This is a genomic window from Burkholderia sp. DN3021, from assembly GCF_049805555.1.
Taxonomy (GTDB): Bacteria; Pseudomonadota; Gammaproteobacteria; order Burkholderiales; family Burkholderiaceae; genus Burkholderia; species Burkholderia pyrrocinia_C.
On the sequence record NZ_JBNCAB010000014.1, the window covers coordinates 1 to 109,653 of the forward strand.

General features: G+C 67.4%; 92 protein-coding genes and 1 pseudogene. 49 read left to right on the plus strand and 44 right to left on the minus strand.

Annotation, left to right across the window (positions count from 1 at the left end; all coding sequences use genetic code 11):
- Both ACPUER_RS09805 and pbpC read left to right on the plus strand, forming a co-directional pair.
- Positions 1-600, plus strand: a 600-nt coding sequence (locus ACPUER_RS09805) for a hypothetical protein (protein ID WP_425130968.1), incomplete at its 5' end; no start/stop codon positions are given.
- 7 nt (positions 601-607) lie between these two features.
- On the plus strand, positions 608-2,845 hold the full coding sequence (gene pbpC / locus ACPUER_RS09810) for a penicillin-binding protein 1C (RefSeq protein WP_425130969.1): 2,238 nt from the start codon (positions 608-610) through the stop codon (positions 2,843-2,845).
- 17 nt (positions 2,846-2,862) lie between these two features.
- Here the strand turns inward: pbpC and ACPUER_RS09815 are convergent, their stop codons facing one another.
- The gene (locus tag ACPUER_RS09815; protein WP_072438790.1) at positions 2,863-3,483 is read right to left on the minus strand and encodes a LemA family protein; all 621 of its coding nucleotides are present in this window, start codon (positions 3,481-3,483) and stop codon (positions 2,863-2,865) included.
- A 90-nt stretch (positions 3,484-3,573) separates the two neighbouring features.
- Positions 3,574-4,629 carry a TPM domain-containing protein gene (locus ACPUER_RS09820; RefSeq protein WP_425130970.1) on the minus strand — a complete coding sequence of 352 codons (1,056 nt, stop codon included), beginning with the start codon at positions 4,627-4,629 and terminating at the stop codon, positions 3,574-3,576.
- Positions 4,630-5,190: 561 nt separating this feature from the next.
- On the opposite strand from ACPUER_RS09820, the gene ACPUER_RS09825 reads away from it, so the two are divergent.
- Positions 5,191-5,886 (plus strand): hypothetical protein, encoded by a 696-nt coding sequence (locus tag ACPUER_RS09825; protein ID WP_425130971.1) that lies wholly within the window; start codon positions 5,191-5,193, stop codon positions 5,884-5,886.
- 29 nt (positions 5,887-5,915) lie between these two features.
- Here the strand turns inward: ACPUER_RS09825 and ACPUER_RS09830 are convergent, their stop codons facing one another.
- Both ACPUER_RS09830 and ACPUER_RS09835 read right to left on the minus strand, forming a co-directional pair.
- Positions 5,916-6,437 carry a GNAT family N-acetyltransferase gene (locus tag ACPUER_RS09830; RefSeq protein WP_425130972.1) on the minus strand — a complete coding sequence of 174 codons (522 nt, stop codon included), beginning with the start codon at positions 6,435-6,437 and terminating at the stop codon, positions 5,916-5,918.
- A gap of 92 nt (positions 6,438-6,529) precedes the next feature.
- Positions 6,530-7,777 carry a multidrug effflux MFS transporter gene (locus tag ACPUER_RS09835; RefSeq protein WP_175959259.1) on the minus strand — a complete coding sequence of 416 codons (1,248 nt, stop codon included), beginning with the start codon at positions 7,775-7,777 and terminating at the stop codon, positions 6,530-6,532.
- Between the two features lie 369 nt (positions 7,778-8,146).
- Between ACPUER_RS09835 and ACPUER_RS09840 the strand changes: the two genes are divergently transcribed.
- A complete protein-coding gene (locus ACPUER_RS09840; RefSeq protein ID WP_175959260.1) occupies positions 8,147-9,007 on the plus strand; it encodes an urea carboxylase-associated family protein in 861 nt (286 codons plus the stop codon).
- Positions 9,008-9,085: 78 nt separating this feature from the next.
- Positions 9,086-9,760 (plus strand): GntR family transcriptional regulator, encoded by a 675-nt coding sequence (locus ACPUER_RS09845; protein ID WP_175959261.1) that lies wholly within the window; start codon positions 9,086-9,088, stop codon positions 9,758-9,760.
- Between the two features lie 67 nt (positions 9,761-9,827).
- Here the strand turns inward: ACPUER_RS09845 and ACPUER_RS09850 are convergent, their stop codons facing one another.
- From ACPUER_RS09850 to ACPUER_RS09870, 5 genes are all read right to left on the minus strand, one after another.
- Entirely contained in the window at positions 9,828-10,226 is a 399-nt protein-coding gene (locus ACPUER_RS09850; RefSeq protein ID WP_425130973.1) for an ectoine synthase, read from the minus strand.
- Positions 10,227-10,287: 61 nt separating this feature from the next.
- The gene (locus ACPUER_RS09855) at positions 10,288-11,628 is read right to left on the minus strand and encodes an amidase family protein (protein ID WP_425130974.1); all 1,341 of its coding nucleotides are present in this window, start codon (positions 11,626-11,628) and stop codon (positions 10,288-10,290) included.
- A gap of 30 nt (positions 11,629-11,658) precedes the next feature.
- The gene (locus tag ACPUER_RS09860; protein WP_425130975.1) at positions 11,659-13,161 is read right to left on the minus strand and encodes an amino acid ABC transporter permease/ATP-binding protein; all 1,503 of its coding nucleotides are present in this window, start codon (positions 13,159-13,161) and stop codon (positions 11,659-11,661) included.
- Positions 13,162-13,263: 102 nt separating this feature from the next.
- Positions 13,264-14,106 carry an ABC transporter substrate-binding protein gene (locus ACPUER_RS09865; RefSeq protein ID WP_425130976.1) on the minus strand — a complete coding sequence of 281 codons (843 nt, stop codon included), beginning with the start codon at positions 14,104-14,106 and terminating at the stop codon, positions 13,264-13,266.
- Between the two features lie 428 nt (positions 14,107-14,534).
- Positions 14,535-15,431, minus strand: a complete 897-nt coding sequence (locus ACPUER_RS09870) for a glutamate/aspartate ABC transporter substrate-binding protein (protein WP_425130977.1) — start codon at positions 15,429-15,431, stop codon at positions 14,535-14,537.
- A gap of 437 nt (positions 15,432-15,868) precedes the next feature.
- Here ACPUER_RS09870 and ACPUER_RS09875 point away from each other — a divergent pair, with 437 nt between their 5' ends.
- From ACPUER_RS09875 to ACPUER_RS09890, 4 genes are all read left to right on the plus strand, one after another.
- A complete protein-coding gene (locus ACPUER_RS09875) occupies positions 15,869-17,527 on the plus strand; it encodes a S8 family peptidase (RefSeq protein WP_175959267.1) in 1,659 nt (552 codons plus the stop codon).
- A 507-nt stretch (positions 17,528-18,034) separates the two neighbouring features.
- The gene (locus ACPUER_RS09880; protein ID WP_175959268.1) at positions 18,035-18,193 is read left to right on the plus strand and encodes a hypothetical protein; all 159 of its coding nucleotides are present in this window, start codon (positions 18,035-18,037) and stop codon (positions 18,191-18,193) included.
- 46 nt (positions 18,194-18,239) lie between these two features.
- Entirely contained in the window at positions 18,240-21,002 is a 2,763-nt protein-coding gene (gene mgtA, locus ACPUER_RS09885; RefSeq protein WP_425130978.1) for a magnesium-translocating P-type ATPase, read from the plus strand.
- A 76-nt stretch (positions 21,003-21,078) separates the two neighbouring features.
- Entirely contained in the window at positions 21,079-21,822 is a 744-nt protein-coding gene (locus ACPUER_RS09890) for a transporter (RefSeq protein WP_425130979.1), read from the plus strand.
- 66 nt (positions 21,823-21,888) lie between these two features.
- Here the strand turns inward: ACPUER_RS09890 and ACPUER_RS09895 are convergent, their stop codons facing one another.
- Entirely contained in the window at positions 21,889-22,173 is a 285-nt protein-coding gene (locus ACPUER_RS09895; RefSeq protein ID WP_175959271.1) for a transcriptional regulator, read from the minus strand.
- Between the two features lie 77 nt (positions 22,174-22,250).
- A complete protein-coding gene (locus ACPUER_RS09900) occupies positions 22,251-23,126 on the minus strand; it encodes a LysR family transcriptional regulator (protein WP_425130980.1) in 876 nt (291 codons plus the stop codon).
- A 51-nt stretch (positions 23,127-23,177) separates the two neighbouring features.
- On the opposite strand from ACPUER_RS09900, the gene ACPUER_RS09905 reads away from it, so the two are divergent.
- The 6 genes from ACPUER_RS09905 (at position 23,178) to ACPUER_RS09930 (ending at position 27,661) form a co-directional block, all read left to right on the plus strand.
- Positions 23,178-23,456, plus strand: a complete 279-nt coding sequence (locus ACPUER_RS09905) for a hypothetical protein (protein WP_175959272.1) — start codon at positions 23,178-23,180, stop codon at positions 23,454-23,456.
- 231 nt (positions 23,457-23,687) lie between these two features.
- Positions 23,688-24,770, plus strand: a complete 1,083-nt coding sequence (locus ACPUER_RS09910; protein ID WP_425130981.1) for a serine hydrolase — start codon at positions 23,688-23,690, stop codon at positions 24,768-24,770.
- A 43-nt stretch (positions 24,771-24,813) separates the two neighbouring features.
- Positions 24,814-25,050, plus strand: a complete 237-nt coding sequence (locus ACPUER_RS09915) for a DUF7661 family protein (protein WP_425130982.1) — start codon at positions 24,814-24,816, stop codon at positions 25,048-25,050.
- Positions 25,051-25,123: 73 nt separating this feature from the next.
- A complete protein-coding gene (locus tag ACPUER_RS09920; protein ID WP_425130983.1) occupies positions 25,124-25,579 on the plus strand; it encodes a MarR family winged helix-turn-helix transcriptional regulator in 456 nt (151 codons plus the stop codon).
- A gap of 67 nt (positions 25,580-25,646) precedes the next feature.
- Positions 25,647-26,210: an isochorismatase family protein gene (locus ACPUER_RS09925; RefSeq protein WP_425130984.1), complete on the plus strand. Its 564-nt coding sequence runs from the start codon at positions 25,647-25,649 to the stop codon at positions 26,208-26,210.
- On the plus strand, positions 26,207-27,661 hold the full coding sequence (locus tag ACPUER_RS09930; protein WP_425130985.1) for a DHA2 family efflux MFS transporter permease subunit: 1,455 nt from the start codon (positions 26,207-26,209) through the stop codon (positions 27,659-27,661). The genes ACPUER_RS09925 and ACPUER_RS09930 overlap by 4 nt, the downstream gene beginning before the upstream one ends.
- A 36-nt stretch (positions 27,662-27,697) precedes the next feature.
- Here ACPUER_RS09930 and ACPUER_RS09935 read toward each other — a convergent pair whose 3' ends face one another.
- A complete protein-coding gene (locus ACPUER_RS09935) occupies positions 27,698-28,351 on the minus strand; it encodes a LysE family translocator (RefSeq protein ID WP_175959277.1) in 654 nt (217 codons plus the stop codon).
- Positions 28,352-28,402: 51 nt separating this feature from the next.
- On the opposite strand from ACPUER_RS09935, the gene ACPUER_RS09940 reads away from it, so the two are divergent.
- Positions 28,403-29,269, plus strand: coding sequence for a LysR substrate-binding domain-containing protein (locus ACPUER_RS09940; RefSeq protein WP_425130986.1), 867 nt, complete (start codon positions 28,403-28,405; stop codon positions 29,267-29,269).
- Positions 29,270-29,282: 13 nt separating this feature from the next.
- On the opposite strand, the gene ACPUER_RS09945 is transcribed toward ACPUER_RS09940, so the two are convergent.
- Entirely contained in the window at positions 29,283-31,001 is a 1,719-nt protein-coding gene (locus tag ACPUER_RS09945; RefSeq protein ID WP_425130987.1) for a SulP family inorganic anion transporter, read from the minus strand.
- 486 nt (positions 31,002-31,487) lie between these two features.
- Between ACPUER_RS09945 and ACPUER_RS09950 the strand changes: the two genes are divergently transcribed.
- Positions 31,488-32,729 carry a mechanosensitive ion channel family protein gene (locus ACPUER_RS09950; protein WP_425130988.1) on the plus strand — a complete coding sequence of 414 codons (1,242 nt, stop codon included), beginning with the start codon at positions 31,488-31,490 and terminating at the stop codon, positions 32,727-32,729.
- A 55-nt stretch (positions 32,730-32,784) separates the two neighbouring features.
- On the opposite strand, the gene ACPUER_RS09955 is transcribed toward ACPUER_RS09950, so the two are convergent.
- On the minus strand, positions 32,785-34,206 hold the full coding sequence (locus tag ACPUER_RS09955) for a PLP-dependent aminotransferase family protein (RefSeq protein ID WP_425130989.1): 1,422 nt from the start codon (positions 34,204-34,206) through the stop codon (positions 32,785-32,787).
- A gap of 155 nt (positions 34,207-34,361) precedes the next feature.
- On the opposite strand from ACPUER_RS09955, the gene ACPUER_RS09960 reads away from it, so the two are divergent.
- The 5 genes from ACPUER_RS09960 to ACPUER_RS09980 all read left to right on the plus strand — a co-directional run bounded on the left by ACPUER_RS09960 (position 34,362) and on the right by ACPUER_RS09980 (position 40,384).
- Positions 34,362-36,686: an FdhF/YdeP family oxidoreductase gene (locus tag ACPUER_RS09960; protein WP_425130990.1), complete on the plus strand. Its 2,325-nt coding sequence runs from the start codon at positions 34,362-34,364 to the stop codon at positions 36,684-36,686.
- A 12-nt stretch (positions 36,687-36,698) separates the two neighbouring features.
- The gene (locus ACPUER_RS09965; RefSeq protein ID WP_175959282.1) at positions 36,699-37,619 is read left to right on the plus strand and encodes a bestrophin family protein; all 921 of its coding nucleotides are present in this window, start codon (positions 36,699-36,701) and stop codon (positions 37,617-37,619) included.
- A gap of 132 nt (positions 37,620-37,751) precedes the next feature.
- Positions 37,752-38,081 (plus strand): hypothetical protein, encoded by a 330-nt coding sequence (locus ACPUER_RS09970; RefSeq protein WP_425130991.1) that lies wholly within the window; start codon positions 37,752-37,754, stop codon positions 38,079-38,081.
- A gap of 249 nt (positions 38,082-38,330) precedes the next feature.
- Complete coding sequence (locus tag ACPUER_RS09975; protein ID WP_310137533.1) at positions 38,331-38,663, plus strand: sugar ABC transporter ATPase; 333 nt, start codon at positions 38,331-38,333, stop codon at positions 38,661-38,663.
- A 131-nt stretch (positions 38,664-38,794) separates the two neighbouring features.
- The gene (locus tag ACPUER_RS09980) at positions 38,795-40,384 is read left to right on the plus strand and encodes an ABC transporter substrate-binding protein (protein WP_310137530.1); all 1,590 of its coding nucleotides are present in this window, start codon (positions 38,795-38,797) and stop codon (positions 40,382-40,384) included.
- Positions 40,385-40,584: 200 nt separating this feature from the next.
- Here ACPUER_RS09980 and ACPUER_RS09985 read toward each other — a convergent pair whose 3' ends face one another.
- The 5 genes from ACPUER_RS09985 to ACPUER_RS10005 form a co-directional block, all read right to left on the minus strand.
- Positions 40,585-41,892 carry an Nramp family divalent metal transporter gene (locus ACPUER_RS09985; protein WP_425130992.1) on the minus strand — a complete coding sequence of 436 codons (1,308 nt, stop codon included), beginning with the start codon at positions 41,890-41,892 and terminating at the stop codon, positions 40,585-40,587.
- 96 nt (positions 41,893-41,988) lie between these two features.
- A complete protein-coding gene (locus tag ACPUER_RS09990; protein WP_425130993.1) occupies positions 41,989-43,245 on the minus strand; it encodes an oxalate decarboxylase family bicupin in 1,257 nt (418 codons plus the stop codon).
- Positions 43,242-43,712 (minus strand): hypothetical protein, encoded by a 471-nt coding sequence (locus ACPUER_RS09995; RefSeq protein ID WP_425130994.1) that lies wholly within the window; start codon positions 43,710-43,712, stop codon positions 43,242-43,244. The genes ACPUER_RS09990 and ACPUER_RS09995 overlap by 4 nt, the downstream gene beginning before the upstream one ends.
- Positions 43,663-44,997, minus strand: a complete 1,335-nt coding sequence (locus ACPUER_RS10000) for a type II toxin-antitoxin system HipA family toxin (protein WP_425130995.1) — start codon at positions 44,995-44,997, stop codon at positions 43,663-43,665. Before ACPUER_RS10000 ends, ACPUER_RS09995 begins: the two co-directional genes overlap by 50 nt.
- Before the next feature lie 3 nt (positions 44,998-45,000).
- On the minus strand, positions 45,001-45,249 hold the full coding sequence (locus tag ACPUER_RS10005; RefSeq protein ID WP_425130996.1) for a helix-turn-helix domain-containing protein: 249 nt from the start codon (positions 45,247-45,249) through the stop codon (positions 45,001-45,003).
- Positions 45,250-45,505: 256 nt separating this feature from the next.
- Here ACPUER_RS10005 and sapR point away from each other — a divergent pair, with 256 nt between their 5' ends.
- From sapR to ACPUER_RS10050, 9 genes are all read left to right on the plus strand, one after another.
- Positions 45,506-46,375, plus strand: a complete 870-nt coding sequence (gene sapR, locus ACPUER_RS10010; protein ID WP_425130997.1) for a sap1 transcriptional regulator SapR — start codon at positions 45,506-45,508, stop codon at positions 46,373-46,375.
- 27 nt (positions 46,376-46,402) lie between these two features.
- Complete coding sequence (gene ddpX / locus ACPUER_RS10015; protein ID WP_310137517.1) at positions 46,403-46,966, plus strand: D-alanyl-D-alanine dipeptidase; 564 nt, start codon at positions 46,403-46,405, stop codon at positions 46,964-46,966.
- A 61-nt stretch (positions 46,967-47,027) separates the two neighbouring features.
- On the plus strand, positions 47,028-48,629 hold the full coding sequence (locus ACPUER_RS10020) for an ABC transporter substrate-binding protein (protein ID WP_425130998.1): 1,602 nt from the start codon (positions 47,028-47,030) through the stop codon (positions 48,627-48,629).
- Positions 48,630-48,639: 10 nt separating this feature from the next.
- Entirely contained in the window at positions 48,640-49,710 is a 1,071-nt protein-coding gene (locus tag ACPUER_RS10025; protein ID WP_175959293.1) for an ABC transporter permease, read from the plus strand.
- A 66-nt stretch (positions 49,711-49,776) separates the two neighbouring features.
- The gene (nikC, locus tag ACPUER_RS10030) at positions 49,777-50,691 is read left to right on the plus strand and encodes a nickel transporter permease (protein ID WP_310137512.1); all 915 of its coding nucleotides are present in this window, start codon (positions 49,777-49,779) and stop codon (positions 50,689-50,691) included.
- Position 50,692: 1 nt separating this feature from the next.
- Positions 50,693-51,607: an ABC transporter ATP-binding protein gene (locus ACPUER_RS10035; RefSeq protein ID WP_425130999.1), complete on the plus strand. Its 915-nt coding sequence runs from the start codon at positions 50,693-50,695 to the stop codon at positions 51,605-51,607.
- Positions 51,604-52,380, plus strand: coding sequence for an ABC transporter ATP-binding protein (locus tag ACPUER_RS10040; protein WP_175959296.1), 777 nt, complete (start codon positions 51,604-51,606; stop codon positions 52,378-52,380). The genes ACPUER_RS10035 and ACPUER_RS10040 overlap by 4 nt, the downstream gene beginning before the upstream one ends.
- 129 nt (positions 52,381-52,509) lie before the next feature.
- A complete protein-coding gene (locus ACPUER_RS10045; RefSeq protein WP_034180284.1) occupies positions 52,510-52,764 on the plus strand; it encodes a GlsB/YeaQ/YmgE family stress response membrane protein in 255 nt (84 codons plus the stop codon).
- Between the two features lie 364 nt (positions 52,765-53,128).
- Positions 53,129-53,464, plus strand: coding sequence for a type 1 fimbrial protein (locus tag ACPUER_RS10050; RefSeq protein WP_310137500.1), 336 nt, complete (start codon positions 53,129-53,131; stop codon positions 53,462-53,464).
- A gap of 53 nt (positions 53,465-53,517) precedes the next feature.
- Here ACPUER_RS10050 and ACPUER_RS10055 read toward each other — a convergent pair whose 3' ends face one another.
- The 3 genes from ACPUER_RS10055 to ACPUER_RS10065 all read right to left on the minus strand — a co-directional run bounded on the left by ACPUER_RS10055 (position 53,518) and on the right by ACPUER_RS10065 (position 56,514).
- Positions 53,518-54,390 carry a LysR substrate-binding domain-containing protein gene (locus tag ACPUER_RS10055; protein WP_425131000.1) on the minus strand — a complete coding sequence of 291 codons (873 nt, stop codon included), beginning with the start codon at positions 54,388-54,390 and terminating at the stop codon, positions 53,518-53,520.
- Between the two features lie 165 nt (positions 54,391-54,555).
- Positions 54,556-55,455: a class A beta-lactamase gene (bla, locus tag ACPUER_RS10060; RefSeq protein WP_425131001.1), complete on the minus strand. Its 900-nt coding sequence runs from the start codon at positions 55,453-55,455 to the stop codon at positions 54,556-54,558.
- 210 nt (positions 55,456-55,665) lie between these two features.
- Positions 55,666-56,514 carry a peptidoglycan DD-metalloendopeptidase family protein gene (locus ACPUER_RS10065; RefSeq protein WP_425131002.1) on the minus strand — a complete coding sequence of 283 codons (849 nt, stop codon included), beginning with the start codon at positions 56,512-56,514 and terminating at the stop codon, positions 55,666-55,668.
- A gap of 504 nt (positions 56,515-57,018) precedes the next feature.
- Between ACPUER_RS10065 and ACPUER_RS10070 the strand changes: the two genes are divergently transcribed.
- The 3 genes from ACPUER_RS10070 to ACPUER_RS10080 all read left to right on the plus strand — a co-directional run bounded on the left by ACPUER_RS10070 (position 57,019) and on the right by ACPUER_RS10080 (position 61,005).
- A complete protein-coding gene (locus ACPUER_RS10070; RefSeq protein ID WP_425131003.1) occupies positions 57,019-57,915 on the plus strand; it encodes a LysR substrate-binding domain-containing protein in 897 nt (298 codons plus the stop codon).
- A 38-nt stretch (positions 57,916-57,953) separates the two neighbouring features.
- A complete protein-coding gene (locus ACPUER_RS10075; RefSeq protein ID WP_425131004.1) occupies positions 57,954-58,340 on the plus strand; it encodes an ester cyclase in 387 nt (128 codons plus the stop codon).
- Positions 58,341-58,839: 499 nt separating this feature from the next.
- Entirely contained in the window at positions 58,840-61,005 is a 2,166-nt protein-coding gene (locus ACPUER_RS10080) for a hypothetical protein (RefSeq protein WP_425131005.1), read from the plus strand.
- Positions 61,006-61,107: 102 nt separating this feature from the next.
- Here ACPUER_RS10080 and ACPUER_RS10085 read toward each other — a convergent pair whose 3' ends face one another.
- Together ACPUER_RS10085 and ACPUER_RS10090 are read right to left on the minus strand one after the other, a co-directional pair.
- Positions 61,108-61,848: a sulfite exporter TauE/SafE family protein gene (locus ACPUER_RS10085; protein WP_204421354.1), complete on the minus strand. Its 741-nt coding sequence runs from the start codon at positions 61,846-61,848 to the stop codon at positions 61,108-61,110.
- A 138-nt stretch (positions 61,849-61,986) separates the two neighbouring features.
- Positions 61,987-62,289, minus strand: a pseudogene (locus ACPUER_RS10090) (aldo/keto reductase); the annotation flags it as partial.
- A gap of 62 nt (positions 62,290-62,351) precedes the next feature.
- Between ACPUER_RS10090 and ACPUER_RS10095 the strand changes: the two are divergent.
- Positions 62,352-63,263 (plus strand): LysR family transcriptional regulator, encoded by a 912-nt coding sequence (locus ACPUER_RS10095; RefSeq protein ID WP_175959304.1) that lies wholly within the window; start codon positions 62,352-62,354, stop codon positions 63,261-63,263.
- Positions 63,264-63,305: 42 nt separating this feature from the next.
- Here ACPUER_RS10095 and ACPUER_RS10100 read toward each other — a convergent pair whose 3' ends face one another.
- On the minus strand, positions 63,306-64,460 hold the full coding sequence (locus ACPUER_RS10100; RefSeq protein ID WP_175959305.1) for a porin: 1,155 nt from the start codon (positions 64,458-64,460) through the stop codon (positions 63,306-63,308).
- 381 nt (positions 64,461-64,841) lie between these two features.
- Here ACPUER_RS10100 and ACPUER_RS10105 point away from each other — a divergent pair, with 381 nt between their 5' ends.
- Positions 64,842-65,939, plus strand: coding sequence for an OpgC domain-containing protein (locus ACPUER_RS10105; protein WP_034180944.1), 1,098 nt, complete (start codon positions 64,842-64,844; stop codon positions 65,937-65,939).
- A 61-nt stretch (positions 65,940-66,000) separates the two neighbouring features.
- Positions 66,001-66,915: an alpha/beta hydrolase gene (locus tag ACPUER_RS10110; protein ID WP_425131006.1), complete on the plus strand. Its 915-nt coding sequence runs from the start codon at positions 66,001-66,003 to the stop codon at positions 66,913-66,915.
- Between the two features lie 108 nt (positions 66,916-67,023).
- Here the strand turns inward: ACPUER_RS10110 and ACPUER_RS10115 are convergent, their stop codons facing one another.
- Positions 67,024-68,238, minus strand: coding sequence for an FAD-dependent monooxygenase (locus ACPUER_RS10115; RefSeq protein WP_425131007.1), 1,215 nt, complete (start codon positions 68,236-68,238; stop codon positions 67,024-67,026).
- 166 nt (positions 68,239-68,404) lie between these two features.
- Here ACPUER_RS10115 and ACPUER_RS10120 point away from each other — a divergent pair, with 166 nt between their 5' ends.
- Together ACPUER_RS10120 and ACPUER_RS10125 are read left to right on the plus strand one after the other, a co-directional pair.
- Positions 68,405-69,349, plus strand: a complete 945-nt coding sequence (locus ACPUER_RS10120) for a LysR family transcriptional regulator (RefSeq protein WP_175959308.1) — start codon at positions 68,405-68,407, stop codon at positions 69,347-69,349.
- 139 nt (positions 69,350-69,488) lie between these two features.
- Positions 69,489-70,247: an SDR family oxidoreductase gene (locus ACPUER_RS10125; protein WP_175959309.1), complete on the plus strand. Its 759-nt coding sequence runs from the start codon at positions 69,489-69,491 to the stop codon at positions 70,245-70,247.
- Positions 70,248-70,829: 582 nt separating this feature from the next.
- On the opposite strand, the gene ACPUER_RS10130 is transcribed toward ACPUER_RS10125, so the two are convergent.
- The 4 genes from ACPUER_RS10130 to ACPUER_RS10145 all read right to left on the minus strand — a co-directional run bounded on the left by ACPUER_RS10130 (position 70,830) and on the right by ACPUER_RS10145 (position 74,398).
- Complete coding sequence (locus ACPUER_RS10130; protein WP_175959313.1) at positions 70,830-71,129, minus strand: H-NS family nucleoid-associated regulatory protein; 300 nt, start codon at positions 71,127-71,129, stop codon at positions 70,830-70,832.
- 557 nt (positions 71,130-71,686) lie between these two features.
- Positions 71,687-72,718: an extracellular solute-binding protein gene (locus ACPUER_RS10135; RefSeq protein WP_425131008.1), complete on the minus strand. Its 1,032-nt coding sequence runs from the start codon at positions 72,716-72,718 to the stop codon at positions 71,687-71,689.
- Positions 72,715-73,566: an ABC transporter permease gene (locus ACPUER_RS10140; RefSeq protein ID WP_425131009.1), complete on the minus strand. Its 852-nt coding sequence runs from the start codon at positions 73,564-73,566 to the stop codon at positions 72,715-72,717. The genes ACPUER_RS10135 and ACPUER_RS10140 overlap by 4 nt, the downstream gene beginning before the upstream one ends.
- On the minus strand, positions 73,553-74,398 hold the full coding sequence (locus tag ACPUER_RS10145; RefSeq protein ID WP_425131021.1) for an ABC transporter permease: 846 nt from the start codon (positions 74,396-74,398) through the stop codon (positions 73,553-73,555). The genes ACPUER_RS10140 and ACPUER_RS10145 overlap by 14 nt, the downstream gene beginning before the upstream one ends.
- Before the next feature lie 537 nt (positions 74,399-74,935).
- Between ACPUER_RS10145 and ACPUER_RS10150 the strand changes: the two genes are divergently transcribed.
- Entirely contained in the window at positions 74,936-75,391 is a 456-nt protein-coding gene (locus tag ACPUER_RS10150; RefSeq protein ID WP_072439028.1) for a GNAT family N-acetyltransferase, read from the plus strand.
- The gene (locus tag ACPUER_RS10155) at positions 75,388-76,407 is read left to right on the plus strand and encodes an AraC family transcriptional regulator (RefSeq protein ID WP_175959317.1); all 1,020 of its coding nucleotides are present in this window, start codon (positions 75,388-75,390) and stop codon (positions 76,405-76,407) included. Before ACPUER_RS10150 ends, ACPUER_RS10155 begins: the two co-directional genes overlap by 4 nt.
- Positions 76,408-76,471: 64 nt before the next feature.
- On the opposite strand, the gene ACPUER_RS10160 is transcribed toward ACPUER_RS10155, so the two are convergent.
- The 9 genes from ACPUER_RS10160 to ACPUER_RS10200 form a co-directional block, all read right to left on the minus strand.
- Positions 76,472-78,232 (minus strand): AMP-binding protein, encoded by a 1,761-nt coding sequence (locus tag ACPUER_RS10160; protein WP_425131010.1) that lies wholly within the window; start codon positions 78,230-78,232, stop codon positions 76,472-76,474.
- Positions 78,233-78,245: 13 nt separating this feature from the next.
- The gene (locus ACPUER_RS10165; protein ID WP_425131011.1) at positions 78,246-81,113 is read right to left on the minus strand and encodes a beta-ketoacyl synthase N-terminal-like domain-containing protein; all 2,868 of its coding nucleotides are present in this window, start codon (positions 81,111-81,113) and stop codon (positions 78,246-78,248) included.
- Positions 81,110-81,424: a Dabb family protein gene (locus ACPUER_RS10170; protein WP_425131012.1), complete on the minus strand. Its 315-nt coding sequence runs from the start codon at positions 81,422-81,424 to the stop codon at positions 81,110-81,112. Before ACPUER_RS10170 ends, ACPUER_RS10165 begins: the two co-directional genes overlap by 4 nt.
- A complete protein-coding gene (locus ACPUER_RS10175; protein ID WP_425131013.1) occupies positions 81,409-84,081 on the minus strand; it encodes a beta-ketoacyl synthase N-terminal-like domain-containing protein in 2,673 nt (890 codons plus the stop codon). The genes ACPUER_RS10170 and ACPUER_RS10175 overlap by 16 nt, the downstream gene beginning before the upstream one ends.
- Before the next feature lies 1 nt (position 84,082).
- Positions 84,083-84,460, minus strand: a complete 378-nt coding sequence (locus ACPUER_RS10180) for an ester cyclase (protein ID WP_175959322.1) — start codon at positions 84,458-84,460, stop codon at positions 84,083-84,085.
- Entirely contained in the window at positions 84,445-85,350 is a 906-nt protein-coding gene (locus ACPUER_RS10185; RefSeq protein ID WP_072439041.1) for a transglutaminase domain-containing protein, read from the minus strand. The genes ACPUER_RS10180 and ACPUER_RS10185 overlap by 16 nt, the downstream gene beginning before the upstream one ends.
- Positions 85,331-87,028 carry a non-ribosomal peptide synthetase gene (locus ACPUER_RS10190; RefSeq protein WP_425131014.1) on the minus strand — a complete coding sequence of 566 codons (1,698 nt, stop codon included), beginning with the start codon at positions 87,026-87,028 and terminating at the stop codon, positions 85,331-85,333. Before ACPUER_RS10190 ends, ACPUER_RS10185 begins: the two co-directional genes overlap by 20 nt.
- Before the next feature lie 115 nt (positions 87,029-87,143).
- Positions 87,144-87,896 (minus strand): ABC transporter permease, encoded by a 753-nt coding sequence (locus ACPUER_RS10195; protein ID WP_072439045.1) that lies wholly within the window; start codon positions 87,894-87,896, stop codon positions 87,144-87,146.
- A complete protein-coding gene (locus ACPUER_RS10200; protein ID WP_425131015.1) occupies positions 87,893-88,867 on the minus strand; it encodes an ATP-binding cassette domain-containing protein in 975 nt (324 codons plus the stop codon). The genes ACPUER_RS10195 and ACPUER_RS10200 overlap by 4 nt, the downstream gene beginning before the upstream one ends.
- A gap of 33 nt (positions 88,868-88,900) precedes the next feature.
- On the opposite strand from ACPUER_RS10200, the gene ACPUER_RS10205 reads away from it, so the two are divergent.
- The 8 genes from ACPUER_RS10205 (at position 88,901) to ACPUER_RS10240 (ending at position 96,734) form a co-directional block, all read left to right on the plus strand.
- Complete coding sequence (locus ACPUER_RS10205; protein ID WP_425131016.1) at positions 88,901-89,176, plus strand: hypothetical protein; 276 nt, start codon at positions 88,901-88,903, stop codon at positions 89,174-89,176.
- A 546-nt stretch (positions 89,177-89,722) separates the two neighbouring features.
- On the plus strand, positions 89,723-90,568 hold the full coding sequence (locus ACPUER_RS10210) for a hypothetical protein (RefSeq protein ID WP_143155737.1): 846 nt from the start codon (positions 89,723-89,725) through the stop codon (positions 90,566-90,568).
- Positions 90,569-90,595: 27 nt separating this feature from the next.
- Entirely contained in the window at positions 90,596-90,829 is a 234-nt protein-coding gene (locus ACPUER_RS10215; RefSeq protein WP_072439052.1) for a ferredoxin, read from the plus strand.
- A 128-nt stretch (positions 90,830-90,957) separates the two neighbouring features.
- Positions 90,958-91,821: a ferritin-like domain-containing protein gene (locus tag ACPUER_RS10220; RefSeq protein WP_425131017.1), complete on the plus strand. Its 864-nt coding sequence runs from the start codon at positions 90,958-90,960 to the stop codon at positions 91,819-91,821.
- A 136-nt stretch (positions 91,822-91,957) separates the two neighbouring features.
- Positions 91,958-93,832 carry an acyl-CoA dehydrogenase family protein gene (locus ACPUER_RS10225; protein ID WP_425131018.1) on the plus strand — a complete coding sequence of 625 codons (1,875 nt, stop codon included), beginning with the start codon at positions 91,958-91,960 and terminating at the stop codon, positions 93,830-93,832.
- Between the two features lie 54 nt (positions 93,833-93,886).
- Positions 93,887-94,729 (plus strand): ferritin family protein, encoded by an 843-nt coding sequence (locus ACPUER_RS10230; RefSeq protein ID WP_175959330.1) that lies wholly within the window; start codon positions 93,887-93,889, stop codon positions 94,727-94,729.
- Between the two features lie 47 nt (positions 94,730-94,776).
- Entirely contained in the window at positions 94,777-96,438 is a 1,662-nt protein-coding gene (locus ACPUER_RS10235) for an AMP-binding protein (RefSeq protein ID WP_279610689.1), read from the plus strand.
- Positions 96,439-96,461: 23 nt separating this feature from the next.
- A complete protein-coding gene (locus ACPUER_RS10240) occupies positions 96,462-96,734 on the plus strand; it encodes a phosphopantetheine-binding protein (protein WP_175959332.1) in 273 nt (90 codons plus the stop codon).
- 48 nt (positions 96,735-96,782) lie between these two features.
- On the opposite strand, the gene ccrA is transcribed toward ACPUER_RS10240, so the two are convergent.
- The 5 genes from ccrA to ACPUER_RS10265 form a co-directional block, all read right to left on the minus strand.
- Entirely contained in the window at positions 96,783-97,997 is a 1,215-nt protein-coding gene (gene ccrA / locus ACPUER_RS10245) for a crotonyl-CoA carboxylase/reductase (RefSeq protein ID WP_310137423.1), read from the minus strand.
- A 34-nt stretch (positions 97,998-98,031) separates the two neighbouring features.
- The gene (locus tag ACPUER_RS10250; protein WP_175959334.1) at positions 98,032-99,291 is read right to left on the minus strand and encodes an MFS transporter; all 1,260 of its coding nucleotides are present in this window, start codon (positions 99,289-99,291) and stop codon (positions 98,032-98,034) included.
- Positions 99,292-99,451: 160 nt separating this feature from the next.
- Positions 99,452-99,934, minus strand: a complete 483-nt coding sequence (locus tag ACPUER_RS10255; RefSeq protein ID WP_310137418.1) for an avidin/streptavidin family protein — start codon at positions 99,932-99,934, stop codon at positions 99,452-99,454.
- A 124-nt stretch (positions 99,935-100,058) separates the two neighbouring features.
- Positions 100,059-107,213, minus strand: coding sequence for an SDR family NAD(P)-dependent oxidoreductase (locus ACPUER_RS10260; RefSeq protein ID WP_425131019.1), 7,155 nt, complete (start codon positions 107,211-107,213; stop codon positions 100,059-100,061).
- The coding region (locus tag ACPUER_RS10265) for an SDR family NAD(P)-dependent oxidoreductase (RefSeq protein ID WP_425131020.1) at positions 107,213-109,653 on the minus strand (2,441 nt) is incomplete at its 5' end. The genes ACPUER_RS10260 and ACPUER_RS10265, both read right to left, overlap by 1 nt.

A 109,653-nucleotide genomic window follows, 5' to 3' on the forward strand; every position in this document is an offset into this window, starting at 1 on the left:
GCCGCGACCCGCGCCGCCGCCGCGCGCAGCGTGCTGATGCCGTGGCCGCGCGCGTCGCAGGCGCCGGCCACGCTGTCTGTCACGCAGGAAGGCACCGGGCGCCCGTGGGCGACGGTCGAGAGCCTCGCGGCCGTGCCGCTGCGCTCGCCGTTCGCGGCCGGCTACCGGATCACGAAGACCGTCACGCCGGTGTCGCCCGCCGTCAAGGGCGTGCTGACGCGCGGCGACGTCGTGCGCGTGCATCTCGACATCGATGCGCAGAGCGACATGACGTGGGTCGTCGTCAACGATCCGATCCCGTCCGGCGCGACGATCCTCGGTTCGGGCCTCGGCCGCGACTCCGAAGCGGCGACGCAGGGCGAAAAGACGCCCGACGGCGCGTGGCCGGCGTTCATCGAGCGCGACTTCGACGGCTACCGCGCGTACTACGACTATCTGCCGAAGGGCAAATTCTCGGTCGAGTACACGGTGCGGCTGAACAACGTCGGCACATTCGGATTGCCGCCGACGCGCGTCGAGGCGCTGTACGCGCCATCCGTGTACGGCCTGTGGCCGAACCCGCCGATGACCGTGAAGCCGGCCGACGCGGCCAAGCAGTGAGCGCGTGATGATCGATCGGGTTTTGCCGCGGCCGGCGCGTTTGGCCGGCCGCATATTCGTCGCCGTCGTGCTGGCCGCGCCGCTCGTCGCGCATGCGCTGCCGAGCTACGACGATGTGCGCCGCAACTGGCGCAGTTCCGACTGGGTGCTGCTCGCGCGCGACGGCACGCCGCTGCAGCGCACGCGCATCGACCTCACCGAACGGCGCGGCGACTGGGTGTCGCTCGCGGACGTATCGCCCGCTTTCCGCGAGGCGATCGTCGTCTCCGAAGACAAGCGCTTCTACGAACACAGCGGCGTCGACTGGCGCGGGATCGCCGGCGCCGCGTGGGGTAACCTGTGGAACGAGCGCACGCGCGGCGCGTCGACCGTTACGATGCAGCTCGCCGGGCTGCTCAGCGATTCGCCGCGCCGCTCGGGCCAGCGCTCGCTGCCGCAGAAGGCCACGCAGGCGATGAACGCGCTGCTGCTCGAACGCGGCTGGCGCAAGGACCAGATCCTCGAGGCGTACCTGAATCTCGTGCCGTTCCGCGGCGAGACGGTCGGGCTCGGCGCGCTGTCGCAGGTACTGTTCGGCAAGGCGCCGTCGGGCCTCGACGCGCGCGAAGCCGCGATCGCGGCCGCACTCGTACGCGCGCCCAACGCGACGGCCGCGAAGGTCGCCGAGCGCGCGTGCCGGATCCTGCGCGACATGCATGCCGAGCAGGCGTGCGCGTCGCTCGACGGCTACGTGCAGTTCGTCACAGCGCGTCCAACCAACGCCATACGCGACGACGGTGCCGCCCTCGCCCCGCACTTCGCGCGGCGCATCGCCGCCGAGGTCAGGCCGGCGGCCGGCGCGCAGGTCCGCACGACGCTCGATGCACCGCTGCAGCGCTTCGCGCGCGACACGCTGATGCGCGCGCTGACCGAACTCAACGCGCCCGCGCACCGGCGCAACGTGCAGGACGGTGCGGTCGTCGTGATCGACAACGCGACCGGCGAGATTCGCGCATGGGTCGGATCGTCGGGCGCGTTGTCGAGCGCGCGCGATGTCGATGCCGTGCTCGCGCCGCGCCAGGCCGGCTCGACGCTCAAGCCGTTCCTCTATGCGCAGGCGCTCGACGAAAAGCGGCTGACGGCCGCGTCGCTGCTCGACGACGCGCCGATCAACCTCGCCGCCGGCGGCGGCCTGTACATTCCGCAGAACTACGACAAGGATTTCAAGGGCTGGGTGAGCGTGCGCAGCGCGCTCGGCGGCTCGCTGAACGTGCCGGCCGTGCGCACGCTCGTGCTCGTCACGCCGCACCGCTTCGCGCGCACGCTGACCGCGCTCGGCCTGCCGCTCGCGCAGGAAGGCGACTACTACGGCTTCAGCCTCGCGCTCGGGAGTGCCGACGTCACGCTGCTGTCGCTGACCAACGCGTATCGCGCTCTCGCGAACGGCGGCGTCGCGCGCAAGGTCGTCGACCTGCCCGCGCCGGCACCGGCACCCGGCGCATCGGCGCCCGCGCGTACGGACAGCGGCACGCGCGTGTTCAGCGAGGCGGCCAGCTTCGTCGTTACCGACATCCTCTCCGACAACAATGCGCGCGTACGCACGTTCGGCTTCGACAACCCGCTCGCGACGCGCTTCTTCTCGGCGGTCAAGACCGGTACGAGCAAGGACATGCGCGACAACTGGACCGTCGGCTTCACGTCACGCTATACGGTCGGCGTGTGGGTCGGCAACGCGGACGGCTCGCCGATGTGGGACGTGTCGGGTGTCACGGGCGCGTCGCCCGTGTGGTCGGCCGTCGTCGGCTACCTGCACCGCGATCTGCCGAGCCGCGCGCCGCGCGCGCCGGCCGGCGTCGAGACGCGCCGCATCACGTTCGAGCGCGACATCGAGCCGGCGCGCAGCGAGTGGTTCATCGCGGGAACGGCGGTCGACACGATCCGGCTCGCCGCGCCCGTCACGCCGGGCAAGGACGGTGCGCGCGCGCCGCTGACGATCGGCGCGCCGACCGACGGCACGATCTTCGCGATCGACCCGGACATTCCGCCGAAGAACCAGCGGATCTGGTTCGAACGCTCGGCCGGGCGCGCCGCGCGGTTCGCGTGGCGGCTCGACGACAAGGTGATCGGGCATGCCGACCGCGTCGCGTGGATGCCGTGGCCGGGCCGGCACCGGCTCGAACTCGTCGACGCGCGCGGCAACGTCGCGGATGCGATCGGCTTCGAGGTGCGCGGCGCGTTCGCGAAGACGGCCGCGCGCAAGCCTTGAGCGCGTGAGCCGGCTGCTTACTGGCCGGCCGCGTTCGCCTTCTGCGGCTGCGCGGAGAAGTCCAGTGCCGGAGCTGTCGAGATCGACGCTTCGTTCGCAACGCTGAAGTTCGGGCGAGGCTGGTAGCCGAAGATCTTCGCGATCACGACGCCCGGGAACTGGCGGATCTGCACGTTGTAGTGCTGCACCGTCTTGATGTAGCGGCCGCGCGCGACCGCGATGCGGTTTTCCGTGCCTTCGAGCTGCGTCTGCAGGTCGCGGAACGCTTCGTTGGCCTTCAGCTCCGGGTAGCGTTCGGACACCACCATCAGCCGGCTCAGCGCGCCCGACAGTTCGCCCTGCCGTTGATCGAACGCCGCGAGCGCGGCCGGATCCTTCGCCATCTCCGGCGTCATCTGCACGCTGCCGACGCGCGCACGGGCCGAGGCCACCTCGGTCAGCACGCGCTCCTCGTGCGACGCATAGCCCTTCACCGACGCGGCGAGATTCGGCACGAGATCGGCGCGGCGCTGGTACTGGTTCAGCACTTCGGACCACGCCGCATTGATGTCCTCATCGGACGACTGGATCGCGTTATAGCCGCACCCCGCGAGCGGAGCCAGTAAGCAGCACACGAGCAGGATTCGAAACCATTTCATTGTTGGAGACTTCCGGTTGAGCGCTCCGGGCGGAGCGGTAGTGAAAAGAAACGTTGTTTGCGCAGGTGCGCTGCGTATGGCGCCTGGTGGTTACCAGCGACCCGATGCGCCCCCGCCGCCGCTCGACCCACCGCCGCCGCTGAACGAATCGGAATTCGACGAATCGGAGTCCGCGCGCGAGCCTGACGACGGCCATTTGAAACCGGATGACGACGAGGACGAAGACGACGAGCTTCCGCCCGTGAGCTTGTCGATGATTCCGAGGATCAGCGTCAGCACGCAAAATACCGTCACCAGGACTTCGCCGGGCGAATAGCCCATCCAGTGCCCGATCGCGATCAACGCCAGCAGCGTGCCGCCGATGATCGCCGCGTACTTGCGGATGGGTGCGGACCGGACGACACCGATGCCGAGCAGCCATGCCCCGACGCCCACGCTCGTCGGAACCAATGCCAGGGCCGCCAGGATCGCCTCGAGATTGCCGTCGAAGATCGCGCCGACCGGCAGCATCACGATCGGCACGATCGTCGCGACGAGATAGCTTGCCGGGAGCATCACCTGCCAGCGCAGCTTGCGCCACGCGGTCACGGCACCCAATGCGACGTTGGCCAGCCCGAGCAGGAGCCAGAACGTGAAACTGCCGTACTCGACCGGCGGGTTCTCGAGCAATCCGTTCGACATCCGCCGCTCATCGCCCGCCCGGCTGTCGCGGGACGCGAGGTCGGCCACCTCGTCATCCCGCCGTGCGTCGGTCGACGTAGCCATCTCCGGCGGCGTCATCTCGAGCGTGAGCGCAGCGACTGCATCGCTCACGCCGGCCTCGATCCGGTTCTCGCGAAACGCCGGCACGATCCGTTCGCGGATGATCCGGCCCGCGACAATGTCCGGAATTGCGCCTTCGAGCCCATAGCCGACTTCGATCCGCACGGTATGGTCGTTGAGCGCCGCGACGAGCAGCAGGCCGTTGTCGATCTTGCTCTCGCCTAGACGCCATTGCTCGAACACCGCAGTCGCGAACTGCTCGATCGTCGCGTGGCCCGTCGAGCCGACCAGCAGCACCGCCATCTGTACGCCGAGCCGGCGCTCGAGATCAGCGAGGCGCTCGGTCAGTTCGGTCGCGCATGCGGCGCTCAGCGCGCCGGTCATGTCCGTCACTCGGCCTTTCAGCGGCGGCGCCGCTTCGGGATCAGTGGCGACAGGATAAGTAGCCGCTGCTACAGCCGCGTGCGTGCAGGCCGATGGCGCCGACGCGGACGGTGCGCCGGCTGCCGACGCAATGGCGCCATCTGCGCCGCCGTCCGGCGCGGCGAACGCCAAACTGTAAAGGAGCGTTGCGCCCGTCAGCACGGCAGTCACCGCTTTCCCTATCCCGGTAAAGGCGATCGTGCTGCGCGTGCGCGTGGGGCGTCCGTCGTGTCGAGTCGTGCCTGCCCGCGATGCCGGATCGCCCTCGCAACCCGTCGGGCGCGGCCGCCCCGTCTGTCGTTTCAAGTTCATGTCGGAAACGGCACGCCTGCTCCCTCAGCAACGGCGCGTTCTCTCGTCGTTTTTAGTCGTCCCGCAGCATAACCAATTGCGAAGGGAACTGAAAGGTTTCCGGCTGGACAGGCAAACAGGCGAGCAGTTCGCGGATCGGGAATCTAGAATATGAACAGCGCCGCTTCTCCGGGCGCACCGGTTGCTTCCTTCTCCCGGACGCCCGCGACCATGAACATTCGCCATACACACTTCACCCGCCCCGCGCTGGGCGCGCTCTGCGTCGCAGCGCTCGCGACGCTCCAGGCCTGCAACGGCGACGCCTGCTTCGGCGTGGATGTCTGCTTCAACAACAACAACAACACGCAAACCGTCTCGCTGTCCGGCACGGCTGCCACGGGCAGCGCGCTCGCGAGCGCGCCGGTAGCGGTCAGTTGCGCGGCAGGCTCCGCGACGACGCTGACGGACGGCGGCGGCAACTACCGTGTGACGGTCAACGCCGCGCTGCCGTGCGTCATCACCGTGACGTCGGGCGGCACGAGCCTGCATTCGCTCGCGTACGCGGGCGGCACCTTCAACACGACGCCCGAAACCGAGTTGATGCTGGTCTATCTCGCGGCACAGCTCGGCACGAACACGGCCGGGCTGATCGGCAATTTCCAGGGCAATCTGCACTTCCAGCAGGTGATGGGCAGCCCGAACGCCGTGCAGGCCGCGCAATCCGCCGTCGTGACGAACCTGCAGCAGCGGTATGCGGTCACGCTGACGACGCCGGCGTTCCTGACCACGTCGTTCGTGGTCGGGCAACCGGGCGTCGACAGCGATCTCGGTGCGTTGGCGAAAGCGGGCGCGATCGATTCGAATGGATTGCCGGATCCGGTCGCCGTTTCGCTATTGACGCAGGCCGGCGCCGCGCATCCGCTGTAAGCGGCCTGCGGCGCGCAAGGAACCAAACGTCAGGCGCCCGCTTCGTTCTCGTCGTCGGCCAGCAGCGCCCACCGTTCGTGGTCGCGCCATTCGCCGCCGATGCGCAGATAGCGCGGCGAAAACCCCTCTTTCCGGAAACCGAGCCGCCGAACCAGCGCGATCGACGCGTGGTTGCCGGGCTGGATGTTCGCTTCGAGCCGATGCAGCCCGAGCTCGCCGAACGCGACGCCGATCGTCGCGCGCAACGCATCCGTCATCAGCCCCTTGCGGCTGCAATCCGCCATCCCGTAGTACCCGAGATACGCGCTCTGAAACACGCCGCCGACGATCTCGTTGAGGTTCACCACACCGACCACCGCCCCGGACGCCCGTTCCCGCGCGACGAGGCCGATATTCGGCCCCGTCAGACAGCGGGCGAACCATTGGTCGAATCCTGCCTGATCGGTGAACGAGTCGACCCACGGCAGATGGTGGCTCCGGCTCGCGCGGTTGGCGACGATCAGGTCGGCGGCGTCGGATCGGGCGACGCGGTTCAGCAGGATCAGGCTCATGGTTCGGTCGGACGCGGTATGTGGCGCAAGCGGTCCGGCGAGCGAGGCCGTTCGCCCGCGTCGCCACCGCTCGCGATCGATCAACGAAACGCCTACGCGGCTTCCCCACTCCCGCACACGACGGTCGCGGCCTGCTGCTGCGTCAGATACCGCAGCAGCTTCGTCACCATCCATACGACGATGAACGACAGCGCGACGAAAAACACCGCGAGCGGCGTCAGCACGTGGATCGACACGAAGCCGGCCAGCCCCATCATCGCGGACGACACGAGCAGCAGCGCACACCCGAGGATCGCGCTCGTCAGGCCGGCGATATGCGGAAACAGCGAATTGCCCTTGGCCATCAGCGTCGGATACATCGCGCCCGCGCAGAAGCCCATCACGAGCACCGGCGTCGCGAGCGTCCACACGCGCAGGCCGACGGTCAGCGCCAGCACCAGCATCGCGACCGACGCACCCGCCATCACGCGCGCGCCGATGCGCAGCCGTTGCTCGGCGCTCGGCAGCCCGCGCCCGTGAATCCGGTTCGACAGCCCGCCGAGGAAATACATCAGGCCAATGCCGAGCGCGAGATAGCCGAAGAAGGTCGGCGGTTTGTGCAGCGTGGTCTGCACCATGAACGGCCCGACGATGTTGAACACGAGCAGGATGCTGTAGCACAGCCCCTGCGCGAGGAAACAGCTCTGGAACACCGGGCTCGCCAGCACCTTGCCCGCGTTCGCGATCAGCGTGCGCGGCTCGAGATGCACCGGTTTCGGCAAGGTTTCCCGATAGCGCCACAGCAGCGCCCACATCACCAGCGAGTAGACGAGCAGAAACACGAGGCAGGCGCGCCAGCCGAACCATTCCTGCAGGTGCGCACCGATCACCGGCGCGACGATCGGTGCGAGCCCCCATGCGATCGACATGTACGTGAACGCGTGCATCAGCGCCTGGCCGGAGAACGAATCGGTGATGATCGCCTTCGCCAGCAGGTTGGTGGTCGCGATCCCGAAACCCTGCAGGCAGCGCGCCAGCACGAACGTCTCCAGGTTCTGCGCGCCGAGCGACAGCAGGCAGCCGAGCGTGTAGATCACGAGCCCGAACGCGAGCACGCGCTTGCGCCCGTACGCGTCGGCGATCGGGCCGAAGATGAGCTGGCCGAGCGCGTAGGCCGCCATGTAGCCGGACACGCTCGACTGGATCGCCTGCGGCGTCGTCGCGAACGAACGCGCCATGTCGGGCAGCGCAGGCACGTAGATATCGATCGCGAGCTGGCCCGCGGACGCGAACAGGCAGATCAGGAACAGCAGGAAGCGCGGCGAATTCGGCTCGCGCGCGGGAGTGAGCGTGGCGTTCATGACGACTGGGAAGGATTCGGGCGGCGACGACGCGGCGCGACCCGTGTGTTCGCATTGTGAACACGCGTGCGCAGCGTGCCGGGTCGCATATTGTGCCTGTTGTTACGGCAACCGATGCGATTCCCATGGCGCGGGCGAGGTTGAACGTCCATCGGGGCATGCCCGGACACACTCGCCGAGCCGCGTGCACATTCGTCCGCCGCCCCCGTACTTTCCACCCATTGACACGCCTCCCCGCCTTCGCCCTATACTCCCCGCAGCGCCACTAATTGTTGAACAATCCAACATGCTCGTTGACGCCTGACCGGCCACCGACAAGGATTTCGGCCGGATATCCACGTCTGCAAATTTCCCCGAGAGCACCGCGTCATGTCGAACTATCCCGCCGCCTATCAGGTCACCAAAGGGTCCGTCCTGAACGTCGACCGGTCCTTTTACTCCGCGATCGCGCAACGCAAGGACGCGCGGCAACGCATCGAATCGCACGTCGTGCCGATTCGCAGCGGCTTCGCGTGGACGGTGCCTGCCGGTCACGTATTCCGCATCGTCACGCTGGAAGGTCCGCAGGTCGCCGACTTCAACATGTGGAACCTGCACAATCCGCGCGAGCGCATGTGGGCGTCGCGCACGCGCCAGCTGCAGGCGGCGCACGTGACGACGTTCGACCGCATCTGGTCGACGCTGCCCTACCTGCGCCCGATGGTCACGATCACCGACGACACGCTTGCCGGCTATGGCGTCGACGGCGACGGCGGCCGCGTGCACGACCTGCTCGGCACGCGCTGCGATCCGTACGTCAACAAGTTGCTGACCGGCGAGGACTTCCATTTCCACTGCCACTCGAATCTCGTGCGCGCGGTCGCGCCGTACGGGCTGACCGAATTCGACGTGCACGACGTGCTGAACGTGTTCCAGTGCACGGGCCTGAACGACGACGACAAATACTTCATGAAGGCCTGCCCCGCGCAGGCGGGCGACTATCTCGAGTTCTTCGCCGAGATCGACCTGCTGTGCGCGATGTCCACGTGTCCGGGCGGCGACCTGTCGGTGCCGATGTGGGGCCCCGATGCGCGCGACCCGATCGACGTGTGCCGGCCGCTCGGCGTCGAGGTATATCGGCTCGATCCGGGCCTGCTGGAAGGCTGGTCGTCGCCGCCCGTCGCGCCGTACAAGGGCCTGCACGGGATGCAGCCGCCCCAGGCAGACTGGCAGCACGGCAAGACCGTGTGACACAGCCCGTAGAATGACGCAACGCCGCCGGCCGGCGACGCCGGCGGCATACGATCAGGAGAGGAGCAAACGAACAGCATGGCAAGCGAAAAAGCGCGGGGACAATCGGTCGCCGACCGGATCAGCCATCAACTGCGCGAACACATCATCAGCGGCAAGCTGCCGCCCGGCACGGCGCTGATCGAGATGGACCTCGCGGCCGAATACGATACGTCGCGCAACTCGCTTCGCGAAGTCCTGCACCAGCTCGGCCGCGAAGGGCTCGTCACGTTCGTGCGGCACAAGGGTGTCGTCGTACGCACGCTCAATCGCCAGGACGTGCGCGATCTCTATGTCGCGCGCCGCACGCTCGAACTGCATGCGCTGAACACGGCCGAACTCGCACAGCCGGCGCTGCTCGAGAAAATGCAGGCGGCCATCGGCGCCGCCGAGCGCGAACTCGACAAGGAGAACTGGCAGGCCGTCGGCACGCACAGCCTGCGGTTTCACCAGCATATCGTCGCACTGCAGAAGTCGACGCTGCTCGACGAGTTCTTCCGGACCATCTCGGCACAGCTGCGCCTCGTATTCGCGTCCGATCCCGACGAGAAGCGCGTGCAGACGGCCGACTGGATCCAGCGCGAATACCGGATCTACGAACTGCTCACGCAGAACCGTCGCAGCGAAGCCGTCACCGCGCTCGCACGCTATCTCGACGATTCCGAGCGGATGCTGCTCGACGCGATCAGGCGCAGCCAGCGCGACGCGGCCTGAGCCGGCGTCCTGCCTCCTGCATGCGTGCCACGCAACGCGGCACGCACGAATCCGGCATCGAACGCCGTCACGCTTCTTCGCCCGCCGGCAGCGCGTAGCTGCCGTCGTCGCGATGCGTCTCGAGCCCCGTCAGCGGCGGATTGAACACGCATACGAGATGCAGATCGCCGCGCGTCGCCCGCAGGATGTGCGGATCGTTCAGGTTCAGCGCGTAGATCGTGCCGGGCGTGATCCGGTGCACGTCGCCGGTCGCCGTTTCGACGACTTCCCCTTCACCAGCCACGCAGTAGTTGGTTTCGAAGTGATGCTTGTAGTGCAGATGCAACTCCGCACCCTCATGCACGCGCGTCTCGTGAACGGAATAGCCGACGCCGTCCTGCTTGACGATCATGCGCTTGCTGTCCCAGCCCGGGCCGTGCGCGTGGCGTTCGGTATGGGCGATATCGGCTGACCTTACGACGATCATGAGCACCTCTGAATAATAACGATGAGAAATGGCAAGACGATGCTTGCCGCCGGAACTCGGTTCATTCGGAATCCGTCAATGCGCGTTCGACCAGCACCGCCACATCGAGCAGCCACGCGTCGTCGCCGCGGCGGCCTGTCAGCAACAGGCCTATCGGCTGCTTCTGTCGACAGTCGCCCGGCACACTGATGCTCGGCAGGTCCAGCCGGTTCGCAAATTCGGTCAGACGGAATGCGCGTGCGTTCGCCGCGAGATATGTGGCCTCGTCCGCCAGATCGGCAATGCGCGGCGGCAGCATCGGCACCGTCGGCGTCAGTACCGCATGCGCATCGCCGAGTTCCGTGTGGTACGCATCGGCCAGCGCCGCCAGGCGCAACAGCGCGGCCGCGTAGTCGTGAGCGCGCACGTACTCGCCAGCCGCGATGCGCGGGCCGACGAGCGGATCGTAGCGATCCGCGGCCGTTTCCAGCAGCGTGCGATGCAGCATGAACGCTTCAGCCGCGATGACGCCTCCCGCCCGCGCGGCGGCGCCGGCCTCGACCGCACAATCGAGCCGCTTGCGCTCGATGCGCGCGCCCTGTGCGGATAGCCGCGACAGCCACGTGTCGAATGCCTGTCCGACTGCCGGGTCGACGTCGTCCGTCGCGAAGCGCTCGGGGACGATGAAATGCAGGTCCTTGATGCTCGCCGGTACGGGCCGGCCGGCGGCGCGACCATGCAGCACCGCATCGACCCGCCGGCACATGCGAGCCGTCGCGGCCAGGATCCCCGGCACGTCGAACGTCGTCGACAGGAAACGCATGCCCGCATCGGGATAGCGGCCGCGCGACGGCTTGAAGCCAGCCACGCCGCAGAACGCGGCCGGAATGCGCGCCGAACCGCTCGTGTCCGAGCCAATCGACAGATCGGCCGCGCCGAGCGCCACCGACACCGCCGCGCCCGAACTCGATCCGCCGGCCACGCGCTCGCGTCGCGCATCGAGCGGCGTCGCGGGTGTACCGTATGCGCGGTTCACGCCGAGCGCGCCGTACGCGAACTCGGTCATCGCGGTTTGCGCAATTCGCACCGCGCCGGCGCGGCGCAGCGCTGCCACGAGCGCGGCATCGGTTCGCGCAGGCGGGTCGCCGGCCAGGACAAGTGAGCCGGCGTGCGTGACCCAGCCTTCGCAATCGAAACACGCCTTGACCGTCAGCACCGCGCCGGCCAGCGGCACGGCGGACGCATCGCGGCGTGCTGATGCATCCGTTGCACGCGCGTCGTCCAGCGCCGCTTTGTCGCGCCGTGCGAGCCACGCCGTCCCGATGTCGTCAGGATGTGCATCGGCACGCGCGAGGCTGGTACGCAACCGTTCAACGCACGCCTGCCCGTTCGCGTCGGGATGCCGTAAATCAGAAGCGTCCATTGTCGTTCCTCGCCGATCGCTCGTTGCGGTTCATGCGAAATGGACGTGCCGCAGAAAGTCCTTCACGCGCGCATCGGCGCTGGCACGAATCCTCTCGGGCGGCACGTCGTACAGGATCCGGCCGTTCTCCATGAAGACGATCCGGTCGGATACCTTGAATGCAAAGTTCATCTCGTGCGTCACGATGATCATCGTCATCCCCTCCTTCGCGAGCGTCTCGACCACTTTCAATACTTCGCCGACGAGCTCCGGATCGAGCGCCGACGTCGGCTCGTCGAACAGCATGATCGACGGCCGCGTGGCGAGCGCCCGCGCGATCGCCACACGCTGCTGCTGGCCGCCCGACAGCTGATGCGGGTACTTGTTCGCATGGTCGAGCATCCCGACTTTCGACAGCAGCGACAGTGCCTGCAGCCGGATCGCCTCCGTATCCGCCTGCCGGTGATAGCACGGCGCCATCATCACGTTCTGCAACGCCGTGCGATGCGGGAACAGGTTGAAGCTCTGGAACACCATGCCGATGTCGAGGATCCGGTCGTGCGGCACGCGCGGCGGATGCGCGCCCGACGCACGAATGAATGGCTCGCCGTACAGATCGATCTCGCCCGCGTTCACCGGCGCGAGGCCGTTGACGGTGCGGATCAGCGACGTCTTGCCCGAACCCGACGGGCCGATGATCGATACGACCTGCCCCGGCGCGACATCGAGATGGATATCCTTCAGCACTTCGTGACGACCGTAGCGCTGCTGGATGCCTTTCAGCCGCAACGCGAATTCGGCACTCGCGCGCTTTCGCGGCGCGCCGGCCGGCGTCGACAGCGGCAGTGCGATGGTCGCGGGGCCCGCCTGGGCCGGCGTGCGGCGGCTGACGTCGAGGTGCCGTTCGAGATAACCGAGCAGTCGGCTGAACACCGTGACGATCAGCACGTAATAGAACGCGACTGCCAGCATCGTTTCGAACACGAGGAAGTTCTGCGTGTACAGCCGCTGCCCGACGAGCAGGATCTCGGCGAGCGAGATCACCGACACGAGCGAGGTCAGCTTCACGATCGTGATGAATTCGTTCGCGAGCGCGGGCAGCGCGACGCGAATCGCCTGCGGCATCACGATCATCCGCTGGATACCCGTGAAACGGATGCCGAGCGCGCGGCCGGCTTCGAGCTGCCCGCGCGGCACGGACAGGATCCCGCCGCGATGGATCTCCGCGAAATAGGCGGTCTCGCTCAACACCATCGCGATCAAGCCGGCCGTGGATGGATCGGACAGCACCGCGCTGGTGGCGGGAAACACCTGCGGCAGGTTGTAGATGAACACAAGCAGCACGAGCAGCGGCAGGCTGCGGAAGAACCAGATATACACGCTCGCGGCGCGCTTCAGACCAGTTCGGTGCGACTGCCTCGCGAGCGCCACCGGAAAGCCGAGCAACACACCGAGTAACCAGGCGGATACGCTGAGCTTCACGACGACGACGCAGGCGCGCCAGAAATCCCTGTCCCACAAGAGTTGTAACGCGTAGTGCCAATCGAACTGCATCGAAGACTCCTCAACCGCCGATAGGTGATGCAAGCGCCCGGCGCGGGTCGCGCGTCCGGGCGGGCGAGCGCGCCGGCCCGGCGCGCGGTTGCCGCTTCGCGACTACTTCGCCGTGCCGAGCGCGTTCGCGACGTCGGCATCGGTCGGCGCCTGCAACCCGTACTTCTTCACGAGACTGTCGTACTCGCCGCTGTGCTTCGCCTCGTCCAGCGCCCCCTCCAGCGCGCGCAGCAGACCCGCGTCATCCTTCGTCACGCCGAGGCCGATGACGATCGGGTACAGCAGCGTCGTCGAGCTGAGCTCGACACGGCCGTTCGTCTGCTTCGGAATGCCCTGCGCGACGGCCGCATCCTCGATCTGCACGTCGACGGCCCTCGACATCAGCGCGGACGTCGCTTCCGGCGAGGTCGGAAACTCGAGCATCGCAATCTCGCCGCGACCGGCCGCCTTGCATGTGTCCTGCGAGACCACGCGCAGCTTCGGCGTCCACGACGCGCCCTTGATCGTGCCGACGCGCTTGCCGCACAGGTCCTGCGGCGTTTTCGGCAGGTATGCGCCGCCCTTCGCGACGAGCAGCGACGCGCCCGTCTTCAGGTACGGCACGAAATCGACCTGCTTCAGGCGATCGGGCGTCACGTAGAGTGCCGACGCAACGACGTCGAAGCGGCGCGCCTTCATCCCGAGGATCAGGTCGGGGAAGCGCGTATCGAGGAAGACAGGCTCAAGCTTCAGGTGGCGCGCGAGCAGCCGCGAAAACTCGGCGTCGAAGCCGGCCGGCTTGCCGCCGTCCAGGTACGCGTAAGGCGGATACGTCAAGTCGGAGCCGACCAGGAGCGTGCCGGGCCGCACCGTCTGCAGCGATGCCGCCGACACGAGCGAGCACGCGAAAGCCAGCGGCACAAACACGCCGCCGAGAAAACGTCGAAACGAGAACTGACCGGGCATGGCATGGCTCCTGAGGTTTTTCGGCTCCTGCGCATAGACGTCAAAACGCCTCCCGCGCACCGCCACATGCGGCTTTGCGAGATTTTTCACCGAAGATTGTTGAACAATTTCGGCCGATTCTGACCAGTTAAAATTGATAACTGAATCCGGGTTTACGCGAGAAACGGCGTCACCGTGCGCGAATCATCCGCGCACGCATGCGCCGTCGTCCGGTGCCGGACGCGAGTTTCAGGACGGGGAGAAATGAGCGGGAGAAGGCGGCGATCCCCTGGGATCACCGCCGAGGTGTGCGCGCCCATTGCGGACGCAACGATTTCTGCAACGCAGCCGAGATGAAAGCCGACTCGTCAGCCGGCATACGCGGCGCGCATCGACTGCATGGACCGGCAGAACGACGCACCGGCCCCTGCCACACTGCTAGATCACGATCAATACTGCGCCTGGTCAGTCGGATTCCTGAACAACTGTTTCATCTCCGCCGACAGCGGATAGTCGAGGCTCACGCCCTTCGGCGGAATCGGCTGCGTAAACCACTGGTTGTAGAGCTTCTCGGCCGCGCCCGACGTCTGCATCTTCGCGATCACGCCGTCGACCACATGCTTGAACGGCGGATCGTCCCTGCGCATCATGCATGCGTAGTTTTCGTGGACGAGCGGCGTGCCCGTCACCGCGTACGCGCCCGGGTTGCGGTCCTTCGCGATCTCGCCGTACAGCAGCGGTTCGTCCATCACGAACGCCACCGCGCGCCCGGTCGTGACGTTCATGAACGCTTCGGCGTGATCCTTCGCGCTGATGATCGTCATGTTCATCCCTTTCTCTTCGTTGAGCTTGCGCAGCAGGCGCTCGTCCGACGTGCCGGCCGTCGTCGCGACCGTCTTGCCGGCCAGGTCCGAGAAATCCTTCACGCCCGAATCCTTGCGCGTGCTGAAGCGGATGCCATAGAGAAAAATGCTGTTCGAGAACGCGGCCTGTTTCTGCCGCTCGAGCGTGTTCGTCGTCGATCCGCATTCGAAATCGATCGTCCCGTTCTGCAGCAGCGGAATCCGGTTCTGCGACGTGATCGGAATCTCCTTCACCGTGAGGTTCGGCAGGTTCAGTTCGGTCTTCAACTGGTCGATGATGCGCGACGCGATGTCCCGCGAGTAGCCGATGTTCTTCTGCTGGTTGTCCGAATACGAGAACGGCACCGACGATTCGCGAATGCCCAGCGACACGATGCCCGTGTCCTTGATCTTCTTCAGCGTACCGGTGAGGGCCTGCGCATGCGCGGCGCCCGCCAGCGCACAGGACAGCGCGACAGCCAGCCAACGGAAGCGGCGATCCATGCTTTTCTCCTGACGAAACGTTGATCGAATCGCGATCGTACGCCCGACAAAATTCGCACCGTATCAGGGAAAGCGTCAGGCGCCCTTCACTGCTGCGACTAATGTCGGCTACGCCGCGGGCAGCCGTTTTCCGTGGCGCGCAAAAACGCCCGCGCCCGCGCGTTTCGCCCGACCGGCCGCTTGCGGGCTCGACCCCATCTTCTGTGCCACTCGTTCCAAACGCGCGTTCATGCTGCAATGCCGCAACGTAATCGTTTGCGTCTTGCTCTTTTTTCACACAAAACATACTCAAGAAGCCGCCACAGCGGCCGTTACCCAGTGCATGGCGCGTCGCAGCAACCCCGCCGCGACCACCAGACAAAAAACGACAAGGTCCGGTTTTGCCGGACCGGGCACACCGCCGGCACGACGGTTCTATACGAGGATCGACTTTCAACATGAAAGCCAAACGTTTCAATTTCGCGCTGGCGCGTTCCGCTCATGCGCGCATGCTCGCCGGCATGTTGTCTGCCGCCGCCCTCCTGCCCCTCGCCGGCTGCGGCGGCGGAGGCGGCGACGGCAGCAACCCGTCGCCGACCAACGCGGCACCGGCCCCGACGCCGGCCCCCGCGCCCACCCCGACGCCCGCCCCCACGGCCCCGCCCACCACGTCCGGCAGCAACGCCTGCACGACCCAGCAAGCCGCCGTGCAGATGGCCGCCCAGACCACGCCCGACGAGCCGCCGGTCGACCACCTGATCGTCAAGCTGAAGACGCTGACGGCCACGCGTGCGATGGCGGCCATCGACGACGGCACGCGGCTCGATGCGGTGATCCAGCGTTCGATGACACGCTGGACGGCGCCGACGGCGACCGGCGCCGCACGTGCGTATGCGGCCTCGACGACGCAAACGCCGCTGAACGTGCAGGTCGAGCGGACGATCTCGAACGGCGCGGCCGTGCTGTCGCTCGGCCAGCGTGTCGCGGCCGCCGACGCGACGGCGCTCGCGCAGACATTCGCCGCCGACGCCGACGTCGACTACGCGGAACCGGATCACCCGATGAAGGTCCGCGACACGCCGAGCGACCCCAGCTACAGCCAGCAGTGGTATCTGTCCGATCCGACCGCCGGCGTGGACCTGCCGCCCGCATGGAACACGACCAAGGGTTCGCCGACCGTCGTCACGGCCGTGCTCGACACCGGCTATCGGCCGCACCCCGACCTCGTCGGCAACCTGCTGCCCGGCTACAGCTTCATCACCAACGTCAACACCAGCAACAACGGCGTGTCGCGCGGCTCCGACGCGACCGACCCGGGCGACTGGGTCACGCAGCAGGAACTCGACAACACGAGCGGCCCGTACTATCACTGCGCGAGCGAACCGAGCGCCAGCAGCTGGCACGGCACGCGCGTGATGGGCGTGATCGGCGCGACCGCCAACAACGGCATCGGCATCGCCGGCGTGTCGTGGCTCGGCCGGATCCTGCCGGTGCGCGTGCTCGGCAAGTGCGGCGGCGTGACGAGCGACATCGCCGACGCGATGCGCTGGGCGGCCGGCATTCCCGTCACCGGCGTACCGACAAACCCGACGCCCGCGAAAATCATCAACCTGAGCCTCGGCGGCGTCGGAGCATGCAGCACGACGTTCCAGCAGGCGATCGACGACGTGAACGCGAAGGGCGTGACCGTCGTCGTCGCCGCCGGCAACGACGGCCTGTCGACCGGGCTCGACCAGCCCGCGAACTGCCGCGGCGTGATCAGCGTCGGCGCCACCGACGCGACCGGCCGCCGCGCATCGTTCAGCAACTTCGGCGCCAACATCACGCTGAGCGCGCCGGGCGTCAACATCCTGTCGACGGCCAACAGCGGCACGACGACGCCGGGCGGCGACACCTACGGCCCGGCGAGCGGCACCAGCCTCGCGACGCCGCAGGTGACGGGCGTCGCCGCGCTGATGCTCGCGGTGAACGGCAACCTCACGCCCGCGCAGATCCAGCAGAAGCTGCAAGGCGGCACGCGCGCGGCGAAGCTGGCGGCCGGCACGTCGTGCACCGCGATGCCGGCGGGCTCGGGCATTCTCGATGCAGGGGCCGCCGTCGCGGCAGCCAACCGGTAACCGGCGCCCTGCCTCGACGCAGCCGCGCGCATGCCGACATGGCGTGCGCGCGGTTTGTTTTTTTCCGGCGGCCGGCGATCCGGCGATCGCCTCATCGACCCGTTCCGTTTCTCGAAATAACACCTGACAAAAAGGTTGACGCTTCGCACGACGAGCCTTTACCATCGCCCCCGTCTGATTACATGGAGTGTTCTGTGAACACCGATGCGAGTTGTAGTTGGTGCTCGACCAACTTGACTGCTGCCTGAGGAAAACGCGCAGAGCCTCGTCTTCTGCCGCATCCCGGGAAGCAGGATGCGGCGTCCTTCCGGCCTGACCGGCCAGATTCCCCGCCGAATTTTTCGATGTTGTCGAATGCACGCGACGCGCCGTCGCGCGTGTGCGTTCGTATTGCGCGCGGCGCCAGCCGCGTGCGTTTTCCGTTCGCGTGCCGTCCGGCCGCGCGCCTTCGTGCGTGCGCGGCTGCCGATCGCCCGTGCCGATGACTCGCAACCGACAGGAGTGCAGATGAACTCAGACGACAGTAGTCGATTACCGCTCGCCGGTGCGACGCTGCGCATCGTCCGTCCGACCGCACTCCGCGCGCCGGCGAGCGTTCCCGCCTTTACCGATCCACAGCCGATCGCGTTTGACGCGACGCGGCGGGGAGCGCTCGTGCGTCGATAACGTCACGGCCGCTCCCCGCCCGCCGCCTCGCGCGCCAGGAGCGACCATGACACAACGAAACCATTCTCAGAAAAAACAGCGCGGCTTCATCAAGACCGGCCCCGGTCAGCAGAACGAACCGCGCATCATGCGCGCCGCGCAGGAAGCGGCCCGCCCGCTCGAAGACACGCTGAAGTCGCTGCGCACCAGCACGCGCGGCCTCACCTACGGCCAGGCCGCCGACCGCCTGCAGCACCACGGCCCGAACGAAATCGCGCACGACAAGCCGCCGCACTGGTCCCGCCAGTTGCTGATGTCATTCCACAACCCGTTCGTCTACGTGCTGCTGGTGCTGGCCGCCATCAGCTTCTTCACCGACGTCTACTTCGCGGCGCCCGGCGATCGCGACTACGTCGGCATGACGATCCTGCTGACGATGGTCACGATCAGCGCGCTGCTGCGCTTCGTGCAGGAATTCCGTTCGCTGCGCGCGGCCGAGAAGCTCAAGGCGATGGTCCGCACGACGGCCACCGTGCAGCGCGCGATCACCGATACCGCCGAGCCGGCGCGCCGCGAGGTGCCGATGCGCGAGGTCGTGCCGGGCGACATCGTGCACCTGTCGGCCGGCGACATGATCCCCGCCGACGTGCGCCTGCTCGCGTCGCGCGACCTGTTCATCAGCCAGGCCGTGCTCACGGGCGAAGCGCTGCCCGTCGAGAAATACGACACGCTTGGCGCGGTGGCCGGCAAATCGGCGAGCACCGGCACGGCCGGCGCGACGAACGATGCGTCGACGCCGCTGCTCGATCTCGAGAACGTCTGCTTCATGGGCACCAACGTCGTCAGCGGCACGGCGACGGCTGTCGTCGTCGCGACCGGCGAAGACACGTACTTCGGTTCGCTTGCGCGCAACGTCGTGAGCCACAAGCGCATCGAGACGAGCTTCGACCGCGGCGTCGCGAGCGTGAGCTGGCTGCTGATCAAGTTCATGTTCGTGATGGTGCCGATCGTGTTCATGATCAACGGCCTGACCAAGGGCGACTGGCTGAGCGCACTCACGTTCGCGCTCGCGGTGGCCGTGGGTCTCACGCCCGAGATGCTGCCGATGATCGTCAGCGCGAACCTCGCGCGCGGCGCGATCGCGATGGCGCGCCGCAAGGTCGTCGTCAAGCGGTTGAACTCGGTGCAGAACTTCGGCGCGATGGACGTGCTGTGCACCGACAAGACCGGCACGCTCACGCAGGACAAGATCATCCTCGAACACCACCTCGACCTGTCAGGTCACAAAAATGAGGAAATCCTGCGGCTCGGCTGGCTGAACAGCTTCCACCAGAGCGGCCAGAAGAACCTGATCGACATCGCGGTCGTTGCACGCGCCGACGAGATCGGCGAACGCGCGAAGCCGCAGGGCTACAAGAAGATCGACGAGCTGCCGTTCGACTTCGTGCGCCGCCGCCTGTCGGTCGTCGTCGAGGATACGCGCGGCACGCACCTGCTGGTCTGCAAGGGCGCGGTCGAGGAAATGCTGGCCGTCTCCACGCATGTGCAGGATGAAGACGGCGTGCGCCCGCTCGACTTCGTCGCGCGCAAGCGGCTGCTCGAACGGGCCAACGCGTACAACGAGGACGGCTTCCGCGTGCTCGTGCTCGCAACGCGCACGATCCCGCGCGGCGACGAACGCGAGCAGTACCGCACCGCCGACGAACGCGATCTCGTCGTGCGCGGCTTCCTGACCTTCCTCGATCCGCCGAAGGAGTCGGCCGCGCCGGCACTCGCCGCGCTGCGCGAGAACGGCGTCGCGGTGAAGGTGCTGACGGGCGACAACCCGACCGTCACGATGAAGGTGTGCCGCCAGGTCGGCCTCGAACCCGGCAAGCCGATCCTCGGTGCGGAAATCGAGGCGCTCGACGACGCAACGCTCGCGCAGGTCGTCGAACGCACGACCGTGTTCGCGAAGCTCACGCCGCTGCAAAAGGCGCGCATCGTCAAGGCGCTGCAGGCGAACGGGCACACGGTCGGCTTCCTCGGCGACGGCATCAACGATGCGCCCGCGCTGCGCGACGCCGACGTCGGCATCTCGGTCGACAGCGGCGCCGACATCGCGAAGGAAACCGCCGACATCATCCTGCTCGAAAAGAGCCTGATGGTGCTCGAGGAAGGCGTGATCAAGGGCCGCGAGACGTTCGGCAACATCCTGAAGTACCTGAACATGACCGCGAGCTCGAACTTCGGCAACGTGTTCTCGGTGCTCGTCGCCAGCGCGTTCCTGCCGTGGGAGCCGATGCTCGCGACGCAGCTGCTCGTGTTGAACCTGGTCTACGACACGTCGCAGATGCTGCTGCCGTGGGACAAGATGGATCCCGAGTTCCTGAAGAAGCCGCGCAAGTGGGAAGCCGGCAACATCAGCCGCTTCATGCTGTGGGTCGGGCCGACGTCGTCCGTGTTCGACATCACGACCTACGTGCTGATGTGGACCGTGTTCGGCGCGGGCGCGATGTATCACCTGCACGGCGGCACGGGCGGCCAGATCGTGATGAACTCGGGCTGGTTCATCGAGAGCCTCGTATCGCAGACGCTCGTGGTGCACCTGCTGCGCACGCAGAAGATCCCGTTCCTGCAAAGCACGGCCGCGCTGCCGGTGCTGCTGTCGACGTTCACCGCGATCGCGATCGGCTGCTGGCTGCCGTTCTCGCCGTTCGCGGATGCGCTCGGCTTCATGCACCTGCCGGGCACCTTCTGGCTGTGGCTCGCCGCGACGATGGTCGGCTACATCCTGCTCGCGCAGATCGTCAAGACGATCTATGTGCGCCGCTACAAGCAGTGGTTCTGATTCCGTTCGGATAACGACGTGCCGGCCCGCGCAACCCGCGCGAGCCGGCCGCTCACGATGCAATACGGGTGAAGCAATGAAAAGAATCCTTCCGCTCGCAGCCGCGAGCGCACTCCTCGCACCGCTCGACGCCTATCCGGCCCACCCGCTCGTCAGCGACGATACGGGCACGCAGGGCAATGCGAACTGGCAGTTCGAGTTCAACGCCGAGGAAACCTCGAGACAGGAAGACAGCGGCCGCCACCAGCTATGGAACGCGACGCTCACGCGCGGGTTCGGCGAACACGTCGACCTCTACGTCAACACGCCTTATACGCATCTGCAAACACGCACCGACGAAAACGGCGCAGGCATCGGCGATGTCGAGATCGGCATGAAATGGCGCTTCGTCGAACGCGGGCCGCTGTCGCTCGCGCTGAAACCGAAGGTGACGATGCCGACCGGCAACGACAGTCGCGGGCTCGGCACGGGCCGCGTCGGCACCGGCGCGACGCTGCTCGCACAGGCCGACGTCGCGCGCTTCTCGCTGCTCGCGAATGCGGGCCTCGCGTACCAGCCGAATCGTCAGGGCGACCTGACGTCGATCTGGGCCGTGTCGGGCGCGGCGATCTACAAGGCGACCGACCGGCTGCAGCTCGTGGTCGACGTCGGCACGTCGCGCAACACCGAAAGCACCGCCGGCGCGAATCCGGCGTTCGTGCTCGCGGGTGCGATCTATTCGCCAACGCGCTGGCTCGATCTCGACATCGGCTACCGGCGCGGGCTGAACGACCAGACCTATCGTCATTCGGTGATGGGCGGCGTGACGGCGCGCTGGTGATACACAGGCTGGCGCGACGTATGCGTCGGGCCGCAACACGACGGGCCGCATCAGCGGCCCGTTCCTTTATCCGGCGTCGTTCGCGCCGAACAGTTGCGCGCACACGGTGCGCCCTTCGTCGGTCAGCGCGGCGCTGCCGGTGCCGTCCTCGTTCAGCGTCGTCGCGCTCAGGCCCGCGGCATCGAGCTGCGTCAGCACGCGGCGCAAAGTGCTCATCGGCAGTTGCGCGCGCTTCGCGATCTTAGGCAGCGACCATATCTTGCCGGCCGGATCGCTCGCGGCCTCGTTCAGCGTCGCGAGCGTCGCAACGAGTGCGGGATCGAGCGGGGATTCGTCGGATTCTGAAGTCATCGGTTCGGGTTCGTGAGCCGGTGCCGGGCCGGCATTCATTCAGGATGAGGATGCATTCGCGAGCACTATACGCCGCGTCACGCACCCTTGATCGCGGCACGCATGAACGACACGAAATGCGTCGTGACGGGATCGTCGCGACCCGACAGCCACGCCAGCCCCACGCGCCACTTCGCGTCCCTGCCGTCGAGCGGCAGCACCGTCGCGTCGCGCAGCAGGTACTGCGCGTGCGACGGGATGAACGCGACGCCGACGCCGGCCGCGACCGACGTCAGCACCGACTGCACATCTTCCGCCTGCTGCGTCACGTGCGGCACGAAACGGCGCTCGACGCACCATCGGTCGATCTGCGCGGCAAGCCCCGGACCGCGCGCCCGCTGCAGTGCGATGAAGCCGATCTCGTTGAGCACGTCGAGGTCGGCCGGCACGCGCTTGAAGCCGAGGTGCGGCGGCACCGCGAGCGCGAGCCCTTCGTCGATCACCTTGAACGACGACAGCCCGTCGTCGGACGGCAGGCGCAGGAAGCCGGCGTCGAGCTTGCCCGCGCGCAGCCGGCGCGTCTGCTCGGACGACGACAGGTCGCTCAGCGTGACGGCGATGCCCGGATTGCGGCGACGAAATTCCGCGACCAGCTTCGGCACGAGCGTCAGCACGGACAGGCAGATGCCAAGCCGCAGATGCCCGCGCTGCCCGCTGGTCGCCTCCCGCGCACGCGCGAGGATCTCGTCGGCATCGCGCACGAGCGCCTGCGCGTCAGGCAGGAAGCGTTCGCCGAACGGCGTCAGCTCCGCGCCGTGCCGCCCGCGCTCGAACAGCTTGCCGCCGAGGCTCGCCTCGAGCGCGCCGATCTGCTTGCTCAGTGCCGGCTGGCTCATGTGCAACGCATCGGCCGCGCGGCTGAAATGGCACAGCTCGGTGACCGTCAGGAACGTTCGCAGCAGTTTCAGTTCCATTCTTGAAGGGAATCATAATGATCGAAATATTCATTTTACTGATCGAATGCAATGACGTTCAATACGGGCATGCCCTTCCCGGAATTTACTGTCATGTCACTAGATCGCGTGTCCGAATGCGTCGCGGCCCCATCCTGCGATGGCGCGGTTTCAAACGAACGCACCGCCGCCGTCGATACGCGCGCACCGAAGCGTCGTGCCGAACGCAGCGACGGACGCAGCCGCCGTTTTCGCTTCGGCGATGCGATCGAAGACGCGCCGCCACGCGCCGTGACGGGTTCGATCGCGATCAGTTTTGCGGTCGTGTCGCGGCGGATCTGGCCGCGCTGAACTGCGCCGCATCCTGCGGTGTGCCGCCGCGGAACGGCACGCCTTTACGATTTTTCACGGCATGCGTGCCGTTGATCGGCAGCAAAATAACGACACGAATCTGCGTGCATCACGCGCCATTGCGCGCGATCCAATCGTCATCGCCACGCGATCGACCGTATAATTTCCCGCACCCGCTGACCGACCACGCATTCCGCGCAGCCGCATCGCGCGTGAAAAGGAGACTTTCGCTTGACCGGCCTCATCGCGCGCCTGCCTCGCGCCCGGACCACCCTGATCCTCGCCCTCTCGTTCCTGCTGCTCGCGTTCGCCGCGAACGCGTCCGCGCAGCGCGCGCAGCCGCATCGCACCGCGCATGCCCACGTGCATGCGAAAGCCGTCAAGAAGAAACCTGCCCACCGCAAGATCAAAGCCGTCAAGCATCGCCGCACGCACGCGAAGCATCGTGCAGTCAAGCGTCATGCGACGCCCGCCCCGCAGCATCGCCGCGCGAAGCGCACGACCGCCGTACGCCCGCGCCCGGCGGCCGCCAAACCGCGTCTGATGGCAAGCTGCGGCTATAACCCGCGCGCGGTCAGGTCGTTGCATTCACGCGCGGCCTATGTGCTCGACGTCGACTCCGGCACGCCGCTGCTGGCCCGCAATGCGCGCACCGTGCGGCCGATCGCGTCGATCTCGAAGCTGATGACGGCCGTCGTCGCACGCGACGCGGATCGTCCGCTGAACGGCGTGCTGCGCGTCACCGCGCACGATCGCGACACGATCAAGTTCACCGGCTCGCGATTGCAGGTAGGCTCGGAGCTGTCGCGCCGCGACATGTTCCATATCGCGCTGATGTCGTCCGAAAACCGCGCGGCAGCCGCGCTGAGCCGCGACTATCCGGGCGGGCGCGCCGCGTTCGTCAAGGCGATGAACCGCGAAGCGCGCCGGCTCGGCATGCGCAACACGCACTTCAGGGAGCCGACCGGCCTGTCGCCGCACAACGTGTCGACGGCCGAGGATCTCGCGAAGCTCGTCGGCGCGGCGGCGCAGGATCCGCTGATCCGCTATTTTTCGACGGATACGTCGACCACCGTGCGCCCCGGCGACGGCGAGCTGCTGTACGTGAACTCCGACCCGCTCGTCCGCTACCGCCGTCTGCCGATCCGGCTGCAGAAGACGGGCTTCATCAACGAATCGGGGCACGGCGTCGTGATGCGCATGCGCGTGAAGGGCCGCCGCGAAACGGTAGTGCTGCTCGGCGCGCCGACGCGCGCCGGCGTATCGAGCGACGCACTCAAAATCCATCGCTGGCTGACCTGCTCGATCCAGTAAGCGCGCACAGGCGGCCGGCGCGTTCACCCTACGGAGCGATGCCATGCAGGACGAATATCGCTTCAGCGCATTCGGACGGCTGCTCGCCGTCGTGCGTGCGAACGGCCGCTGGACCGTGTTCGATCTCGGCGCCGAAGGCAAGCGGCGCCCGGCCGACCTGCAGATTCCGCCCGCGCTCGCCGCGGACGAACTCGCGCAATATCTCGGCGACCTGCTGCACGAGAACGCCACGCCTAAATACAGCGAAGTCGTGCCGGTCGCCCTGCCGCGCCGCACGTAACCGCGTGCCGGGCGGTGCCGCGATCTGCCGGCCAATTCGACAGTTAAACTTGCAAGTTTAACTGTCGTGTTCTATGATCCGCCGCATGAACCCGCCACGCAAACCCGGCGTTTCCGCCGACCTCGTCGCCGCCGACCTGACCCTCGCGGTCGGCCAGTTGATCCGCCGGCTGCGCTCCGAGATCGAATCCGAAGGGCTCGGCATGTCCCAGACGAGTGCGCTCGCGCGGCTCGAACGGCACGGGCCGATGACGACCGCCGATCTCGCGCGCGCCGAGGCGATGAAGCCGCAGTCGATGAAGGCGATCCTCGCGAGCCTCGAGGAAGAAGGTCTCGTCGAACGCGAACCGCATCCGACCGATGGCCGCCAAATCCTGTTCATGCTGACCGCCGCTGGCCTCCACGCACGCCGCAAGCGCAATGCCGCGAAGCACAAGTGGCTTGGCGCGGCGATCGAAAGGCTCGACCCCGAAGACATCGACACGCTCGCCGCCGCGATCCCGCTGATTCGCCGCATCGGCGAGCAATGACCCCGGCCTGCCCGCCACGCGGCATTCGCGCGCCCGCCTTCCTTCGTCCATTCCACGGAGCCCCATCATGAGCGCAACCCGTCTCGACACGAACACGGCACTCGTCGTCATCGATCTGCAGAAAGGCATCGTCGCCCTCCCCACCGCACACCCGGTCGCGCCGGTGATCGCGCACACCCGCGAACTGCTCGACGCATTCCGCAGCCGCGGCCTGCCGGTCGTGCTCGTCAACGTCGCCGGCGGCGCGCCGGGCCGCACGCAGCAGCAGGTGCGCGTGGCCGCCCTGCCCGCCGACTGGACCGAGCTCGTGCCCGAACTGAACCGGCAGCCGGGCGACCATGCCGTGACGAAAAAAACCTGGGGCGCATTTACCGATACGGATCTCGACGCGCACCTGAAGGCGGCCGGCGTCACGCAGATCGTGCTGACCGGCGTCGCGACGAGCATCGGCGTCGAATCGACCGCGCGACAGGCCCACGAACTCGGCTACAACGTGACGCTCGCCGTCGACGCGATGACCGACCTCAACGCGGACGCGCACGCGAACAGCGTCGAGCGCGTGTTCCCGCGCCTCGGCGAAACGGGCTCGACGCAGGACATCGTCGCGCTGCTCGACCGGCGCGGCGCGTGAGCGACCGGCGCGCGCAGCCGGCGGCGGGCCGCGCGGCCGGCCGCCTCGATCCGTCGATCTGGAAGGTCAGCGCGGTCGCGACGCTCGGCTCGCTGCTGTCGCAGCTCGACGCGACGATCGTCAACGTCTCGCTGTCGAGCCTCGCGACCGACCTGCATGCGAGCCTGTCGACGATCCAGTGGGTGACGAGCGGCTACCTGCTCGCGCTGACGCTGGTGCTGCCGCTGAACGGCTGGCTCGTCGACCGCATCGGCGCGAAGGCGCTGTACCTGTGGTGCTTCTCCGCGTTCACGCTCACATCCGCGCTGTGCGGGCTCGCGTGGTCCGCGCCGTCATTGATCGCGTTCCGCGTGCTGCAAGGCGTCAGCGGCGGGCTGCTCGCACCGATGGCGCAGATGATGATCGCGCGCGTCGCCGGCCAGCAGATGGCGCGCGTGATCGGCTACGCGGCGGTGCCCGTGCTGCTCGCGCCGATCCTCGGCCCCGTGGTCGCCGGCGCGATCCTGCAATACGCGTCGTGGCGCTGGCTGTTTCTCGTGAACCTGCCCGTCGGCGTGCTGGCGCTCGCGCTGGCCGTGCGGTTCCTGCCCGGCGACCGTGACGAAGCACAACGACGCGAACTCGACTGGATCGGTCTCGCGCTGTTGTCGCCGGGCCTCGTGCTGTTCCTGTACGGCGCCGAGCGGATCGGCACGGCGCCCGGCATCGCCGCGATCGCATGCTCGGCGCTGCTGCTCGCCGCGTTCCTGCGCTTCGAGCAACGCAAGGGCGAACACGCACTGATCGATCTCGCGCTGTTTCGCTCCCGCGTATTCGGCGCAGCGGCCGGCACGCAGTTTCTGTCGAACGGCGCGATGTACGCGGGCCAGATGCTGATCCCCGTGTTCCTGATCCAGGCGTGCGGGCGCTCGCCGGGCGAGATGGGTTGGCTGCTTGCGCCGCTCGGGCTCGGCATGCTCGTCACCTATCCGTCGATGGGCGCGTTGACGAGCCGGTTCGGCGTGCGCCGGCTGGCCGCCGCCGGTGCGTTGCTCGCCCTCGTCGCGACGCTGCCGTTCGTGTCCCTCGCGCTGACAGGCTACGATCCGTACGTGCTCGTGGCCGCGCTGTTTTTGCGCGGCATGGGCCAGAGCGCGATCGGCGCGCCGTCGATCTCCGCCGCATATGCGTCGGTCGAGCGCCGCAACCTGCCGATGGCGACGACATCGCTCAATATCGTGCAGCGCCTCGGCGGCCCGACGTTCACGACGATATGCACGCTGTTCCTCGCATGGCGGCTACAGGCCGAATCGTCGGCGGGCGGCGGCACGCAAGCCGCCGCATACGCGTGGGCGTTCGGCCTGCTTTGCGTGCTGCATGCGGCGAGCTTCGTCACGACGCTGCGGCTGCCGTTGTGGTCGGCCGGTACGGGCGGACGAACTGCCGGCGCCGCGCGCGCCGGTTCGCGCTGAACGTGGACGCGCCGCCGCGACGTGCGCGCAGCGTCGCTACGGCAGCCACATCGGCACGATCGACACCACGAGCAGCACGCCCAGCCCGACATTCAGGCAGCGCCACTGCCGCTCCGTGCGCAACACGCGCGCGAACAACAGCCCGGCGAAACACCACAGCGACAACGACGCCATCGCGGCCAAGCCGAACGCCAGCCCGAGCAACACGCCGAGCCGCGCCGGCCCGGACGCGAGCGCGGCGAACGACGCGGCCGCGCCGAGCGTCATCGCCCAGCCTTTCGGGTTGTGCCAGAGCATCCAGACGCCGCTGACGAACCCTTGCGGCCGGTGCACGGCGGCATCGAGCCGCGGCTTGCCGCCGCGCCCGATGCGCACGGCCAGCCACACGAGATACAACGAGCCGGCCGCCTTCATCGCGAGCTGCAACGCGGGCAGCGCAAGCAACACGCTGCCGAGCCCGGCCGCGGCGGCCGCCGCCATCGACGCCAGGCCGGCCGCGATGCCGGCCATCAGCGGCAGCGACCGCCGATAGCCGAAATGGGCGCCCGATGCGGTTGCGAGCGTCGTCGCGCCGCCCGGCGTCACGGTGGACACGATCACGAACAGCATCAGCGGCAGGTAGTCGCGAAGCAGCACAGAAGCTCCCGGTTGTCGTCGTCGAAGCCCCCGTTTTACCCGCGATCTTCCCATTACGACAGCGAAAGCTTTTTATGCCTGCCATTAGCGTTCATAATCCGACGCATGGTACGCAATCTCGACATCGCGCTGCTGCGCGCCTTCGTCACGGTCGCCGATCATCGCAGCATGACGGCGGCCAGCCGCGCGCTGCACCTGACGCAAGGCGCGGTCAGCCAGCAGGTCGCGCGGCTCGAAACGCTGTCCGGCCCGCTGTTCGTCCGCGAGCATCGCAACCTGCTGCTCACTGCGGCCGGCGAGCGTCTGCTCGAACAGGCGCGCCGGCTGCTCGCCGTGCACGATGCGCTGCTGACCGACCTGACGGCCGGCGCGGTCGAAGGCGCCGTTCGCCTCGGCGCACCGCAGGATCTCGTCGGCACCTGTCTCGCGCCGATCCTGAAAGGCTATGCGCAGGCGCATCCGCAGGTCGCGCTCTCGCTCGTGTGCGCGGCATCGCCGGAACTGCGCCGGGGGCTCACACAGGGCGATCTCGACGTCGCGCTGATCGAGGCGCCGGTCGGGCCGTCGCGCGGCGAATGCATTGCGGTCGACCGGCTGGTCTGGGTCGGTGCGAAAGGCGGCACCGCGCACCGGAACACGCCGCTGCCGGTGTCGATGGTCGCGCCGACCTGCGCGTTCCGCCCGACCGTGCTCGACGCGCTGCGCGGCAGCGATCGCGCATGGCGCACCGTGTTCGAGAACGGCAGCTTCGACGCGACGGCCGCGACCGTGCGCTCCGATCTCGCGGTGACCGTCTGGCTCGCGTCCACCGTGCCGGCCGACCTCGACATCCTGCCGGCCGGCAGCGGCCTGCCCGCGTTGCCGAACTTCGCGATCAACCTTCATCTGCCGCGCGGCCAGCGCACGCCGGCCGCGACGGAACTGGCCCGCCACCTGCGCAACGGCTTCGCGCGCTTACGCGCGGCCGCGTAGGGCCCGCTTCACGCTACACGGTGCCCGGCTCCTGCGGCGCCGGCGTCGTGCCCGCTGCCTCCAGCGCCTGATGCAGCGTCTCGAAGATGCATGCCTCGCCGACGACCTCGGTGATCCGGTGACGATCCATGTCCGCGCGCAGATAGCGGTTGACGCGCCCGAACAGCACGCCGATTCCGCGCGCGTGCAGCGTCTTGACGAGATTGGTCACGGTGCGCGCGGCCGAATAGTCGAGATCGGTGATCGCGCCCGCGTCGACGACGAACCAGCGCGGCGGCACCGGCGCCGCATCGACGAGTTCGGTCACCTCGGCGGCGAACAGATGGTCGTTCGCGAAGAACAGGTCGGAGCCGAACCGGTAGACGATCAGCCCCGGCGCCGTCATGGCGCCGCGCCGCGCAGGCACCGGCTGCCAGCGCCCGTCGCCCTCGACGGGCTCGAGCACCATCGTGTGCGGCAGGTAGCTGTGGCGCACGTGCCGCATCAGCGACAACGCGACGGCCAGCAGGATGCCCTGCTCGACGCCGACCGTCACGACGGCCACGGCCGTCACCAGCGCGAGCGTGAATTCGCCGGGGCTTTCGTTGCGGATCGCCGCGAGGCTGCGCACGTTGATCAGCCCGAGCGCGATCGTAAACACGATGCCGGCCAGCACCGCATGCGGCAGATACTGCAGGGTCGTGCTGAAGAACAGCAGCACGACGGCCACGACGGCGGCGAACGCGAGATGTCCGATCTGGCTGCGCACGCCCGCGCCATCGGCCATCGCCGTCTGCGTCGGGCTGCCGTTGACGACGAACGCGCCGCCGACCGCCGCCGCCGCATTCGCGGCCGCGAGCCCGAGGATGTCGGCATTGGTGTCGACGTCCTCGCCGTACTGCTGCGCGAACACGCGCGCGGCGGCCGCGCTCTGCGCGATGATCATCACGAAGCACGACGCGGCGACCGGCACGAGATCGAGAAACTGCTGCCACGTGACGGACGGCCAGCGCAGCGGCGGCAGCCCGCCCGCGACCGGCCCGAGCACCGCGATGCCGTGCGCGGCGAAGCCGAACGCATGGCTCGCGCCGATGCTGCCCGCGACCGCGATCATCGGCATCGGCACGCGCGGCAGGAACCGCTTGCACGCGAGAATCGCGACGACCACGAGTGCCGCGAGCGCGAAGGTCGGCCGGTTCGCGTGGACGAGATGCGTGACGACATAGGCGAGTTGCGCGAGGCTGCGCGATGCCGGGTACGGCACGGCTAAGCCGAGCATGTCGCCGAGCATCGCGATCGATACCTGCACGCCGACGCCGGCGAGAAAGCCGACCAGCACGGTGCGCGACAGGAAATCGGCGAGAAAGCCAAGCTTGAAGATGCGCGCGAGCAGCAGCATCGCGGCGGTCAGCAGCGCGACCATGCCGGCCAGCGCCGCATAGTCGGCGCTGCCGGCCGGCGCCATCGATGCAAGCCGGCTCGCGAAGATCGTCGCGGTCGCGGAATCGGCGGCGACCACGAGATGGCGCGACGCACCGAAGCACGCGAACGCGATGAGCGGCAGGAACACCGTGTAAAGGCCCGTGACGGCCGGCATGCCGGCGATGCGCGCGTAACCGAGCACCTGCGGGATGTCCATCGACGCGAGCGAAATGCCCGCGAATACGTCGCGGATGGCCCCCGCGCGGCGGATCGGCAGGATGCCTTTCAGCAGCCGCACGCCTGACGGACGGTTTTCGCTGGAATCTTGCATGCGTGAAATGCGTGATGACGAAGTGACGGGGTGACGCGGTTCGCGAAGTCGTTCGCGCATCGTGCCTCGGGCAGGCATCGCATGGCAAGTGCGCGAAGCTGCCGCGTATCGCTCACCGTCGGCAAGCGACGCACCGGCAACGCATGCGATGCCCGCATGATGGCATGGATCGCCGATCCAGCGCCGTCACCCGCGAAGGCCTGCAGCAAAGGCGTCGAGCCGATCGCGGGCATGCATGCGACGCATCCGATAACCGGTGCGCACACGGGCTTGCGGTGATGCGGATTCGCCCTTCACCTCACCCGATTAAAGAGGATACCTGCGCAATGGTGAGAAGGTTCGGGAGCCGCGCGCCGCCCGCCGTCCGTTAGACGCATGTACCCGGAACCCGATGGCACAATCACGGTCCCTTTCATGTGCCCTTCACCGGGCGCGCGCCGCGTCGCGGCGCCGATTCAACACACAAGAAGGCCCCTGTCTGCCCCTATGACCCTGAACGAATCCTGGTTTGCGCCGCTCGTCGGCCTCCTCGTCCTCCTCGCCGCCGCCGGCGCAATCACCGCTGCCGTCCATTTCCTGCTGTTTCGCGTGGTCGCGCGGCTCGCACGGCTGTCGGCCACGCGCGTCGACGACGCGCTGTTCGAGTTCGGCGCGTTCAGGTGGCTGAACCGTATCGTCCCGTTCGTCGTGATCAAGCTCGGCCTCGGCGCGGTGCCCGACATTCCCGACACGGCCGTGCAGGTCGCCGACAAGGTGCTGTTCGCGCTGATCGTGTTCCTCGTGACGATGACCATCAGCGCGACGCTGTCCGCGCTCGAACACACGCATCGCACGCACCATCGCGACCAGCCGCGCCTGTCGCTGAAAGGCGCGATGCAGCTCGTCAAGCTCGTGATGTTCATCACGGCCGCGCTGGTCGTGATAGGCGATGCGACCGGCAAGCAGATCGGCCTGCTGCTGTCCGGCATCGGCGCGATGTCCGCGGTGCTGATGCTGATCTTCAAGGACACGCTGCTCGGCCTCGTCGCGGGCGTGCAGCTGTCGTCGAACGACATGCTGCGGATCGGCGACTGGATCACGATGCCGTCGGCCGGCGCGGACGGCACGGTCATCGACATCACGCTGAACACCGTCAAGGTCGCGAACTTCGATCACACGATCATCACGGTGCCGACGTGGAAGCTGATCACCGAGAGCTACCAGAACTGGCGCGGGATGACCGAAGCGGGCGGCCGCCGCATCAAGCGCGCGCTGTTCGTCGACGCGACGAGCGTGCGCTTTCTCTCCAGCGACGAGATCGAACGGCTCGAACGCCTGACGCTGCTGAAGGACTATCTCGAGGACAAGGTCGACGCGATCGAGCAATGGAACGGCACGCTCGGCGCGGCGGGCGATTGCCCGGCGAACCGCCGCCAGTTGACGAATCTCGGCACGTTCCGCGCGTATGTCGCGAACTATCTGAAGGGCCATCCGCGGATCCGCCGCGACATGACCTGCATGGCGCGGCAGTTGCCGCTCACGGCCGAAGGCATTCCGCTCGAACTGTACTGCTTCACCGATACGACGACGTGGGTCGACTACGAGACCATCCAGGCCGACCTGTTCGACCACCTGATCGCGGTGCTGCCGGAGTTCGGACTGCGCGTGTACCAGCACCCGTCGGGCTTCGACATGCGGCAGATGGCCGGCGCCGTGCAAGCCGGGCTGCAAGCGCCGCACGCGGGTTGAACCATGCCACGGCGGCCGGCCACCGGCCGCCGCCTGCCACCGGGCACAGCGGCACTCACCGCGACGCGCACTCCGATGCGAGCCGCCCCAGCACCTTCAGCGCTTCCTCGATCTGCCGCGACCACGGATAGCTGTAGTTGAGCCGGATGAAATGCCGGTAATCGGTGCCCGCCGAGAACATGTGTCCGGGCCCGACCGTGATCCGCTGCGCGAGCGCGAGCGTGTAAAGCTTCATCGCATCGACCTGCGGCGGCAGCTCGACCCACAGCACATACCCGCCCTGCGGCTGCGACAGCCGCGTGCCTTCCGGAAAGAACCGCCGCACCATCGCGCTCATCAGGCTCGCCTGCTGCGCGTACTGCTTGCGCATGCGCCGCAGATGGAAATCGTAGCCGTCGTGTTTCAGGTACTCGGCGATCGCCAGTTGCTCGATCGCGGGCGTCGCGAGCGTGTTCAGGAATTTCAGCTTCTCGACCTGGTCGCGGTAGCGGCCCGGCATCGCCCAGCCGATCCGGTAGCGCGGCGACAGGCTTTTCGTGAACGACGCGCAATGCAGCACGAGCCCGTCGCGGTCGAACGACTTCAGTGCGCTCGGCGTCGTGTCGCCGAAGTGCAGCTCGTGATAGACGTCGTTCTCGATCGCCGGCACGCCGTGCTTCGCCAGCAGCTCGACGAGCGCGCGCTTGCGCGCGTCGGGCATCTGGAAGCCGAGCGGATTCTGGAAATTCGGCATCACCATGCACGCGGCGATACGCTCGCGCTCGAGGATCCGTTCGAGCGCATCGAGATCGATGCCGTCGACCGGATGCGTCGCGACTTCGAGCGCACGCATGCCCATCCGCTCGATCGCGTGCAGCATCGCGTAGAACGTCGGCGACTCGACGGCGATCGTGTCGCCCGGCTTCGCGACGGCCTGCAGGCACAGGTTGATCGCCTCGGTCGCGCCGATCGTCATCACGATCTCGCCCGGCTCGACCGCGATTCCGCGCTCCGCATAACGCCGCGCGATCTGGCGGATCAGTTCCTGGTTGCCGGGCGGCAGGTCGTCGATCACGCCCCAGCGCGTGCGGCGGCGTCCGATCGCCTGCGCATAGCGCGCGAGGCGCTGCACCGGGAACTGCGATGCATCGGGATACGGCGAACCGAGCGGCACCGCATCGTCGCGCGCGATCGAGCGCAGCGTCGACAGCACGAGCCGGCTCACGTCCACCGCCGACGGCTCGGCGGCCGGCGCCGACATGTGCAGTTCGGCGTCGGCCGGTGCCGCCGCGCGCGCCCGCACGAAATAGCCCGACTGCGGCCGGCTTTCGATCAGGCCGCGGCTTTCGAGCACGAGGTATGCGCGCAGCACCGTCGTGACGCTGAGCTGCTGCTGACGGCTCGCCTGGCGCACCGACGGAATCCGCTCGCCGGGCCGGTACACGCCGCGCTCGATCTGCGCCTGGAGATCGTCGGCCAGTTGTTCGTAACGCTTCACGCGCCTCCCTTTCAACTTCCCTTCAACAACACAGTTGCGATCCGCACTGTCTGAATGGCCGAAACTGTACTCTTTTTTGAAGTGAACAGGTGTACACACAGCCGGACGGGTGCCGCGCGTACTCTGCATCCATCGACCCCGACACCTGCTGCATCATGAAAAAGAAATCCGCCACCGCGCGCATCGAACCGTACACCCACCCGGCCGCCGGCTGGGGCGCGCTGAAAGCCGTCACGATCAACCTGATCAAGGAAAAGGTCGCCGGCGGCAACTACCGTACGCTGCTGCGCCAGAACCAGCCGGACGGCTTCGACTGCCCCGGCTGCGCGTGGCCCGACCGCCAGCACGCATCGACGTTCGAATTCTGCGAGAACGGCGTGAAGGCGGTGGCCGCCGAAGCGACGAGCAAGCGCGTGACGCCCGAATTCTTCGCCGCGCATACGGTCACCGAGCTGCTCGAACAGTCGGATTTCGAACTCGAGCAACACGGCCGGCTCACCGACCCGATGGTGTACGACGCGCAGACCGACCGCTACGTGCCGATCGCGTGGGACGACGCGTTCGAACTGATCGCGCGCCACCTGCGCGCGCTGCCCGACCCGAACCAGGCCGCGTTCTACACGTCCGGCCGCGCGAGCAACGAAGCGGCGTTCCTGTACCAGCTGCTCGTGCGGCGGTACGGCACCAACAACTTCCCCGACTGCTCGAACATGTGCCACGAGGCGACGAGCCGCGGGCTGCCCGCGTCGGTCGGCGTCGGCAAGGGCACCGTCACGCTCGACGATTTCGAGCACGCGGACACGCTGCTGATCTTCGGCCAGAACCCCGCGACCAACCATCCGCGGATGATGGGCGAACTGCGCGAGTGCGCGAAGCGCGGCGCGACGATCGTGTCGATCAACCCGCTGAAGGAACGCGGCCTCGAACGCTTCGCCGATCCGCAAAGCCCGCTCGAGATGCTGACGATGTCGGGCACAAAGATCGCATCGACGTTCATCCAGCCGACGATCGGCGGCGATTTCGCGCTGGTCAAGGGGATGGCGAAACGCGTGCTCGAACTCGACGACGCCGCGCGCGCCGCCGGTGCGCCGCGCGTGCTCGACACCGCGTTCATCGGCGAGCATACGGCCGGCTTCGACGCGTTCGCCGACGATCTGCGCAATGAAAGCTGGTCCGCGCTGACAGCCGAAAGCGGCGTGCCGTACGAGCAGATCGACAGCCTTGCACAGCTCTATGCGCGCAGCGAGCGCGTGATCGCGACGTGGGGCATGGGTATCACGCAGCACAAGCATTCTGTCGCCACCGTGCAGATGCTGACGAACCTGATGCTGATGCGCGGCAACATCGGCCGCCCCGGCGCCGGCCTGTGCCCGGTGCGCGGCCACTCGAACGTGCAGGGCAACCGCACGGTCGGCATCGAGGAAAAGCCGTCACCGGCGTTCCTCGACCGGCTCGGCCACGTGTTCGATTTCGAACCGCCGCGCCACCACGGCTACGACGTCGTCGAGACGATCGAGGGGATGCTCGAAGGCCGCGTGAAGGTGTTGATCGGCCTCGGCGGCAACTTCGCGATGGCGACGCCCGACACGCCGCGCACGTGGGAAGGCATGCGCCGCTGCGACCTGTCGGTGCACATCACGACGAAACTGAACCGCAGCCACCTGATCCACGGCCGCGACGCGCTGATCCTGCCGACGCTCGGCCGCACCGAGATCGACCTGCAGGACAACGTCGCGCAAGGCGTGACGGTCGAAGATTCGATGAGCATGGTTCACGTGTCGTACGGAATGAACAAGCCGGCGTCGCCGAACCTGATGTCGGAACCCGCGATCGTCGCGCATATGGGCCACGCGCTGTTCGGCAGCGGCAAGATCGACTGGCTCGCGTACAAGGACGATTACGCGAAGATCCGCGACGCGATCGAGGCGACGCTCGACGACTTCTACGACTACAACACGCGCATCGCGCGGCCGGGCGGCTTCCACCTGCGCGTCGCATCGCGCGACCGCGAATGGCTCACGCCGACGGCCAAGGCGAACTTCATCGCGCACGCGCTGCCGACCGACACGCCGATCCAGCGCGCCCGCGCGCTGCACGGCGAGCGCCTGATGACGCTGATGACGACGCGCTCGCACGACCAGTACAACACGACCGTCTACGGGCTCGACGACCGCTATCGCGGCGTGTTCGGCCAGCGCCGCGTGGTGTTCGTCAACCGCGACGATCTCGCGATGCTCGGCCTGAAGGCCGGCGAATGGGTCGACATGGAAACCGTGTGGCACGACGGCATCGAGCGGCGCGCGGACGGCTTCCTGCTCGTCGAGTACGACATCCCGCGCGGCTGCATCGGCGCGTACTACCCGGAAACCAACCCGCTCGTGCCGCTCGACAGCGTCGGCGACGTGTGCAACACGCCGACGTCGAAGTCGGTGCCCGTGCTGCTGCATCGCGCGGCCGCGCCGGCCTCGACCGCCGCCTGACGGAGCCCGACGATGATCGTTCGTCCGCGCGAGCACTGGCTGCGGATGCTGCTCGTCTGGAACGGCTCGGTGCTGCCGACCATCCTGCCGCAGCTCGTGCTGACGCTCGCGATCAGCCTCGTCGCGGTGTGGGGCGGCGGCCGTGTGCTCGGCGAAAAGGTGCCGCTGAACCCGACGCCGTTCACGCTGATCGGCCTTACGCTCGCCATCTTCGCGGGGTTTCGCAACAATGCGAGCTACGACCGCTACCGCGAGGCGCGGCAATTGTGGGGCGGCGTGCTGACCGCCACGCGCACGCTGGTGTCGCAGGCGCTCTGCTACGGCGCGGTCGATCGCGACGACGATGCGCGGCGCGCGTTCGTGCGGACGGTCGTCGCGTTCGTCTATGCGCTCAAGCATCAACTGCGCGGCACCGATCCGGCCGCGGACCTGCGCGCGCTGCTCGACAGCGGCACCTATGCGCACGTCGCCGCCGCGCGGTTCCGTCCGGTCGCGATCGTGCACGAGCTGCGCGAAACGTTCGCCGCGCGCGCCGATGCGGGCCGCCTCGCCGACACGCGCCTGTGGATGCTCGACGCGCGCCTCGACGATCTCGTCGCGATGGTGAGCGGCTGCGAGCGCATCGCGTCGACGCCGATCCCGTTTTCGTACGACGTGCTGCTGCACCGGACCATCTATGCGTACTGCGTGCTGCTGCCGTTCGGCCTGGTCGACTCGATCGGCGCGGCGACGCCGTTCGTCACCGTGTTCGTCGCGTATACGCTGATCGCGCTCGACGCGATCGCGCATGCGATCGCCGAGCCGTTCGGCGACGGGCCGAACCATCTCGCACTCGATGCAATCACGCGGCAGATCGAACGCACGCTGCTCGAACTGAACCGCGAGCCGCTGCCGGCGGAAGTGACGCCCGGCCGATCCTATCGGCTCACCTGACGCGCGCCGCAAACACCAGACGTAACGAACGCTTGCAATCGATACAGGCCGACACGTCAACAACCGGTGCCCGCTCCGCGTTTTCTCTTCAAGCGCCCACCATTCGAACGCGCAACGACAGGAGAAAACACCATGCGAGCCCTTGCCCGCCATCTCGCGATCGCCGCCACGCTGATGTCGGTGCTGACCGGCACCGCGTTCGCCGACACGCCGTGGCAGCACGCGCATCCGCGCCGCGAAGAGGTCAACCGGCGTCTCGCAAACCAGAATCGCCGCATCCATCACGAAGTGAAGGAAGGCGAGATGTCGCACGCACAGGCCGCGCGCCTGCACCGCGACGACCGCAAGATCCGCCGGGAAGAGCGGGACATGGCCGTGCAGGATCGCGGCCACATCACCAAGAGCGAACAGCGCGTGCTGAACCGGCAGGAAAATACGGTCGGCAACAAGATCGGCCAATAAGCGACCACAACAAGCGCCCAATCGCCATCGCCTGAAACGCCCGCTGCCGCCGTGCGGCAGCGGGTGCTTGTTGTATCGAATCGTTTCAACGTGACGTCCGCGTCAAATGCCGCGGGTATACTCCGTCGTCAGCCGCTTGCCGTAATCGACCGTCAAAAACGGCCCGATTCCGGGCGGTTTCGTCGCGAAGCTTCGCGTTTCGCCTCCCCCGCGCCCCAGCCTCGACACGAGACACTCGACGATCCGACCATGAAACGATTCCTGCTGCTCCTTCCCGCCGCCCTGCTCGCCGCCTGCGGCTCCGCTCCCTCGTCCGATTCGGCCTCATCCGGCGCAGCGCCGATGATCTACGTGTCGTCGCAACGCCCGGCCCACGCGATCGCCAACTGCCTCGACAGCCGCCTGTCGGGCACCGAGCAGTCGCAGCACAACGGCGTGACCGACATCGCCGTCGGCTCGAACTCGTACTTCGTCACGCTCACGCCGTCGGGCAACGGCTCGGTCGTCAAGGTCGTGCGCGGCTCGGGCAGCGAGCCGCCCGAGGAAGCGATGCGCTTCGCGATCGCGCGCTGCGTGATCTGATCCGCCACCTGCCGGCGCCGGGCGCTCGCCCGGCCCGCTCCCGCGCGCCACCGCGCGCGCATCGAATATTTTCATCCGGGTAGCCGTCGATGAGAGAATCGCACCCACGATTCCTTTTCAACGGAGCCCGCATGAAGCACCTGCTGTCCCGGCTGTTCGTCAGCGCCGCGCTCGTCGCGCTTGTTCCGGCGTTGCCGGTGCAGGCCGCCACGCCGCCCGGCATCTTCGTCGTCGCCACGCAGCTCGGCGAATTCACGACCCTCGACCCGAGCGGGATCTACGAACTGGTGCCGTCCGAGTACGTCGCGAACACCTACGAACGCCTGGTGCGCGTCGACCTGAAGGACCCGACGCACTTCGACGGGCAGATCGCGCAATCGTGGACGGTCGGCGCCGACGGCGTGACCTACACGTTCAAGCTGCGCCCGGGCCTCACGTTCCACTCCGGCAACCCGGTGACCGCCGACGACGTCGCGTGGTCGCTGCAGCGCACCATCCTGCTCGACAAGGGGCCGGCCGGCGTGCTCGCCGATCTCGGCCTCACGAAGGCGAACGTGACGCAGAAGGTACGCGCGATCGACCCGCAGACCGTCGTGCTCGAAACCGACCGCAAGTACGCGCCGAGCTTCGTGCTCAACGTGCTGAGCGCGTGCCCTGCATCGGTGTTCGACAAGAAGCTGCTGCTGTCGCACCAGCAGGGCAACGATTTCGGCAGCGGCTGGCTCAGGACCAACGACGCGGGCTCGGGCCCGTACCAGCTCGTCAAGTGGACGCCGAACGAAAGCATCGTGCTGCAGCGTTTCGACCAATACCGCACGCCGTACCCGATGAAGCGCGTCGTGCTGCGCCACGTGCCCGAAGCGTCCGCGCAGCGGCTGCTGCTGGAGAACGGCGACGCCGACGCCGCGCGCAACCTGAGCCCCGACAGCCTCGCCGCGCTGACGAAGGCCGGCAAGATCAAGGTCGCGTCGTGGCCGGTGTCCGCGCTGCTGTACCTGAGCCTGAACACGAAGAACCCGAACCTCGCGAAGCCCGACGTGCAGCAGGCGATGAAATGGCTCGTCGACTACGACGGCATCCAGCGCAACATCGTCAGCACGACCTACAAGGTGCATGAAACCTTCCTGCCCGAGGGCTTCCTCGGCACGCTGAACGCGCGGCCGTACAAGCAGGACGTCGCGAAGGCGAAGGCGCTGCTCGCGAAGGCCGGCTTGCCGAACGGCTTCGACGTGACGATGGACATGCCGAACGACTATCCGTACCTCGAGATCGCGCAGGCGCTGCAGGCGAACTTCGCGCAGGGCGGCATCCGCGTGAAGCTGATCCCCGGCGATGCGAAGCAGGCGATCGGCAAGTACCGCGCGCGCCAGCACGACATCTTCATCGGCGAATGGTCGCCCGACTACATGGACCCGAACAGCAACGCGCGCGGCTTCGCGTGGAACCCGGACAACTCGGACCAGTCGCCGACCAAGATGCTCGCGTGGCGCAACAGCTGGGACATTCCGCAACTGACGAAGGACACCGAGGCCGCGCTCGTCGAGCCGTCGCCCGCGAAGCGCGCGCAGCGTTACGAAGCGCTGCAGAAAGCCGTGCTCGCGAACTCGCCGTTCATCATCATGTTCGAGAAGGTGGTGCAGGTCGCGACGCGCCCCGGCGCGACCGGGCCGGAAATCGGGCCGATCAACGATCTCGTGTCATACCGGACGCTCGCGAAGTAATCGCGGCTGCGGTCAGGCGCAGCGCAAAGACACCGAACTGACGGCGCATTTCTGGCATCGGGTCGCGGCCGGCGCCGTCACCACGCTGCGCTCGACGAGCGTCGGCGGCCAGCAGCACAATGCGATCCGGCGGCTTCGCGAAGCACCGGACATGCAGCACAGGAGGCGGCGGCCCGGCGGTCGCCGCGCACCGCCGCCGTTCAATTGAATGCCGCCCACACCAGATACGCATTCAGCCCGACGATCACGATCGTCGCTGCGCCGGCGACGATCCGCAACGGCATCCGCATTGCGTAAGCACCCATCACATCCTCGCGCGCCGACAGCATCAGCAGCGCGATCATCGGCATCGGCAGCACGAAACTCAGCACGACCTGACTTGCCACCATTGCGCGCGTGACGTCGCAGCCGAGCGCGACCATCGCGAACGCGGGCGCGACCGTCACCGCGCGCCGCATCCATACCGACATGCGGCGGCGGATGAAACCCTGCATCACGACCTGCCCGGCCATCGTGCCGACCACCGAACTCGACACGCCCGACGTCAGCAGCGCAACGAGAAACAGCGCACCGGCCGCCGGCCCGAGCACCGGGATCAGCGTGTGATACGCGGCGCCGATGTCCGTCATGCCTGGCGCGCTCAGGTGGAACGCCGACGACGCCATCATCACCATCGCGAGATTCACGAACCCGGCCAGCCCGAGCGCGACGACGACCTCGCGGTTCGAGAAACGCACGAGCCGCCGCCGTTCCGTGTCGTCGCGCGGCGCGGCGCGATCCTGCGTCAGGCCCGAATGCAGATACAGCGTGTGCGGCATGATCGTCGCTCCGATGATCCCGACCGCGATCGTCAGCGCCGCATGATCCGGAATCTGCGGGACGACAAGGTGGAACGCGGCCGCGTGCCAGTCCTGCGGCGCGATCAGCAGCTCGCCGAGATAGCACGCGCCGATCACGCCGACCAGCGCCGCGATCGCGGCTTCCAGCGGCCGGAAGCCGCGCTTTTCGAGCGCGAGGATCGCGCAGGTCGCGCACGCCGTCGCGATCATCCCCGCGAACAGCGACAGGTGGCACAACAGCCCGAATGCGAGCGCGCCGCCGAGGAATTCGGCGAGATCGGTCGCCATCGCGGCGATCTCGGACGCGGCCCACATGCCCCACACGACCGGCGCGGGGAAACGGTCGCGGCACAGCTCCGCGAGATTGCGGCCGGTCACGATGCCGAGCTTCGCCGACATCGCCTGGAACAGCATCGCGATCGCGTTCGCGGCCAGCACGACCCACAGCAGCCGGTAGCCGTACGCGGCGCCGGCCTGGATGTTGGTCGCGAAGTTGCCGGGATCCATATAGCCGATCGACGCGACCACGGCCGGGCCGACGAACGGCAGCAGCGCGGCGACACCGGTGCGGCGCCCTTCCAGCGCGGCGCGCGCCGCGCCGTCGGCGCGCTCGGGAGACAGCGCCGGCAGCGCGAAGCCGCCGGCGGGTTTGCTCGTGACGGGAATCATGGTGTGTTGTGTTCCGTTCGGATAAGGAGGGCTTGCCCGGAAGCGGGCGCCGCGGCCGGCCTGCCGGCTGCCGGCCGTGGTGGCGCGACGACAGCGTTACAGCGGCACGACGTCGGGACGGTTGCGCGGAAACTGCGCGATCACGTCCGGCGCGACGTTCAGGTGCGCCTCGACGAGCTTCGGCGGCGTATGCGCGAGCCAGTCGGACAGCGACACTTCGGCGTAGCGGTCGGTCTTGAAGATCTCGAGGAACACCAGGTCGGTCTTGCCGGTGTTCTGCACGTAGTGTCCGAGGCTCTTCTTCACGTAGCCGACGTCGCCCGCGCGGAAGTCGGCCGTCTGCGCCTTCGGCCCCGTGTCGAACACGGTCATCCGGGCCTCGCCCTGCAGGTAGTACTGCCATTCGTCCGCGTTCGGATGCCAGTGCAGCTCGCGCATGCCGCCCGGATGCACGGTGACGAGCGCCGCCGCGACGGTCGTCGACACGTTGAAGTTGGTGCTGTCCGCGATCCGCACTTCGCCGCCGCGCGTCTTCCTGACCGGCTTCATATCGCCGAGCGAGAAGACGAACGGATGCGGCGGCGCACCGGCCGACGAAGCCGACGCGCGCTGGGCTTCCGCGAGCGGACCGGGCTCGTCGCCCTGGAAGATCCACAGGTTGTCGAGCGGAACGTTCCTGAATGCATCGGCCGGCACGCCGAAGTTCAGCGCGAGCACGTCGGGCGGCGTATGCGCGACCCAGTCGGTCAGCAGCAGCGTATTGAATTCCGACGCACGGCCGTTATCGAACGCGAGCAGGAATTCGGCGCCGTCGGTGCCGAGGCCCTGCAGCGAATGCGGCAGGCCGGGCGGGAAATACCAGAGATCGCCGGTTTTCACGTCCTGCACCGACGGCCGCCCCAGCTCGTCGAGCACCGTGATCCGGCAACGGCCGTCGAGCATGATCGCCCACTCGGCCTGCTGGTGCCAGTGCATCTCGCGAATGCCGCCGCGCGTCAGGCGCATGTTGACGCCGGAAATGGTTTCCGAAATCGCAAAATCGTCCTGCGTGACTTCGCGCGCCCATCCGCCATTTTGAATTCGTTTATGGGCATTATTGAAAGACGCCCAGAATAATGGCATCCCGTTGATATCGGTGGCCGGCGGATCCTGAAAAGACGGAAACTGGTTGGCGATTGCCGGATTTTTCGGGCCCGGGTCGGTCAGGCTCTGGCGGTTGCGCGCATTCACCGCGCCTTCCGGCGGACTGTCCGGATTGCCGAACGAGGCGGCCTTGGCCGATACCGCAATGCCCGCGGCGGCAATGGCGCCGGCCGTACCCGCCAGCATCTTGCGTCGAGAAAGATTCGTCATGATTTCCTCTTCATTCTTGTGATTAAGAGAATTTCCGCTACGGAATACCTGCCGTTTTTCGGATTATCGAAAATCAAACATCCCGTGACGCAAGTTAAATACAAATCGCAGCAAAACTTAAATGAATTATTAACCTGAATTAATGATTTAAACTGATCGACTTTAATTTTTGTAATTATTGCGGTGCAGCGGGATGCCGGAATGTCACCGATGTCGGCGAATCGGTCTGGTCCGGTGAATGCGGAAATACGACCGCGCGCGGTCGTGATGCCGTGCATGGCGACCCGAGATGATCGAGACACGCGACGCGCGATCACGATGCGCTGCAGTCGATTCGGATAACTGATCGTGAAAAACGGAAACAAGCGGATGCCGATACGTCGAACGCCAGCCGACCGGGCCGGGCCGAGGCGCGGTTTACTCCCGCGGCATTTCGGCGAGCCGTTGCGCGGCGAACCGCAATCCACCCAGGACGCGCTCCGCCACCCTCGCCGGAAAACCGGGAGGCAGCGCAGCGCCGACCGACTCGATCACGTGCGGCGTCGTCGCGATGAGCCGTTCGACGATCGGTGTCGCGATATCGCCGAGCAGGCAATATTCGGCCATCGCGGTGAAGTGCCGTCGCGTCACGTCGCGCATCGCATAGTGCTTGCGCTTGCCGTGCACGGCCATCGCGAGCTTCGCCTTGTGCCACGACCACTGGTTCGCGCCATCGCCTTCGACCGGCCAGATCGACATCACGTCATAGAGCGGCGTGAGACGGAAACGGCCGCCCGGCAGCAGGCGCAGGCTGAAGTTCTTCGCATGCCCGTCTGGCGCAGCAAGCATCCAGAATACGATCAGGGCCGCGAACAGTGTGTCGAGATCCTCCCGCGCCGTTTCCGAACGGCGCAGGAGGCCGGCCAGGTCCGGCACGCCGGGGCCGCCCTGCGACTCGTACTTCAGGTGAGGCGGCACGCCGAGCGCCTGGCAGAAGTCCTCCTGCGGCAAGCGCAACAGCCACCCGCCGTCACGATGCAACGTACGATCGAACCGTTCGACCGACAGTACCGTGTGCGCGCCGAAACGCACGATTTCCGCATTCGCCGCCGGCAGGCCGAACGCTCGCAGAATCGCGAGACACAACCACTCGTTTTCGACAGAGGCCGTGAGATCGGCCCGCTTGTTGCCGACCAGCCCGAGCGGCAACTTGAGAATATGCGTCGTCGGCGTCGCGCCATGCGGGCGCATCCAGCGTCCGTCGTGAAACAGCAGTGCGGTCTTTTCCTGCGCACCGGCCAGCGACAGCCGGAAATCGTCGTCGTTCCCGGCCCCCGTCGTCACGCCGCTCGCCTGATCGAGCACGCGTGCGACGTCGTCGTCCGACAGCGGCGTACCGTCGATACGATCCAGGCCGGCTGGCGCATCGTCTTCGCCGAGCAATTGCACCGCCCCGACGCAGTCACGACCGAGCGCGGCGAGCAGATCGAACGGCTCGGTCGTCGCCGTACCGAACCGGGCGGCCAAGCGGCGCCGAATGGCGTCGCTGTCCGGAAGCAGGTTGTCGAAATAGTGATTGACGCGTTCGCCGCGCAACGGTGCCTCGCCGACACCAAACGGCAGCGACAGCGACAACGGGCGGCCGACAGCCGACTGCTTCCAGCCGGCGTCGTACCGCAGTTCCATGTCGCCGCGCGCGGGAATCCGCCATGTGCCGACCCGCTGGCCATTCGTCCAGATCGACAACGCGCGGGTGTGCGATTTGCGTCCCATCGCTTACCACTCGACGTCGGCTACGTCGCGCCCGTCCTTCGTGCGGATGCTGAGTTCGAGGCCGTACAGCGCGGTCAGCTCGAGCAACTGGCTGAGCGACAGGCTTTCGGTACGCGTGGATTCGAGCAGCGACAGACGCGATTGGCCCACGCCGATTCGCACAGCCGCTTCGGCTTGCGTCAGGCCCTTGGCCTGCCGGGCGGAAGACAGGATTTCGCCCAGTTGCGCGGGCGTATTGACGATGAAGTTCACGGCGCGGATTCCTGTAGGCAATAAGTGCAGTATATTCCTGACAGGCATAAACGCAAATTATTCCCCACAGACATAAACTCCAAATATGCCTGACAGACATAAAACGTACCTTTGCATGCCATCACCCGCCCCTTGAACGCGTTTTCGACCCTATCACCCGTCCTCACGCCATAGTTTTTATCCGCTGGCGCGAATGATTTTGGCTTTGTTAGATAGATGACATCGAATCATTCAATGACAATGATCTAACATACCGATGATCTGCGCCTTCGCCCATACCGTCGAATCCCGCTTTGCCGAGCTGACGCCGACCGCGAAGCGCATCGCGAGCTACATGCTCGCGAACCTCGATCGGCTCGGCCTCGAAACCGCCGACCAGATCGCGCAGCAAACCGGCACCAGCGGCATCTCGGTCGGGCGTTTCCTGCGCAGCGTCGGTTACCGCAATCTCGACGACCTGAAACGCGAACTGCGCGGCGGCGACGATCGCCCGTGGATGATCACCGACCGGCTCGACGAATACCGCCGCACCGCCGGCACGCAACCGGCCGAAGGCAGCGACGGCGCGCTCGCGTCGTCGCTCGAACGCGAACTCGATGCGATCCGCCACGTGTACCGGCTCGCCGAAGGCCCCGTGTTCGCGCAGGTCGCCGATCGCATCGCGCATGCCGACGCCGTATTCATCCTCGGCATCCAGTCGACGCGCGGGATCAGCAACGCGTTCAGCAGCTACCTCGAATACCTGCGCCCGCGCGTGTTCTACTCCGACGGCCAGTCGGGCTCGTATGTCGATTCGCTGAACTCCGAATTCGAGCGGCCGTACTGCATCGTCACCGACACGCGCGCGTATTCGCGCAGCGCGCGCCGCTATTGCCAGGCGGCCGCCGAACGCGGGCAGCCGTTCGCGCTGGTCACCGATCTCTCGTGCCCGTGGGCCCGCGAATGGCCGGCCGACCTGCTGCAGGTGAAGACCGACGTCGGCCAGTTCTGGGATTCGCTCGCGCCGCTCACCTGCCTGTTCAACCTGCTGATCACGGCCGTCGTCGACCGCCTCGGCCCCGCGATCGACCGGCGCGTCGCGCGCAATCGCGAACTGCAGCACACGTTCGACCAATTCGAATCCTGAGCGAGCCTGAACCAACCCGAACCGCCGATGAACGACCACCGCCTCGTCGAAATCACGCCCGCCACGCATCGCGTCGACATCGATCTCGTCTACGCGACCGACCGCAACCTGACCGGCAAGCCGATCTACCGCCGCGCGCACTGTCTGCTGCTGGAACCGGCCGAAGCCGCATTGCGCCGCGCGGTCGACGTCGCCGCGCAGGCCGGCTTCACGCTGCGCATCTACGACGCGTACCGGCCGCCGCAGGCGCAGCAGGTGCTGTGGGATTTCCTGCCCGATCCGGACTTCATCGCCGATCTCGGCCGCGGCTCGAATCACAGCCGCGGCACCGCGCTCGACCTGACGCTGGTCGGCGCAAACGGCGAGCCGCTCGACATGGGCACGGGCTTCGACGAGATGGTTGCCGCGTCGGGCCACTTCCACGCGGGGCTGCCCGAAACCGTGCAACGCAATCGCCTGCTGCTGCTCGGCGTGATGCGCGCGGCCGGCTTCGCGCACATCGACAGCGAATGGTGGCACTACGAATTGCCCGGCTCGCACGCGCTGCCGCAGATCGACAACGCGGCGAGCGGCCCGTGGCGCCTGATGTAATGCACGTCCCGTTGCCGTTTTACGTTCACCCATTGCACGTTCACCTCACGATGGAGCGCAAATGAAACCCCTGACATCCCGGCTCGTCGCGGCGCTGGCCGCCGCATCCGTTCTCGCCGCCGTTCCGCTGTCCGCCGCGCACGCGGAAACGCCGAAGGACCTGTTCGTGATGGCCACGCTGCTCGACGAATTCACGACGCTCGACCCGGGCGAGATCTACGAGCTGGTGCCGGAGGAATACGTCGCGAACACGTACGACCGGCTCGTGCGGGTCGACCTGCGCGATCCGTCGAAATTCAACGGCGATGTCGCGCAGTCGTGGTCGGTGAGCACCGACGGGCTGACCTATACGTTCAAGCTGCGCGCCGGCCTCAAGTTCCATTCGGGCAACCCGCTGACGGCCGACGACGTCGCATGGTCGATCCAGCGCGCGGTGCTGCTCGACAAGGGCCCGGCCGCCGTGCTGAACGGCATCGGCCTCACGAAGGCGAACGTCGCGGCGAACGTGAAGAAGCTCGACGACCTGACAGTGTCGGTCACGACCGACCGCAAATACGCGCCGACCTTCGTGCTGAACGTGCTCGGCTCGTGGCCCGCGTCGGTGCTGGACAAGAAGCTGCTGCTGTCGCACCAGCAGGGCAACGACTTCGGCAATGCGTGGCTGAAGACCAACGAGGCCGGCTCCGGCGCGTACAAGCTGGTCAAGTGGACGGCCGGCGACAGCATCGTGCTGCAGCGCTTCGACGGCTACCGGCTGCCGCTCGCGATGAAGCGCATCGTGCTGCGCCACGTGCCCGAAGCGGCGAGCCAGCGGCTGCTGCTGGAAAACGGCGACGTCGACGCGGCGCGCGACCTGAGCCCCGACGATCTCGCTTCCGTCGTGAAATCCGGCAAGGCGAAGGTCGCGGCGTCACCGCAGGCGACGCTGCTGTATCTCGGCCTGAACACGAAGAACCCGACGCTCGCGAAGCCCGACGTGCAGGAAGCGCTGAAGTGGCTGGTCGACTATGCGGGCATCCAGGCCAACGTCGTGAAGACGACCTACAAGGTGCACCAGACCTTCCTGCCCGAAGGCTTCCTCGGCACGCTGAACACGAACCCGTACAAGCTCGACGTCGCGAAGGCGAAGGCGCTGCTCGCGAAGGCCGGCGTGCCGAACGGCTTCTCGGTGACGATGGACGTGCGCAACGACTATCCGTACACGGAGATCGCGCAGGCCGTACAGGCGAATTTCGCGCAGGCGGGCGTCAAGGTGCAGTTGATCCCCGGCGACAACAAGCAGACGCTCGCGAAATACCGCGCTCGCCAGCACGACATCTACATCGGCGAATGGTCGGCCGACTACATCGATCCGCACAGCAACGCGCAGGGTTTCGCATGGAACCCCGACAACTCCGACAAGTCGAGCTATAAAATGCTGGCCTGGCGCAACAGCTGGGACATTCCGCAACTGACGAAGGACACCGACGCCGCGCTCGCCGAGCCGACCGCCGCGCAACGCGCGCAGCGGTACCAGGCGATGCAGAAGGAGATGCTCGCGCGCTCGCCGTTCGTGATCATGTTCGAGAAAGTCGCGCAGGTCGCGACGCGGCCCGGCGTGAGCGGGCTCGAAGTCGGGCCGATCAACGATCTCGTGTCGTACCGTAACCTGAAGAAGCAATAAGGTTCGCCGCATGTCGACTCCCGCCTCCTCCCTCGAAGCACTGCGCACGCTGCCCGCGCGGCGCCCGGCCGTACGCTGGGCGTTGCGTGTGCTGCGCTGGGCGCTCACGCTCGCCGTCACGTTCGCGGGGCTGCTCGCGCTGACGTTCGTGATCGGCCGCAAGGTGCCGATCGATCCCGTGCTCGCGATCCTCGGCGATCGCGCGTCGGCCGACGCGTACGCGGCCGAGCGCATCGCACTCGGCCTCGACAAGCCGCTCGTCACGCAGTTCCTGATCTACGCGCGCGACGTGCTGCACGGCAATCTCGGCATGTCGCTGCTGACGTCGAACCCCGTGCTCGACGACATCAGGCGCGTGTTCCCCGCCACGCTCGAACTCGCGACGATCGCGACGTTGATCGGCATCGCGATCGGCGTGCCGCTCGGCGTCGCGGCCGCGGTGAAGCACAACCGGCCGATCGACCACATCGCACGCTTCGTCGGGCTGATCGGCAATTCGGTGCCGGTGTTCTGGCTCGGGCTGATGGGACTGCTGCTGTTCTACGCGCGGCTGCACTGGGTCGGCGGCCCGGGCCGGCTCGATCCCGTGTACGACGGGATGGTCGACCCGCGCACGGGCAGCCTGCTGATCGACGCGGCGCTCGCGGGCGAATGGGACGTGTTCCGCAACGCGGTGTCGCACATCGCGCTGCCGGCCGCGATCCTCGGCTACTACTCGGTCGCGTACCTGAGCCGGATGACGCGCTCGTTCATGCTCGACCAGCTGAGCCAGGAATACATCGTCACCGCGCGCGCGAAGGGCTTGTCCGAGCGGCGCGTGATCTGGCGGCATGCGTTCGGCAACATCGCGGTGCCGCTGCTCACCGTGATCGCGCTCACCTACAGCAACCTGCTCGAAGGCTCGGTGCTGACCGAGATCGTGTTCGCGTGGCCGGGGCTCGGCTCGTACCTGACTGGCGCGCTGCTGAACGCCGACATGAGCGCCGTGCTCGGCGCGACGCTCGTGATCGGCGTGATGTTCATCACCGTCAACCTGCTGACCGACGCGCTGTACCGCGTGTTCGATCCGCGTGCGCGCTGAGGGCCGCTTCGACATGACCGTTTCCATCCTGCTTCCTTCACCGTCCATGCCGAAGGCCACCCGACCATGAATGCCGCACGTCTCACGCTGCGCGCGTGGCTGCTTTCCGATGCGCCCGCGTCGCGCTCGCAGGCCGCGTTCGGCCTCGCCTACCGCCGCTGGCGCCGTTTCGCGGTCAATCCGCTCAACCTGTTCGGGCTCGCGATCCTGGTTGCGCTGATCGTCGTCGCGATCGTCGGCCCGCTGATCATGCCGCACGATCCGCTGCGCCAGGTGCTGTCCGACCGGCTGCTGCCGCCCGGCTCCGCATCGCACTGGCTCGGCACCGACCAGCTCGGCCGCGACATCCTCTCGCGGCTGATCGCAGGTTCTCGCCTCACGCTCGGCATCGCGCTGCTCGTCGTCGTGATCGTCGTGCCGATCGGCCTCGCGATCGGCACGACGGCCGGCTATTGCGGCGGCTTCGTCGACAGCGTGCTGATGCGCATCACCGACATCGCGCTCGCGTTCCCGAAGATCGTGCTCGCGCTCGCATTCGCGGCCGCGCTCGGGCCCGGCGTGATCAACGCGGTCGTCGCGATCTCGATCACCGCGTGGCCCGCGTATGCGCGGCTCGCGCGCGCCGAAACGATCCGCATCGCGCAGGCCGACTACATCCACGCCGCGCGGCTGCAAGGCGCGTCGGGCCCGCGGATCCTGCTGCGCTACATCATGCCGCTGTGCATGTCGTCGGTGATCGTGCGCGCGACGCTCGACATGGCCGGCATCATCCTGACCGTCGCGGGTCTCGGCTTTCTCGGCCTCGGCGCGCAGCCGCCGAGCCCCGAGTGGGGCTTCATGGTCGCGTCGGGCCGCAACGTGCTGCTCGACGCGTGGTGGGTCGCGACGCTGCCCGGCATCGCGATCCTGCTCGTGAGCCTCGCGTTCAACCTGCTCGGCGACGGGCTGCGCGACGTCTTCGATCCCCGCCATGGAGCATGACATGCCGATGAATTCCACCACCGCGCCCGCGCCGCTCTGCGAGATCGACGGCCTGAAAATCGGCTTTCGCGGGCACGACGGCGTCGTCACCGACGCGGTGCGCGACCTGTCGCTGACGCTCGCGCCCGGCGAACGGCTCGGCATCGTCGGCGAATCGGGCTCCGGCAAGTCGCTGACGGGCCGCGCGCTGCTCGGCCTGCTGCCCGAAGCCGCACGCTGGTCGGCCCGCACGATGCGCTTCGCGGGCCACGACTTGCTCGCGATGTCGCCGCGCGAACGCCGGCGCCTGTGCGGCAGCCAGATGGGGATGATCCTGCAGGATCCGAAGTATTCGCTGAACCCGGTCATGACCGTCGCGAAGCAGATGGGCGAAGCGTTCCGGCGGCACGAGCCGGGCTTGCGCGGCCGCGCGCTGCGCGAGCGGATCGTCAACGCGCTCGCGGCCGTGCAGATCCGCGACCCGGCGCGCGTCGCCGATGCGTATCCGCACGAGCTGTCGGGCGGCATGGGCCAGCGCGTGATGATCGCGATGATGGTGTCGACGGGCCCGCGCCTGCTGATCGCCGACGAGCCGACCTCCGCGCTCGACGTCGCGGTGTCGATGCAGGTGCTCGCGGTGCTCGACGCGATGATCGCGCGGCACAACACGGGCCTGATGTTCGTCAGCCACGACCTGCCGCTCGTGATGTCGTTCTGCGATCGCGTCGCGGTGATGTATGCGGGGCGCGTGGTCGAAACCTGCGCCGCGCGCGACCTGCGCGATGCGACGCATCCGTACACGCGCGGGCTGCTCGCGGCGAACCCGCCGCTCGCGAACCCGCCCGACGAACTGCCCGTGCTGCGGCGGGATCCGGCCTGGCTCGATCCCGCACCGCATGCGCCCACACCCGCCGATCGCCAGGAGGCCGCACGATGATCGACGTCGATCACGCATCGATCCGTTTCCCGACCCGCACGGGTCACGTCGACGCCGTGCGCGACGCAAGCTTCGCGGTCCGCGACGGCGAAGTGTTCGGGCTCGTCGGCGAATCGGGTTCCGGCAAGTCGACGCTGCTGCGCGCGCTGACGGGCCTCGTGCCGCTCGCGGCCGGCAGCCTGTCGATCGACGGACGGCCGGTCGGCGGCACCCCTGACCGTGCGTTCCGCCGCCACGTGCAGATGGTGTTCCAGGATCCGTACGCATCGCTGCATCCGCGCTTCACCGTCGACCAGACGCTGCGCGAGCCGCTGTCGATCCATGCGATCGGCGACGCCGATGCGCGGATCGCCCGCGCGCTGGCCGAGGTCGGCCTCGGTCCCGCGTTCCGCTTCCGCTATCCGCACCAGTTGTCGGGCGGCCAGCGGCAGCGCGTCGCGATCGCGCGCGCGCTGATCGTCGAGCCGCGCGTGCTGCTGCTCGACGAACCGACGTCCGCGCTCGACGTGTCGGTGCAAGCCGAGATCCTGAACCTGCTGCGCCGCCTGCATCGCGAACGCAACCTGACGATGATCCTCGTCAGCCACAACCTCGCGGTGATCGGCTTCCTGTGCCAGCGCGTCGCCGTGATGCAGCACGGCGAGATCGTCGAGCAGCTTCGAGTCGAGGACGTGCGCACCGGGCAGGTCGCGCGCGACTACACGCGCACGCTGCTGCAAGCGACCGAAGGTTACCGCCGTCTCGACCCGGTCACGGGCGCGCCGGCCGCCTGACATCTGCGCGACGCGCCGGCATGCGATACTCCGCACACCACGCGCCGGCTTGCCGTCGCATGGAACCCTTGTGCGTCGCACGGGTCAATTTCCTTTCGTCAACAGCTCAACAGCAATAGGGAGGCGTTCATGCTGCAATTCATCGAAACCCTGGTCGTCGGGCTCATCGTCGGCCTCCTCGCCCGCGCACTCAAGCCCGGCGACGACAAGATGGGCATCCTGATGACGGCCGTACTCGGCGTCGTCGGCGCGCTGGTCGCCGGCTACGTCGGCCGCGCGGCCGGCTGGTATGCGCCGGGCCAGGGTGCGGGCTGGATCGCATCGATCATCGGCGCGATCGTGCTGCTGGTGATCGTCGGCGCGGTGCGCAAGCGCATGGCCTGATCGCGTCGCCGCACCGCCCCACGCAAAACGGCCGCTCGGGATCACGAGCGGCCGTTTTCTTTTGGCGAACGACGATTCGCGCTACTACCGATTCGTTGATTCCGCAACGATTCACCCGCAAAAAACGGCGTCCGCGGGCGACCGTCCCTCTGGTTTACTACACCGGTATTACCCGGGCTTGCGGGCGCTCAATTTTGAGATAAATTGATTGAAGGAATACGCCGCTGTTTGCTTATTCCCGCTATTTCCGTTTTTTCATTCAAGAGGTCCGATGGATTTGCCGTTTACGCAGTCAGCATCGCGGCGTTGACGGACTGCCACCCGAGCGGCCCCGCTGCGACGCGCTTCCTCTCTGGAGCCTGTCATGAAGCATCGCCTGTTCGCCGCCTCGTTCGCCCTGGCTGCCTCGCTTCTGGCCACGTCCTCGTCCTTTGCCGCCGGCGCGTCCGGCATCATCCACTTCTCCGGCATGATCGTCGAGCCGCCCTGCTCGTTCGCGCTCGATACGCCCAACGCCGCGCCTGCTCGCGTGCGCGCCGACTGCCCGCGCCCGGCGACCGGCCAGATCGCGTTCGTCGACGCGGCGAGCATGCAGGCCGTCAAGACCACGACCTTTACTCAGGCCTCGCGCGCAATCGTTTTACCGAACCGTCCGGGCAACAATCTCGCGCCGATGATCGCCGTCGTGACCTACCAGTAACACCGGCCGCCCGCGCGGCGCGCGGCGCGCGGCGGGTCCGACGCGGCCGCGCGTCAGTCGCGATGGCGCGCGATCCAGTCGCTGAACGCGCGGATCTTCTGCTGGTTGCCGATGTTCTCGGGATAGACGAAGAAGTAGCGTGCGCCGGTCTCGAGCACGATGTCGAACGGCCGTTCGAGCCGGCGGGCGCTGACGTCGTCGTCGACGAGCGTCACGTCGCCGATCGCGACGCCGAAGCCCTGCATCGCCGCGTTGGTCGCGAGATCGAGCGTGTCGAAGGTCGGCCCGCGCGCGGGATCGACGCCGCGCTCGCCCGCATGATCGAGCCATGCACGCCAGTCGCGATGGTCGCGGGTCGGATGCAGCAGCGTATGGCGCGCGAGATCGCCCACCGCTTCGAGCGGCGACGCCTGCCGCAACTCCGGTGCGCATACCGGCGTCAGCCGTTCGTCGAACAGCGGCAGCGCGAATACGCCCGCGCCCGGCGACGTGCCGTAGACGATTGCCGCGTCGAACGGCTCGGTCGAGAAATCGACGACGTGCTGCCACGCGGTCGTGATCTGCACATGGAGATCGGGATGCTCGCCCTGGAAGCGCATGATGCGCGGCAGCATCCAGCGGATCACGCAGGTCGGCACCTTCAGCGCGAGATCGGTGCGCTGGCGCGTGAGCTTCATCGAGATGTCCTCGATCCGCGCGAAGCTCTCGTTGACCACCGGCAGCAGCTGCTCGCCCTCGGCCGTCAGCGTGAGGCCCTTCGCATGGCGCTTGAACAGCGGAAAGCCGTAATGCGCCTCGAGCGTCTGGATCTGCCGGCTCACCGCGCCCTGCGTGATGCATAGCTGCTCGGCCGCGCGCGTGAAGCTGCGGTGGCGAGCCACCGTCGAGAAGATCTGCAGCGCGTGCAGGGGCGGAAGTCGGCGCATGAAGAGGCACAGGAAACGGAAGGACCGCGCGGCCGCGCCGGCGCGCGCGCCCGGCCACCCAAAACAAAACCCACGCCATTTCAGAGGCGCGGGCCCCCCCCCCCGCCCCCCCGCGCTGACCGACACGATAAGCCAAACGCCGGCTTTGCGCGAGGCGCGCGACGCTCAGGCCGTCGCGGCGAGTGCGCCCGCCGCGATGCGCGCCGCCGATGCGACGACGTCCGCGCGGGCCGCAGCATCGGCCTGCGGCTGCGTGAACGACACGGCCATCACGAGCGGCGCGCGCGACGGCGGCCACAGCACCGCAACGTCGGTCGTCGTGCCGTAACCGCCCGTGCCGGCCTTGTCCGCGACGCGCCAGCCGGGCGGCACGCCCGCCGCGATGCCGGTCGCGCCGCGCGCGCCGCCGACCATCCATTCCGTCAGTTGCGCGCGCTGCGGTTCGCGCAGCGTGTCGCCGAGCAGCAGCCGCTGCAGCGTGTCGACCATCGCGACCGGCGTCGACGTGTCGCGTTCGTCATCCGGCGCGGCCTTGTTCAGTTCGGGTTCCCAGCGATCGAGGCGAAACGTCGTGTCGCCGCTCTCGTGTGCGAACGACGTGACGGCCTGCGGGCCGCCGAGCACGCCCATCAGCAGGTTGCCCGCGCCCTTGTCGCCCGAGCGCAGCATCGCGTCGCAAAGCTGCGCGATCGTCATGCCCGTGTCGACATGGCTTTCCGTGATCGGCGAACCCGACACGATTTCGTAGCGGCGGTACAGGATGCGGCGCGGCAGCAGCGACACGTCGAGCGCGCCGCGCGCGAGTATCGCGCCGGCGGCGACGACCGCATACGTGCCGCACAGAGGAAAGCGCTCGCGCGCGTGGTGGGCGATGCGCACGCCGTTCGACGTATCGAGCGCGGCGACGCCGAGCCGGCCGTTCGACGCTTTCTCGAGTGCGGCGAGTTCGGCTTGCGCGGCATGGGCGCGCCCCTGGTCGGCGACCGGCGCTGACGTGCACGCGGCCACGAACGGCGCGGCAACGGCGGCAAGCAACAGCGAGCGGCGTGTCGGAGAGTGTTCCATGGATGAGTAGTGTTCTGTCGGAAACGATGGCACGAAGCAACGCGGGCACGCATCGGCGATGCACGCCCGTTCACGCCGACGGCCGGCCCGCGACGGCATTCGCCGCGCATCCCCGAAAGACGCCCGTCGGCCCCGCGCGAAGCGCGGGATTCGCAAACAGCCCCTAGCCTAGCAGCGACAGTCGTCGCGTTCCAGCAGAACGGCCCGGCTTCATCCTTGCGAAGAAGGCAGGTACGGCATCGGATTCACCGGCTTGCCATCGCGCCGCACTTCGAACAGCAGCGCGACGCGCGAGTTGTCGAGATCGCCCATCTCGGCAATCTCGTCGCCCTGGCGCACGATGTCGCCCGTCTTCACGAGCACCTTGCGATTGTGCGCATAGGCGGTCAGGAAATCCGCGTTGTGCTGGACGATGATCAGGCTGCCGTAATCGTTCAGGCCGGTGCCCGCGTACATCACGCGGCCGTCGGCCGCCGCGCGAACCGGGTCGCCCGGCCGGCCGGCGATCTGGATGCCGCGGTTCTGCCCCGGCCGGAACCCTTCGACGATCTTGCCGTTCGCGGGCCATTTGAGCGCGACGCCGCCCGCATGCCGCTTCGTTTCCTTGACGACCTGACGGTTGCTCGCCGTCGATGCCGTGGCCTGTGCCGTTGCCTGGTTACCGGCCGCCGCATCGCTCGCGGCGGCCTGCGTGCCGGCCGCGCCCGACGGCGGCAGCGGCTGCTGCCTGACGATGCGCAGCACCTGCCCCTTGCGCAGCTTGCCGTTCGCGCCCAGCTTGTTCCAGGTGCGCAGGTCGGCAACGCTGCAGTCGTTCGCGGACGCGATGCCCGTCAGCGTGTCGCCGCGTTTCACGACGTACTTTTGCGCGACGAGAATCGGCGCCGGCGGCGGCGTGGCGACCGACGGCGCAGCGGCGGGCTGGCTCGACGGCGACGGCTGCCCCGCCAGCGTATCGCTCGGCGGGACGGACTGCGTGTTTGCACAACCGGCCATGACGAGCACGGCGGCCAGGCCCGACAGCCACGCCGCATTGCGGCAAATCTCGCGCGTTTTCATGGACGATCCGACTCCGGTTTGACAATCTTTCAAGCATCTCAAAAACGGAACGGCCGACGTGTAACCGGATGCAAACAATGATGACAAACGATCACGAACGGGACGCCGGCCGACATTCGCTACCGGTAATACGGTCCGATCCCGAAAAACTTGATAGTTTTTTCGCGCGAAAACGGAAGATTTTTCGTCTCAGGAGACTATGGCGGATTGATTTCAATAGGATTGTGCCGCCGCGCTCAACGCAGCCATGCGACGAGTTCGGAACAGGCCCACGCGATGCCGATGCACAGGAACAACACATGCAACGCGATCTTGAACGACACGCCCCACGACGAATCGATCTGCATGACTGGCTCCCCGGTGTCGAGATGCGGCCATGATCGGGCATCGATCGTGCCCCGAAAATGCGGAACCGGCGAATCGGGTCTCAGGCTGCGCCTGAGACCGACGCTGCGGTTCCTGCTAACTTATCGGCCATTCCAACGCTATCGCTCCCCGCCCATCATGCGCTTCGACCTGACCGACCTGCGGCTCTTCCTGAACATCTGCGAGGCCGGCACGATCACGAGCGGCGCCGAACGCACGCACATCACGCTGCAGGCCGCGAGCGAGCGCATCCGCGGCATGGAGGACGAGCTCGGCGTGCCGCTGCTGCACCGGACGAAATCGGGCGCGCAGGCGACCGACGCCGGCCGCGCGCTCGAACACCACGCGCGCACCGTGCTGCAGCAGATCGACCACATGCGCGGCGAACTGCAGCAATACGGACAGGGGCTGCGCGGCCATATCCGGCTGCTGTGCAACACGGCGTCGCTGAGCGAATACCTGCCCGACGCGCTGGCCGATTACCTGCCGCATCATCCGAAGCTGTCGATCAGCGTCGAGGAGCGTTCGAGCCAGGAGATCGTGCATGCGATCCGCAACAAGACGGCCGAGGTCGGCATCGTTGCCGATTCGGTCGGGCTCGGCGGGCTCGAACAGAAACCGTTCCGCGAAGACTGGCTGATCGTCGTCGTGCCGGCCGCGCATCCGCTCGCGTCGCACGACAAGGTCGCGTTCGACGCGATCGCCGACGCCGATTTCATCGGCCTCACCGACGGCAGCGCGCTGCAGGTGCATCTGGCCGACCAGGCGCGCGCGCTCGGCAAACGGATCCGCTATCGCGTGCAGTTGAAGAGCTTCGATGCGATCTGCCGTGTGATCGCGAGCGGCGTGGGCATCGGCATCGTGTCGCGGCACGCGGCCGAGCGCGCGATGCAGACGATGGACGTGCGGCTCGTCGAACTGGCCGATCCATGGAGCCACCGGAAGCTGACGCTCTGCGCGCGGTCGTTCGATGCACTGCCGAAGTACACGCGGGAGTTCGTGGCGTTTTTGTCCGGCGAACCAGCGCCGCGGTGACGCGCGCCCCCACCCCACCGGCATACGGAGGCACGGCCATGACCGACACCGATCTCGCCACCCGCTACCGCGCGTATATCGACTGCCTGAACCGGCAGGACTGGCCGTCACTCGGCCAGTATGTCGACGACAACGTGATCCACAACGACCGGCCGCTCGGCCTCGCCGGTTACCGCGCGATGCTGGAACAGGACTTTCGCGACATCCCCGATCTCCGTTTCGACATCCGGCTGCTCGCGTGCGAACCGCCGCGCGTCGCGAGCCGGCTTTGCTTCGCGTGTTCGCCGAAAGGGACGTTCATGGGGCTCGCCGTCGACGGCAGGAAGGTCACGTTCGCCGAGAACGTGTTCTACGAGTTCCACGACGGCAAGATCCGACAGGTCTGGTCGGTGATCGACAAGGCAGCGATCGAGGCCCAGCTTTAGCAGCGCCGGCGCGGCCGGGCGCCGGTCGTGATCGATGCGCCGATGCCCGGTTTGATTCGTTTCGATCCTTAAGGATAACGTTTTCTCTCAAATGTGATCAAACGCGCATCACTGGAGAGCACACCCGCCTGCCGCTTCAGCGTCGGTATCCCGCACTGCGTCTAATCGGCTTCGGCAAAAATTCCCCGTAATTTACGTGTAATCCCGATCTCGCCCCAGCCTCCTCTCTCTTCCCACTATTCGGGTTTCTACCGGCGCCTCCGGCGTCAAAGTTCATTGACATCACGCCGTTCGATGCCTAAATTTGGAAAACGTTTTCCAGCGCATCGGCGCGACGCCGGCCTCGGCCCGCGCAGGGGGAACGCTTGCCCGCTCGGGTTGTGATTCAGGCCATCCGTCGTCAGGGATCAGGGTTGCATGGCGGAGGTCAGGTACGGGTGTCGAGCGCGGCAACGGCCATACCTGCCCGTCCTTCATCACTATTCAAACTGGAGACACCATGCATCCGCGCAGCAGATTCGCGCTAGGCGCCGCGCTCAGCGCCCTTTCCGTCCTGTTCGTCAGCGCGTGCGGCGGCAGCGACGTGACCGACACGCCGCCGCCGTCGCCGCCCCCGTCTTCGACACCCGCGCTCGCGGCGAACTCGCTGCAGGCGCTCGTCTACGGCGCGCCCGACACCAGCGTGCCGGCCGGCACGAACATTCCCGTCACGATGATGGGCCAGATGCGCGCGCTGTTCGACCTGATCCGGAAATCGCCCGACTTCACGCAGGTCGTGATGGATCTCGGCGACGGCACGCCGGTGCACGTGCTCGATACGAACACCGGCGACAAATTCCTGCCCGGCAAGCTCGCGCTCGGCCTGTCGTACATCCTGATCGACATGAAGTCGAAGGGCGACCCGCAATACGCGAGCTACCTCGCGACGTACCAGACGATCACGACCGCGATGATGGCGCAGTCGGGCGGCAACTACGCATATGCGAATACGTCGTGGGGCGAGTACTACTACCTCGTCGCGCTGAACAACCTGAAGGCGCACGGGATGCTCAACGAAGTCTTCAGCGACGCGATGCTCGCGACGCTGCAGCAGCGGCTCACCTTCTGCGACATGTTCGGCCCCGACGCGAGCGGCAAGACCAGTACGTGCCCGGCCGCCGGCACGCCGATCGACATCGCGTCGCTCAACACCGCGCAGAACTACTATGCGGTGTCCTACGGAATCGCCGGGCTGCGGCAGAAGCTCGGCTGGAGCAGCCCGTCATTCGCGTCGGCGACCGATCCGTCCGTCGCGACGATGAGCGCGCGCGACGCGCTGCTGTATACGCTCGCGAACCACATCCGCAAGGATTCGTCGGGCGGGTTCTCGGACGAAGCGTCGAACACGCACACGACCTATTACGACCAGGCGCGCTTCGACCGCTACAGCACGCTGCTGATCGGCGAAGTGGTCGAGCGCACGTTCGAGATGGGTAACGAGGCGAATCTCACGTCCGAGCTGAAGGGTTATCTGCGCAAGTCGGTCGACCTGATCCTGCCGCAGCTGAACACCGACGGCCAGGGCTTCGACTACGGCCGCTCGATCGGCCCGTACGGCGATTCCGCGTTCATGGAAGTGCTGACGGCCGCGGCCAACGCCGGTGTGCTGTCCGACCAGGAGAAGCAGGTCGCGTATGCATTCATCTACCGGGCCGCGCATCGCTTCGACACCTACTGGTACGACCCGTCGCTGCCGACGCCGTCGGTGAACATGTGGGTCAAGGGTCGCGGCACCGACACGTATCGCGGCAAGCCGCGCGTGATGGGCGAGAACTTCAGCCTGCTGCACCAGTACCTGTACGTGAACGCGTGGTGGAACAAGCTCGGCTTCGGCGGCAAGGCGCCGATGGCGGATGCGGACTACAACGCGTGGCTCGACGCGCTGCCTCGCTACACGCTCACCTGGTACAACCAGCCCGGCGACACCGCGCATCCGTACAGCGCGGCGCTGCTCACCGTGCGCGACGGCCGGCGCGTGATCAACCTGAACCTCAGCCAGGCGCCCGACTACAACTCGTTCACGCCGTACTACCCGGTGCCGTTCTCCGACAGGCTGATCTACGGCACGACCGATCTCGGCTATGCGCTGCTGGTGCCGCAGGTGTCGTACAACGGGAAGACCTACATTCCCGTCACGTACTACAGGAACCTGAGCGTGCAGCAGGCCAACGGCCAGGTGATCGTGTCGTTCGATACCGCGAAATTCCGTCTCGCGTCGAAGAACGCGGCGTACACGACCGATCTCGACCTGCAGGTGCATTCGGTGCTGACGTTCGCGCACGGCACGGTCGCGCGCAGCGATACGCTGAGTTCGGGCACGCTCGCCGGCAACCTGTCGGTCGAGACGGACTTCACGTCGTTCGCGGATTTCGCGTCCACGCATGCCAACGGCGACGGCGTATCGGTGGCATACGCGAACAGCGCTGCGACCGGCTATGCGGCATCCGGGTTCGACAACTGTGTGCTGTCCGCCTTCGACACGGCAAACGGCACGACGAATCCGCTGTCGACGACGCCGATCGGCCAGTTGCATTCGAACTTCGCGTGCACGACGAAGCCGTTTGCGCTCGGCGCGGGCACGACCCGCACGCTCGGTTGGACACTGAAGTACGCCGATCCGGCCTGAGCGGTGCGACCGCCGTCCTGTTACAGCTCCCGAAGCCGGCAGCAGAAACCGGCTTCGGGATGTTTCGGGACGGCGGGCATCACGCTCCGCGGCGATACCCGCTTACAGCCACCCCGAGGCGGCCATGTACGCACCGAGCGCAATCAGCCCGACGAAGAAACAGCGCCTGAACGCCTTCTCGCTCATCACGCGCCGCGCGTATTGCCCGCCGGCCATTCCGGCCAGCGCCGGCACGAGCGCAAGCGCCGACACGCCGAGATCGACCGTCTGCAGCGCGCCCGTCACGCGCAACTGCAAGCCGAGCGCGATCGTCGATGCGGTAAACGACAGCCCGAGCGCCTGGATCAGGTCGTCCTTCGACAGCCGCAGCGCCTGCAGGTAAGGCACGGCCGGCACGACGAACACGCCGGTCGCGGCCGTCACGACGCCCGTCAGATAGCCGACCACGGCCGACAGCCAGGTTTCGTGACGCCCCGGCGCGGGCAGCCGCGCGGCGGCCAGCCCCCATAGACCGTAGGCGATCAGCACCACGCCCAACGCCGCATGCGTCCACGTGCTGCCGGCCGCGAGCGCGGGCAACCCGCCCGTCAGCGTGCCGATCGCGAGACCGGCGAGCAGCGGCCACAGGCGACGCAGCAACGGCCCGAACGACGGGCCGAGCCACAACTGCCACACATTGGTGATGAACGACGGCACGAGCAGCAGGCTCGCCGCAGCCGACGGCGGCATCGCGAGCGTCAGCAACCCCATCGCGATCGTCGGCAGCCCGAGCCCGATCATTCCCTTCACCGCGCCGGCCAGCAGGAAAACCAGCGCGATGATCGTCAGCGTATGAATTTGCATGGAGGGCGTTCCGTCCGGTTGGGATGATTACGGCGCCGATGGTGAACCGCCGTCAGCCCGCCCGCCATCTGGTTTTGCCTGAGGCTGGCTAGGGCCTGTCGGGCGGGCCTGTCAGGCCCTCCGTTCAGGCCCCATGGATCACCCCCGCGTCTGCTCGCTGTCGAGGTGAGCCATCTGTGAAGCCGGATAGCGGTCACCGGCAGCCGCCCCGGCGGGAACCGCCGTTTCGATGCGCGAGAGATCATTGACCGTTAGTTGCAATTCAGGCGCGTGCAATGCGTCCTTCAATTGCGTGCGCTTGCGCGCGCCGACCAGCGGCACGATGTCGATGCCGCGCGACAGCGCCCACGCGATCGCGCGCAGCGCATCGACCTTCGAGTGGTGAGTGGATGGACCGGATTGTCGGTGCATCGCGGCGCGCGATAAACGCGAAACGCTCCACCAAACCATTCGACGCTGATCAACAATGGAGCCTGTTCCAATCCGCCAACGCTCCGCCCCGTATGGACCACCTGCAAGCAATGCGCATCTTCGCGCGCGTCGCCCATCTCGGCAGCTTCACGAAAGCGGCCGAGCAGTTGCAACTGCCGCGCCCGACGGTCAGCAACGCCGTCCAGTATCTGGAAAAGCACCTGAATATCCGCCTGCTGCAGCGCACGACGCGGCGCGTCGCGCTGACCGCCGAGGGCGCGACCTATTACGAGCGCTGCGTGCAGTTGCTGGCCGATCTCGACGATGCGGAATCGCTGTTCGAGGACGCCCGCGCATCGCCGCGCGGCGTGATCCGCGTCGACCTGCCCGAGCGCTTCGCGCTGAACCAGGTGATTCCGGCGCTGCCGGATTTTCATGCGCGCTACCCCGACCTGCGCGTCATGATCAGCACGACCGACCGCTTCGTCGATCTCGTCTCCGACGGCATCGACTGCGCGGTGCGGGTCGGCGTGCTGTCCGACACGTCGCTCGTCGCGCGGCGGATCGGCGAGATGGCGCAGATCAACTGCGCGTCGCCCGCGTATCTCGCGCGCCACGGCACGCCGAGATCGCCGGACGAACTGCCCGACCACGTCGCGGTCGGCTATTTCTCGAGCCGCACGGGCCGCGAGCTGGACTGGGAATATGCGGACATGGATACGGGCGAGCTGCACGCGGTGAAGATGCGCAGCATCGTGTCGGTGAACAGCTCGCAGGCGTATCTCGCGTGCTGTCTCGCCGGCCTCGGGCTGATCCAGGCGCCGCGCGACGGGCTCGCGCCGCTGTTCGCCGACGGCTCGCTGGTCGAAGTGCTGCCGGAATGGCATGCCGAGCCGCTGCCCGTGTCGGTGGTGTTCACGCACGGGCGCCATCTCGCGCCGCGCGTGCGGATCTTCGTCGACTGGCTTGCGGAAACGCTCGGCGGCACGCGCCAGGCGGGCTGACAACGGCCGGGACCGGGGCGCCCGGCACCGGCCGCCGCCCGTTCAGAACTTGTGGCGGATCGCGGCGCGCACCGCGAACTGGTTCGACGACGACGACGGCCCGTCCGTCCCGACGACGTAGCCGCCGTCGGCCGCCGTGCCGGTCTTGTCGCCGCCGACCTTCTGCCACGCGCCCTGCAGATAGACGTCGGTTCGCTTCGACAGGCTGTAGTCGGCCATCAGGCCGACCGTGTGGTACTTCGGCTTGAACGAGCCGGCCGCGGCATCGAACTTGCCGTCCGTGTATACGTACTGCGCGCCGAGATAGAAATCGGGCGTGAGCTGGTACTTGCCGTTGATCTCGAAGTTCTGGAACTTCGTCGCGGTCAGCCCGAGGCCGGCGAAGGTCGAGGCCGGCAGGTAGACGGTCGACACCGGGTTCTTCACGTCCGTCTTCGTGTAAACGAAGCCGACCGTTGCCGGGCCGAACGTGTAGTTGACGCCGCCGCCGAAGATGCGCAGGCGATCGGCGACGAAGTTCGCGTCGTCGGCCGCGATCGCGCCCGCGCTGCCGACGCCCGGGTTGTTCGCCTGCAGGTACGCGCCCGCGACCTGCAGCCCGGCCAGTGAATACTGCGCACCGATGCTGTACTGGCGGTTGTTCGAGAAACCGGTGCTGTTGCTGAAGCTGTACGTGCCGCCGAACGTCAGGCCGTTCCAGTCGGGGCTCGCGTACTTGACCGTGTTGTTGACGCGGAACGAGTTGTCCGTGTTGTCGTTGTCGAACGGGTGCGAAAACAGCGTGCCGCCCCAGTTGCCGTTCGCGGTCAGCGGCGCGAGATAGTCGACGACGGAATCGTACTGGCGGCCGAAGGTCAGCGTGCCGAAGCGCGACTCGGTCAGCCCGACGAACGCCTGGCGGCCAAACATGCGGCCGCCCTGGTTGAACCGGCCGTTGTTCACGTCAAAACCGTTTTCCAGCGTGAAGATCGCCTTGAGCCCGCCGCCGAGATCCTCGCTGCCCTTCAGGCCCCAGCGGCTGCCCTGCGCGAAACCGCTCGCGAGCTGGTAATTCGTCTTTCCGACCCCATTGACGTTCACGTTGTTCGTGTAATTGAAGCCTTCGTCGATCAGGCCGTACAGCGTCACGCTGTTCTGGGCAAAGGCCGGCGCGGCGAAGGCAGCGAGCGCGGCGGCAAAAATGACGTGCTTCTTCATGACGGATCTCCGGAGCCGAGGGCCGGGCGGGCCGAGCGCCCGGCGAATGTTTGGTCTGTTTTGTGTGTGGCCCGCAGGGCGGACGACGCGGTGTGCGGCCGCGTGAGGACAAAATGGTGTCACGTCGCAAACCGTCCGTCCATCGGGGTAAGGAAACCGCGCGCAAAGCGTTGCGCTCTCCCAACTGCCCCGTTGCGCAGACAGCCTGACCGGGCTTGTCGGCAGCGGCGGTGCGGCCCGCCATCCGCGTAAACCCGACAAGCGTCGCATCGGTGGCACAATGCGCATCCGTTCGCCATTTCTTCACGAAGTCATGCTTCACCCCGATTCATGCGCGGCGTATGCCGGCCGCGCACGCGGCCCGCGCCGGACGGCAGTCCGATGACCGCGCCTGCCCGGGCCGGCCGCTACGCCGAACTCGATTTCTTCCGCGGCCTCGTGCTGCTCGTCATCGTCGTCGACCATATCGGCGGCAGCATCCTGTCGCGCGTGACGCTGCACGCGTACGCGCTGTGCGACGCGGCCGAGGTATTCGTGTTCCTCGGCGGCTTCGCGACCGCGATCGCGTACAACTCGCTCGCCGAGCGGCACGACGAGGCCGCCGCGCGCCAGCGCTTCATCCTGCGCGCGTTCGAGATCTACCGCGCGTTCCTCGTGACGGCCGGCCTGATGCTGCTGATCACGGCCGCGCTGAACGCGTTCGCGATCGACGGCCCGAACATGCCGACCAACGATCTCGACGGCCTGCTCCACAAGCCGCTCGCCGCGCTGCGCGACATCCTGCTGTTCCGCCGCCAGCCGTACCTCGCGTCGGTGCTGCCGATGTACGCGTTCTTCGCGCTGCTCGTCCCGCTCGCACTGCCGCTCGCGCGCACGCAGCCGTGGCTGATGCTCGCGTTCAGCGGATCGCTGTGGTACGCGGCGCCGCACGTCGCGCGCTTTTTGCCGACCGTCGAAGGCGCGCCGTGGGACTTCAATCCGTTCGCGTGGCAGTTCCTGTTCGTGCTCGGCGTAATCGCGCGCTGCCAGCCCGTCTACCAGACGCTCGCGCCCAGGCCGCAGGGCTGGCTGCTGACGGCCGTGTCGCTCGCGATCGTCGCCGCCGGCGCGTACTACCGGCTGCGCATCGAGCCGTTCCCGACCGATCCGTCGATCAAGCAGAACCTCGGCGCGCTGCGGCTCGTGAACTTCCTCGCGATCGCGTGGCTCGCGGCCAAGCTCGTGCACCTCGGCTGGATGAAGAAAGTCGCGCACGCGATGCCGTGGATCGGCACGATCGGCCGGCAGGGGCTGCTGTGCTTCGTCGCGGGCACCGGCATCTCGCTCGCGGTCGATTCGCTGCTTTACCAGGCGACCGAAGGCTATCTCGACGTGCCGCTCGGCCTGACCGCCGATGCCGTCGCGATGGGCCTGCTGTATCTCGTCGCCAAACTCTACGGGCCGCTCGTCGCGCGGCTGCCGTTCCGTTCGCGGCAATGACGCGCCGCGCCGTCATGCGCCGCTGCTACGATAGCCGGCGCCTCTCCTGAAACGATTCGCCATGCGCCGACTCGCCCTACCGTTCGCCGTCGCCCTGATCGCCGGCTCCATCGCCACCGCCCGCGCCACGCCGGCCGCGCCGACGGTATCGCCCGCGCCGCCGCTGGCCGCGCAAGCCGCCCAGGAGCCGCCGGTCAATCCGGGCAGCAGCGTCGCGCTGCGCGCGTTCCGGTCGGCATCGCTGAAGCGCGACTGGTCGTACACGGTCTACCTGCCGCCCGGCTATAACCCGGAAGGCGCGCGCTACCCGGTGATGTACCTGCTGCACGGCAATGCCGGCAACGCGAACGACTGGATCACGCAGGGCCGGCTGCAGGCCACCGCCGACACGCTGATCGAGCGCCGCGAGATTCCGCCCGTCGTGATCGTGATGCCGCAGGGCGGCACCGACTGGTACGTCGACCGCAAGGAGAAGATGCAGAGCGCGTTCCTCAACGACCTGCTGCCCGAAGTCGAAGCGCACTTCGCGGTGTCGAACCAGCGCGCGGGCCGCGCGATCGGCGGCGTGTCGATGGGCGGCTTCGGCGCGCTGCGCTTCTCGCTGCTCGAACCCGGCCTGTTCTGCGGCGCGATGCTGCTGAGCCCCGCGATCTATGCGAACGAGCCGCCGCTCAATTCCGCCGCGCGCTATGTCGGCGTGTTCGGCGACCGGCAGTTCGACTCGCGCGTATGGCACGAGCTCAACTACCCGGCGCTGATGCGCGGCTATTTCGCGCGTAGCTGGCGCGTGCCGATGTTCATCGCCGCCGGCGACGACGACCTGACGATCCAGGCGGAATCGAGCGTGCTGTACACGCAGCTGCGCCGTGCGCAGAACCCGGCCGAGCTGCGCATCGTCGAAGGCGGGCATACGTGGGACGTGTGGCGCGGGCTGCTCGGGCAGGGGTTGAAGTACGCGCTCGAGTGCGTGAAGTGACGGCGGGCGGGCGTTGCCCCGCCCGCCGTCAAGCCGGACGATGCCCGGCCCATCGTCCGCCGACAGGCGCGATGCACTGCGCGCGCCACCCGAGCGCGCACGCCGGGCTCAAAGCCACGTGCCGCCCTGCCGCTCGCTCGGCTCCTCGGCGAGCGCGTCGAAATCGTGGATCCAGTCCAGATGGTGCAGCACGCTGTCGCGTTCGGCCAGACGCGCGTTGCGCGCCTGCGCGGCCGGCCCGTCGGGCAGGTGCAGCACGTCGGCCGCGGAAATCGACGCGTACTGCACCTTGCGCGTACGGCCGCGACGCAGGCGCTCGTACGCTTCCTGCGCTTCGCGCCAGTTGCCCGGGCCGGCCTTCGCCAGTTGCGCCGCCAATACCACCGCATCCTCGATCGACTGGTTCGCGCCCTGCCCGTGATGCGGCACCAGCGCGTGCGCAGCGTCGCCGATCAGCGTCACGCGCCCGCGGCTCCAGCGGCCGAGCGGCGGGCGATGGAACAACCCCCAGCGCTGGCTGATCGGCACCGCGGTAATCATCTGCACCACCGCCGGATGCCAGCTCCTGAACACGCGCAGTTGCTCGCCCTCTTCCGCCGGCATGACCCAGTCGCGCGACGGCCACGGTGACGGGTGACGCTCGACCAGCAGGAAATTCTGGTCGCCGTCGTCGCCGATCGGATAGTGCAGCAGATGCCCGTGCGGCCCGACCCAGAACTGGATCGTGTCGGGATCGGGCAGCAGGTCCATGCGCGCGGCCGGCACCACGCCGCGAAAGCCCGAGCAGCCCGAATACAGCGCATCGTCATAACCGAGCATCCAGCGCCGCGTGATCGAGCGCGCGCCGTCCGCGCCGATCACGAGATCGGCTTCGACGCGCTCGCCGTTGTCGAACGCGAGCGTGACGCGATCGGCGTGCTGCGCGAGATCGACGAGCCGATGGCCGAGATGGATGCAGTCGAGACCGACCGCCTTCGACAGCACGGCCTGCAGATCCGCGCGATGCACGCCCCAGTACGCGCCGCCGAATTGCCGGCGATAGTCGGGTTCGCCGCGATGATGGCCGATCACCGCGCCGCTGCGCCCGTCGCGATAGACGAGGCCCGGGATGTCCGCGCACACCGCGTCGAAGGCCGCACGCAAGCCCATGCGCTCATAGAAGCGCGTCGCATTGGCCGATAGCGCGACGGCCGCGCCGACTTCGCGCAGTTCGTCGGTCTGCTCGTAGAGCTGCGCGTCGATGCCGTGCTCGCGCAGCGCGAGCGCGAGCGTCAGGCCGCCGATGCCGGCGCCGACGATCGCAATCTTCAGGTTCGTCTGCATGATGAAGGTGTCTCCGATATTCAGATGTAGGGTCTGCGGGCTGCGCAGCGGTCATGTCGAATGCATGCGCCGTATCGGTAGTTTCAGGAGTGGACATTCATCCCGCAATAAAATGAAATGAATCTGCTTCATCACCGAATGCAATGAGCCGGGCAATGCGAAACCCATGGAACTGAGCGAGATCGACCTGAACCTGCTGCTGCTTTTCCAGCGGCTGATGCAGGAGCGGCGCGTGTCGAGCGTCGCCGAGCAGATGAACATGAGCCAGCCGGGCGTCAGCAACGCGCTCGCGAAGCTGCGCCGCCGGCTCGGCGATCCGCTGTTCGTGCGCGGGCCGGGCGGCGTGGTGCCGACGCCGTTCGCGCTGCGTCTGGCGGAACCCGTTTCGCACGCGCTCGCGACGCTGCACGCCGCGCTCAATCCCGAGACCGGTTTCGATCCGCTGCGCGCCACGCGCACGCTGACGATCGGCATGACCGATATCGGCGAAGTCGTGTTCCTGCCCGCGCTGATCGAACGCCTGTCGCAAGCAGCGCCGGGCATCGCGCTCAATACCGTGCGCAACACGAGCGTCAACCTGAGCGACGAAATGGCCGACGGCCGCGTCGATCTCGCGATCGGCCTGCTGCCGCAACTCAAGGGCGGGTTCTATCAGCGCCGGCTGTTCGATCAGCGTTATGTGTGCCTGTTCCGGCATGGGCATCCGCTCGCGGATGCGCCGTTGACGGTCGAGGCATGGCGCGACGCCGAGCACCTGGTCGTGGTGTCGGCCGGCACCGGCCACGGGCAGGTGGACGAATGGCTGAAGCGGCGCCGCGTGAAGCGCCGGGTGCGGCTGACGGTGCCGCATTTCATGAGCGTGGGCTACATCCTGCAGCGCACCGACCTGATCGCGACCGTGCCGGAACATCTCGCGCTGCAGCTCGCCGCGCCGTTTTCGCTCGGCTGGCGCGCGTTGCCCGTCACGCTGCCCGGTGCGCCAATTCATATGCTCTGGCATACGCGGGTCAATCAGGACGAAGGGAACCGGTGGCTGCGCGGCGTGGTGGTCGATCTGTTCGCGGAGACGGGTGCGCGGGCGCGCAAGGCCTCGGCCGGGCGGAAGAAATAGTCGCGGTTATCGCGCAATCGAGCGGGCGGTACGATGTCGCTTGAGCTTGCTCCGGGCGCATTTCGAATGCCTTGACCGGGTGGCGAAGACATCGACCGCTCGCCCCTCTTTCCCAATTCAACCCGCAGGAAATCAAGCCATGTCTGTCACGAAGAAATTCGCAGCCGTCACGGGCGCCGGATCCGGCATCGGTCGTGCGGCGGCCGTCGCGCTCGCCCACGCGGGATTCACCGTCGCGCTGCTCGGGCGCAACGAAGCATCGTTGCGCGAAACGCAGGACGCGATCCGCGCCGCCGACGGCGACGCGCACGTGTTTCCCGCCGACGTCACCGACGAAGCGTCGGTCGACCAAGCGTTTGCGCAAATCGCGCAGCAGTTCGGCCGGCTGGACGTGCTGTTCAACAATGCCGGACGCAACGCCCCGCCCGTTTCACTCGGCGAATACGAATTCGACGTGTGGAACGGCGTCGTCGCGACGAACCTGACCGGCGTCTTTCTGTGCGCGCGGGCCGCATGGCGCCTGATGAAAGCGCAGACGCCGCAGGGCGGCCGGATCATCAACAACGGCTCGATCTCGGCGCACGCGCCGCGCCCCGACACGATCGCGTACACGGCCACCAAACATGCGGTGACGGGCATCACCAAGTCGCTGGCGCTGGACGGCCGTGCGTACAACATCGCGTGCGGCCAGATCGACATCGGCAACGCAGCGACGTCGCTCACGGAACGGATGACGCAAGGGGTCCCGCAGGCGGACGGCAGCCTGGCGCCCGAGGCGCGCATGGACGTCACGCATGTCGCGAATGCGGTCGTCCAGATGGCGAATCTGCCGCTGGACACGAACATCCTGAACATGACGATCATGGCAACCGCGATGCCGTTCGTCGGTCGCGGATAAACACGCGCTGCGGCCTGCGCCGGAAGGTATTGCCCAGGACCTGGCTCGCTGCCTTCCGGCGGTCGACGCGCCCCGTCGCTCAGGCCGGTGCCTGAGCAAGCGCGTTGTTCTCGTCGCACCGGCCGCATGCGTAGGTGGCGCCGTCGCCGGACGGTGCAACGCTGCTCATCGTGCTGACGCCCGCGCCACACGCCGCCGAAACCTGTATCGCCCTGGTTCAGCATGGTGGCCGCCGGATCCCACGCCCTTCATGTCCCGTCAATCCGTCCTGGCTTTCTTGCCGATCGACGCACGCTTGCATATGGCGAACCGACTGCGGTCCTTGCCCCGGATCCAGAGCGGCGCGTTACCGCGCCCGCGGCGGCAACGTTAGCCACGTGAACGCACTCGGCGGCGAAAGCATCGGCGAGTTTCGACGCCGAAGGCCGACCGAATCGACGCTTCCAGTACCAAGCGGGAATGCAAGCGTGGACGGCTGCTCGTATCAAGTTTGCAGTGCAATTGATTCGATTCGATCGGGCTGTGCTGGACATGGCGGACGAAAAGATGCTCTTGTCTGGACGTACCTTGACCCCCGATTATTTACGTCTCGGCCTGGATCAGGAACGTCGCTCGATCGCGACCGGCAATCCAACGAGGTTCCCGCCCGCGCCCGCTCCAGACGGCGCCGGAGACGGGATCACGGTACTTTGCGGCAGCCGGGCCACGCCGCCGACGTAGCTTGTACCGAATACCGTCGAAAATGTCTTCTGGCTTCAAATCGAAGTCGGCGATCAATTTCTGAATTTCTTTTATCGCACTCTGCAATTCTGTCTTGCGTGCAAGTTCAGCTTGAGTTTGCAGTGCTTGGATCTTGGCTTTCAGGTCCAGGTAGGTTTGCATGTCGTTTCCTCGGCAATGTGAGAATCGTGAATCTGGAAAACTTGCGCACGCATCGACCCAATCTGTTTCGCAATGCATAATATTGAGCTTTGAATGTCCGCGATGCCGCGTGGAATAAAAAGCGCGATCGAGAGGGGAAATCGCGAGCCGCCTGTGCCGGGAGGTAATGAATCGCCGAACACAGGCGGAGCCGACGACCGGGGCTAGTCGATCCTGCGCGGAAGACTCGAGCGACTGACTGCCCGACGGCCCTCGGGCGTGCCGAGAGCGCAACCGCCACGGACACGAGATTCGGATGCCGTTGTCGATATCTTCGTCCGGAACGTGAGCAAGGACACGGCCGTCGTGCGCCGGGTTTCGTTCAGACGACGATTTCGCTTCCGCGGCAGACTGTCAAACCGGCGCACTGGACTGCGAACGGCTACCGCGCCCCCCGTACATGCGCACAGTGGTGGTGCGCTTATGCAAGCTGGCTCGGGATGCCGATGCTGTCGTGATCTACGTTCAGCCATGATGGTCCCTTGGTATGTACCCCAAGGCCAGGCCGCAGGCGCCGCTCATTGATTGCCCTTCAGCTTCAGCCAGACCTTGTTGCGTAGTTGAAGTGCCGCAGGCGAGCACATCTTGTACGGCTTGAGGCGATCCTTGTATTGCTCGGGCGTCTTGGTCGCGGGGTTGTTCAGCAGCGCAGGATCGATGTAGCGCTCCGACCCGACGATCTCGTTGCTGTACCGAATCGCGTTCGTCACCAGTGCAATGTTCTCGGGCCGCATCATCCAGTCGACGAACTTGTAGGCCGATTCGACGTTCCGCGCTTTTGCCGGGATAAGCAGACTATCCATGAACAGCCGGACGCCCTCTTTCGGATACACGAACCGGATGGTCGGCAGACGATCCTGCGCGCGCGCAGCGGCACCGTTCCAGACGTGCTGAACGGTGATTTGCCTGGACGCGAGACGGTCGATCGTGCCGTCGTTGCTGTAGGTCTTCACGAAGGGCTTCTGCTTCTGCAGGACGTCAAGCACGCGCTTCGCATCCTCGGGACGTTCGGTACATTCGTCCTGCCCCAGATACCAGCTCGCGGCCATGTACAGTTCCTCCTCGACGTCCAGATCGCCGATCTGGCCGCGCAGCGCCTCGGGCGGCTCGAAAAAGGATTTCCAGCTATCGTCGAGCCGGCCACCCGGCACGCGCGCGCTGTCGTATGCAAACCCGGTCAGGACGACCGTAAAGGGCATCGCATAGTCCCGCTGAGGATCGAATGCCGGATGACGGTATTCAGGCTTGATGTTTGCGATATTCGGCAACTTGCTCTTGTCGAGCTTGAGCAACAGGCCGGATTTCGCGAGCACCGGGACGTAGTAGTCGCCGGCCACCACGACGTCGTAGCCTCCTCCCCCCGCCTGCAGTTTCTGGGTCAGTGCGGCATCGCTTGCATAGGTGTCGAGCGTCGTCTCGATACCGGTATCTGCCTGGAACTTCTTGAGCAAGGTCACGGGCAGGATGCCCGGCCAGCTTCCGATATGAAGCTCGGCGGCCTGCGTCGTCACAGCGGCGAGGAGCAACATCGCCCCGATTGTTTTTTTCATACTGTTCCTATTGCTTGGAGATTTGCATGGTGTATCTCGGACTGCTTGGGCGTGGATCTTCTTTTGCCTCGTGCACCGATGACCCAGACCGCCATCAGTTGCACCGACGAAAGGCCGATGACGACGGTCGAGACAGCGCTGACCTTTGGGGTGATCCCGATCTTCATCGCACTGAAGATGTACATCGGCAATGTGGTCATGCCGGCGCCAGCGAGAAAGTAACTGGTGACGTAATCATTCATCGACGCGACGAACGACAGCAGCGCCCCTGCGACGATGCCGGGCAGCGCCAAAGGCACGGTGATTTGCCGAAATGCGGCCCAGGGTGTGGCTGACAGGTCCGCAGCAGCCTCGAGCAGCGTGCGATCGATCGTCTTGAGTCTGGCTTTGATCGGAAGGTAAGCAAGCGGCACGCTGAAGACCACATGCGCAAACAGGACGACGCCGAATCCGAGCTCGGTCTTGAACATCGAGAACAGCATCATCGTCGCGATCGCCAGCACGATTTCAGGTATGACAAGCGGAAGCGCGACGAGAAGTCCCGCCCGGTCGAACCCGTGCCGATCATTTCTCGACCACCAGGCAGCCGCCGCGCTCGTCGCAAGCACGGTGGAAAGCACCATCGACATCAACGCCAGAACGAGCGAGTTCTTCGCGGCACGGACCAGCGTCGGATCGGACCACGCCTCCTCGTAGCCGCGGATACCGAACCCGTCCCAGACGAGCGCGGACGGGCCGACGTTGAAGCTCATCCCTATCACGATCAGCATCGGCAAATAGAGGAACAACAGCACCGCGATCGCGATTGCCGCGGCCAACGGAAACCGGCGCAGTTCAGGCGAATTCATGAACGCGCTCCTGTCGTTGAAAGAGCGCGCCCAGCCGGGGCATGAGCATCGCCAGAAGCACAATCGCGAGCAACGCAAACGACATGGCGGCGCCCAAAGGCCAATCCCGGCCGCCGGCAAACTGGAAATCGATCAAGTTGCCGATCATGAACGCGTGATTGCCGCCAAGCAGCCCGGGGATCGTATAGGAACCCAGTGCAGGGACAAAGACGAGCCCTACGCCCGCCATGATGCCCGGGCGGCAGCACGGCACAACCACATGGACCAGTGCGGCCGGCTTGTTTGCCCCCAGGTCGTAGGCCGCTTCGACCAGCCGCCAGTCGAGATCATCGAGCGCGGCAAAGATCGGCAGGACCATGAATGGCGTGAACGCATAGACGAGGCCGATCAAGGTCGCGAGATCGGTGTAGAGCAAGCCGAGCGGGCCGTGCATGATGCCGGCTCCGATCAAGATCCGATTCACCAGGCCGTTGTCTGCGATGACGATGATCCACCCGTACATCTGGACGACGACGCAGGTCCAGAACGGGATCGTGATCAGGATCAGCAACGCGGCTTTCCACTTCCGAGGGCGCGTCGCCATGAAAAGCGCCGTCGGGAAGCCGATCAGCAGACATCCCGCGGTGGTCAGCAGGGCCATGGTCATCGACCGGGAGAAAATGGCGAGATAGCCCCGCTGAAGGACAAGCGAACCGTCAAAGTCCCGATCGAAGACGACCCGCTCGTATGCCCGGGCAGTGAAGTCGCCCCACGCGACGCCGCCGAAGTCGAGCGGCGCGCTGAGCGAGACCACTGCCAGGATGATCATGGGAAGAACCACACCCGCGACCATGACGAGCACCGCCGGGTTATACATCTTCCGCCATGATTTCAGCTTCGGCAGGTGGACCATAGGGACTTGACGCACTACCCATTACCTCAATTAGGCCGGTTCGATTGGCAGGAAGCGTATCAAATAGATCGCTCCATTTATAGGGGTTGCCCGTGCCGTTCGCGCCAATGTGTTACCCGTCAGCGCCAATGACATTATAAGTTTGGCGAACGGCATTTTATATTGAATTATTTCGCCAACAGAAATTCTCGTACTCGTGCAATTTAGATCGATGCAGGAACATTAAAGCGTTGACCAATCGCCAGGTCACCGGGAACGGTCACCGGGTACTGCGCCGCACGCCGGCGCCCGATGGGCGCCCCATGTGGCGCCATGCGGCTTCGCCGGTGGATCGGCCAACCCCAGTCCGCCGCGGCACACGTGGCAGCTATCCGGCTTCCGCGGCATGATCGTTGGCGGATTTGTAAAAATCGTGAGATAGTTGCCCAATTCGCACCACGCATATTTCATATAACGAGATGACAGGCGATAACGAATATGGCCATTGCTGATAAGCTGGAATACCGCCGAATGACCGAGCGCGATATCGGCGCTTTTTATGACGTTCGATTCTCCGTGAGCGAGAATAGAATCCATCCCCACCAGGTTCACCTGCTCAACCGCAACCTCCTGATCGAGAAAATCAGGCAGGGAGGCGGCTGGATTTGTGAATGTCGTGATGAGGTGGTCGGGATCTGTCTGCCGGTCATCACCGAAAAGCCGTTCATCACCGCCTTGTTTGTGAATCCGTCGTTCCATGGCGCCGGCATCGGCCGGGAGCTGCTCGACCGCGCGCTGACATGGTTGAAGGAAAAGGGAGTGGCGCAAGTCACGCTCGTGACCGATCCGGGCTCGCGAGCCGATGGCTTCTACCAGCGTCTCGGGTGGAAGCGCGGCGAACTGGACGAGTATGGATGCCAGGTCGTGTTTACGAAGTCGCTAGGAGTCGAATGAAGCCGGTAGCCGACATGAGTCACCGCACTGCCGCGCAACGGCCGGCGCCGCTTCACACCATCTTCATCACGATCGACTTCATGAAGCGTATGGGGGTTCCCGTCGACGTCTTGCTGAGAGGCGCGGGCATTTCTCCGTCGGACGTCGAGCGACCCAACGCAATGGTGACGCATGCGCAGGAAATGGTGCTGTTTGCGAATGCACTCGAGGCGACCGGCAACACCGCGATCGGGCTTCATATCGGAAACGCGATCCCGGTGACATCGTACGGCCTGCGCGCCCACGCCATGCTGGTGAGCCCGACGTTGGGCGACGCGCTGCGCCTGGGCTTCGAGCATCCGTTGCTGGGGATCAGCTATTTCAGAATGAGGATAACGACAACGGGCGACGTGGCCAGAATTACGGTTGGCGGCTATACCTATCGCACGGATCTCCTGGTTTTGAATACCGACATGGTTTTCACCGCCATTCGCCGGGAGATGCGTGATTTGATCGGGCAATATCCGGAATTCCTGAGGATAGGATTTGCCTATCCGGAACCGCCGCACGCGGAATCTTACGGAGCCTATTTCAACTGTCCAATCGAATTCAATTCTCGCGAAAGTTTTCTCGAGTTCGATCGATCGACACTTGAAATCGCGCTGCCGCTCGCACACCCGATAGAATTCGAATTGGCAAAAAAGGCGTGCGCAAAGCGCGAATTCGAACTTGCGCACTGGGTCCCGTCGGACCTCATCGGACGGCTGCTTGGCCTGATGTACGACAACCCCGCGTGTCAAGACATCGCCGAGTTTTCCAGAGAGCTCGGACTTTCGCTGCGCAGTTTGCAGCGGAAACTCCAGGAGATGGGGACGTCGTTCAGTGCCATGCACAACCTTGTACGTCAAGATCTGACATCGCAATATCTGGCCAAAAAGGAATATTCGATCAAGGAGATCGCGGCGCGGTTGGGATACAAAAGTACATCCGCATTCAGCCGAGCGATGAAGCGTTGGTCGAAAGAAGCGACCGAATGAAAAAATAGGCCAGGACTGCCCGTATGAACATGGCCAGCCTCTACTCCGCCGAACTCCAGAGGCGTCAACGCAAATTTGCCACGATCCGCGACAAGCCGGAAATTGTCGGGTACTCGAAGATGTGAAAGAGTTCGATGCGCGGCCACCGGTCGGCCAGCGACAGATGAAACGAAACCGCGTGCATCGACGTGAGGCCATGCGCGAAGAAGTTATCGTGCTCGCCGAGCCGGCTCACGTTCAGGTAGGGTGAGAGCAGGACGGTCAGCATGTGTTCGGGGCTATCGGGTGCCGCGTTCCGTTTGACGGGAAGCGGCATGGGTTGCGGAGGCGGCAGGCTCGCAAGCGCTTTCCGATCGAGCTTGCCGGAGCCGTTGCGCGGGAGCGTGTCGATCACGGTCAGCTCGCGCGGCCACAGATACTTGGGCAAACATTGGCGCAGATGCGCGTGCGCCAGTTCCACCGGATCCGCGATGACATGGCGCGGATCGAGCGTGATGAATGCGGACAGGCTGTCGATCTCGCCCTGGTCGCGCGTGTGGATCGCCGCCGCCTCGCTGATGAACGGCAGCGCCTCCAGCGTGTCGCCGATCTCCTGCAGGTCGACCCGATGCCCGTTGATCTTCACGAAGTCGCCGACGCGCGAGACGAAATTCAGGCGTCCCTCCCGATCGACGAAGCCGACGTCGCCGGTGTCGTAACGGATCGTGCGGCCGTCGGCGCTCGCGATGAACTTCTCCGCCGTGAGCGCGGCGTTGCCCAGATAGCCAAGCGCGACCGCGTCCCCCCCGATCAGGATGCGTCCCTCCACGCCAAGCGGCACCTCCGAGCCATGTTCGTCGACGACCAGCACATGCGTGTTCTGGATCGGCAGCCCAATGCGCCGTTCACCGGGCCGATCGATCCGTTGACAGGTCGACCACACGGTGGTTTCGGTCGGACCGTACATGTTGTACGGCCGCGCCGCACGCGCGTGGATCTCGGCCGAGAGCGCCTGGCCGAGCGGCTCGCCGCCGACCAGCAGGCGGTCGAATCGGAACGACGCGCCGAGGTACGGCAACAGGCACTTCAGCAGCGACGGTGTGGACTGGTAAATCGCCGGACGGACCTGCTCCAGCAGCCGGGCCAGCAACTGCGGCGATGCCGCCCGGCCGTCATCGGCGAGGGTCAGGGTTGCGCCACTGGCAAGCGGCAGCGCGTACTCCAGATAGAAAATGTCGAAGCCGGGCGAGGTGCTGGATAGCACGCTCGTGTCCGCATCGCATCCGAGCAGTTCGCCAAGGCAGTCGATCAGGTTCGCGCATCCCCGGGTCGTGACCCTGACCATCTTGGGTTTGCCCGTCGAGCCGGACGTGAAGATCCGGTACGCTTCTCGGCTTGCGCCTGGTGGCGGCGTGCACGTCGGCGCGGCGGAGCACGCCGCCATATCGAGTTGCGGGGTGCCGACCGGCAAATCGGCGATGAACGGATGCGGCGTGCCGGCCGTATCGTGCAGCACCGCGGTTGCTGCACTCACGTCGAGCATCTGCCTCATGCGCGGTGCCGGCGTCCGGAAGTCGATCGGGATGTAGGGCACGCCCTGACGCTGGCACGCGATCATCGCGACGATCAGCGGCACGCCGCGCGGCAGGCAGAGCAGCATGGCGTCGCTCGTTTGCCTCAGCGTGTCGAGCGACGCCGCGCATCCAAGCACTCGCTCGTGCAGTTGCCGGTAGGTCAATTGCTCGCCGCCGGCGATCAGCGCGATCCGGTCGGGGTCGCGTTGCGCTGCTTCCGAGAACCGCGCGATGAAATCCCGGTAATGCGTCTTTGTTTGACCGCTGAGCATCGGTCGGACTCCGTCATACCTGGCTGGTGAATTCGTAGGCAAGCGCGATGAACTCGCCCGTCAAGCGGCTGATATCCGTCTCGCTGTAAATCCCGGGATCGTAGTGCGCGACGAGCCGGATGCGCTCGTCCGCGTCCGCCTGGAATTGCAGGCACAGCTCGGTGTAGAGCGGCCGGTAGCGGTACGGCCCCTCCTCCCACACGTGCCCGTTCATCTCGATCCGGTAACCGGTGTTCTGGTTCTGGAACATGAACAGCATCCGGTACGGCGCGCCAGCGCGGCCCGAGGCCTGCACGATCACGTCGAGCGGTGCGTTGGCGTGTTGCATCGATTCGGCGAGACGTTCGCCGACGGCCGCCAGGATCGCGTCGTATCCGCGCGTTTCGTCGATCTCGACACCGATCGGGAGGTTCGTGATCCGGCAATCGATCTGCCCCAGTGTGTGTGCGTCGCGATTGTTCAGCGTGGTGCCGGTCAGGACCCGGCGCATGCCGGTCCGCCGTGCCACCAGCGTGTTGAACACCGCGTAGAACAGAACGAACGGCGTGATCCTGCGCACCCGGCAAACCGCCCGTACCGCGCGCAGCAGGTTGTCGGGCAGGATTGCGCACCGCTCCGCCGCGGGATACGGCAGCGGTGCGCCGGCCTCACGCGGCGCGCGTCCCGGTGTCGAGGCGAGCGTACTGGCCGGTGCCTCCGCAAGCTGCTCGCGCCAGTACGTCGCGTCCTCGGGCCGCCAGTTCGGCGTATCCGATACCGGGACCGGCTCCGCGGTGCGCTCGCCCTTCAGCGTGCGCTCGACGCGCCGCAACAGGTTCTCCAACCCGGTGCCGTCGATCAGGAGATGCGGAAAATTGATCGCGACATGATGACGCTCGCCGTGCCGCACGTACAGCACACGCGCGGCCGGACCGCGCTCGAGATCGAAGCGCCGGCCGAAGAACGCCGTCAGGCAGCGCTCGGGATCGTCCGATTCCGCGAGCGTCACCGCCTCCGCGGTCGTCACCCGCTCGCGCCGCTCGCCCAGCATGATGCCGTCGCCCGTCCATTTCAGCGTCATCGAGAAATCGGGAAGCCCGCTCAGGATCGCGTCGAGCGCGGCGCAAAAAGCCGGCCAGTCCGGCGCGACACCCGCCGACAGGCACAGCGGCACGTTGTAATGGCTGAAGTCGCCGCGCTGCAGCTTCTCGAGCAGGTAGAAGCGTGCCTGGTAGGCGTTCAGGCGCATGCGCGGCGGTGCATCGGGCCCGTTCGACCCGGCGCGCGCGCCGACGCGCGCATTGATGCGCGCGGTCAGTAACGCGGGCGTCGGACAGTCGTAGATGTCCGTCTGCGCCAGCATCACGCCGTAACGCTCGCTGACATGTGCGATCAATTCGACGGCAGAGATCGAGTCGCCGTTCAGTTCGAAGTAGTCGCTGTCCGGGGTGACCGACGGCTCGGCGAGCACCGCCGTGTAGAGTTCGACGATCTCGTCGCACGACGCTGTTTGCGCTTCCCCCGCCCCCCGGGCGGGCGGGGCCTCGGGCCGCTCGCTCACGCCCGCCTCCGCGTTTGCGCCGCCTGCGTCCGGCACCAGCGTGTAGCGCCGTGCCGACAGTTCGGGCAGTGCCGCGTCGAACGCGCGGCACACGTCGTCCGGCGCCTGTTCGAGTATCACGTGCGCGTTCGTGCCACCGACGCCAAACGAGCTGACGCCGCAGCACGTGCGTTCGCGCAGGTCGAGCACGTTTGCATCGGCCGAAATGCTGAATGGCGAGTCGACGAGGGCCAGCAACGGGTTCGGATTGACGAGCCCGGCTGTGCCGGGATAAACGCGATGCTTCAGCGCGAGTACCGACTTGATCATCGACACGATGCCGGACGACCAGAACAGATGGCCGATATGCCCCTTGATCGAGCCCAGCAGGATCGGTTCGGGCGTCGCGGGCGGCGGATAGGATTCGACGAAACGCCGGAGCGCACGCACCTCGATCGGATCCCCGATCGCCGTGGCCGTCGCATGGCATTCGACAAAGGCCAGTTGATCGGGCGCGACGCCCGCATCGGCATAGGTGCCCTTCAGGAGCGCCACCTGCCCGTCCACCGCCGGCGCGGCGAAGCTGACCTTGTGCGCGCCGTCGTTGTTGACGCCCACGCCGCGCACCAGCGCATGAATCCGGTCGCCGTCTCGCCGCGCCCGGCTCAACGTCTTCAGCACGACCGCGCCGCCGCCATCGGCCGGAACGGTGCCGTCCGCCTCGGCATCGAACGGACGGCACACGCCCAGTCGCGAATAGATCGAGCCGGGCTCGTAGGCGTAGGCCCCGTCGAGCGGATACGTGATCGTCATGCCGCCCGCCACCACCGCGTCGCAGCGGCCGGCCCACAGCAGATGGCAGGCTTCGGCCGCCGCGACCAGCGACGACGAACAGCCGCTTTGCAGGTTGAAGGACGGCCCTTGCAGGTCGAACACGTAGCTGACGCGGGTCGCGAGAAAATCGGCACCCCGGTTGACCGTCTCCAGCAGCGCGGGTGGCGGCGCCACGCGCCCCTGTGCGACCAGCGCCGCGAGATGGTCGTGATAGGTGCCGTTGGCCGCCTGCGACGCAACGACGCCCACCGTGCCGGGATGCGCGCCGCGCGGGTAGCCGGCATCGGCAAACGCGGCGTCGACGAGCATCAGGAACCGGCGGCACTGCGGGTCCATCACCTGCGCTTCCTGTTCGCTGATGCCGTAACGGGCGGCGTCGAACAGCTCGGCGGATTCGAGCCGCCGCTCAGGCCGCCCGCCGCGAGGCGGCGCTGCGAGCAACGCCCATAATGCTTCGTAGTCGCCGGCGCCCGGCACGCAGCAGGCCATGCCGACGATGGCGATCGGCTCGCGGGTGCCCGGATTCATTTGGTGTCGTCCATGTCGGTGAAGTCGAGCACCGCGCTGTCGGCCAGCATCGGATCCAGCCGCGTGCGGATGAACGCGAGATGCAACGGATGATTCTGGTACGCGTAGCGGTCCGCCTTGCTGTCGAACGCCATCACGAAGCAATGACTGAAGCGGTCGTTGTGCGGGTTGTCGGCGTCGTTACGGCCGAAGTGATACGCGCGGATGGTCGGTATCCGGCTGCGCAGCCCGCCCAGCGCGCGCAGCGCATCATCCGCCTGCGACGCGCTCACGCCTTCGGCGAACGCGAACAGGATCACGTGGAAATACATAGCGCCTCCGCGAAGCGGTTGACGTGCGCGGCGACCTCCGCAAGTCGGGTGGCCTCGACGATGTCGACGTGGTGCGCGTCGATCCGCACGATCTCCGCATGCGGGCACCCGCCCCAGCCGTTGTCCGCCTTCGCCGCGTCGAATGCGCGGCGCAGCGGCCCGTCGGCGATCGGCAAGCGGCTACCGGTCGCGATGATGTTCAGGAACGGCAACACCTGCAGCGCGGGCCTGAATGCGCGCGCCATGTCGCGCTCGACCCGGAAGACCGCGTTCAGCCGCTGCAACTGCCGTTCGTAGCGCGCCTTCCCGAAGCGCTCGACCAGCAGGCCCGCACTGTCAATGAAATACGGCAGCGCGTCGTCGTCGAACAGCGCGGCGTGGCGTTCGTGAAACACGACCGAATCGATCGCGAGCAGGCCCGCGACCGGATAGCTCGCCGCGAGCCGCGCTGCAATCAGGTTCGCCAGCATGCCGCCGAGCGACCAGCCACCGATGCAAAGCGGCACGCAGACGTCCGGCACCGCCTCCACGATCTGCGCGGCGTACAGTGCGGCCAGTTCGTCGGCGTCGCGGATCAGGTCGCCTTCGTTCGAATACAGGTTGTACGAGTCGATCGCAAGCAGCTCTATGTCGTCCGACAGATGCGCGGCCAACGGCTGGTAGATCTCGGCGCCGGAAATGCTGGCATGCACGAGGACGAGCCGCAGGCGCGGCGTCGAGCGCGCCGCGCGCAGCCGCTTCACGAGCCCCCCGTCGGCGCGCGCGGGCGCCGCCAGCAATGCGGCGATGCTCCGCAACTGCTCGCCGAAGCGATCGTGCGTGTCGATCCAGTCGAGGTCGATGCCGACGTCGAACGCGTCGTTGATATCGCTCACCATCGTCAGCGCGAGCATCGAATGCCCGCCTTCGTCGACAAACGACGTCGCGTCGCTCACTTGCTTGAGCATCAGCGCAGACTTCCAGATGTCCGCCAGCGCCGGTTCGATGCCCGGCAGTGGCGGCGTCGCCGCGGCATCCATCGCGACCGCCGGCCCCGGTGCGTCGACTCGCACGCCCGGATCGATTTCACTCACGCCGAGATCGAGGATGCGCGCATCCGGGTCCGCCACGCACGGGAGGCCATCCGGCGTCGGGTCGACACCCGCACGGCCGAAACCGTCGAACCGCTGCGCAAGCTCCGCAAGATCCATCGCCGTCACACACGCGACGCACGCGCTGCCCGCGGCGCGCCGGTTCAGCGTACGGGCGACGTCGCGGAACTCGGCACCGGATTGCCGCACGGTCTCGGCAAGCTCGCGCATCATCGCGGCGACGCGTTCCGGCGTGCTGGCGCCGACGTAGACGTGCAGCGGCCCGGGCGGCGCCGCGCCGCGAGGCTCGGCGAACGCGGGCGGCGACTCGACCAGCACCGCGCAATTGGTGCCGCCGATGCCGAGCGAATTGACGATACCCGTCAACGGCCCGGTCGCTGGCGCGCGCGATTGCGGCACATAGAGAGGCCCGTTGTCGAACGAGATGCGCGGATTCAGCGCGCGATGGTTCGCGGCGGGCGCGATGCATTGGCGCCGCGCCTGCACGGCCGCGCGCAACAGACCGGCGAGGCCCGCGACCGTGTCCAGGTGGCCGATCGACGACTTCACCGACGCGACCGCCGTGGCGTTTGCGCCGCGCCGGCTGCCGGCGAACGCCTTCTGCAGCGCCGCAGCCTCGATCACGTCGCCGATGTAGGTCCCGGAGCCATGTGCCTCGACAAAGTCGATGTCGCTCGCGTCCAACCCCGCTCCCGTCAGCAGGCCGTCGAGATTCTCGGCAACCGCCACGGAGCTGGGCGACGTATAGGTCGCCTTGTGGCTGCCGTCGTTGTTGACCCGGCTGCCGCGCAGCACGGCGAGCAGCGCGTCGCCGTCGCGCCGCGCGTCGTCGAGCCGCTTCAGCACGAACACCACGCAGCCGAAGCCCGGCACCATTCCGTCCGCATCGCGGTCGAACGAGCGCACCACGCCCGATCTCGACAGGTTCATGCCGGGATGGTACGCATACCCGTCGTGCAGCGGAAACGGCAGGCTGGCGCCGCCCGCCAGCACGAGATCGCAATCGCCGAGCCTCAGCGCCTGCATCGCGGCGTGGATCACGAGCAGGCCGCTCGAGCACGCGGACTGCACGCCGTAGCTCGGGCCGCGCAGGTTCAGCACGTGCGACACGCGCAGCGATTGCTGCTCCTTGTTCGAGCCGATTTCGATCTCGAACGGATGGTATTTCGCCGCCACGTCGTGCTGAGCTCGGACCACGCTCGCATAATCGGTGTCGGATGCGGTGGAAATCACCGCGGTGCGCGCGGGCAGCGCTTTCGGGTAGTAGCCGGCCGATTCCGCCGCTTTCCAGCAGTGCTGGATGAACAGCCGCTGTTGCGGATCGATGATGACGCTGTCGCGCAGCGACAGCCCGTACAGGCGATAGTCGAACCGCGGCCAGTCCGTCATGTAGCCTGCCCGATCGACCCAACCCTCGCGAGGCGGTGCCGCGTCGTCGGGCGACGAAAACGCGTCCTCGCCGGCGAACACCAGCCGTTCGAAATCGCCGAGCGTGCCCGCGCCCGGCAACGCGAGTGACGCCCCGATCACCGCGACCCTGGCATCCGGTTGCGCGACGTGTGCCATGTCAGCGTGCCCAGGTGTTCCGATACTGGTCGTCGTCCACCATGAACCACAGCTCCTTCACCTTGTCGCCGACGAAGCGCTTCTCGACCATGATATTGATCCGGCGGCTGCGGCCACTCTCCTTCTCCGTGACGTCGCGAACCAGGCGCGCGAAGGTCCGATCGCCGCTCGCAAACACCGATTCGATCGTTGTCCTGATGTCCGAGTGCGCGGCGACGAAGTCGCGCATCGACGACTTCAGCGACTCGACGCTCAGATCCTTCCCGTTGAAATGGCAGACGGCGTCGTCGTGATAATGGTTATTCACCGCGGGGCAGTTGCCGGTGTCGAACACGTCCGTATACAGCGAGCGTACGACCGCGATCATGGTGTCTTCCATACTCCCTCCTTGACGAAAGTCAGGCTGTTCCCGCTGTACGGGCTCTTGCGCAGCACGCGGCGCGGCACCGCGAAAAACGGCAGCCGCCGCGCCGTGTACAGCAGTTCATCCCACGACGCGCCCGCCATCTGCTCGGCCAGCGCGTCGAACGCGAGCGGGTCCAGCGGCCGCGACGTCCAGAAGAACGTCGCGGGCGCGCCGAAATCCCATGGCATCATCTCGACCTGGTTCAGGCATGCGAGGTCGTGCAGCATCTTCTGCGCGACATGACCCATGCCCACGCGGTTGTAATTGCCGTACCGATCGAAGCGGTCCTCGCCTCGCCGGCACGCCTGCCAGACCTTCGCGACCGGCTTCGACAGATGCTCGGCCACATCGCGGAAATCGATCTCGACGTCGATCTTCCGCGCGCGCAGCACCGGCCAGTTCATCGACGCGTCGCCCCGCAGCCAGCGCCCCTGCTCGTCGAGCCAGTACTCGACGAGGGTCTGCTCGTGCGCGAGGCGCGGATAGAAATACGTGCAATACGCATAGCGGATGCGCGCGGGTATGCCCTTGTGCCGCAGCATCCCGCACGCGACCTTCGAGATGTTGACGCAGTTTCCGATGGTCTTGTGCTCGAGCGGCACGTCTTCGCGCAAATCCCGGACACCGTGCGCGGCGACCTTTCCAAGCAGGTCCTCGACCCGGTACACATCCATCTCGGCCAGTCGATGCGGCCCGATTCGAGCGGCGTTCAGGCCGCCGTGATGCTCGACCACATGGCGAGCGGCCTGAAACAGCACGTCGATATCGTCGCCGAGCGAATCGAACAGGTACCCGTAGCGGCCCGGATCGGTATTCGACGTGTGCCGCAGGTAGTACGCCCGCTCAGTACGCGTATCGTTCACGAATCAGCTCCTCAAGCCCGCCCAGCGACCCCGCCTCGTAGATGTCCAGGATGTCGAGATGCACGCCGAGCTGGGTTTCGATCTCGGCCTGCAGGCGCGCGATGCCGATCGAGTCGAAGCCGATGTCGAACAGGCGAGCCTGGCGGTTCGTCGCCGGCGCGCGAGTCAGCCGCGCAATCAGGCGCGCAAGCGCATCACTCCCCGCATCCCGTCCGGCCTGCTCCGCCTGTTCCGCCAGCAATGTTTCCGCGCGGCGCGCGAGCGCCCGGCCGTCGGTCTTGTCGTTGCGCGTGAGCGGCCAGTCGGCGACGAACACGATCCGCCTGGGCTTCTCCCATGCGTTCAGCACGCCGTCGAGCCGCGCGTCGGCATGACGCCAGCCGTCGCGCGTCACGCCCGCCGCGTGACACACCAGCACCAGCCCCTGCATCGTCTCCGAATGGAACGCATGAACCCGTTCGGCCAGGCCGGCCTGCACGCAGCGCCGCTCGACGCCGCCGAGATCGACGCGATGGCCATTCAGCTTCACCTGCGCGTCGCATCGTCCGATGAAATGGTAAATTCCGTGCGCATCGCGCCGGACTTCGTCGCCGGTGTCGTAGAAGCGTCCGCTGACCGCACGTTCGTGCGCGGCGAACGCAGTCCCGCCCGTCTCGCCGACGTAGCCGGCGGCCAGCCCGGCGCCCGACACCAGCAGGCGCCCCTGGCCCGCCCCGTCGAGCAGTTCGCTCGTGCCGGCGCGCCGGATCTCGCACTGCACGCCTCGCACGGGACGGCCGAGCGGCACCTCGTCGACGACGCCGCGCATTACGTCGGGCGTAAGCGCGGCGATCGTCGTGAACACCGTGTTCTCGGTCGGGCCGTAGCCGTTGAACAGCGCCGTGCCGCGTGCGCCGTCGACGAAGCGGCGCGCCGCCTCGGGGTCCACCTTCTCGCCACCGACCAGCAGCGTGCGCAGCGTGGCCAGTGCGGCCCAGCGATCCGCCAGCACCAGCGTGTTGAACAGGCCGGCGGTCATCCACATCACCGAGATCCGCTCGCGGCGGATCGCCGACTGCAGCACCGCGTGATCGAGCACGTCGCGCTTGTCGAGCACGACGAGCGTGTTGCCGTTCAGCAGCGGTGTGAAGATCTCGAACGTCGACGCGTCGAACGACAGCGACGAATACGCGGCGAACACGTCCTGCGGGTCGAGCGGCAGGAAGTCCGGCGCATGCAGCAGGTTGCACACCGACGCGCGGCGCACCATCACGCCTTTCGGCTGCCCGGTGGAGCCCGACGTGAACATGATCGACATCACGCCGTCGAGCGCGCCGGTATGCACGGGCGCGCCGGCATCGAGGCCGGTCAGCCCGAGCTCGCCGGTATCGAGATCGAGCCGCTCGACCAACGCGCAGCATTGGGCGGTGCGCAGCATGCCGGAGCGCACTGTCGCGGCCGTGCCGGCGTCGATCGGCACGAACACCTTGCCGGCGTCGAGGCAGGCCAGCATGAACACGATGGCTTCCGGGTGCGGCAGGCAGAAGCCGACGACCGGGCCCGGCGCGCGCATACGCAGCGTGGCGGCGATTCGGCGCGCGCGGTCGAGCAGCGCGCCGAAGCGCAGTCGCACCGCGCCGGAGACGATCGCCTCCTTGTGCGCGTGCGCGGCGCAAACATCCGAAATAAGCTCGTACATGGCGGGTCAGTCATGTGGCGGAGCGCCGCCGGAAGTCCGGCCCCGCGCCCCTGGGTCCATTCGCGCCGCGGTTCGCCGGCGCAGGTTGCATCGCTGTTGCGGCCGGCCTCCCCGGTCAGTCGTCGCCGCCGCGACCGTCGAACACCCGCACGGCCGAATACGCGAACGCCAGCAGGAAACCGACCAGCACCAGCAAGGACAGCGGCACGGGGAATACATAGTGCCCAGACAGGCTTCCCCGCAGCAGATCCACGCCATACGCGACCGGGTCGACGTACGCGAGCGCCCGCAGCCAGGCCGGGACGTTGTCGAGCGGATAGATGGCGCCGGACAGAAAGAACATCGGCAGCAGGATCGTGTTCGTGAAGACCGGGAACGACGTGATCGCCGAGAGCCGGGCCGCGAAGCCGACGCCGAGCGCGGAAAACACGACCGCCGACAACGCCATCGCGAGCACGAACTTCACGAGGCTCGCCACCGTGAACGTCACGCCGACGAACGGCGCGAGCAGCAGCAGCAGGATCGCGATCACCATTGCCTGAAGCGCACCCGACAGGATCTTGCCGAACGCGATCGCATTGCGCGACACCGGCGCAACGAGCAGCGCCTTCAGAAAGCCGACCTGCCTGTCGACGACGATGCCGATCGCGGCGGAGCTCGAATTGAACAGCAGCGTCAGGATCACGATGCCGGGGTAGATGTACTTCTGGTACCCGCCGCTCCCGAAATGCGCGCCGGCGCTGGCGCTGAGGCCCGAGCCGAGCACGAACAGATACAGGAGCGGCTGCACCAGGCTCATCAGCACCCGGTTGCGATTGATCCACAGACGCTCGATGTCCAGAAAAATGATGCCGACGATGCCGTTCATGCGACGAGGCCCTCCTTCACGTTCTTTTTGCCGACCCTCTGCCCGTTGACGAGGCTGTGCCCGGTCAGCAGCAGGAACACGTCCTCGAGACTCGGCTCGCGCACCTCGACCTTCTCGACGCGCGCCGGCAAGTCCCGCACCAGATCCGGCACCATGTTCGACAGATTCCTGCCGGTGATGCACAGGCCGCTCTCGTCCGAGTCGACCGCATAGCCGCGCTCTACCAGCCAGTCATGGGCAAGCGCGTCGTTGTCGGTCGAGAGCTGGATGATGCCGCCGCCTACCTGCGCCTTGAGCGCCTGCGGCGTGTCGATCGCGACAATGCGGCCCTTGTCGATCAGCGCGATCCGGTCGGCGACGTCGGCTTCTTCCATGTAGTGCGTCGTGAAGAAAACCGTCTTCCCGGCGTCGGCCAGTTCGCGCACTTTCGACCAGAACAGCCTGCGCGCGGTGAGGTCGAGTCCGAGCGTCGCCTCATCGAGGCACAGAAGCGCGGGATCCGCGATCAGCGCCCGCGCGAGTTCCAGCCTGCGTCGCTGCCCGCCCGACAATTGCCGCGCCGGGCGATCGGCGACGTCGGTGAGTTCGAGACTGGCCAGAATCTCCTCGGTCCGCTGCCGCGCGATCGCGCGAGGCAGCCCGTAGAAATGCGTCATCAGGTTCAGGTTCTTTCGAACCGACAGGATGTCGGCCAGCGCGGGCTCCTGAAAGACGATGCCGATATGGCGGCGCACCCACGCGCGCTCTTTCACCACGTCGCGGCCGTAAACCTCGAGCGCGCCCGAAGTCGGCTTGCGCAGGGTCGAGAGGATCGAAAAGAAGGTGGTCTTTCCGGCTCCGTTCGGCCCCAGCAATGCGAACATTTCGCCCGGGCGGACTGTCAGCTCGACTTCGTCGAGCACCACGAGATCACCGAACTTCTTGCTCAGTCCTCGTGCGGCAATGCTGTTTTGCTGCGTAGAGACACTCATCGTGATTCTCCGGAATCCGGGAGGGTTGGATCGATGCGCGCCGCCAGCCCGATGGCCGGGCATGATTCGCACGTCATGGGGATCAATTCAACCTCGCTTCTGGTTCGTTTGACGGCATTCCGAATAGACACCGATTTTCAACGACGAAAATCCGGAATTAATTTCGACGAGCCGCACTTCTATCACGCGAGTTTCACGCCTGTCAACAAACGACATGCTGCAAGATTTAACAGCCACCTCGGGACATTGATGAAAACATCAAGCAATTCAATGGGGATCGCCTTTCTTTCGATTGCGAAAGATATTTGAAAGAAACAGGCATCGCCGTCATTTTTCGATCGAAATATCTGGATCGAATAAAAATCCGAAACGATCTGCGAAATTAAATTGAAGGCTTCTCCGGATGCCGAAACGGCCTGCCTAAGATAACAGTATACAATTCCGCACACTCCATGTATTAATCTCGTTGCAAAAGGCGACACCCTGCAATACGAAGATGCGCCTTGATTAATTTTTCAATGCGACACCAAAATCCGACGAAATTCGACCCTTTGTGAAAAACAGGAACTTTTGCGCCAATTCCAATCGTAACCGGGAATAATCCCGAAAACCATACAGCCCGCTTTCATCATGAGCGTTAATGATTCGCCACCTATTTCGGTGGCGAATGGGTGCTGCGCGCCCCGCAAAAAGGCGAAGCGCCGTTGTAATTCCGGATTTTAATCCTGTTTGTACGGGTTAAATAGCCGTTTATATATCGATCGCAATTACGCCCCCGTTATTTTTTGAATGAGCGGACTGCGGCGATTGGAATCGGATCAAGCATGCGAACCAGTTGGACAACAGGAGTTCGTTATGGATGTGCGTTGCAGTAGTCCCGCGTCGCCCGTGCACGAATCGCCCGTCGACCACGACATCTTCGGCAGCTCGATTTACTACCGGCTATTCCTCGAGGCGGAAACGGTCCGGTGGCGCATGGGCGACATACCGTGGTCGTCGATCGATATCCGCAGCACCCCGCGGGCCTGGATCGCGCTGGCCAGAGAGATCGCCTATACCGAGCTCACACCGTTCAACGCGACCGCGCAGTATCTGCAGGATTACGCGAGCGACATCGATTTTACGCAGTGGGCAACGGTCTGGCTCTACGAGGAAATGAAGCATCCGCAGGCGATGATCCGGTGGCTGCACGAATTTGGCGAGACGGTCGACAGCCGCTTCGTGACGGAGGGCCGCAAGGTCGAGATCATCCCTTCGTTGATGGCGACGCTCGTCACGAACGTCTATGCGGAAGTGCTTGCCTGGTCGTTGTACATGCTGATCTCGAAGCGCTCGCCCGAGCCGGTGCTCGCGCAGGTGACCCGCCTGCTGGCCGGCGACGAGGCGCGTCACGCGAGCGGCTTTTATTCGTATGCGAAGAAGCTGCTTGCGAACTCGGACAAACCGGATCGCGAGCGGCTGACGGCGCTGAAGGTCATGTACTTCTGGGCCGAAACCAATCACCGGGTAGAGCATCCGGTCAACCTGTTCCTGCGACGGATGGCGGACCGCCCCGAAGTGCTGGAGGCGATTCCGCTCGCCGATTTCCAGGCCTGCGCGAAGAAGATGTACGCGCGTGTCTATCCGCTGCTGGGCAACCTGCTCGGCCTGCGGATCAACAATGTCGACGACGTGTACCTGCATCTGAAAACGCTGCGATAACCCAATCCCGACGAGGAATTCCAGCAAATGACGCAAGCCGAGCATACCCACGCAAGCGAGCAGTACATCTATTCGGTCGACGACAGCCAGTGCATCGCATGCGGCGCCTGCACGTCCCTCGTCCCGTCGTGCATGCGCATGGAAGGCGGTCTCGCCAGGATCTTCGCGCAGCCGGCCACCGACGAGGCACGCGCGGACATGACGGCCGCGTTCTTCAGTTGTCCCGCCGCGGCGATCCGGCGCACGCATGCCAGGCGTTGACGAGGCTCGCCGAGCGGACGGCGCGCCGCCGCGATCGCGCCCGCCTGATGACCGCAAGGCCGTCGCCTTGCCTAACGATTGAAGGATTTGCGATGCGTCCAACAGCATTACCCGGTGACGAACGCCTGATGAAGCTGTTCCGCAATGCCACCGAGGAACAGTGGGTGCCCGGCCAGACGTTCGAATGGAGCGTCGAATGGGACTATGCGAACCCGTTGCGCATGGCGAGCCTCGAATACGAGATCAGCGACGGTGCGTTCTGGAGCAAGGTCGGCGACAAAGGCCGCGAGTCGCTGTCACGCGACTTCCAGGTTTGGCGGCTGTCGCAGATGCTGCACGCGGAGCTGGCCGCGCTCGACGTGTGCGCGAAACTCACGCAGCTTCACACGGACGTGCCGGCCAAGCTCTGCTGCACGTTGCAGGCCGCCGACGAGGCGCGGCACGTGCAGGTGTTCACGCGGCTTCTCGACGAAATCGGCTCGGCCCCGTTCCCGATCACGCCGTCGCTCGGGACGCTGATTGACCAGGTCGGGCGTGACAACCGGATCAGCTTCCTGTCGCTCGGCATGCAGATCCTGATCGAAGGGGTCGGCATCGGCGCGTTCCGGCGCATCAGCATCGCGACCGACTCGGCGTTCGTGCGCACGCTGTTCTCCTACATCATGAAGGACGAGGCCCGCCATTTCGCGCTGGGGCGCCTGATCGTCAGCGAGCCCGAGCGACTCAACGACGAAGTCGGTCCGGCCGAACTCGACGATTTCCTCGACGAAGCGCTCGCTCTACTCGACGAATACCTTCGCCCGACCGAGGTGCTGGCGCGATTCGGATGCTCGGCGGACCAGGCAAAGCAACTGATCGACGGGTCGTCGTTCGGCAAGCAGTTCCGCCGGACGGTATTCGGGCAGATCGGCAGGCCGGTGCTCGAGCTGGATCTCGACCCGCGCGCGAAGACTCGCCAACGCCTCGAGGCGTTGGCGGGGCTGGCCAGCTGACGCCGGCCGGCCAAACGCCGTTCATCCGTCATTCGATGTCAACCGACGCCGCACGCCTCGCGACGTCGTCCAATCTGCAAAGGGTCATCAAATGGGTCTTCTTCAGCGACTGCGGACAGCGAATGCCGAATTCGCGATGCAACTTCGCCATACCTGCCCGCCGGAGACGGTTCGCGGCGACGCCGCCGCGTTCGTCGACCTGCGGCCGGCCGACGACGACGTCGGCGGGCTGACTGGCGCGCTGTTCGGCATTCCGGACGGCGGACTGCTCGCGTGTGTCGCACCGGCACCCGACGGCGGCCGCGTACTGTATCTCGACGCCGCCGCGTACCGGAGCGCGATCGCGCTGCGCTCGTCCGGCGACGGCGACAACGCGCTCGGCCAGCTCTCCATCGCCGATGACGCGAACCTCGTGGGGCAGCCGCTGACCGACGCCGAGCTGTCGCGCATTCGCGCCGGCTACCTGCTGCGCGTGATCGCGGAACTCGTCGGCGAGGCCGCCGAGGTCAAGCGGCAGACCGCGCGCTTCCTGATCGACAGGAAAAGCACGACCGGCGTCCTGATCGACCTGCCGGACGTTCGCACGCAGCTTTCGCATGTCCATGCGTGGCTCGACGTGCTCGAGGCCGCGCACGCCGAACTGACCGGGCGGCCCGCTTCGCCGGGCACGTGCGCGGAAGCCGAAGTCCTGCTGGTCGCCGCGCTCAGGAAACTGCAGATGTTCGCCAATCAGTGCGTTCAGCTGAACGGCGGTTGGGGCTACATCGAGCGCAATCCGGTCGCCGCGTTCTACCGCGACCTGAATGCGGCTCGTCCGTTGCTGCGGATCAGCGCGACCGGCCCGGGCACCCCGATCGACTGGACCCAGCCGTTCGTCGCGGCCACCGACGACGAGCACGCGTTCCGCGCGACCTTCGCCGAGTATCTGCACGAACGAGTCACGCCCGTGTTCGACGCATGGGAGGCCAGCGGCCGCATTCCACGCGAGGGATTCGAGGAACTGGGCAAGCGCGGCTACCTCGGGCAGGCGTGCCCGCGAGAATGGGGCGGTGGCGGCGCCGGCATGATTCGGCACATGCACATGACCGAGCAGATGATGCTCGACAATCTGTTCGGACTGACGGTCAGCACGATGCTGATCGCGAATACGGTCGTGCCGATCCTGACACGCTACGGCTCGGAAGACCTGAAGGACCGCTTCCTGCCGGCGATCGCGGCCGGCCGCACGATCCCCTGCCTCGCGGTGACCGAGAGCGGTAGCGCCGGGGCGATGGTAACCACGCTCGCGACGACCGCAGACGATCGCGGCGACCATTGGGTCGTAAACGGCGACAAGCATTACATCACGAACTCGCCCGCCGCCGATGTCGCATTCGTGCTCACGCGCACGACGCGCGGCGCCGACGCGCAGGGTCTCACGCTGCTGTGCGTGTCGATGGACCTGCCGGGCGTCGAGATCGTGGAGAAATACGCGAAGCTCGGCGCACACGCGTCGGAAACCGGGCATATCCGGTTTACCGACGTGAAGGTGCCGAAGCAGAACACCGTCGGCTATGTCGGGTCCGGCCTGCTATACGTCGTCGACGTGATCGTCGAGGAGCGCGTGCTGATTGCGGCCGCCGCGGTTTCGTATGCGCTCTACTGCCTGAACCGTACGCTCGCGCAGTTGCCCGCGCGGAACGACGCGGCGGCGCTCGCGGATCTGCGCTGCGAGGCGGCGGCGCTGCGCGTGCGCTGCTGGCAAACGGCACGGCGCGCGGCGGCGCGCACGTCGATTTCCACCGACGCGGCGATGCTCAAGTACCTGTGCGCCGATTTCGTGCGCGACTGCATCGATGCGTGCGAAGACGCGCTGCTCGCGGGTCGCCGCGCGCCGGGCGACATCGCGTGGCTTCAGCGCGCGCGCCTCGACGGCCGCGTGATGAGCCTCTTCACCGGCGCGTCCGGCGTCATGAAGGACTACTACAGCCGGCGCGTGAGCGCAGGCCTGCGGCTGCATGCGTCCGCGTGAGCGGGCCTGCCCGCCATTCGACGTTCGAACCGCGCTTTCAGGAGATCCAGCATCATGGCCCTTGCCAGCATGTCCCCGTCGTCCCGCGCCGAGCCCGGCAGCCCTGAGTCCGTGCTCGGCAGCGCGCGCTTCTACCATCTGTTCGACCAGGCCGAATCGGTGCGCTGGAAGATATCGGACCTGCCGTGGGAGCGGCTCGACCATTCGCTCGTCTCGGACGAGCTGCTGGACGTGGTCACCGAGATTGCGATGTCCGAGCTGACCACGTGGTCGGCCTCGCGGATGTTCCTCGAGAAATTCCACGACGACGTCGATTTCACGCAATGGGTATCCGTCTGGATGTACGAGGAGACCAAGCACCCGTACGTGCTGATGCGCTGGCTCGAGCTGGCCGGGCGTTCGTTCGACGCGGACTTCGTCGCGTCCGGGCGCGCGACCGAGCCGTTCATCCGTTCACGCGTCGGCACCCTCGTGATGAACATCCTGTCCGAAATCGAGGCGTCGTCGATCTACATGCGGCTGTCGAAGGCCGTACGGGAACCCGTGCTGAAGACCATCACGCGATTGCTGTCGTCGGACGAGGCGCGCCACTCCGGCAGCTTCTACGTGTATGCGAGCAAGATGATCGCGTGCTCGAATCGGCCGCGCACGGAACGGATCGAGGCGCTCAAGGTCCTGTACTTCTGGCTCACATCGCTGCGCGACGTGCAGCACCCGGTTGCAATCGTGTCGCGCCTCGTGTCGGGCCTGTCCCGGGAGTCCGACGAACTGCCGGGCGTCGACGATCGCGGGCTGATCGATGCGCGGATGCGCTCGGTCATCGGCACGCTCGTCGGCATCTCGCTCGACAGCGCGGACGACGTGATGGAACAGATCCGCCGGCTCGCGCTCGGCTGAAGCGCCAGGTTCGCCGGTTTTCACGCAATCTCATCCTCCTTCGCCACATGACACCCGAATCGATCGTAGAGGTCCTGCAACAGCACGCGGCATCCCGCCCGAATCAGCTCGCGATGCAGCACTACGACGCGCACCTCGAACCGATCGCCGGGTTGACCTACGGCGATCTCGTCGTGTCGATGCAGAAAACCGCGGCCCGGCTCGCGGACCGGGTTCGGCCCGGCGACACCGCACTCGTCGCGATGAAGTACGGCATCGACTACCTCGTCGCCCTGCTCGCGATCCTGTCGCTCGGCGGCGTGGCGATCCCGGGCATGCCGGCGAACCGCCGCTCGTCGCAGCGCCTCGAAGCCATGCTGCGGGTCGGGCAGTCGGTCGCGATGCTGCACGACGGGCTGAACGATTTCACCGAAGGCATCCTCGCGCGCCACGACGTGCATGCGCTGGACCTGTCCGCGCCGGCGCAGGCCGGCGGGACCGTGCCCCCCGTGCGGCGGATCCCGGGCGAGGCCGCCGCGCTGCTGCAGTTCACTTCCGGCTCGACGGCGACGCCCAAGGGCGTGCTCGTCTCGCACGCCAACATCGTCGCCAACCAGATCGCGATCGCGAAACACTTCGGCCATCGCGACGGCCTGCGTCTGCTGGGCTGGCTGCCGCTCTTTCACGACATGGGCCTGATCGGCAACGTGCTGCAGCCGCTGTTCCTCGGCGGCACCGCGCTGATGCAGTCTCCGCTCGACGTCGTGTCGAAGCCGGCGAGCTGGCTGAAGCTGATCGAGCGGACACGCGCGCACACGAGCGGCGGCCCGAATTTCATCTACGACATGTGTGTGCGGCGCGTGTCGGCGGACGAAGCGGCGAGCCTGGATCTGAGCGCATGGGAAACCGCGTACAACGGTTCGGAACCGGTGCGACGCCACACGCTGGAGCGATTCGCGGAAAAATTCCGCGCATCCGGCTTCAGGGCCACGTCGATCTTTCCGTGCTACGGGATGGCCGAAGCGAGCCTGTTCGTCTCTGGCCACCGCTTCTTCGGGACGGATGGCGGCACGGCGGCGCCGGCGACGGATTCCACGGGTACGCTTGTATCGTGCGGCCCAATCGATGCGGAGACGACGATCGTGGTCGCAGATCCCGTGTCGCTCGCGCCGCTCGACGATGGCTCGACCGGCGAGATCTTCATCTCCGGACCGTCGGTGGCGAGCGCCTACCGAGACGAATGCGGCATCCGGACCGCGCCGTTCGCATACCGCTTCGCGGCCCACGAGGGCCGGCTGTTTCACCGCACGGGGGACCTCGGCAAGATCGAACGCGGGCAACTGTTCGTGACCGGGCGCCGCAAGGACACGATCAAGATTCGCGGCGTCACGTATCACGCCGAGGACGTCGAAAGCATCATCGAGCGTGAGTGTCCGCAGATCGACGATCACACGGTCTGCATCGTCGGCCTGCCCGCCGCGAACGGGGACGAGACGGTCGCGGCCGTCGTCGAGATCTCGCGAACGACCGCCTCGTCCGCGCGAAGCACGCTGGTCTCGCAGATCCGCGAGGCCGTCTCGCTGCACGCGGGCGTCAGCGTCGCGAGGGTCTGCTTCGTCCTGCGCGGCTCGTTGAGCCGGACGTCGAGCGGAAAATTCATCAGATCGCTATGCAGGGAAAGCCTCGCCGACGGAAGTCTGGCGATCATCGATGAACTTCAGGAAGTGTAGCCACCAAACCAAGGAGCGGGAGAATGACTGAACGTGAACAGATGACGGAAAAACTGGCGGCGGAACTCGCGCGCCTGCTTGACGTCGAGAAGCTGGACACCAATGCGACGATTGCCGGCATGGGCTGGGATTCGATGATGCTCGTCGAGCTGGCGATCGCCGCCGAGGTCGTCTATGAACGGCGCATCGACCTCGAGAAGCTGCAGGTCGATTTCGACATGAAGCTCGGCGACATCTTCAATAAGGTGGACGAACTGATGCGCGAGACGGAACCTGCCGGGCCGGTCGCGGAATAGCCGTCACCCGCCCGGGCGCGGGCGGGCCCCTCGCCGCCCGCCGCGGCGTCAGGCCGGCGCGCCCACCAGGATCGCGGCGTTGCCGGGAGGCAGCCGGTTCTGCGCCATCAGCTCGTGCGCATCCGGCAGCGCATCCCATGCGAACGTGCGGGACAGGCACGGCTCGACCTTGCCGCGCTCGACCAACCGGTTCGCTTCGGCGGCCTGCTTCATGTGCGCGAAATGGGAACCCTGGATACGCTTCTGGTGCATCCATACGTAGCGGGCGTCGAAGGTCAGCTTGTAGCCGGTCGTGCTACCGCAGAACAACACCGTGCCGCCGCGCTTCACCAGGTAGCACGACAGCGGGAAAGTCGCCTGCCCCGGATGCTCGATCACCACGTCGACGTTCTCCCGCCGCCCGAGGCAATCCCAGATCGCCTTGCCGAAGCGCCGCGCCTCGCCGAGCCACGCGTCGTAGCGCGGCGTCTGGACGTCGGGCAACTCGCCCCAGCAGTCATACCGGCTGCGGTCGATGACGCCCTTCGCGCCGAGCCCGGTCACGAATTCGCGGCGCGCTTCGCTGGACACGACGCCCACCGCCTCCATCCCGCTCAAGCGGCAGAGCTGCACCGCGAACGCGCCGACGCCGCCCGCGGCGCCCCACACCAGCGCGGCGCCGCCCGGCCGCATGCCCGGCGCATGCTGGCCGAACAGCATCCGGTAGGCGGTCGCGAGCGTCAGCATGTAGCAGCCGGCCTCGGCCCAGCCCAACCCGGCCGGCTTCGGCAGCAGCTGGTTCCGATGCACGCGCGTGTACTGCGAGAACGAGCCGTCCGGCGTCTCGAACCCCCAGATCCGCTGGCTCGGCGACAGCATCGGATCGCCGCCGTTGCACTCCTCGTCGTCGCCGTCCACCTGATTGCAATGCACGACCACGTGGTCGCCGACCGCCCAGCGCCGGACGTTGCGTCCGACCGCCCAGACGATGCCCGACGCGTCCGAGCCGGCGACGTGGAACGGATGCCCGTGAATGCCGAGCACCGATTGCGGCATGCCGGCCGCCGCCCACACGCCGTTGTAGTTGAGCCCCGCCGCCATCACGTAGACCAGCACCTCGTCGTCGCCGATCGTCCAGACCGGCACCACTTCCCTCTGGAACGCGCGGTGCGGCGGCCCGTGGCGATCCGCGCGAATCGTCCACGCATGCATGAGACGCGGCACGCCACCGAGCGGCGGCATTTCGCCGATGTCGTACAGCGCCTTGATCGTTTCCCGGCTCATGGTGTCTCCTTCGTTGTTGTGCGTACGCGCCGTGTCACGGCTGCGTCGAGCGTTCGGCGCGCGGGGCGGCGCCCTGGACCACGACGTGCACGCGCGTCGCCGCGCGCCGGGCATGGCGGTTGGCCGCCAGCGTGACGATCAGCGCGGCCAGTTCGCACAGCCCGCCGATCGCGCCGATGTCCGCCACGGAGCTGTACGCGACGATGAACGACCCGAGCGCCGCGCCGAGCGCGAAGCCGAGATACGTGAACGACGAATTGAGCGACAGCGAGACCGGCGCGACGTCGAGGCCGGCGATGCCGATCAGCTTGGTCTGCTGGGCCGGGTTGAACGCCCAGCCGGCCGCGCCCCACGCGGCGATCGCGACCAGGATCGCGACGCGTGCATGCGCCGGCTCCAGGTGCAGCGCGCTGGCGGTCAGGCTCTCGTACGACAGCATCATCACGACCAGGCAGACGATCAGCACCTTGCCGCTGCCGAGGCGGTCGATCGCACGGCCGCTGATGAACACGCCGATGCCGGCGAACACGCCGTACAGCAGCAGCACGGCGCCGACTTCCGCGTCGCTGAAGCCGGGGCGGCCCGTCAGGAACGGCGCGAGATACGGGTAGATGGTCCAGATGCCCGCGGCCCACAGGGTCGTGATGAGCAGCGTGACCAGCACGGCGGGCTGCCGCCCGACTGCCACGCGCTGCGCGAGCGACGGCACCGACAGGTTCGCGCCGATCCCGCGCGGCAGGCCCGCCACCACCCCGAGCGTCACGATCGCGGACAACACGCCGATGCCGGCGAATGTCGCGCGCCAGCCGAAGTGGCCGCCGATCCACGCGCCGAGCGGCACGCCGAGCGCGACGGCGATCGTGATCCCGCCATGGACGGTCGCGAGCGCGCGCCCCCTGCGCTCCGGCGCGACGAGCGAGCCGGCGAGCGCATTTGCGCTCGGCATGTACAGGCCGGCCGACACGGCCAGCAGCACGCGCGCGGCCAGCAGCGACAGATAGCCGGGCGACGCGCAGGCCGCGAAGTTGGCCGCGGAGAAGCACAGCAGCGCGACGATCAGGAAGCGCCGTCGATTGACCCCCGCGCTGACCGTCGTCAGGATCGGCGAGCTGATCGCATAGGAGATCGAAAAGACGGTGACGAGCTGCCCCGCCGCCGCGAGGCTGACGGACAGATCCTTCGCGATGATCGGCAGCAGCCCGGCGAGCATGAATCCTTCGGTGCCGATCGCAAAGGCGCCCAGCGCCAGGAAATACAGCGATGCGTTCTGTTTCAGTTCGGCGGCTGACGCCATGAAATCGTCTCCCTGCTGATGAATCCGGATAGTGGGCGCGCTCGCGCGCCGCCGGTGTTCGCCCGCGCCGGCCTGACGGCGCGGCGCGGGGAAACCGGGTCTGCATGGTGCCGCGCCACGGCGGCGCGCGCCCGCCTGCTGCTTGCGCGGGCGCGTTGCTTCAACGCGCGGTCGACGAGCTGGACGGGCTGAATACGTCCTGGCCCGTCTGCACGTGGCTCCACGTGAACTGCGCGTTCGACTGCGCGAAATGCCACAGCGCGGAAATGGTCGGCACCTGGTTCTGCGTGCGGCACAGACCCGACCACGACGTCACCGTGCCGTAGTTGCCCCAGTTCACCGCGAACGACACCAGCGTGACGTTGTCCAGGCCGTTCTGCGCCGGTGCGGTGTTGGTCCAGCCGACCAGCGGGAATTGCTGGCCGCTCGTGCCCGACGGCGACCGGTAGGTACCGGTGATCGCGCCCGTCACCGGATCGACCGACTGGATGTTCATCGTCGAGCCAAGCTGGTTGCCCCACGAGCCGACCAGGCTCGCGCACGACGGCGTGCCGGCCCAGGCCGGCGCCGGCATCATGCCCAGCATGAGAGCGGACGAGGACAGCGCACCGACGGTCGCGAACGACATGAGCATCTTTTTCACTTTTTCATCTCCTTGGTCATGAATGTGCGGATCGTTGCTCCCCGCTGCCGCTCCGCACGAACGGCAGCGTTCGCCTGCAATTCGGGTGCCCCCGCCAGTCCCGGCCGGGCGCACGTCACCGACGTCAGGCCGGCTGGGCCAGCGCGAGCCGCGCCAGCACCACGTCGACCACGCTGCGGGGCGCGTCCTTCACGAAGTAATGCCCTCCGTCGATCTCGCGCACGTCGACCGCGCCCGCGAAGTGCTGCCGCCACGCGTCGATCTCGGCGGCGGTGACGACGTGGTCGTGCATGCCGCCGAGGATCGTCGCGGGCACCGCCAGCGGCGCGCGCCCCTCGTGGACATAGGAGTTCAGCAGCGCGATCTCGGCCCGCAGGCTGGGCAGGAACACGTTCAGCAGTTCGCTGTCCGCGAGGACCTGTTCCGGAATGCCGCGCAGGCGCTTCAGCCCCTCGATGAATTCCGCTTCCGGCAGGCCCGCGATGTCACCGACAGGGTTGTGCAGGTGCGGCGCCGGATACGCGGCCAGGAACAGGTGCTCCGGTGCGGGCGCCCCCGCGTCGCGCAACGCATGCGCAAGCCCGAACGCCAGCAGCGCGCCGAGGCTGTGCCCGTAGATCGCGTACGGTGCGTCGAGACGCGGCAGCAGCGCATCGCGCAACGCGTCGACCAGCGCCGGATAGCGGGAATGCGCCGCTTCGGCGTGGCGCGGCGGCCGGCCCGGAAGCTGCAGCGCCTGCAGTTCGATCTCCTCGGGCAAGTGCCGGATCCAACCGGAAAACACCGAGCCCAGGCCGCCGAGGAACGGGATGCAGAAGATCCGCAGACGCGGCGCGCGCGACGGCCGCGGCACGAGAAACCACTTGCCCGCCTCCGCCGCCGGCGCGGCAACGGTCTGCGCCGGCGGCGTCGCATCGGCCGGACGGTCCGATGCGCCGAGCTGCTGCGTCAGGAACTCGGCGAGCGCGTCGATCGTCGGATGACGCCACAGCACCGCGGACGACAGCGGCAGGCCTACCTCGCTCTCGATCCGGTTGCGCAGTTCGAGGCCCGTCAGCGAATCCAGCCCGGCCTGCGGAAAGGTCGTCGCGGGCGTCAGCGCGGCTTCCGGCACCCGCAGCACCGCGGCGGCATGCCGGCGCAAAAGGGCCTGGATCAGCTCGCGCCGCATCGCCGGCGGCGCGTCCTTGAGGCGCGCCTGCGCCGCGCCGTGGCCCGGCCGCGCGGCGGCGCCGTCGCGCACGATGTCGAAGCGAGGCTGCGCCGCCACCGCGGGCGACGCGTCGAGCCAGCGCGCGGCGTCGAACGGGAACACGCCGACCACCGGCTCGTCGCGCTTCATCAGCATGCCGAGGTAGCAGTGCGACTCGCCGGTCGTCAGGCTGGCCGCGCCACGCTCCGCGAGGCGCGCGCCGCGGTCGCCGCGGGCCGCCGCAAGACCGGCGTCCGAGAACGGTCCCCACTGGAGGCTGAGCGCCGGCAGGCCCTGCCCGCGCCGCCACGCGGCGAGCGCATCGAGGCACGCGTTCGCCGCGGCATAGCTCGTTTGCGACGGCGAAGGCAGCAAGGCCGCCGCCGACGAATAGACGACGAAATGATCGAGTGCGCGCCCGGCGGTCAGCTCGTGCAGGTGCCATGCGGCGTCGGCCTTCGGGCCCAGCACGCGCCGGTACGCGTCCGGCGTCTGGGTGTCGACCAGCGCGTCGTTCAGCACGCCGGCCAGGTGATACACGCCGCGCAGCGGACCGAAGCCGGCGTCGATCGCGTCGAGTTCGCGTGCGAGGTCCGCGCGCGACGCCACGTCGATCGCGACCGTCCGCACCTCGGCGCCCTGCCGCCGCAATTGCTCGGCCTGCGCCTGCGCCGCCGCGCCCGCGGCCGAGCGCCCCATCAGGACGATCCGCCGCGCGCCGTTCGCGACCAGCCAGCCGGCGAGCGCCGCGCCGAGGCCGCCGGTGCCGCCCGTGATCAGGTGGGTGCCGCGCAGCAGCGGCGCCGGCCCGCCCGGCTCGGCGACGACGAGATCGGGGTCCTGCATGGCCAGCGCCAGCTTGCCGACGTGCTGCGCCGCCGCCATCTGCCGGAACGCGTCGGCGGCACGGGACACCGGCAGCACCGTGGTCGGCAGCGACGCGAGCTCGCCCTGCGCGAACGCGTCCAGCACCCGCCGGAACAGCGCGGCGAACTGCTCGGGCCGTTCCCGCTGCAAGCCGCCCAGGTCGATCGCCACGAAGCGGAGCCGCTTCTTGAAGTGGCGCATCGACAGCCGGCCGTCCTCGTAGATGTCTCGCTTGCCCAGCTCGAGGAACCAGCCGTCGGCGGCCAGCACCCGCAGGTTCTGCTCGATCGCCGCGCCCGCGAGCGAATTGAGCACCACGTCGACCCCGCGCCCGCCGGTCGCGTCGAGCGTCGCGCGCTCGAACGTCGCGTTGCGCGAATCGAACACGTGCCGCACGCCGAGCTCGCGCAGCAACTGGCGCTTGGCTTCGCTGCCGGCCGTCGCGATCACCTCCGCGCCGAGCGACAGCGCGAGCTGCACGGCCGCCAGCCCCGTGCCGCCCGTCGCCGAATGGATCAGCACGCGCTGCCCCGCGCGCAGCGACGCGACCTCCTTCAGCGCGTACCACGCGGTCATCGATGCGATCGGCAACGCGGCCGCCTGCGCCGCCGACAGCGTGTCGGGCTGCGGCGCCACCAGCGCCGCGTCGACGCACGCGTGGCTCGCGAAGCAGTGCGCGCCGATCGCGACCACCCGCTGCCCGACCGCCACGGTCGACACGCCCGGGCCGACGCGCGACACGACCCCGGCGCATTCGCTGCCGAGTGCGACCGAGCGCTCGTCGTCGGCGAGGAAGAAGCCCATCGCACGCATCACGTCCGCGAAATTGAGCGCGGCCGCGTCGATCTCGATTTCCACCTCGCCGGCCCGCGGTTCGACGCGCGGCGTCGCCCGCAGCTTCATCGAACCCAGCACGCCCGGCCGGTCGATCTCGACGCGATAGGGTTCGCCGGCCAGCCGGCTGCCCGGCTCGCGCTCTTCGCCGAGCGGCCGGCGCGCCAGCCTGCCGACCCAGCGCGCCGCGCGCAGCGCGACTTCCGTTTCGGCGGACCCGCCGGCAAGCTCGTCGGCCAGCCGCTCCGCCTGCGCGTGCGCGTCGCACGGATCGACATCGATGCACCGCACGTGCCATTCCGCGTGCTCCGCCGACAGCGCGCGCGCCAGCCCCCAGAGGCCGGCATCGCCCAGTGCCGCCCGGGCCGGCGCGGACTGGCCGGCGACGGCCTGCGCGCCGGCCGTCACGAAGCTCAGGCGCGGCGCCTCGCGGCCGTCGAACGCGGCAAGGACGGCCTGCACGAGGCGGAGCGCATCGATGCTCGCCCGCATCGCCGGATCGCCGCCAGCGTCGCCCGCGAGCGCACGCTCGACGCTGTCGCCGATCCAGACGATCGAGCGCGTGCCGTGCCCGTCCGATTCCGCCCACGCGCGCAATGCGACCGCCGGAAACGGCATGCCGTCGTCGGGCATCCAGTGCAGCAGCGCCGCGCCGCCGAGCCGCGCCCGCAGCCGCTCCAGCCACGCGCCGGATGCGTCGCGGCAGGCGGCCACGATCAGCCAATCGCGCGGCGCGGCTTGCGCCTCGGCCTGCAACAGCTGCTCGATCCATGCCTGGCCATGCAGCCAGCGCCCCTGCGCGGGCAGCGCCGCGTCGGCGCGCTCGGGGCTCAGCGCACGCAGCCCGACGATTCGCGCCACCACGCGGCCCGCCGCGTCCCACACGACCAAATCAGCCGTCGACGCGTCGCCGTCGAGCGTGCGCACCCCGTGCACCCAGGCGGGCGCGCCCGCGCCGGCGGCGATCGTCGCCCGTTCGACGGAGACCGGCACCCGGGCCGGCTCGCCGTGCCGGAAGCCGAGCCACGCCAGCCCGTGCAGGCATGCATCGAGGTTGAATGCGTCCGGCTGCGCGGCGCCGCCGTCGGCCAGCCTCGCGACGAACGCATCGTCCGCCCACCAGAGCCGCTCGACGCAGCGAAACCGCGGCCCGTATTGCAGCCCCATCCCGTCGAGCGCGTCATACAGCGTCGCGCAGTCCACCTCGTCGCGCATGCGCGCCTGCGCGTCGGCAAACCCCGGCTGCGCGCCGTCGTCCGCCGGGCCGCTCGCGCGGGTCAGGCGGGTCACGCGGCCGCCCGCATGCTCGACCCAGCGGTCGTCGCGCTCGCTGTCGCGACTGCTCACGCGCCAGCCGGCCGCGTCGGGCGATTCGTCGACCAGCACGAGCTGCAGCGGCCGCGGCTCGGTCGCGTCGTCAGGCAATGCCAGCACTTGCCGGAACACGACGTCGGTGACCGCCAGATCCTGGTCCGGCCAGCGCGCCAGCGCGGCCTGCAGCGCCAGCCGCAGGAACCCCGTGCCAGGCAGCAGCGCGCTGCCGTCGATGCGATGCTGCGCGACGAGCGGATGCCCGACGCCCAGCCAGCCGTCGGCCACCAGGGTGCCGGCCTGGCACGCGATCGCGCGCGCGGCGCCGAGGATCGCGTCGGTGTGCCCGTCCGCGCCCGCCGCGCGCCGATAGGCGGGCAGCGGAAACTCGACGTGCTCCCAGCTGCGCGGCGGAATCTCGGCCACCCGGCCGGGCGCGCGCTCGACGTCGAGGCGCGCGCCGTGCGCGAACAACCGGCCGGCGGCCAGCAGCGCCGTGCGTGCCTGCGGGGCATCGTCGTTCATCGCGCATGCGACGCAGCCGTCGACGCCCGCCTGTGCCAGCGCATCCTCGATGGAGGCGCTCAGCGCCGGACGGGGCGAGATTTCCAGGAACAGCCGGTAGCCGCGCGCGATCAGTTTTTCGAGCGTCGGGTAGAGCAGCACCGGTTGCCGCAGATTGGCGGCCCAGTAGTCGGGCGTCAGCGTCGCGCCGTCGATCTCGTCGGCCGTCACCGTCGAATACAGCGGGATCTCCGCCGCGCGCGGCGAAATGGCGGCCACCCCGGCCTTCAGCGGCGCGAGCAGCGGCTCCATGAACGCGCTGTGCGACGCGTAGTCGACCCGCAGCCTGCGGCAGAACACGCCGCGCGCCTGCCACGCGCCGACGAGCGCATCGATCTCGGCTTCCTCGCCGGACACGAGCGTCGACGCCGGCCCGTTGCACGCGGCGAGGGTCACGGCCCGGCCTTCGGCCGCGACCTGCGCCTCGACTTCCGCGCGGCTCATCGCGAGCATCGCCATCGCACCACCCTTTGCCGAGACGCCGAGGCGGCTGCGCTCGCATATGATGCGCGCGGCATCGTCGATCGACAGCGCGCCGGCGACGGCCGCCGCGCTCACCTCGCCCATGCTCTGCCCGACGACCGCGTCGAAGCGCACGCCGAGCGCCCGCAGGTGGGCGGCCAGCGCAACCGCGACCGAGAACAGCAGCGGCTGGACGGTGGCCGCGTCGAGCGCCGCGAAGGCCGCTTCGCCGGCGGCGAGCGCGTCGCGCATCACGCGCCCCGAATGGCGCTCGACCGCCTGCGCGCACGCGTCGAATCCACGGGCGAACGCGGGGCTCGTCGCGATCAGTTCGCGCCCCATCCCGACCCATTGCGCGCCTTGCCCGGAAAACACCGCGACGACGCCGCGCTCGCCGGGCAGCCGCTCGCCGCGCATGACCTCCGCCGGCGCCGCGCCGTCCGCGAACGCGTTCAGCTGCGCCGCGAGTTCGGCCGCGTCGCAGCCCGCGACCGCGATGCGCAGCGCGCCCGGATTGCGCCGTGCGCGTGCCGTGTGGCAGAGCTCGCGCCACTGCGCGGGCGCATCGGCGAGACGGCGCGCGAAGCGCCGCGCCTGGTCGTGCAGCCCCGCCTCCGACGCGGCGCTCAGGAACACGGCATCCGCGTCGCCGGGCAGGGGCGCCGCGGCCTCGGCGGGCGACGGCGGCTGCTCGATGAGCGCGTGCGCGTTCGTGCCGCTGAAGCCGAACGAGCTGACGCCCGCGATCCGGCTGCCGGACGGGTTGAGCGGAAACGGCGTGGGCACCGTCGGCACCTGCAGCCGCTCGGCCTCCCAGTCGAAATGCGGATTGAGTCCGTTCAGGTGCAGGTTCGGCGGAATCGTCGTGTGCCGCAGCGCGAGCACCGCGCGCAGCAGCCCGGCCAGTCCCGCGCCCGCTTCGAGGTGACCGATGTTGGTCTTCGCGGAGCCGACCCACAGCGGTGACGCGCGATCGATGCCGTAGGCCGCCGCCGCAGCGGAGAGTTCGATCGGATCGCCCAGCTCGGTCCCGGTGCCGTGCGCCTCCAGGTAGCCGACGTCGCTCGGGCTCAGTTTCGCGCGCGACAGGCACGCGCGCAGCAGCTCGGTCTGCGCGAGCCGGTTCGGCGCGGTCAGCCCGTTGCTGCGCCCATCCTGGTTGAGCGCCGTCTCGCGCACCGACGCGAGGATCCGATCGCCATCCCGCAGCGCATCGCCCAGCCGCTTCAGGACCAGTACGACGCAACCTTCGCCGCGCACGTAGCCGTCCGCGTCCGCCGAGAACGCGCGGCACCGCCCGCTCGGCGACAGCGCATTGAGCTTCGCGAGCGCCACCGAGGATTCCGGGCCGGCGCTCACGTGCACGCCGCCCGCGAGCGCGATGCGCGTCTCGCCCTTGCGCAGCGCCTGGCATGCCAGGTGCAGCGCGACCAGCGACGACGAGCAGGCGGTGTCGATGCTGAGCGCCGGCCCCTGGAAGCCGAACGTGTAAGCGAGCCGCCCGGACGCGGTGGCGAGCGACGCGCCGGTTGCCGAGTAGGTGTCGGCGGACTCGGTCGCGAACCGGTGCACGAAATCGTTCGCGCAGATCCCGACGTAGACGGCGGTGTCGCTGCCACGCAAGCCGTCGATGTCCAGCCCCGCGTGGTCGAGCGCCTCGTACGACACTTCGAGCAGTTGGCGCTGCTGCGGCTCCATGCGCTCCGCCTCCCGCGCGGAGAGGCCGAACGCGGCCGGATCGAAACGGTCCGCGCCGTCCAGCACGGCCATCGCGTCGCTGTATACCTTGCCCGCCGCATTGCGATTCCGGTCGAACAGGCCCGGGGCGTTCCAGCGCGCCTCGGGCAGCCCGGATACCGCATCACCGCCGCTTGCCAGCAGCGCCCAATAACTGTCGAGATCGACGACGCCGCCCGGCAGCCGGCAAGCCGCCCCGACGATCACGATCGGCTCCGAGCGCTCGCGCTCGACCGCCTCCAGCTTGAGCCGGCTGCGTTCGAGCGCCGACAGCGCGCGCAACAGCGAAGCATCAGCACCCATTGCCGTCATCACAGATGTCCTTCCAATGCAGAGATTTCCCGTTCGAGCCGGGCGACCAGTTCGTCCGCGGACAGGTCGGTCCGCGCGGCCGGCGCGGGCGCTGCGCCCGTCTTGTCCGTCTTGTCCGTCTTGTCCGTCTTGTCGTCGTCGCCCGCCAGCGCGGCGAGATGCGCGGCAAGCGCCTCGATGCTCGGGTAGTCGAACGCGATCGTCGGCGCGAGGCGCCGGCCCGTGAGCGCGCATAGCTCGTTGCGCAGTTCCATCGCCATCAACGAATCGAGGCCCAGGTCGCGCAACGACATCCGCACGTCGAGCCGCGTCGACGGCCGGGTGCCGGTCACCTTGCGCACCGCCTGCTCGACCAGCGCGCGCGGATCGACGTCGCGCTCCGGCGCGGCGGCGGCCGGCGACGATGCGGCCGGCTGGCTCCCGACGTCCGCCAGCAGCGACGGGCGCACGACGCGCGCCTGCGCGAGCGTCGCCCAATCGGCCGCGATCACCGCGACCTGGCTGTCGGGGGCGCGCAGCAGCCGCGCGAGGCTGGCCATGCCGCTCGCCGGCTTCAGCAGGAACTGGCCTTGTGCGCGCAGCCGGCGCAGCGCGGGGGCCTCCATCGAGCCCGCCATGCCGGCGCCGCTCCAGCCGCCCCAGTTGACGGCAAGGGCCGGCAGGCCGAGGCGGCGGCGGTGCTGGACCAGCGCGTCGAGATAGCCATTGGCCGCCGCGTAGTTGCCCTGGCCCGCTGCGCCGAGCGTCGACGCGATCGACGAGTAGACGACGAAGAAGTCCAGCGGCGCCCGCGCGGTCCGCTCGTGAATCCAGCGTGCACCGTCCGCCTTGGGCGCGATCACGCGGCCGTAGCGCATCTCGTCGAGCGCGCTCAGCGGCGCGTCGTCGAGCGTGCCGGCGGCGTGCAGTACGCCCCGCAGCGGCGGCCAGCCGTCCGCGAGCGCGGCGAACAGGCTGTCGACATCCGCCTCGACGCCGACGTCGGCAGGCGTCCAGCCGCACCGCACGCCGCGCGCCGACAGGTGTTCGAGCAGCGCGTCGAGCGCCGCGTTGCGGGTGCGCGAGGCCAGCATCAGGTGCCTGGCGCCGCGCTCGACCAGCCATTGCACGGCTTCCCGGCCGAGCGCGCCGCTTGCGCCGGTGACGAGGTAGGTCGCGCCGGCCGGCAACGCATCGGCGTCGTCGGCGGCGACGCGCAGCACGACCTTGCCCACGTGACGGCCCTGCGCCATCGTGCGGAACGCCGTGCGAGCGGCGCGCAGCGGATGGACCGTGCGCGGCAGCGGCTGCAGCTCGCCGCGCGCGAACATCGCCTGCAGCTCGCCGAACAGCGCCTCGATCCGGTCGCCCGGCACGTCGGCGATGTCGAACGGCAGGTAGCGCGCGCCCGGATGATGCGCGGCGACGCGCGCCGGCGGCCAGATCTCCGCCTTGCCCATTTCCAGGAAGACACCCGACGGGCACAGCGCGCGCAGGCTTTCCGGGATGAAGTCGCCGGTCAGCGCGTTGAGCACGGCGTCGACGCCGCGGCCGCCGGTTCTCGCGAGAATCTCGTCGGCAAATCCCAGGCTGCGCGAATCGAAGCGATGCTCGACGCCCAGCCGCTCCAGCACACCGCGCTTGCCCGCGCTCGCGGTGGCGAACACCTGCACGCCCATGCGTTGCGCCAGCTGGACCGCCGCGAGGCCGACGCCCGTGGCGGCGGCGTGAATCAGGATGCGCTGGCCGCGCGCGAGACCGCCGAGCGTCGTCAGCGCATGGTGCGCGGTCAGGAAGGCGACGGGCACGGTGGCCGCCGCCTCGAACGACCAGTCGTCGGGCATCCGCGCCACGTAGCGGGCGTCGACGACCGCATGCGACGCGAAGCTCCCGTCGGCCATCGCCATCACGCGGTCGCCGACCCGCAGCGTCGTCACGCCATCGCCGATCGCGGTAACCACACCGCTCAACTCGCCGCCGATGCCGTTCGCGCTCGCCGGCAGCTTGCCGAGCACGCGCAGTACGTCGCGGAAATTGAGGCCGGCGGCGCGCACCGCGATCGCGACCTCCCCGCGCTCCGGCCGCGGCGTCGCGCAGGCGGCCAGCGCCAGCGACTCCAGCCGGCCGTCGGCCGCCGCCGCGAGCCGGTACGACGCCGCGGACGGCACGGCAAGGCTGTCGTCGCCGGCAGCCATCCGCAGCCGCAACGCGTAGCGGCGCGCACGCAGGCACACATCGGTCTCGCCGTCGGTGCGCCACAGCTCCGGCCACAGCGCGTCCGCCGCCGCGTCGTCCGGCAGGCCGCGCGCCAGGTCGACGTTGGTGCAGCGCAGGTCCGGGTACTCGACCGCGAGCGTGCGCCCCAGCGCCGCGATCGCGCCGGCCGCCGGCACGCCCGTCTCCGGATCTTCGGCCGGCGACCACGCGCCCGCGGTCACGAGCCAGAGCTTGAACCCCGGCG

Excerpts from the sequence above, each read along its gene's own strand:
- pbpC (WP_425130969.1), top strand. The coding sequence starts at position 608 with ATGATCGATCGGGTTTTGCCGCGGCCGGCGCGTTTGGCCGGCCGCATA.
- ACPUER_RS09815 (WP_072438790.1), bottom strand. The coding sequence starts at position 3,483 with ATGAAATGGTTTCGAATCCTGCTCGTGTGCTGCTTACTGGCTCCGCTC.
- ACPUER_RS09820 (WP_425130970.1), bottom strand. The coding sequence starts at position 4,629 with ATGACCGGCGCGCTGAGCGCCGCATGCGCGACCGAACTGACCGAGCGC.
- ACPUER_RS09825 (WP_425130971.1), top strand. The coding sequence starts at position 5,191 with ATGAACATTCGCCATACACACTTCACCCGCCCCGCGCTGGGCGCGCTC.
- ACPUER_RS09830 (WP_425130972.1), bottom strand. The coding sequence starts at position 6,437 with ATGAGCCTGATCCTGCTGAACCGCGTCGCCCGATCCGACGCCGCCGAC.
- ACPUER_RS09835 (WP_175959259.1), bottom strand. The coding sequence starts at position 7,777 with ATGAACGCCACGCTCACTCCCGCGCGCGAGCCGAATTCGCCGCGCTTC.
- ACPUER_RS09840 (WP_175959260.1), top strand. The coding sequence starts at position 8,147 with ATGTCGAACTATCCCGCCGCCTATCAGGTCACCAAAGGGTCCGTCCTG.
- ACPUER_RS09845 (WP_175959261.1), top strand. The coding sequence starts at position 9,086 with ATGGCAAGCGAAAAAGCGCGGGGACAATCGGTCGCCGACCGGATCAGC.
- ACPUER_RS09850 (WP_425130973.1), bottom strand. The coding sequence starts at position 10,226 with ATGATCGTCGTAAGGTCAGCCGATATCGCCCATACCGAACGCCACGCG.
- ACPUER_RS09855 (WP_425130974.1), bottom strand. The coding sequence starts at position 11,628 with ATGGACGCTTCTGATTTACGGCATCCCGACGCGAACGGGCAGGCGTGC.
- ACPUER_RS09860 (WP_425130975.1), bottom strand. The coding sequence starts at position 13,161 with ATGCAGTTCGATTGGCACTACGCGTTACAACTCTTGTGGGACAGGGAT.
- ACPUER_RS09865 (WP_425130976.1), bottom strand. The coding sequence starts at position 14,106 with ATGCCCGGTCAGTTCTCGTTTCGACGTTTTCTCGGCGGCGTGTTTGTG.
- ACPUER_RS09870 (WP_425130977.1), bottom strand. The coding sequence starts at position 15,431 with ATGGATCGCCGCTTCCGTTGGCTGGCTGTCGCGCTGTCCTGTGCGCTG.
- ACPUER_RS09875 (WP_175959267.1), top strand. The coding sequence starts at position 15,869 with ATGAAAGCCAAACGTTTCAATTTCGCGCTGGCGCGTTCCGCTCATGCG.
- ACPUER_RS09880 (WP_175959268.1), top strand. The coding sequence starts at position 18,035 with ATGAACTCAGACGACAGTAGTCGATTACCGCTCGCCGGTGCGACGCTG.
- mgtA (WP_425130978.1), top strand. The coding sequence starts at position 18,240 with ATGACACAACGAAACCATTCTCAGAAAAAACAGCGCGGCTTCATCAAG.
- ACPUER_RS09890 (WP_425130979.1), top strand. The coding sequence starts at position 21,079 with ATGAAAAGAATCCTTCCGCTCGCAGCCGCGAGCGCACTCCTCGCACCG.
- ACPUER_RS09895 (WP_175959271.1), bottom strand. The coding sequence starts at position 22,173 with ATGACTTCAGAATCCGACGAATCCCCGCTCGATCCCGCACTCGTTGCG.
- ACPUER_RS09900 (WP_425130980.1), bottom strand. The coding sequence starts at position 23,126 with ATGGAACTGAAACTGCTGCGAACGTTCCTGACGGTCACCGAGCTGTGC.
- ACPUER_RS09905 (WP_175959272.1), top strand. The coding sequence starts at position 23,178 with ATGACGTTCAATACGGGCATGCCCTTCCCGGAATTTACTGTCATGTCA.
- ACPUER_RS09915 (WP_425130982.1), top strand. The coding sequence starts at position 24,814 with ATGCAGGACGAATATCGCTTCAGCGCATTCGGACGGCTGCTCGCCGTC.
- ACPUER_RS09920 (WP_425130983.1), top strand. The coding sequence starts at position 25,124 with ATGATCCGCCGCATGAACCCGCCACGCAAACCCGGCGTTTCCGCCGAC.
- ACPUER_RS09925 (WP_425130984.1), top strand. The coding sequence starts at position 25,647 with ATGAGCGCAACCCGTCTCGACACGAACACGGCACTCGTCGTCATCGAT.
- ACPUER_RS09935 (WP_175959277.1), bottom strand. The coding sequence starts at position 28,351 with ATGGGAAGATCGCGGGTAAAACGGGGGCTTCGACGACGACAACCGGGA.
- ACPUER_RS09940 (WP_425130986.1), top strand. The coding sequence starts at position 28,403 with ATGGTACGCAATCTCGACATCGCGCTGCTGCGCGCCTTCGTCACGGTC.
- ACPUER_RS09945 (WP_425130987.1), bottom strand. The coding sequence starts at position 31,001 with ATGCAAGATTCCAGCGAAAACCGTCCGTCAGGCGTGCGGCTGCTGAAA.
- ACPUER_RS09950 (WP_425130988.1), top strand. The coding sequence starts at position 31,488 with ATGACCCTGAACGAATCCTGGTTTGCGCCGCTCGTCGGCCTCCTCGTC.
- ACPUER_RS09960 (WP_425130990.1), top strand. The coding sequence starts at position 34,362 with ATGAAAAAGAAATCCGCCACCGCGCGCATCGAACCGTACACCCACCCG.
- ACPUER_RS09965 (WP_175959282.1), top strand. The coding sequence starts at position 36,699 with ATGATCGTTCGTCCGCGCGAGCACTGGCTGCGGATGCTGCTCGTCTGG.
- ACPUER_RS09970 (WP_425130991.1), top strand. The coding sequence starts at position 37,752 with ATGCGAGCCCTTGCCCGCCATCTCGCGATCGCCGCCACGCTGATGTCG.
- ACPUER_RS09975 (WP_310137533.1), top strand. The coding sequence starts at position 38,331 with ATGAAACGATTCCTGCTGCTCCTTCCCGCCGCCCTGCTCGCCGCCTGC.
- ACPUER_RS09980 (WP_310137530.1), top strand. The coding sequence starts at position 38,795 with ATGAAGCACCTGCTGTCCCGGCTGTTCGTCAGCGCCGCGCTCGTCGCG.
- ACPUER_RS09985 (WP_425130992.1), bottom strand. The coding sequence starts at position 41,892 with ATGATTCCCGTCACGAGCAAACCCGCCGGCGGCTTCGCGCTGCCGGCG.
- ACPUER_RS09990 (WP_425130993.1), bottom strand. The coding sequence starts at position 43,245 with ATGACGAATCTTTCTCGACGCAAGATGCTGGCGGGTACGGCCGGCGCC.
- ACPUER_RS10000 (WP_425130995.1), bottom strand. The coding sequence starts at position 44,997 with ATGGGACGCAAATCGCACACCCGCGCGTTGTCGATCTGGACGAATGGC.
- sapR (WP_425130997.1), top strand. The coding sequence starts at position 45,506 with ATGATCTGCGCCTTCGCCCATACCGTCGAATCCCGCTTTGCCGAGCTG.
- ddpX (WP_310137517.1), top strand. The coding sequence starts at position 46,403 with ATGAACGACCACCGCCTCGTCGAAATCACGCCCGCCACGCATCGCGTC.
- ACPUER_RS10020 (WP_425130998.1), top strand. The coding sequence starts at position 47,028 with ATGAAACCCCTGACATCCCGGCTCGTCGCGGCGCTGGCCGCCGCATCC.
- ACPUER_RS10025 (WP_175959293.1), top strand. The coding sequence starts at position 48,640 with ATGTCGACTCCCGCCTCCTCCCTCGAAGCACTGCGCACGCTGCCCGCG.
- nikC (WP_310137512.1), top strand. The coding sequence starts at position 49,777 with ATGAATGCCGCACGTCTCACGCTGCGCGCGTGGCTGCTTTCCGATGCG.
- ACPUER_RS10035 (WP_425130999.1), top strand. The coding sequence starts at position 50,693 with ATGCCGATGAATTCCACCACCGCGCCCGCGCCGCTCTGCGAGATCGAC.
- ACPUER_RS10040 (WP_175959296.1), top strand. The coding sequence starts at position 51,604 with ATGATCGACGTCGATCACGCATCGATCCGTTTCCCGACCCGCACGGGT.
- ACPUER_RS10045 (WP_034180284.1), top strand. The coding sequence starts at position 52,510 with ATGCTGCAATTCATCGAAACCCTGGTCGTCGGGCTCATCGTCGGCCTC.
- ACPUER_RS10050 (WP_310137500.1), top strand. The coding sequence starts at position 53,129 with ATGAAGCATCGCCTGTTCGCCGCCTCGTTCGCCCTGGCTGCCTCGCTT.
- ACPUER_RS10055 (WP_425131000.1), bottom strand. The coding sequence starts at position 54,390 with ATGCGCCGACTTCCGCCCCTGCACGCGCTGCAGATCTTCTCGACGGTG.
- bla (WP_425131001.1), bottom strand. The coding sequence starts at position 55,455 with ATGGAACACTCTCCGACACGCCGCTCGCTGTTGCTTGCCGCCGTTGCC.
- ACPUER_RS10065 (WP_425131002.1), bottom strand. The coding sequence starts at position 56,514 with ATGAAAACGCGCGAGATTTGCCGCAATGCGGCGTGGCTGTCGGGCCTG.
- ACPUER_RS10070 (WP_425131003.1), top strand. The coding sequence starts at position 57,019 with ATGCGCTTCGACCTGACCGACCTGCGGCTCTTCCTGAACATCTGCGAG.
- ACPUER_RS10075 (WP_425131004.1), top strand. The coding sequence starts at position 57,954 with ATGACCGACACCGATCTCGCCACCCGCTACCGCGCGTATATCGACTGC.
- ACPUER_RS10080 (WP_425131005.1), top strand. The coding sequence starts at position 58,840 with ATGCATCCGCGCAGCAGATTCGCGCTAGGCGCCGCGCTCAGCGCCCTT.
- ACPUER_RS10085 (WP_204421354.1), bottom strand. The coding sequence starts at position 61,848 with ATGCAAATTCATACGCTGACGATCATCGCGCTGGTTTTCCTGCTGGCC.
- ACPUER_RS10095 (WP_175959304.1), top strand. The coding sequence starts at position 62,352 with ATGGACCACCTGCAAGCAATGCGCATCTTCGCGCGCGTCGCCCATCTC.
- ACPUER_RS10100 (WP_175959305.1), bottom strand. The coding sequence starts at position 64,460 with ATGAAGAAGCACGTCATTTTTGCCGCCGCGCTCGCTGCCTTCGCCGCG.
- ACPUER_RS10105 (WP_034180944.1), top strand. The coding sequence starts at position 64,842 with ATGACCGCGCCTGCCCGGGCCGGCCGCTACGCCGAACTCGATTTCTTC.
- ACPUER_RS10110 (WP_425131006.1), top strand. The coding sequence starts at position 66,001 with ATGCGCCGACTCGCCCTACCGTTCGCCGTCGCCCTGATCGCCGGCTCC.
- ACPUER_RS10115 (WP_425131007.1), bottom strand. The coding sequence starts at position 68,238 with ATGCAGACGAACCTGAAGATTGCGATCGTCGGCGCCGGCATCGGCGGC.
- ACPUER_RS10120 (WP_175959308.1), top strand. The coding sequence starts at position 68,405 with ATGGAACTGAGCGAGATCGACCTGAACCTGCTGCTGCTTTTCCAGCGG.
- ACPUER_RS10125 (WP_175959309.1), top strand. The coding sequence starts at position 69,489 with ATGTCTGTCACGAAGAAATTCGCAGCCGTCACGGGCGCCGGATCCGGC.
- ACPUER_RS10130 (WP_175959313.1), bottom strand. The coding sequence starts at position 71,129 with ATGCAAACCTACCTGGACCTGAAAGCCAAGATCCAAGCACTGCAAACT.
- ACPUER_RS10135 (WP_425131008.1), bottom strand. The coding sequence starts at position 72,718 with ATGAAAAAAACAATCGGGGCGATGTTGCTCCTCGCCGCTGTGACGACG.
- ACPUER_RS10140 (WP_425131009.1), bottom strand. The coding sequence starts at position 73,566 with ATGAATTCGCCTGAACTGCGCCGGTTTCCGTTGGCCGCGGCAATCGCG.
- ACPUER_RS10145 (WP_425131021.1), bottom strand. The coding sequence starts at position 74,398 with ATGGTCGCGGGTGTGGTTCTTCCCATGATCATCCTGGCAGTGGTCTCG.
- ACPUER_RS10150 (WP_072439028.1), top strand. The coding sequence starts at position 74,936 with ATGGCCATTGCTGATAAGCTGGAATACCGCCGAATGACCGAGCGCGAT.
- ACPUER_RS10155 (WP_175959317.1), top strand. The coding sequence starts at position 75,388 with ATGAAGCCGGTAGCCGACATGAGTCACCGCACTGCCGCGCAACGGCCG.
- ACPUER_RS10160 (WP_425131010.1), bottom strand. The coding sequence starts at position 78,232 with ATGCTCAGCGGTCAAACAAAGACGCATTACCGGGATTTCATCGCGCGG.
- ACPUER_RS10165 (WP_425131011.1), bottom strand. The coding sequence starts at position 81,113 with ATGAATCCGGGCACCCGCGAGCCGATCGCCATCGTCGGCATGGCCTGC.
- ACPUER_RS10170 (WP_425131012.1), bottom strand. The coding sequence starts at position 81,424 with ATGTATTTCCACGTGATCCTGTTCGCGTTCGCCGAAGGCGTGAGCGCG.
- ACPUER_RS10175 (WP_425131013.1), bottom strand. The coding sequence starts at position 84,081 with ATGGCACACGTCGCGCAACCGGATGCCAGGGTCGCGGTGATCGGGGCG.
- ACPUER_RS10180 (WP_175959322.1), bottom strand. The coding sequence starts at position 84,460 with ATGGAAGACACCATGATCGCGGTCGTACGCTCGCTGTATACGGACGTG.
- ACPUER_RS10190 (WP_425131014.1), bottom strand. The coding sequence starts at position 87,028 with ATGTACGAGCTTATTTCGGATGTTTGCGCCGCGCACGCGCACAAGGAG.
- ACPUER_RS10195 (WP_072439045.1), bottom strand. The coding sequence starts at position 87,896 with ATGAACGGCATCGTCGGCATCATTTTTCTGGACATCGAGCGTCTGTGG.
- ACPUER_RS10200 (WP_425131015.1), bottom strand. The coding sequence starts at position 88,867 with ATGAGTGTCTCTACGCAGCAAAACAGCATTGCCGCACGAGGACTGAGC.
- ACPUER_RS10205 (WP_425131016.1), top strand. The coding sequence starts at position 88,901 with ATGCGCGCCGCCAGCCCGATGGCCGGGCATGATTCGCACGTCATGGGG.
- ACPUER_RS10210 (WP_143155737.1), top strand. The coding sequence starts at position 89,723 with ATGGATGTGCGTTGCAGTAGTCCCGCGTCGCCCGTGCACGAATCGCCC.
- ACPUER_RS10215 (WP_072439052.1), top strand. The coding sequence starts at position 90,596 with ATGACGCAAGCCGAGCATACCCACGCAAGCGAGCAGTACATCTATTCG.
- ACPUER_RS10220 (WP_425131017.1), top strand. The coding sequence starts at position 90,958 with ATGAAGCTGTTCCGCAATGCCACCGAGGAACAGTGGGTGCCCGGCCAG.
- ACPUER_RS10225 (WP_425131018.1), top strand. The coding sequence starts at position 91,958 with ATGCAACTTCGCCATACCTGCCCGCCGGAGACGGTTCGCGGCGACGCC.
- ACPUER_RS10230 (WP_175959330.1), top strand. The coding sequence starts at position 93,887 with ATGGCCCTTGCCAGCATGTCCCCGTCGTCCCGCGCCGAGCCCGGCAGC.
- ACPUER_RS10235 (WP_279610689.1), top strand. The coding sequence starts at position 94,777 with ATGACACCCGAATCGATCGTAGAGGTCCTGCAACAGCACGCGGCATCC.
- ACPUER_RS10240 (WP_175959332.1), top strand. The coding sequence starts at position 96,462 with ATGACTGAACGTGAACAGATGACGGAAAAACTGGCGGCGGAACTCGCG.
- ccrA (WP_310137423.1), bottom strand. The coding sequence starts at position 97,997 with ATGAGCCGGGAAACGATCAAGGCGCTGTACGACATCGGCGAAATGCCG.
- ACPUER_RS10250 (WP_175959334.1), bottom strand. The coding sequence starts at position 99,291 with ATGGCGTCAGCCGCCGAACTGAAACAGAACGCATCGCTGTATTTCCTG.
- ACPUER_RS10260 (WP_425131019.1), bottom strand. The coding sequence starts at position 107,213 with ATGACGGCAATGGGTGCTGATGCTTCGCTGTTGCGCGCGCTGTCGGCG.